Source organism: Nocardia sp. Marseille-Q1738, assembly GCF_965283145.1.
In genome coordinates, this window is the sequence record NZ_CBDIMS010000004.1 from 287,606 (window position 1) to 402,948 (window position 115,343).

73 protein-coding genes and 2 pseudogenes (2 of these 75 running past the window's edge) are annotated in these 115,343 nt (G+C 68.1%); 33 read left to right on the forward strand and 42 right to left on the reverse strand.

Annotated elements, in window-relative coordinates; all coding sequences use genetic code 11:
- The 7 genes in view from ACWPXK_RS18055 to ACWPXK_RS18085 are tightly spaced (each overlapping or abutting the next) and all read left to right on the forward strand, a layout consistent with a single transcriptional unit that may run on beyond the window.
- Positions 1 to 7,155: the 3' portion of a condensation domain-containing protein gene (locus tag ACWPXK_RS18055; RefSeq protein ID WP_454197296.1), read on the forward strand. Its footprint begins 69 nt before the window's first position; the window shows 7,155 of its 7,224 coding nt (coding positions 70-7,224); the start codon falls outside the window, past its left edge; its stop codon occupies positions 7,153 to 7,155.
- Positions 7,148 to 7,903, forward strand: a complete 756-nt coding sequence (locus ACWPXK_RS18060; protein ID WP_454197297.1) for a class I SAM-dependent methyltransferase — start codon at positions 7,148 to 7,150, stop codon at positions 7,901 to 7,903. The genes ACWPXK_RS18055 and ACWPXK_RS18060 overlap by 8 nt, the downstream gene beginning before the upstream one ends.
- Positions 7,903 to 9,138 carry a 3-hydroxy-9,10-secoandrosta-1,3,5(10)-triene-9,17-dione monooxygenase oxygenase subunit gene (gene hsaA / locus ACWPXK_RS18065; protein ID WP_454197298.1) on the forward strand — a complete coding sequence of 412 codons (1,236 nt, stop codon included), beginning with the start codon at positions 7,903 to 7,905 and terminating at the stop codon, positions 9,136 to 9,138. The genes ACWPXK_RS18060 and hsaA overlap by 1 nt, the downstream gene beginning before the upstream one ends.
- Positions 9,135 to 10,478 (forward strand): class I SAM-dependent methyltransferase, encoded by a 1,344-nt coding sequence (locus tag ACWPXK_RS18070; RefSeq protein WP_454197299.1) that lies wholly within the window; start codon positions 9,135 to 9,137, stop codon positions 10,476 to 10,478. The genes hsaA and ACWPXK_RS18070 overlap by 4 nt, the downstream gene beginning before the upstream one ends.
- Positions 10,475 to 11,878 (forward strand): FAD-binding oxidoreductase, encoded by a 1,404-nt coding sequence (locus ACWPXK_RS18075; protein ID WP_454197300.1) that lies wholly within the window; start codon positions 10,475 to 10,477, stop codon positions 11,876 to 11,878. Before ACWPXK_RS18070 ends, ACWPXK_RS18075 begins: the two co-directional genes overlap by 4 nt.
- Entirely contained in the window at positions 11,875 to 13,008 is a 1,134-nt protein-coding gene (locus tag ACWPXK_RS18080) for a class I SAM-dependent methyltransferase (protein ID WP_454197301.1), read from the forward strand. The genes ACWPXK_RS18075 and ACWPXK_RS18080 overlap by 4 nt, the downstream gene beginning before the upstream one ends.
- Positions 13,005 to 13,988, forward strand: a complete 984-nt coding sequence (locus ACWPXK_RS18085) for a fused (3R)-hydroxyacyl-ACP dehydratase subunits HadA/HadB (protein ID WP_454197302.1) — start codon at positions 13,005 to 13,007, stop codon at positions 13,986 to 13,988. Before ACWPXK_RS18080 ends, ACWPXK_RS18085 begins: the two co-directional genes overlap by 4 nt.
- 279 nt (positions 13,989 to 14,267) lie before the next feature.
- Here the strand turns inward: ACWPXK_RS18085 and gndA are convergent, their stop codons facing one another.
- The 4 genes from gndA to ACWPXK_RS18105 all read right to left on the reverse strand — a co-directional run bounded on the left by gndA (position 14,268) and on the right by ACWPXK_RS18105 (position 18,837).
- Entirely contained in the window at positions 14,268 to 15,713 is a 1,446-nt protein-coding gene (gene gndA, locus ACWPXK_RS18090; RefSeq protein WP_454197303.1) for an NADP-dependent phosphogluconate dehydrogenase, read from the reverse strand.
- Positions 15,714 to 15,918: 205 nt separating this feature from the next.
- Positions 15,919 to 17,088: an RNA polymerase sigma factor gene (locus tag ACWPXK_RS18095; RefSeq protein WP_454197574.1), complete on the reverse strand. Its 1,170-nt coding sequence runs from the start codon at positions 17,086 to 17,088 to the stop codon at positions 15,919 to 15,921.
- The gene (locus ACWPXK_RS18100) at positions 17,088 to 17,495 is read right to left on the reverse strand and encodes a YciI family protein (protein ID WP_454197304.1); all 408 of its coding nucleotides are present in this window, start codon (positions 17,493 to 17,495) and stop codon (positions 17,088 to 17,090) included. The genes ACWPXK_RS18095 and ACWPXK_RS18100 overlap by 1 nt, the downstream gene beginning before the upstream one ends.
- A gap of 169 nt (positions 17,496 to 17,664) precedes the next feature.
- A complete protein-coding gene (locus ACWPXK_RS18105) occupies positions 17,665 to 18,837 on the reverse strand; it encodes a helix-turn-helix domain-containing protein (RefSeq protein ID WP_454197305.1) in 1,173 nt (390 codons plus the stop codon).
- 279 nt (positions 18,838 to 19,116) lie between these two features.
- On the opposite strand from ACWPXK_RS18105, the gene ACWPXK_RS18110 reads away from it, so the two are divergent.
- From ACWPXK_RS18110 to ACWPXK_RS18125, 4 genes and pseudogenes are all read left to right on the forward strand, one after another.
- Positions 19,117 to 19,521 carry a DNA-directed RNA polymerase subunit beta gene (locus tag ACWPXK_RS18110; protein ID WP_454197306.1) on the forward strand — a complete coding sequence of 135 codons (405 nt, stop codon included), beginning with the start codon at positions 19,117 to 19,119 and terminating at the stop codon, positions 19,519 to 19,521.
- Between the two features lie 120 nt (positions 19,522 to 19,641).
- Positions 19,642 to 20,166: pseudogene (locus tag ACWPXK_RS18115) on the forward strand (Tn3 family transposase); the annotation flags it as partial.
- A 106-nt stretch (positions 20,167 to 20,272) separates the two neighbouring features.
- A complete protein-coding gene (locus tag ACWPXK_RS18120; protein ID WP_454197307.1) occupies positions 20,273 to 21,247 on the forward strand; it encodes an amidohydrolase family protein in 975 nt (324 codons plus the stop codon).
- On the forward strand, positions 21,244 to 21,891 hold the full coding sequence (locus ACWPXK_RS18125; RefSeq protein ID WP_454197308.1) for an acyl-CoA-like ligand-binding transcription factor: 648 nt from the start codon (positions 21,244 to 21,246) through the stop codon (positions 21,889 to 21,891). The genes ACWPXK_RS18120 and ACWPXK_RS18125 overlap by 4 nt, the downstream gene beginning before the upstream one ends.
- A gap of 607 nt (positions 21,892 to 22,498) precedes the next feature.
- Here ACWPXK_RS18125 and ACWPXK_RS18130 read toward each other — a convergent pair.
- Positions 22,499 to 23,332 (reverse strand): alpha/beta fold hydrolase, encoded by an 834-nt coding sequence (locus ACWPXK_RS18130; protein WP_454197309.1) that lies wholly within the window; start codon positions 23,330 to 23,332, stop codon positions 22,499 to 22,501.
- Between the two features lie 93 nt (positions 23,333 to 23,425).
- The gene (locus tag ACWPXK_RS18135) at positions 23,426 to 26,410 is read right to left on the reverse strand and encodes a tetratricopeptide repeat protein (protein WP_454197310.1); all 2,985 of its coding nucleotides are present in this window, start codon (positions 26,408 to 26,410) and stop codon (positions 23,426 to 23,428) included.
- Between the two features lie 150 nt (positions 26,411 to 26,560).
- On the opposite strand from ACWPXK_RS18135, the gene ACWPXK_RS18140 reads away from it, so the two are divergent.
- The 3 genes from ACWPXK_RS18140 to ACWPXK_RS18150 all read left to right on the forward strand — a co-directional run bounded on the left by ACWPXK_RS18140 (position 26,561) and on the right by ACWPXK_RS18150 (position 30,487).
- Positions 26,561 to 27,790, forward strand: a complete 1,230-nt coding sequence (locus ACWPXK_RS18140) for a TetR/AcrR family transcriptional regulator (protein ID WP_454197311.1) — start codon at positions 26,561 to 26,563, stop codon at positions 27,788 to 27,790.
- A gap of 219 nt (positions 27,791 to 28,009) precedes the next feature.
- The gene (locus tag ACWPXK_RS18145) at positions 28,010 to 29,845 is read left to right on the forward strand and encodes an acyl-CoA dehydrogenase (protein ID WP_454197312.1); all 1,836 of its coding nucleotides are present in this window, start codon (positions 28,010 to 28,012) and stop codon (positions 29,843 to 29,845) included.
- Between the two features lie 234 nt (positions 29,846 to 30,079).
- Positions 30,080 to 30,487: a winged helix-turn-helix transcriptional regulator gene (locus tag ACWPXK_RS18150; protein ID WP_454197575.1), complete on the forward strand. Its 408-nt coding sequence runs from the start codon at positions 30,080 to 30,082 to the stop codon at positions 30,485 to 30,487.
- A gap of 10 nt (positions 30,488 to 30,497) precedes the next feature.
- Here ACWPXK_RS18150 and lpdA read toward each other — a convergent pair whose 3' ends face one another.
- The 16 genes from lpdA to ACWPXK_RS18230 all read right to left on the reverse strand — a co-directional run bounded on the left by lpdA (position 30,498) and on the right by ACWPXK_RS18230 (position 44,443).
- Entirely contained in the window at positions 30,498 to 31,916 is a 1,419-nt protein-coding gene (gene lpdA, locus ACWPXK_RS18155) for a dihydrolipoyl dehydrogenase (protein WP_454197313.1), read from the reverse strand.
- On the reverse strand, positions 31,916 to 33,151 hold the full coding sequence (locus tag ACWPXK_RS18160; protein ID WP_454197314.1) for a dihydrolipoamide acetyltransferase family protein: 1,236 nt from the start codon (positions 33,149 to 33,151) through the stop codon (positions 31,916 to 31,918). The genes lpdA and ACWPXK_RS18160 overlap by 1 nt, the downstream gene beginning before the upstream one ends.
- 13 nt (positions 33,152 to 33,164) lie before the next feature.
- On the reverse strand, positions 33,165 to 34,148 hold the full coding sequence (locus tag ACWPXK_RS18165) for an alpha-ketoacid dehydrogenase subunit beta (RefSeq protein WP_454197315.1): 984 nt from the start codon (positions 34,146 to 34,148) through the stop codon (positions 33,165 to 33,167).
- Positions 34,145 to 35,242 (reverse strand): thiamine pyrophosphate-dependent dehydrogenase E1 component subunit alpha, encoded by a 1,098-nt coding sequence (locus ACWPXK_RS18170; RefSeq protein WP_454197316.1) that lies wholly within the window; start codon positions 35,240 to 35,242, stop codon positions 34,145 to 34,147. Before ACWPXK_RS18170 ends, ACWPXK_RS18165 begins: the two co-directional genes overlap by 4 nt.
- A 43-nt stretch (positions 35,243 to 35,285) precedes the next feature.
- Positions 35,286 to 36,059: an SDR family NAD(P)-dependent oxidoreductase gene (locus ACWPXK_RS18175; RefSeq protein ID WP_454197317.1), complete on the reverse strand. Its 774-nt coding sequence runs from the start codon at positions 36,057 to 36,059 to the stop codon at positions 35,286 to 35,288.
- Positions 36,056 to 37,501, reverse strand: coding sequence for an aldehyde dehydrogenase (locus ACWPXK_RS18180; RefSeq protein WP_454197318.1), 1,446 nt, complete (start codon positions 37,499 to 37,501; stop codon positions 36,056 to 36,058). The genes ACWPXK_RS18175 and ACWPXK_RS18180 overlap by 4 nt, the downstream gene beginning before the upstream one ends.
- A 1-nt stretch (position 37,502) precedes the next feature.
- Entirely contained in the window at positions 37,503 to 37,715 is a 213-nt protein-coding gene (locus ACWPXK_RS18185; RefSeq protein WP_454197319.1) for a tautomerase family protein, read from the reverse strand.
- Position 37,716: 1 nt separating this feature from the next.
- Positions 37,717 to 38,502 (reverse strand): 2-keto-4-pentenoate hydratase, encoded by a 786-nt coding sequence (locus tag ACWPXK_RS18190; protein WP_454197320.1) that lies wholly within the window; start codon positions 38,500 to 38,502, stop codon positions 37,717 to 37,719.
- The gene (locus ACWPXK_RS18195) at positions 38,499 to 39,326 is read right to left on the reverse strand and encodes a 2-keto-4-pentenoate hydratase (RefSeq protein ID WP_454197321.1); all 828 of its coding nucleotides are present in this window, start codon (positions 39,324 to 39,326) and stop codon (positions 38,499 to 38,501) included. The genes ACWPXK_RS18190 and ACWPXK_RS18195 overlap by 4 nt, the downstream gene beginning before the upstream one ends.
- On the reverse strand, positions 39,323 to 40,216 hold the full coding sequence (locus tag ACWPXK_RS18200) for a VOC family protein (RefSeq protein ID WP_454197322.1): 894 nt from the start codon (positions 40,214 to 40,216) through the stop codon (positions 39,323 to 39,325). The genes ACWPXK_RS18195 and ACWPXK_RS18200 overlap by 4 nt, the downstream gene beginning before the upstream one ends.
- The gene (locus tag ACWPXK_RS18205; protein WP_454197323.1) at positions 40,213 to 40,875 is read right to left on the reverse strand and encodes a class II aldolase/adducin family protein; all 663 of its coding nucleotides are present in this window, start codon (positions 40,873 to 40,875) and stop codon (positions 40,213 to 40,215) included. Before ACWPXK_RS18205 ends, ACWPXK_RS18200 begins: the two co-directional genes overlap by 4 nt.
- Before the next feature lies 1 nt (position 40,876).
- Positions 40,877 to 41,728, reverse strand: coding sequence for a fumarylacetoacetate hydrolase family protein (locus tag ACWPXK_RS18210; protein ID WP_454197324.1), 852 nt, complete (start codon positions 41,726 to 41,728; stop codon positions 40,877 to 40,879).
- A gap of 124 nt (positions 41,729 to 41,852) precedes the next feature.
- Positions 41,853 to 43,022: an NAD(P)/FAD-dependent oxidoreductase gene (locus ACWPXK_RS18215; RefSeq protein WP_454197325.1), complete on the reverse strand. Its 1,170-nt coding sequence runs from the start codon at positions 43,020 to 43,022 to the stop codon at positions 41,853 to 41,855.
- Complete coding sequence (locus ACWPXK_RS18220) at positions 43,019 to 43,573, reverse strand: VOC family protein (protein ID WP_454197326.1); 555 nt, start codon at positions 43,571 to 43,573, stop codon at positions 43,019 to 43,021. The genes ACWPXK_RS18215 and ACWPXK_RS18220 overlap by 4 nt, the downstream gene beginning before the upstream one ends.
- A complete protein-coding gene (locus tag ACWPXK_RS18225; protein WP_454197327.1) occupies positions 43,542 to 43,898 on the reverse strand; it encodes a 2Fe-2S iron-sulfur cluster-binding protein in 357 nt (118 codons plus the stop codon). The genes ACWPXK_RS18220 and ACWPXK_RS18225 overlap by 32 nt, the downstream gene beginning before the upstream one ends.
- Complete coding sequence (locus ACWPXK_RS18230; RefSeq protein ID WP_454197328.1) at positions 43,895 to 44,443, reverse strand: luciferase domain-containing protein; 549 nt, start codon at positions 44,441 to 44,443, stop codon at positions 43,895 to 43,897. Before ACWPXK_RS18230 ends, ACWPXK_RS18225 begins: the two co-directional genes overlap by 4 nt.
- Before the next feature lie 313 nt (positions 44,444 to 44,756).
- Here ACWPXK_RS18230 and ACWPXK_RS18235 point away from each other — a divergent pair, with 313 nt between their 5' ends.
- The gene (locus ACWPXK_RS18235; RefSeq protein ID WP_454197329.1) at positions 44,757 to 45,434 is read left to right on the forward strand and encodes an FMN-dependent NADH-azoreductase; all 678 of its coding nucleotides are present in this window, start codon (positions 44,757 to 44,759) and stop codon (positions 45,432 to 45,434) included.
- A 206-nt stretch (positions 45,435 to 45,640) separates the two neighbouring features.
- Here the strand turns inward: ACWPXK_RS18235 and ACWPXK_RS18240 are convergent, their stop codons facing one another.
- On the reverse strand, positions 45,641 to 46,240 hold the full coding sequence (locus tag ACWPXK_RS18240) for a TetR/AcrR family transcriptional regulator (protein ID WP_454197330.1): 600 nt from the start codon (positions 46,238 to 46,240) through the stop codon (positions 45,641 to 45,643).
- Between the two features lie 69 nt (positions 46,241 to 46,309).
- On the opposite strand from ACWPXK_RS18240, the gene ACWPXK_RS18245 reads away from it, so the two are divergent.
- Positions 46,310 to 47,155, forward strand: coding sequence for a class I SAM-dependent methyltransferase (locus ACWPXK_RS18245; protein WP_454197331.1), 846 nt, complete (start codon positions 46,310 to 46,312; stop codon positions 47,153 to 47,155).
- A gap of 179 nt (positions 47,156 to 47,334) precedes the next feature.
- On the opposite strand, the gene ACWPXK_RS18250 is transcribed toward ACWPXK_RS18245, so the two are convergent.
- On the reverse strand, positions 47,335 to 48,276 hold the full coding sequence (locus ACWPXK_RS18250; protein WP_454197332.1) for a LysR family transcriptional regulator: 942 nt from the start codon (positions 48,274 to 48,276) through the stop codon (positions 47,335 to 47,337).
- A gap of 77 nt (positions 48,277 to 48,353) precedes the next feature.
- Between ACWPXK_RS18250 and ACWPXK_RS18255 the strand changes: the two genes are divergently transcribed.
- Positions 48,354 to 49,589 carry an MFS transporter gene (locus ACWPXK_RS18255; protein ID WP_454197333.1) on the forward strand — a complete coding sequence of 412 codons (1,236 nt, stop codon included), beginning with the start codon at positions 48,354 to 48,356 and terminating at the stop codon, positions 49,587 to 49,589.
- Here ACWPXK_RS18255 and ACWPXK_RS18260 read toward each other — a convergent pair.
- A complete protein-coding gene (locus ACWPXK_RS18260) occupies positions 49,559 to 49,858 on the reverse strand; it encodes a hypothetical protein (RefSeq protein ID WP_454197334.1) in 300 nt (99 codons plus the stop codon). The two genes, ACWPXK_RS18255 and ACWPXK_RS18260, sit on opposite strands and share 31 nt — an antisense overlap.
- Before the next feature lie 458 nt (positions 49,859 to 50,316).
- Here ACWPXK_RS18260 and ACWPXK_RS18265 point away from each other — a divergent pair, with 458 nt between their 5' ends.
- Both ACWPXK_RS18265 and ACWPXK_RS18270 read left to right on the forward strand, forming a co-directional pair.
- A complete protein-coding gene (locus tag ACWPXK_RS18265; RefSeq protein ID WP_454197335.1) occupies positions 50,317 to 51,081 on the forward strand; it encodes a hypothetical protein in 765 nt (254 codons plus the stop codon).
- Positions 51,082 to 51,240: 159 nt separating this feature from the next.
- Positions 51,241 to 51,543 (forward strand): hypothetical protein, encoded by a 303-nt coding sequence (locus ACWPXK_RS18270; RefSeq protein ID WP_454197336.1) that lies wholly within the window; start codon positions 51,241 to 51,243, stop codon positions 51,541 to 51,543.
- A gap of 152 nt (positions 51,544 to 51,695) precedes the next feature.
- On the opposite strand, the gene ACWPXK_RS18275 is transcribed toward ACWPXK_RS18270, so the two are convergent.
- A complete protein-coding gene (locus tag ACWPXK_RS18275) occupies positions 51,696 to 52,109 on the reverse strand; it encodes a hypothetical protein (protein ID WP_454197337.1) in 414 nt (137 codons plus the stop codon).
- 195 nt (positions 52,110 to 52,304) lie between these two features.
- On the opposite strand from ACWPXK_RS18275, the gene ACWPXK_RS18280 reads away from it, so the two are divergent.
- Complete coding sequence (locus tag ACWPXK_RS18280; RefSeq protein ID WP_454197338.1) at positions 52,305 to 52,463, forward strand: hypothetical protein; 159 nt, start codon at positions 52,305 to 52,307, stop codon at positions 52,461 to 52,463.
- Positions 52,464 to 52,729: 266 nt separating this feature from the next.
- Here ACWPXK_RS18280 and ACWPXK_RS18285 read toward each other — a convergent pair whose 3' ends face one another.
- Both ACWPXK_RS18285 and ACWPXK_RS18290 read right to left on the reverse strand, forming a co-directional pair.
- Positions 52,730 to 53,767: a hypothetical protein gene (locus ACWPXK_RS18285; RefSeq protein WP_454197339.1), complete on the reverse strand. Its 1,038-nt coding sequence runs from the start codon at positions 53,765 to 53,767 to the stop codon at positions 52,730 to 52,732.
- A 540-nt stretch (positions 53,768 to 54,307) separates the two neighbouring features.
- Positions 54,308 to 54,406, reverse strand: a pseudogene (locus tag ACWPXK_RS18290) (single-stranded DNA-binding protein); the annotation flags it as partial.
- A gap of 370 nt (positions 54,407 to 54,776) precedes the next feature.
- On the opposite strand from ACWPXK_RS18290, the gene ACWPXK_RS18295 reads away from it, so the two are divergent.
- Positions 54,777 to 54,965, forward strand: coding sequence for a hypothetical protein (locus tag ACWPXK_RS18295; RefSeq protein WP_454197340.1), 189 nt, complete (start codon positions 54,777 to 54,779; stop codon positions 54,963 to 54,965).
- Positions 54,966 to 55,228: 263 nt separating this feature from the next.
- Positions 55,229 to 55,636, forward strand: a complete 408-nt coding sequence (locus tag ACWPXK_RS18300) for a hypothetical protein (RefSeq protein WP_454197341.1) — start codon at positions 55,229 to 55,231, stop codon at positions 55,634 to 55,636.
- Positions 55,637 to 55,932: 296 nt separating this feature from the next.
- Here ACWPXK_RS18300 and ACWPXK_RS18305 read toward each other — a convergent pair whose 3' ends face one another.
- Positions 55,933 to 56,304: a hypothetical protein gene (locus tag ACWPXK_RS18305; RefSeq protein WP_454197342.1), complete on the reverse strand. Its 372-nt coding sequence runs from the start codon at positions 56,302 to 56,304 to the stop codon at positions 55,933 to 55,935.
- A 189-nt stretch (positions 56,305 to 56,493) separates the two neighbouring features.
- Here ACWPXK_RS18305 and ACWPXK_RS18310 point away from each other — a divergent pair, with 189 nt between their 5' ends.
- Positions 56,494 to 56,985 carry a YxiG-like protein gene (locus ACWPXK_RS18310; protein ID WP_454197343.1) on the forward strand — a complete coding sequence of 164 codons (492 nt, stop codon included), beginning with the start codon at positions 56,494 to 56,496 and terminating at the stop codon, positions 56,983 to 56,985.
- Positions 56,986 to 57,528: 543 nt separating this feature from the next.
- On the opposite strand, the gene ACWPXK_RS18315 is transcribed toward ACWPXK_RS18310, so the two are convergent.
- The 4 genes from ACWPXK_RS18315 to ACWPXK_RS18330 all read right to left on the reverse strand — a co-directional run bounded on the left by ACWPXK_RS18315 (position 57,529) and on the right by ACWPXK_RS18330 (position 86,688).
- Complete coding sequence (locus tag ACWPXK_RS18315; protein ID WP_454197344.1) at positions 57,529 to 58,323, reverse strand: FkbM family methyltransferase; 795 nt, start codon at positions 58,321 to 58,323, stop codon at positions 57,529 to 57,531.
- Positions 58,317 to 82,781: a non-ribosomal peptide synthase/polyketide synthase gene (locus ACWPXK_RS18320; RefSeq protein ID WP_454197345.1), complete on the reverse strand. Its 24,465-nt coding sequence runs from the start codon at positions 82,779 to 82,781 to the stop codon at positions 58,317 to 58,319. The genes ACWPXK_RS18315 and ACWPXK_RS18320 overlap by 7 nt, the downstream gene beginning before the upstream one ends.
- Before the next feature lie 1,225 nt (positions 82,782 to 84,006).
- Complete coding sequence (locus ACWPXK_RS18325; RefSeq protein ID WP_454197346.1) at positions 84,007 to 84,906, reverse strand: universal stress protein; 900 nt, start codon at positions 84,904 to 84,906, stop codon at positions 84,007 to 84,009.
- A 69-nt stretch (positions 84,907 to 84,975) separates the two neighbouring features.
- On the reverse strand, positions 84,976 to 86,688 hold the full coding sequence (locus ACWPXK_RS18330) for a SulP family inorganic anion transporter (RefSeq protein ID WP_454197347.1): 1,713 nt from the start codon (positions 86,686 to 86,688) through the stop codon (positions 84,976 to 84,978).
- Positions 86,689 to 86,990: 302 nt separating this feature from the next.
- Here ACWPXK_RS18330 and ACWPXK_RS18335 point away from each other — a divergent pair, with 302 nt between their 5' ends.
- Both ACWPXK_RS18335 and ACWPXK_RS18340 read left to right on the forward strand, forming a co-directional pair.
- The gene (locus tag ACWPXK_RS18335; RefSeq protein WP_454197348.1) at positions 86,991 to 87,854 is read left to right on the forward strand and encodes a universal stress protein; all 864 of its coding nucleotides are present in this window, start codon (positions 86,991 to 86,993) and stop codon (positions 87,852 to 87,854) included.
- Between the two features lie 217 nt (positions 87,855 to 88,071).
- On the forward strand, positions 88,072 to 88,317 hold the full coding sequence (locus ACWPXK_RS18340; RefSeq protein WP_454197349.1) for a hypothetical protein: 246 nt from the start codon (positions 88,072 to 88,074) through the stop codon (positions 88,315 to 88,317).
- A 52-nt stretch (positions 88,318 to 88,369) separates the two neighbouring features.
- On the opposite strand, the gene ACWPXK_RS18345 is transcribed toward ACWPXK_RS18340, so the two are convergent.
- Positions 88,370 to 89,977 (reverse strand): ABC transporter permease, encoded by a 1,608-nt coding sequence (locus tag ACWPXK_RS18345; protein WP_454197350.1) that lies wholly within the window; start codon positions 89,975 to 89,977, stop codon positions 88,370 to 88,372.
- The gene (locus ACWPXK_RS18350; RefSeq protein WP_454197351.1) at positions 89,974 to 90,885 is read right to left on the reverse strand and encodes an ABC transporter ATP-binding protein; all 912 of its coding nucleotides are present in this window, start codon (positions 90,883 to 90,885) and stop codon (positions 89,974 to 89,976) included. Before ACWPXK_RS18350 ends, ACWPXK_RS18345 begins: the two co-directional genes overlap by 4 nt.
- 45 nt (positions 90,886 to 90,930) lie before the next feature.
- Between ACWPXK_RS18350 and ACWPXK_RS18355 the strand changes: the two genes are divergently transcribed.
- Entirely contained in the window at positions 90,931 to 91,101 is a 171-nt protein-coding gene (locus tag ACWPXK_RS18355) for a hypothetical protein (protein WP_454197352.1), read from the forward strand.
- Between the two features lie 14 nt (positions 91,102 to 91,115).
- Here the strand turns inward: ACWPXK_RS18355 and ACWPXK_RS18360 are convergent, their stop codons facing one another.
- From ACWPXK_RS18360 to ACWPXK_RS18370, 3 genes are all read right to left on the reverse strand, one after another.
- Complete coding sequence (locus tag ACWPXK_RS18360) at positions 91,116 to 91,496, reverse strand: hypothetical protein (RefSeq protein WP_454197353.1); 381 nt, start codon at positions 91,494 to 91,496, stop codon at positions 91,116 to 91,118.
- 148 nt (positions 91,497 to 91,644) lie between these two features.
- On the reverse strand, positions 91,645 to 94,443 hold the full coding sequence (locus ACWPXK_RS18365; RefSeq protein WP_454197354.1) for an AMP-binding protein: 2,799 nt from the start codon (positions 94,441 to 94,443) through the stop codon (positions 91,645 to 91,647).
- A 119-nt stretch (positions 94,444 to 94,562) separates the two neighbouring features.
- Entirely contained in the window at positions 94,563 to 95,045 is a 483-nt protein-coding gene (locus tag ACWPXK_RS18370; RefSeq protein ID WP_454197355.1) for an adenosine-specific kinase, read from the reverse strand.
- Between the two features lie 196 nt (positions 95,046 to 95,241).
- Here ACWPXK_RS18370 and ACWPXK_RS18375 point away from each other — a divergent pair, with 196 nt between their 5' ends.
- The 3 genes from ACWPXK_RS18375 (at position 95,242) to ACWPXK_RS18385 (ending at position 97,106) form a co-directional block, all read left to right on the forward strand.
- Positions 95,242 to 96,126: a DUF302 domain-containing protein gene (locus tag ACWPXK_RS18375; RefSeq protein WP_454197356.1), complete on the forward strand. Its 885-nt coding sequence runs from the start codon at positions 95,242 to 95,244 to the stop codon at positions 96,124 to 96,126.
- 141 nt (positions 96,127 to 96,267) lie between these two features.
- Positions 96,268 to 96,441 carry a hypothetical protein gene (locus tag ACWPXK_RS18380; RefSeq protein ID WP_454197357.1) on the forward strand — a complete coding sequence of 58 codons (174 nt, stop codon included), beginning with the start codon at positions 96,268 to 96,270 and terminating at the stop codon, positions 96,439 to 96,441.
- A gap of 11 nt (positions 96,442 to 96,452) precedes the next feature.
- Entirely contained in the window at positions 96,453 to 97,106 is a 654-nt protein-coding gene (locus tag ACWPXK_RS18385; RefSeq protein ID WP_364336432.1) for a DUF2267 domain-containing protein, read from the forward strand.
- A gap of 25 nt (positions 97,107 to 97,131) precedes the next feature.
- Here the strand turns inward: ACWPXK_RS18385 and ACWPXK_RS18390 are convergent, their stop codons facing one another.
- The 3 genes from ACWPXK_RS18390 to ACWPXK_RS18400 are packed head-to-tail and all read right to left on the reverse strand — an operon-like array spanning position 97,132 to position 100,146.
- Positions 97,132 to 98,499, reverse strand: a complete 1,368-nt coding sequence (locus ACWPXK_RS18390; protein ID WP_454197358.1) for a wax ester/triacylglycerol synthase family O-acyltransferase — start codon at positions 98,497 to 98,499, stop codon at positions 97,132 to 97,134.
- Positions 98,500 to 98,521: 22 nt separating this feature from the next.
- Positions 98,522 to 99,238 carry an Rv1733c family protein gene (locus ACWPXK_RS18395; protein ID WP_454197359.1) on the reverse strand — a complete coding sequence of 239 codons (717 nt, stop codon included), beginning with the start codon at positions 99,236 to 99,238 and terminating at the stop codon, positions 98,522 to 98,524.
- Positions 99,127 to 100,146, reverse strand: coding sequence for an Acg family FMN-binding oxidoreductase (locus ACWPXK_RS18400; RefSeq protein WP_454197360.1), 1,020 nt, complete (start codon positions 100,144 to 100,146; stop codon positions 99,127 to 99,129). Before ACWPXK_RS18400 ends, ACWPXK_RS18395 begins: the two co-directional genes overlap by 112 nt.
- A 280-nt stretch (positions 100,147 to 100,426) precedes the next feature.
- On the opposite strand from ACWPXK_RS18400, the gene ACWPXK_RS18405 reads away from it, so the two are divergent.
- From ACWPXK_RS18405 to ACWPXK_RS18415, 3 genes are all read left to right on the forward strand, one after another.
- Positions 100,427 to 101,083 (forward strand): response regulator, encoded by a 657-nt coding sequence (locus ACWPXK_RS18405; protein WP_454197361.1) that lies wholly within the window; start codon positions 100,427 to 100,429, stop codon positions 101,081 to 101,083.
- 143 nt (positions 101,084 to 101,226) lie between these two features.
- Positions 101,227 to 102,957, forward strand: a complete 1,731-nt coding sequence (locus ACWPXK_RS18410; RefSeq protein ID WP_454197362.1) for a sensor histidine kinase — start codon at positions 101,227 to 101,229, stop codon at positions 102,955 to 102,957.
- 75 nt (positions 102,958 to 103,032) lie between these two features.
- Complete coding sequence (locus ACWPXK_RS18415) at positions 103,033 to 104,169, forward strand: NAD(P)/FAD-dependent oxidoreductase (RefSeq protein WP_454197363.1); 1,137 nt, start codon at positions 103,033 to 103,035, stop codon at positions 104,167 to 104,169.
- On the opposite strand, the gene ACWPXK_RS18420 is transcribed toward ACWPXK_RS18415, so the two are convergent.
- On the reverse strand, positions 104,159 to 113,314 hold the full coding sequence (locus tag ACWPXK_RS18420) for an amino acid adenylation domain-containing protein (RefSeq protein WP_454197364.1): 9,156 nt from the start codon (positions 113,312 to 113,314) through the stop codon (positions 104,159 to 104,161). The two genes, ACWPXK_RS18415 and ACWPXK_RS18420, sit on opposite strands and share 11 nt — an antisense overlap.
- A 450-nt stretch (positions 113,315 to 113,764) precedes the next feature.
- Between ACWPXK_RS18420 and ACWPXK_RS18425 the strand changes: the two genes are divergently transcribed.
- Positions 113,765 to 115,343: the 5' portion of an FAD-binding oxidoreductase gene (locus ACWPXK_RS18425; protein WP_454197365.1), read on the forward strand. Its footprint extends 50 nt past the window's final position; the window shows 1,579 of its 1,629 coding nt (coding positions 1-1,579); it begins with the start codon at positions 113,765 to 113,767; the stop codon falls past the right edge of the window.

Genomic DNA, 115,343 nt, shown 5'->3' on the forward strand with positions numbered 1-115,343 from the left:
CTCGCGTCCTTCTGGGATCTGCTCGCCTCGGGCCGGGAAGGACTGACCCGGTTCGACGACGCGGAGCTCGCCGCTCGCGGCGTCCCGGAGACGCTGCGAGCACACCGCAACTACGTGCCGGTCGGCGGCCTCGTCGACGGACAGGACCGCTTCGACGCCGACCATTTCGGCTATACCGCCCACGAAGCCGCTCTGCTCGACCCGCAGCTGCGCCTGCTGCTGGAATGCGCGTGGCACGCCATGGACGACGCCGGTCACGCTGGTGGGGCACGACTCGGCGCGGTCGGTGTGTTCACCGGCGCCGCGCACAGTGACTATCTCGCGGACAATCTGGCCGGTTTCCGGCGGGGCGCCGACCGTGACCCGATGGGCCACCTGCAAGCCACGATGGGCGCGATCACCGACTATTTCCCCCAGCAGCTCGCCTACCGCCTCGACTTGACCGGACCCGCCGTGGCCGTCCAGGCCACGTGCGCCACCTCGCTGGTGGCCGTGCACATGGCGGCGCAGTCGCTGTCGAATGGTGAATGCGACACCGCGCTCGCGGGCGGTGTTTCGCTGATCGTGCCGCAGGGCCGGGGCTACCTGCACGTGCCGGACGCCATTTTCTCGGCGGACGGGCACACCCGCGCCTTCGGCGCCGAAGCTTCGGGCATGGTGCACAGCCAGGGCGCCGGCCTGGTGTTGCTGCGGCGGCTGGAAGACGCGCTCGCGGACGGTGATCCGATCTACGCGGTGCTACGCGGCAGCGCGGTGAACCACGATGGCGCGGGCAAGGCCGGTTTCACCGCACCGTCGGCGACCGGACAGGCACGCGTCGTCGCGGAGGCGCTGGCGGTCGCGGGAGTGGAACCGGACGCCGTGGATCTCATCGAAGCACATGGCACGGCCACGGTACTGGGCGATCAAATCGAATTATCGGCTCTCGCAGCCATATTCGGCACCCGCACGGTCACCGAACCGATCGCGATCGGCTCGGTGAAGAGCAATATCGGGCACACCAATGCCGCCGCGGGTATCGCCGCATTGATCAAGACGGCGCTGGCGCTGCGCCATCAGCGTATTCCGGCCACCCTGCACGCGGACCCGGTCCATCCAGACGTGGCGCGGCACCGCGGGCTCTTCGAGGTAGTGCATCGGGGCCGTGCCTGGCCGGAGCGCGAGGGCACCCGGATCGCGGGTGTCAGCTCGTTCGGGATCGGCGGGACGAACTGCCACGTCGTTCTGGAACAGGCGCCGGTCCGCGCGGCGGGGACCGAGCCGGACGACCGCGCCCAGTTGCTCGTCGTCTCCGGAACGACGCAGCAGGGCTGCCGAGCCCAGCTCGACCGCGCCACTGCGGGCATCGAGGCGGGATCGGGGGCCGATTACTCCTACACCCTGCTGCACAGCAAGCACGCGGAATCCGGTTGGCGGGCCGCGGCGATCTTGCCGGAAGGTGCGAGCGCGCCGCGGCACGTCGCCGTCCGTCAGGTACCCGCGCGACGGCCGAGCATCGTTTTCGCGTTTCCGGGTGCGGGTGCGCAGTTCTCCGGCATGGGTGCGGGGCTGTACCGCGACGAACCGGTGTTCACCGCCACCGTCGACGAATGCGCGAGCCTGCTGAAGCCATTGCTGGACTATGACATCCGCGACATCGTCACGGGGCAGGCTCCTGCCAGCGCGGCCGACGACGTGCGCTACGGCCAGCCCGCGCTCTTCGCGGTCTCGCTCGCGACCGCGATGACGTTACGTGACTTCGGAATCGAGCCGGACGCTGTGCTCGGGCACAGCCTCGGCGAATACGCCGCCGCGGTCGTCGCGGGGATGCTGAGCGTGGCCGACGCGGCGCGGTTGGTCGCGATCCGCTCTCGCGCCCTTGCCGCCGCGGCGCCTGGAGCGATGCTCGCTGTCGCACTGGCGGAAGCCGAGATCGCGGATCTGCTGGCCGGCCATCCAGAGGTCGGGCTCGCCGCGGTCAACGCACCGCAAGCGTGTGTGGTCTCCGGTCCCGCTGCCGCCATCGCCGAACTCGCACGCACGATGACCCGCGGTGGTATTCAGCACACGAGACTCCGCGTCGATGCCGCATTGCACTCCCCCGCCGTGTCGGGCGCCGCCGCGGCGCTGCGTGCGGAGGCGGCGAGGGTGACGACCACCGCGGCGGCCATCCCGCTGTACAGCGCGCTCACCGGACAGGCGACACGGTTTGTCGACAGCGAACACTGGGTGCGGCACATGCGCGAACCGGTGCGCTTCGCCGCCGCCGTACATGCCGCGGCCGGGCCCCGGTCCACCGCGATCGTCGAGGTCGGCCCGGGTGGAACGCTCGCGGCGCTGGCCCGCCGCAACGCACCCCATGGGCTCGTGACGGCGCTGAGCACCCTCCCGGACGCCGACGAGATCGCGACGCTCCCGGCCGGAGCGCCCGCGCCCGACCGCGCTGCGCTCTTGGCCGCGGTCGGTCAATTGTGGTGCGCTGGAGCGGATGTAGACCCAGAATCGCTGCATCGGCGTCGGCGGCGGGTCCGATTGCCCGGATATCCGTTCCAGCGCAGCCGGTTCTGGATCGACCCGCCCGATACGCCGGAACATGTTGTCGAGGAGACCGTCCCGGCGCACGACGGCGCAGCGAACGCCTCTGTCCTGAGCACGCCGGAACTGTTCGCCGAGGGTGACAACGCGGCGCTGTCCGAGGCCACCTCCCTGGATGCGGAATCCAGCACCGTGCGCGACAACCCAGCCGCTCTGGACGTCGTAGCGGCGTCCTCGACGCCGGACGAGCAGTTGGTCGCCACCTTGTGGGGCGAGTTGTTCGGTAGACCGGTCCCCGACGCGGACGCCGACTTCTTCGCGCTCGGCGGCACCTCCATGCTGGCCACCCGGATGCTCGATCTGCTGAACGAGCGGGAGCACACCGATATCCGTCTGCGCGAGCTGCTGGCCCACCCCACTGTGCAGGCCTTCGCACAGCTGCTCGGGCGGCGGCGCGCTCCTGCGGCGGACCGGTCGGAGACCGCCGCGCCCGCGACGCGATCGGCTTCGGCGATCCGGTCCGAGCCGACCGCCGAAGCCGACGAGCCGTTTCCGCTCACCCGCGTGCAGCACGCCTACTGGGTCGGCCGCTCCGGCGCGTTCGGCCTCAGCGACGTGTCCTGTCACATCTATCTGGAATACGACTGCGCCGACCTGGATCTCGACCGCTACGAGCGGGCCTGGAACCAGGTCATCGCACGCCACGACATGCTGCGGGCGGTGATCACCGACGACGGCCGCAATCGGGTGCTGACCACGGTGCCCGACTACCGGATCCGCCGCCACGACCTGACCGGCCGCTCTCCCGCCGAACGCGAGGACACCCTCGCCGACCTGCGCAGGCAACTGTCCCACCGGGTGCACCGCCCGGACCGCTGGCCGCTGTTCGACGTACGCGCCGCGGTGATCGACAACAGCACGACCCGGATCTTCTTCGGCATCGACGCGTTGATCTGCGACGCGGGCAGCTTCCTCGTCCTCGACCGCGACCTACGGCGTTACTACACCGAGCCCACGACGTCCCTGCCAGCCGTACCGACCCGATTCGCCGAGTACGTAGCGCACACCGCCACCCGCTCGGGCACCGACGCGCGCCGCCGGGCGGTGGACTACTGGCAGCAGCGCATGGACCACATTCCCGGCCCGCCCGCGCTGCCCACTCGCACGCGCACCCAGACACGGCCGTGGTTCGCCCGGCGCGCCGGACAACTCGCGGCCGCCGAGTGGACGACGTTACGCCGGATGTCCGCCGACCACGGCGTGACTCCGTCGGCGGTCCTGCTCACCGCCTACGCCGACGTGCTGGCCGCTTGGTCGGGCGACGAGCGCTTCGCCGTCATGCTGACCCTGGTGGACCGGCCGGTGGCGCTGCCCGGAATCGAGGATGTGGTCGGCGATTTCACCACACTGCTGGCACACGAGGTCGATCGGACGGGCATCGATTCGTTCGCGGATCGGGTCAAGCGCACCCAGCAGCGACTGTTCGACGACATCGACCACCGCGACTACTCGGCGCTGGAACTGCTCGGCGAGCTGTCCACGAGATCCGGTCGGCGACACCTGCTTCCGGTGGTCTTCACCAGCGCGTTGGACGTGGCCGACCTCGTCGGCGGCGATCCGGACCTGGAGTGGGCGGGGCGCATGGTGCACGGCGTCAGCCAGACCCCGCAGGTCTGGCTGGATCACCAGGCGTTCGTGCACGCGGGCTCGCTGCGGCTGCAATGGGATGTCCTGGAAACCGTCCTCGACCCGGATGCCGCCGACAGCGCCTTCGCCGCCTACGTGTCCTGGCTGCGCAGGCTGGTCGACGATCCGAGCGCGTGGACCGCGACCGACACGGGTCCACGGCTGGCCGGTCCCGGCGCGGATGTCGCGGCCACCGTCGCCGCGATCTGGGCGCAGGTCCTCGGCCTCGAACAAGACGCCGTCGGGGCGGATTCCACCTTTGTCGGGCTCGGCGGCGACTCGGTGCTCGCGGTGCGGATGGCCACCATGGTGCGCGGGCGGCTCGGCGTCGCGGTCCCGGTGGTGGACCTGGTCGGCGACCAGACGCTCGGCCAGCTGGTGGCCTACGTCGCCGAGCGCCGCTCGGACGCGGCGACCGCGGCGGGCGCGGAACTGGTCCGGCAGGCCGATCCGTCCGCGCCGTTCCCGCTCACACCGTTGCAGCAGGCCTATTGGGTCGGGCAGCAGCACGGGTGGGCGCTGAGCTACGACTCCGCGCACAACTACGTCGACTTCCGTCTGTCGGGCATCGACCCGACCGCGGTCGAAGCCGCGGTCCGCAGCCAGGTGCGCAGGCAGCCGATGCTGCGCGCGGTGTTCCTCGCCGACGGCGTGCAGCAGGTGCTCGACGCCGACGACCCGCGCTTGGCCGTGCTGCCGATCACCGCGGTCGACCAGCGTTGCGCCGACGTCGAGGAGATCGACGCCGTGCTGGCCCGGACCCGTGCCGAGATGCAGCGCCGCGGACCCGAGATGGATCCGTGGCCGTTCCGGATCACCGCCGTCCGGCTGCCCGGCGACGAGCTGAGCCTGCATATCGTGTGCAGCCTGCTGGTCGCCGACGGCTGGTCGGTGCAATTGATGTTCACCGAGCTGTTCACCTATCTCGACGAACCGAACACGGTGCTGCCGCCGCTCACCGCGCACTTCGGCGACTACGTCGAGACCGTGAACCGGCAGCGGCGTGAACCGGAATGGCAGGCGCAGCGCGACTGGTGGTGGGATCGGCTCGACACTCTGCCCACGGCCCCCGCGTTACCGCTGGCCATGCCGTTCGACCAGGCACGCCCCGACACCCTCGTCCGGCGGGAATTGCGGGTGATCGGCGAGCAGATGGCCATACTGCGCGAGCGCTGCACGGCCTACGGCATCACCCCGACCACTGCCTTCGCCACCTGCTACGCGATCGGGCTGGCACGGCTGGCCGGGCACCGCCGGTTCCTGCTCAACGTGCTCTACCTCAACCGGCTGCACCTGCCCGCGGACCTCGACCACGCGATCGGCCCGTACGCGGGCACGGTGCTGCTCGATGTCGACCTGCCCGCACCCGCGACCTTCGTCGAGGCGGCGCGGCACGTCCAAGAGGCCACCGCGCGCATGCTCGACCACGGACAGGTCACCGGTGTGGAGGTCGTCCGCGAGCTGGGCCGCCGCCGCCGCGACACCGCGCCGCAGGCGCCGGTCGTGTTCCACAGCACCCTCGGACTGCATCCGCCGGGCGGGACACCGGACACCGTGCGGGTGCGCGAGTTCTACCAGCGTGTGCGCACGCCCCAGGTGGCGCTGGATCTGCAAGTCTTTCAATGGGATTGGGACGACTCGGTGGTCGTCAACCTGGACGCGGTCGCCGAGCTGTTCGAGCCGGGCGTGCTCGACGCGCTGTTCGCCGACATCGGCGCCGAGATCGCGGCTCTGGTCGAACGGCCCGAGACATGGACGAACCTCGTCGAACTGCCCGCGTCCGAACGTCCCGCGTCCGCCGCCGCGACGGCCGAACGTGCCGCCATCGCGGGCGGTCCGCCGCGCACCGACACCGAGCGTGCGATCGCCGCGTTGTGGGCACGGATGCTCGAGCTGGATTCGAGCGAAGTCGACCGCGCCACGGACTTCTTCGCCTTCGGTGGCGATTCGGTCATGGCGATTCGAATGCTCAACCGGTTGCGCGGTGAGCTCGGCCTGCTCGTCACACCTCGGGCGTTCCTGGCCGATCCCAGTCTCGCTGCCGTGGCCGCGGTGGCCGATCAGGCCAGTGCGGCTTCTGAGCCGGGCGACTGCGCGGTGACCTTGCGCGATGGCACCGGGACTCCGCTGTTCCTGCTGCATCCCACCGGTGGGGACGTGCTCTGCTACGTCGATTTGGCGCGCAAGCTGGACACCGAACGGCCGGTGATCGGCATCCAGGACCCGGCCCTGGCCGGTGAAACGGGCCCGGACAGCGTCGCCGACCTCGCGCGACGGTACGAACGGGTGCTGCGCGCCCACCAGCCCACCGGTCCTTATCTGCTCGGCGGATGGTCGATGGGCGGTATCGTCGCGCACGAACTCGCCGGGCGCCTCCAGGAATCCGGCGACACGGTGGCCCTGCTCGCGCTCATCGATTCGAATATCGCCGACCGCATCCAGCACACCGCTGAGGGCGAATTCTGGTCGCGTTATCTCGGGTCGCTGGAAGCATTCCTGGACATCGACCTCGAATCGGGCGCTCTGGACGGGGAATTCGCCCGGCTACCCGAGGCGCAGCAGCGCGACGAGATCTGGCGGCGGCTGGCCGCGACCGGTGTCGCGGGACGCGATCCGGCGACTCAGCGACTGCGCGAAGAGACGTTCGCGCGGCACCTGCGAGCGCTGGGCGATCACCGCACGGGCTTCCTCGCACCCGACGAAAACCGCGAAACCCTGCTCGTGCGCGCGGAATCGCCGGCACCGCGTAACTCGGGCGTCGGGATGGGCGTCGACGACTGCGCGGATCTGCCGGACCTGGGATGGCGCGACCACACTCCGGGCCGAATCGACACCCACGTCATCGCGGCGCACCACTACGCGATTCTCGGCGAGCCCGCCGTCGACACGGTGGCCCGGTTGATCTCCGACGCGCTTGCCCGCGCTGCGGCTGTGGACGGAGTACGTCATGACTGACGCGCACCGACCGCAGCACGATTCGTATGCGGCGGCCGCGGAGTTCTACGACCTGATGGCGATACCCTATGTGGCGCAAGCGGAACCGGTGCTCGCCGAGCTGCTCGCCGAGGTGGACACCGTCGCGGGCCCGATCGTCGACATCGGCGCGGGCACGGGACTCTCGACCGTCATGATCGCGGACGCGCTGCCCGACGCCGAGCTCGTCGCGGTGGAACCGGCGCCCACCATGCGGGCGGTGCTGATGTCGCGGCTGGCCGCACGCAAGGATCTGCGTGAGCGGATCACGGTGCTGCCGAGCGGATTTCTCGACTGCGTCCTTCCCGATCGATGTGCCGCGGTGGTCGCCCTCGGGGTGATCGGGCATTTCGATGCCGCGGCGCGGCCGAGGGTCTGGTCCACGATCGCCGCCGCCCTGGCCCCCGGCGGGAGCGCGGTGGTCGAGGTGCAGCGCCCCGGCCGCGTCAGCGAAGTAGCCGAGCGCCGATACACCCAGGCCAGGGCGGGCGCCCTGCGGTACGAGGGCTGGAGCGCGGCGCATCCGGTCGACGCCGACGCGCTGATCTGGCGGATGACCTACCGCGCGTACCGCGACCAGCTGCTGGTCCAGGAAACCGTCGCCGAGCATCGGGTCTGGCCCGTGGGTGCGGAACGGCTTTCGGAGGAAGCGGCCGGCGCGGGCCTGCGCCTGGCCGCCGAGGACACCGACACCGGATTGCTGCGATTCGTCAAGGAAAGGCATCAATGATGACCGTGCACGAAGTACTCGCCGCCATCGAGCACTTTCTGCCCGTGCTGCGCGAGCGAGCGCAGGACACCGAGGACGCCCGCCGCGTACCGGCGGAATCGATCAAAGCGTTGCAGGAGATCGGCTTCTTCAAACTGCTGCAACCGAAACGCTACGGCGGTTTCGAGACGGACCCGGCGACGTTCTACTCAGCGGTCGCGCTCATCGCGAGTGCCTGCGGTTCGACCGGCTGGGTGGCGTCCGTGCTGGGCGTCCCGCCGTGGAACGTCGCGCTGTTCGACGTCCGCGCCCAAGACGACGTGTGGGGTGACGACACCGATACCCGCATCTGCTCCTCCTACGCCCTGACCGGCACCGCGACCGCGGTCGACGGCGGCTACCGGCTCAGCGGCCGTTGGGGTTTCGCCTCGGGCTGCGACCACGCGACGTGGGCGCTGGTGGGTGCCCGGGTCGTCGAAAACGGCGCCGCCGTCGACTCCTGCACCTTCCTGGTGCCGCTCGGCGACTACACGATCGAGGACGTCTGGGACTCCGTGGGCCTGCGCGGCACCGGCAGCAACGACCTGCTCGCCGACGACGTGTTCGTGCCCGCCCACCGGGTGCTCGGTTCCGCGGCGGTAGCGGCGTGCGTGACGCCGGGCCAGGCGGCCAACGACGGACCGCTGTATCGGATTCCGTTCGGGTCGATCCACACCAGCGCGATCACCGCGCCGATCATCGGCATGGCGCGCGGCGCCTACGCGGCACATCTCGAGCACCAGCGCGACCGGGTTCGCGTCGCGCTGCCCGGCGACGCGACCAGGGAGACCGGTTTCACCGGAACGCCCTTCCAGGACGACCCGGCCGCACTTGTGCGCATCGCCGAAGCCGCCAGCGAGATCGATGCCGCGTGGTTGCAGCTGACGCACAACATCGGCGCCCTCTACGCCCGCGCCGAAGCAGGACAGCCGATTCCCCCGATCGACCGGCTCCGTGTCCGCCGCGACCAGGTGCGCGGCACCGAGCGGGCGATCTTCGCGGTGGACCGGCTGTTCGAGAACTCGGGCGGACGCGCGCTGCGGGCGGGCACGGCGATCCAGCGGTTCTGGCGCGACGCCCACGCCGGGCGGGCGCACGCCGCCAACGACCCGGAACGGGCGTACCGGATGTTCGGCGCCGCCGCGTTGACGCAGTCGTCTCCGACACCGCCCGGCGCGGCGCGGCCCGAACCGGCGGATGGGGAGCAGCGACGGTGACCGAACAGGCGGTATCGCTCCTCGACAGTCATCCGTGGGTCGACAAGGCGTGGTGGGACCCGGATCGCACAGCGATCATGGTGCGTCCCGCGGCCGAAGCGGTGGCCGTGCGGCCCCGTCCGGGACCGCTGCTGCTCGAGCAACTGGACCACTGGCGGCACGTGTACGAATACGTCTATTCGGTCGCGGCCGACCGCCACGGTGACGATCTCGACCTGTCCGGCTGGCGTGCGTCGGACACCGGCCGGCCGTTTCCCCGCGCACACATGATCGAGTGGATCGACCATGCCGTCGGGCTCGTGCTTCGCGGCAAGCCGGACGTGGTGCTCGAATTGGGCTGCGGCAGTGGCCTGATCGCCCATCGCGTGCATCGGAAGGTGCGAGCGTACGTCGGTCTCGATGTCGCGGAACCGGCCGTCGCCCGATTGCGCGACCAAGCGCTGCCGGGCGTGCGGGTACTCCATGGAGCCGCCCACGATGTGGCGTCGGAGGAAGTCGCCCAGGCGTTGCGTGCGGCGACCGGCTCCCCTTCGGCTGTCCCGGACTGCATCGTGCTGAACAGTGTCACGCCGTGCTTCCCGAACGAGCGATATCTAACCGCCGTCCTCGACGACGCACTGGATCTCGTCGCCCCCGGAGGCAGGGTGATCGTCGGCGACGTCCGCAACCTCGCCACCGCACCGAGCTTCGCCCGCTGGCTCGAGTCGGCGCGGAATCCGGGGATACCCGAGCCGGAGCTGGCCCGGCGAGCGGCCGACCGGATCGCGGCGGAGGAAGAATTGCTCTGCGACCCAAGGGTATTCGCCGGAATCGCGCGGCGTCATACGCGGAACGTGCAGGTCACCTGCTACGCGAAGCCGTTACAGGCGGACACCGAACTCACCCGGTACCGCTACGACGTCGTGTATACCGTCGATGCCCCTGTGCCGCCGCCGGTCCACACCATCGCGTGGGCCGACCTTTCCGGCACGGTCGCCGAGCGGCTCGCCACCGTCACCGGCGCCGGGAATGTCACGCTGATCACCGACATCCCGAACGCACTGCTCGACGGCGGCATCCCCGATGCCGTCACTCCTGCCGAGCTTGCCGCCGCCATCCCGCCATCCTGGGCAGTGCTGCTCGACTCCCCCGACGGCCGGCTACTGGCCGTCGGTCCACCCGAACATCAGGTCGGGCGAGCCGCCGTCTCCGACACGCATCCGCCCGTCGTCTGCAACGACCCGTTCGCCCGGTTCGTGCGACGGCGGCTGCCGGAAATGCTGGCCGACCACTTGGAACGACATGCCCCCGCGACAGCGCTACCGGACATCGTGGTAGCAGAGGAGCCGATCATCCCGTGACGACCACACCCTCCCTGGATCACCTGGACGAGCTGCGCGCGGCCTGCCGAGGTGACGTGCTGCTGCCCACCGACCTCGGCTACGACCGGGCTCGCCACACCTGGAATGCCGCCGTCGACCATCGGCCCTCGGTGATCGTGCGGTGCGCCGACGACGCGGATATCCGGGCGGCGGTGGACTTCGCGCGCCGCCGCGGGCTGGCGGTGTCGGCGCGCGCAGGCGGGCACGACGTCGCCGACCACGACGAGATGGACGGCTCGCTGCTGCTCGACCTGTCGCTGCTGAAGACCATCACCGTCGATCCCGAACGTCGCAGCGCCACCGTCGCTCCCGGCGTGCTGTGGTCGGAGTTCGACCGCGCCTGCCAAGCGCATGGGCTCGCGGTCACCGGCGCCGACGTGTCGACTGTCGGCGTCATCGGCACCGCGCTGTCGGGCGGAAGCGGATGGCTACAGCGGGCGGTGGGTTTCACCTGCGACAACGTGCAGGCTGCTCGGGTCGTGCTGGCCGACGGGCGCCACGTGGACGTCGATGCCGACCACCATCCGGAGTTGCTGTGGGCGTTGCGGGGCGGCGGCGGCAACTTCGGCATCGTCACCGCCCTGGACCTGCGCCTGCACCCGATCGGCACGGTGTACGCGGGCACGCTCCTGTACCGCTACGAGCGAGCGCGGGCGGTGCTCACCGGATTTCGGGAGCTCTGCGAGACGGCTCCGCCCGAGTTGTCGCTGCGTGCGACGCTGATCCACTGGCCGCCTGGCGCACCGGAGGGACCGCCGATGGCCGCCATCACCGCCTCCTATCTCGGCGCGGCCGAGGAGGCTCGTGACGTGCTGCGCAGGTTGCGCCGGATCGGCGAACCCGAGCTCGACCTGGTGCGGCCGCTGACCTACCCGGAGCTGCAACGCAATACCGAGCAGGCGTTCACGGAAGGGCACGGCACCGCGACCGGGACCGAATGGCTTCGCTCGCTCGACGACGACACGATCGACGCGGTGATCGAACTCGGTGCGCGGATGCCAACCCCGCATTCGCTGATCTCCATTCACCAACTCGGCGGCGCGATCCGCCGGACCACCAGCGAGACAACGTCTTTCAGTTTCCATGAGGCCGACTACCATCTCGTCGTGTTCTCCGGCGGACCCGCCGGACAGCGCCTCGGGCCCGCACGGGCGTGGATCGCCGAGATCATCGACGCGGTGCGCGGCTGTTCCGCCGGTGGCCCTTACATCGGCATCCTGGACGGCACCAGTTCGCCGTCGCGTGTGCGCAGCGCCTATCACCCCGAAGCATACGAGCGGCTGCGGCGAATCAAGGCAGAGTACGACCCGGACAATCTCTTCCGGTGCAATCACAACATTCCGCCCGCGACCGATGCACCCGAGGCGGCGTCGCGATGACGGTCGAGCTCACCGATATCGCCCGGCACGCGGCCGATGCCGCCGCTCTGAACGGCGAGTCCCGGATCGCGTTCGATGCGCGGCACATCGATTCCGCTCGCGACGATCTGGACCTGTTCGGACTGCGCGCCATGGTGCATGTGCTCCAGAAGGCTTTGCCTGGCAGTGCATTCCATGCAGAACCAGAGATCGCCGAGCGGCTCGAAGTGGCACCGCGGCACCGCTGGCTGCTGCGCAGGTGGCTGGCCGAGCTGACCGCCCGCGGGTGGCTTTCCCGGGACGAGCAATCCGGCTATGGCGCGTTGCGTGCAGTCGCGGATCCGGTGCGTCCCGATCTGCGGGCGGTCTGTGCCGACCTCGGTTTCGCGCCAGAACTCGCGCGGTTCTTCGAACGAGCCAACGAACGCCTGCCCGAGCTGCTGCGCGATCGCGTGCTGGCGCAGGAATTCCTCTTCCCCGACGGGGACTTCCGCACCGCCGAGGCGGCGTACCGGAACAATCCGATCAACCGTTATCTGAATGCCGCCACCAGGGAGATCGTCACCTGGGCGGTCGGCGAACTCAGCACGTCCCCGGTCCGCATCCTGGAACTGGGCGCCGGGGTCGGCGGCACCACGGCCGATATCGTCTCGGGACTGGGTGATCTGGCGGTCGACTACCATTTCACCGACCTGTCGAGCTTCTTCCTCGACACCGCACGCGCGCAGTTCTCCGCCTACCCCTGGATGCGCTACGGCATCGTCGACCTCAACACCGACCTGCCGAACCAGCAGGCGTGCGACATCGTCCTGGCCGCCAATGTCCTGCACAACGCGCACCACTGCGGCCGGACCCTGCGCGAAGTACACGACCTGCTGCGTCCCGGCGGGTTGCTGATCTTCGTCGAATCGTGCCGCGAGCACTGCCAGCTGCTCACGTCGATGCATTTCCTGATGTCCCCGAAGCCGGGCGTGGCCAAGCCCGGCCGTACCGACGTTCGCGCCGGAACGGACCGCATCTTCCTCAGCGAACGGGAATGGCTCGACGAACTCGCCGCCGCGGGACTGCGGACACAGGTCGTGCTGCCCGACACCGATCACCCGCTGGCCGCGCTCGGGCAGCGCGTGTTCGCCGCGCGGAAACCTCTGTGAGCCCGAAGGACATCGTGGACAGCCACTACCGCAGCGATGACTACTACGAGGTGGGGCGGGAGAAGATCCGGGAGTTCGCCCGCGCCGTGCAGAACTTCCACCCGGCGCATTGGGACGAGGCGGCCGCGCTCGCGCTGGGGTATCGGGGTCTGATCGTGCCGCCCACCTTCGCGTCGTCGGTCGCGAGTCTCGCGCAACGCGCCATGTTCCGCGAAGCCACCGCGGGCTACGACCCCAGCCAGCTGCTGCACCTCGAGCAGGAACTGCACCTGCACCGTCCGGTGGTCGCCGGAGACCGGCTGACCGCCGATCTCGCCGTCGAGTCACTGCGCCGTGCCGAGACCGGCGACATCATCGTGGTCATGACCGTCTTTCGCGACCAGGGGGGCGATCCCGTGCAAACAGTGCACACGACCTTGGTCGCCCGTCGAGGCGCCACCGCCGACGATGTGGTACGAGCCGCAGCGGCACTGGCCATGCAAGATCTCGCCGCGCCGGTCGGCGAACCCAGGGCGATCACGCGACCGCTGTCGTCGCGGCAGCCGCCCGTACCGGCGCCAGGCATGCGTTCGCCGCTGGAACTCGCTGCCGGACAGCATCTTCCGGCGCGGTCGTACCGATTGACCCGCGGAGAGCTGGTCAACTACGCCGGAGTCTCCGGAGACAACAACCCGATCCACTGGAGCGACGACGTATCCCACCGCGCGGGACTGGACACCGTCGTGGCACACGGGATGCTGACGATGGGCCTGGCCGCCGGATATCTGACCGCCTGGCTCGACGACCCCAGCCGCATCGTCGAGTACACCGTGCGGTTCACGAATCCGACGTATGTCGATTCGCGTCGTCCGACGGAGCTGGAGTTCACCGGCCGCGTGCAATCTGTTGATTCCAGCGCGGAAACCGCTGTAGTCGCCCTCACCGCCCAGTCGAACGGTGCACCCGTCTTCGGTCATGCGACCACCACGATTCGGCTATGACCGACTCAGGCGGAATCTCCCGGCAGGCCGAGCCATTTCCGCGCTCGCCCGAGCTGACAGCGGACAAGCGCCACACCCTCGAGCAGTGGCATCGGTGGCTCCGAGCTTTGCCTTGACCGGCGGTGGCGGAACCCGAGCACCATCACGGCTTTCGCTGTCGGCGTTCGGGCGCTGCTGCCCAGGGGCAGCCTATGCCCCTGGGCGCGCGCTCGCCGCGGTGCCACGTGCAGCCTGCAAGTGACAACTACAACCTGCCGTCACAGGAACGCAAGGGCGTACTCAGTCCGCGGAGACTTCGCTGCGGTCGCCGCTCCAGAGCGTGTGGAACTTACCCTCGGCGTCGATGCGCTCGTAGGTGTGCGCTCCGAAGAAGTCGCGCTGCGCCTGGGTGAGCGCGGCGGGGAGGCGCTCGGCGCGCAGGGCGTCGTAGTAGGACAGCGACGACGCGAACGCCGGTACCGGGATGCCCAGCAGGGTCGCGGTGGACACGACGCGCCGCCAGCTGTCGATCGCGGTCTCGATCGCCTCACGGAAGTAGGGCGCGAGGATCAGGCTCGGCAGTTCCGGGTTCTCGTCGTAGGCTTCCTTGATCCGGTTCAGGAACCGGGCCCGGATGATGCAGCCGCCGCGCCAGATCGTCGCGAGGTCGCCGGGGCGCAGGTTCCAGTCGTATTCGGCACTCCCCGCGGCGATCTGGTCGAAGCCCTGGGCGTATGCGACGACCTTCGACGCGTACAGCGCCTGCCGGATGTCCTCGGTGAACTGCTCGACGTCGGTGGGCTTGTCCGCCAACCGGCCCGAAGCCAGACCGGTTGCCGCTTTGCGCTGCGCGCGCGAACCCGACAGCGCCCGTGCGAAGACCGCTTCGGCGATGCCCGTCACCGGCACCCCGAGATCGAGGGCGGACTTCACCGTCCAGCGGCCGGTGCCCTTCTGCTCGGCGGCGTCGACGATGACATCGACCAGCGGTCGGCCGGTTTTCGCGTCCACCTGCTCGAGCACCTCGGCCGTGATCTCGACGAGGTAGCTTTCCAGGTCTCCGGAGTTCCACTGGGTGAACACGTCGGCGATCTGCTTCGCGTCGAAACCGAGCGCGTCACGGAACAGGTGATAGGCCTCGCCGATCAGCTGCATGTCGGCGTACTCGATGCCGTTGTGCACCATCTTGACGAAGTGCCCGGAACCGTCCGGACCGATGTGGGTGCAGCACGGCGTTCCGTCGACTTTCGCCGCGATCGATTCCAGCAGCGGACCGAGCGAGTCGTAGGACTCCTTCGGGCCGCCGGGCATGATCGCCGGACCGTTGAGCGCGCCCTCCTCGCCACCCGAGATGCCGGCGCCGACGAAGTTCAATCCGCGCTCCCGCAGCGCGGCTTCGCGCCGGATGGTGTCGGTGTAGAGCGCGTTGCCGCCGTCGATGATGATGTCGCCTGGCTCCATCGCGGCGGCGAGTTCCTCGATGACGGCATCCGTTGCGGCGCCCGCCTTCACCATGATCAGGACCCGGCGCGGCTTCTCCAGCGCGGCCACGAACTCCTCGATGGTTTCGGTGCGCACGAAATCACCGTCGTCGCCGTACGCCTCGAGCAGTGCGTCGGTCTTGGCGATGCTGCGGTTGTGCAGCGCCACCGTATAGCCGTGCTTGGCGAAGTTGCGGGCGATGTTGCTACCCATGACCGCCAGGCCGGTGACCCCGATCTGTGCACGTGCTGTAGAGGTCGGCATCAATCAGCTCTCTCGTTCGACAGGTGTGGCGGGTCCGCACGAAGCCGTTCGGCGGGCGCCTCGTGGAGTCCGTTCCACGACGTCTCAGACCTTACCTACCCCGTCGGTTCCAGCATGTGTCGCATAGCGAGCCGTCGTCCGTTTCGTGGTCGCAGGCAAGGCCCGCGGCATCATGCGCAACGGCTGGCCCGGCATGCTCCACCGCTCAGCCTCCTTCGCCCGAGAGGCGGTGGCGGAGGCCGGCCGCCCGGAGCGTGAGGTGGTTGCGCTCGGCGAGGTTGTGCGCCTGTGCGGCGGCCTCCACGTAGAGCCGCGCCGCCGTGGCGACGTCGCCTGCCTGTTCGTGGAGGTAGGCGGCCGAAGCGGTGTACCGCGGGAGCTTCGGGTCGAGTTCGGCGAGGGCGGCGAGCCCGGCCTGCGGTCCGTCCGCCTCACCGATGGCGACGGCGCGATTGAGCCGCACCACCGGGCTGTCGGTGAGACGGACCAGCTCGTCGTACCACTCGACGATCTGCACCCAGTCGGTCTCGGCGGCGGTCTGCGCGTCGGCGTGCAGGGCCGCGATCGCGGCCTGCGCCTGATACTCCCCGAGCCGGTCGCGGGCCAGCGCGGCTTGGAGCACGGCCACGCCCTCGGCGATCAGGTCGCGCCGCCAGAGGCCGCGGTCCTGCTCGGACAGCGGCACGAGGCTGCCGTCGGCGCGGGTGCGGGCCGGGCGTCTGGCGTGGTGGAGCAGGAATAGGGCGAGCAGCCCCGCGGCCTCTGCGTCGTCGGTGGTCGCGGCCAGCTGCCGAGCCAGCCGGATCGCCTCCGCGGCGAGGTCGACATCGCCGCTGTACCCCTCGTTGAACACCAGGTACAGCACCCGGAGCACGGTGCGCAGGTCTCCGGGACGATCCAGCCGGACGTCGCTGACGGTGCGTTTGGCCCGGCTGATCCGCTGCGCCATCGTCGCTTCCGGCACGAGGTAGGCCTGCGCGATCTGGCGGGTGGTGAGTCCGCCGACGGCCCGCAGCGTCAGGGCGACGGCCGACGCCGGGCTGAGGCTCGGGTGCGCGCACAGGAAGTAGAGCTGCAGCGTTTCATCCACCGACGCGGTCGGTCCGGGCGGCGGCTGGTCGGAGACCCGAAGCTCGCGGCGGCGCCGCGCGACATCGGATCGGGCGAGATCGACGAAGCACCGCCACGCCGTGGTGATCAACCAGCCTTTGGCGTCGTCGGGGCGCTGGTTCGGCCACGTCTCGACGGCCCGGACCAGTGCCTCCTGGACGGCGTCCTCGGCGGTCGCGAAGTCCGCCCCGCGGTGGACGAGGGCCGCCAAGACGCCGGGGATCAGGTCCCGCAGCTGGGCCGCGTCCACCGCGTCGGCAGCCATCACTCGGTGACAGTCGGCGCAGCGGTCAGGAACGGCCGAACCTCGAGCCACTCGTGGATCGGCTTGCCACCCGCGCCGGGCGCCGCGGACAACTCGCCGGCCAGCTCGACGGCGCGCTCGTAGGAGTCGACGTCGATGATCATCCAGCCGGCGATCAGGTCCTTGGTCTCCGCGAACGGGCCGTCGGTCACGGGTGGCTTGCCCTCGCCGTCGTAGCGGACCCAGGCGCCCTCCGGCGCAAGCGCCTGGCCGTCGACGAACTCGCCGCTGGCCTCCAGGCGGGCCGCGAAGTCGTTCATGTACTGCATGTGCGCCTCGATCTCGGCGGGCGTCCACTGATCCATCGGCACGTCGTTGACCGCCGCCGGGGCACCTCGATAGTGCTTGAGGAGCAGGTACTTGGCCATGACATTCTCCCTTCGGGACTTGCGACCCTAGTTGGTCGCTCACCCCTGGGACGGAGCCGCCACGACGTTCTCGACATCCGCCGTCGAACTTTCTCGCACTTTTTCGTAGGGCCTGTTCATTTCGGCAACTTGGCGCACGAACGGGTCAGCCGGGCGACGGCCTGCCACGTCACTGAACAACCACACCGGCCCACTGCGCGAACGCGCTCACACCCTCGGAATTCCGGCGCTCCGCCGCCGCAATCCCCACTAGAGTCTCGCGCACCGATGGATGCCGCCGCGTCTGCTGCGGCGCAACCTTGCGCGCCATCTTCAAGGCCCGCAACGACTTCGACGGCTCGCCCGTCAGCAGCCACGCCCGTGCGATGTCCTGGTAATGATGGCCGGTCCGAGTCGGCGAGGTCCCTGCCGGAATCCGCAACGCCGATCCGTCGTGCGCAGCCCTCCCTGGATCGCCCGCCTCCAACTCGATCGCGCACGCATAGAACTCGACGTTCGTGGCATCCAACTGCGGCAGACGCGGAAACTCGAACTTGCTGCCACGCCCGACGACACGCCGCGCCTCATTCAGATAGTCGATCGCGGTGTCGTAACGCTGGCCGCGCGCTGCAATGACGGCACCGGTCAGATGGCCGTAACCACGCATAACTGTTGCGGCGCCATCATCGCCGGATACTGCGTCCAGACCACGTTGTACCGCGTCGAGTCCGGCCTGGATGGCGTCGTAGTACATGAGTGCCTTGCCGCGCTGGACGTGGGTCAGCGTCCGATACATGGGCTCGTCCGCTTCCTCAGCGAGCGCCGCGACGCGCCCTAACACCGATGATTGCAGCGAGGTCAGCCCGGTCCGGCCCGCGGAGAAATTCGTCAGGATGTACGCGTTGCACAGCAGCGAATGCAGACGCCCGACGTCGGCGTCAGGCTCTGCGAGCGCGCCGTACAGACGGCGAATGTGGGCAGGCAGGATCTCGAACACCTCTGGCGTCTTGTCCCGAATGTGGAAATCCTGCAACTTCGCGGCTTCGACTTCCAGCTGTTCGATCGTCGATCCGGGCACTGGTTCGACGTAGTCCCATTCCGCCACGATCCGACGCATCTCGACGACGCCAGGCAGCTCACCCAGTTCTCTGCTGAAGTCCACGACACCGGTCAACAGTTCCGGCTCGACCTGCAAAGCACGGGCCGCCGCCGCGACAAACGCCGGGCTCGCCGGGACCACGCCGCGCTCCACCTTCGTCACGAGTGAATCCGACAGACCCGCCTCTGTCGCGAGGCGCAGCTGCGTCCAACCCTTCAGTTTGCGGGCTCTTGCGGTACGAGCCCCGATTCCGGCTTCGTCCATAACCGTCAGTCTTGCAAATTCCTTGCCAGTACACGACGACGCAGGCTGTCAGCCTGGTTGACAGCCTCACCGCCACGAGATCGCCCACGTACTCGATGGGCGGCCGGTCGACGCCGCAGCCCGGTCTCGTCGCTTGGCGGTGACGGCTCCACCTGGACAAAGGAGAGGGCCAATGACGTGTTACGGGCTCGATCGGAATACGCGGGGTGAGCGATGACCGAAGCACGCTCGGCTGACACACCGGTCTCGCGCTGCCGCTTCTACCGTGCGCGGTGTGACTTGCCCGCAGTTGTGGTACCGGAGGGGCGAATTGTGGTGCGTGCCGGACGGATCGGTGCGATCACCTTGCCCGCTCAGCTCGCCGTCGCCGTGAAACAGCACCAGCTGCGCGGTGGCGCGGAACTCGGTCCGATCGTGTCGCATCCCCGGTCGAAGCGGTGGACGTTCTTGGTGTGCCCGGATGTTCCCGATGACGACATGGCTCTGTTCGGTGAGCTGTTCCGGCTGAATGCGACCGTGACTCGTTTCGGGGCGGAGATCGCTTTGCCGTCACCGGCAGACCAGCAGACGGGTTTCCGAGTCTGGGTGCACGCACCGCGCGACGGCTACCGGCCGTCCGGAATGTCGATCGTCGGGTCCATCCGCGCGTGCGCCACGCCGCGCTCACGTCGGGGGGAGCAATGACCGAACTCGACACCACACCCCTCGGCTACATGGAATCCCACATCGACGGCTCGAAGTACATTGTCGGCTCCGATGGCTTCACCTACACCCCGGAGATGTACGCCGACATGATCGACGATGCTGCGGCGGCTGGCCGGATCACTGAAGTTCGGGCATGCCACCGCCTCGCTGCTGGTCGGCAAGCTGTCGACGTCCGGGCGGCAGAACGCTCTGGCGGGCGCGCTCAAGGAGTACGGGGCGCTGCGCCGCACGATCTACGCCGCGAAGTACCCGTCGGATTCGGACTATCGGCGCAAGTTCTCCCGCCAGCTCGACAAGGATGAATCCCTGCACGCGCTGCGCCGGGACCTGCTCCATGCGCACGAGGGCATGATCCGGGCGCGGCACCTGGAGGGACAGGCCTGGTGTCTCACACTCGCCACGAACGCCGTGATCGCCTGGACCACCGAGTATTACGGGCTCGCGGTGGAGCAGATGCGTCGGTCGGGTCGCCGCATCGACGATGAGGTCTTAGCCCACATCAGCCCCGCTCACAGCGAGAACATCAACTTCTTCGGCGCCATCGAAGTCGACATCGACGCCGAGCTTGCCCAGCTCGGACCGACGGGCTATCGGCCGCTGCGCGTCCGCGACACCCTGTTCTGAGAACCCCGGCTCGTGAACTCGCATGATTCTCGCTGGTGGCGCAACCTTCACTAATATGGCAGCATACTGACAAATGCCGGTCTTATGACATTTTGGAGGGATGATGATGCGGACCATTGCGCTCGAGGAGCATTTCGCGACCTCAGCGTTCCTGTCGGGGCCCGGACGTGCGATGGCCGAGCAGGCACGGGCGGCCGGTGGCGGCCGGATTCTGGACATGCTTGCGGACTTCGGAGACGAGCGGATCGCCTTGATGGACCGGGCTGGTATCGACGTGCAGGTGCTGTCGTTGACCGCGCCGGGGGTCGAGCAGTCGGAGGCCGGCGAGGCAGTACCGCTGGCTCGGGACACGAACGACCATGTGGCCGAAGTGGTACGGCGGCACCCCGATCGGTTCGCCGCGTTCGCCGCGCTACCCACCGCCGCGCCCGAACGCGCCGCCGACGAACTCGAGCGTGTGGTGCGTGAGCACGGGTTCGTCGGGGCGCTGATCAACGGCCACACCCGCGGCCGCTATCTGGATGACGAGTTCTTCTGGCCGATCCTGGAACGGGCCGAAGCCCTGCGGGTTCCGATCTACCTGCACCCGACACCACCACCGCGGCCTGTGATCGAGGCGTCCTACCTCGGCAACTACCCGCAGGAGGTGGCGGAGGTGTTCGCGACCAGCGGGTGGGGTTGGCACATCGAGACTGCGACCCATGTACTGCGTATCGTGCTCAGTGGCGCTTTCGACCGATTCCCCAGGCTCCAGGTGGTGATCGGTCACATGGGAGAGGGGCTGTCGTTCATGATGCCACGATTCGAACACGTCATGTCCCACGTCGCGAAGCTGCAGCGCCCGGTCGGTGAGTACTTCACGACCAACCTCCACTACACGTTCGCGGCATTCAACTGGACGCCCACATTCCTGAACCTGCTGCTGCACGTCGGCGCCGACCGGATCCTCTTCGCCACCGACCATCCCTACGGCTCGATGGACCGCGCACGATCATTCCTGGATCAGCTCCCGGTCAGTGGGCCCGACCGGAAGAAAATCGCCTACCGCAACGCCGAACACCTGCTGAGACTGCCATCGTGACCGGACTCCGGGAGAAGAAGAAGCAGCGCACGCGCAAGGCAATTCAGGAGCATGCACTACGCCTGTTCGGTGAACAGGGATACGGGAACACGACGGTCAAGCAGATCGCTGACGCCGCGGAGGTCTCCGAGCGGACATTCTTCCGGTATTTTCCCACCAAGGAAGATGTCGTCCTCTGGGACGATCTCGACCTTTCCTTCGCCGCGCGGTTCCAGGCACAACCAGCCGCATCCGGCTCCTTCGAGGCCCTGCGAACAGCCCTGCGCGACACCTTCACCGAGCTGTCCCCCGCTGAGCGGCGCCACCTGCGCGAACGGATAGCGCTGATGACGTCGGTACCGCCCCTGCGGGCCATGCTGCTCGACCAGCTCATCGACGCCGGCCGTGTGATGGCCACTCTCGTGGCCGACCGCAGCGGCACCACTCCCGAGGATCCAACGGTCCGCGCGAGCGTTGGTGCCATCGTCGGAGCAGGTTTCGCGGCCGTCCTTGCGGTACAGGACAATCCGCAGGCCGACTTCACCACCCTGCTCGGCGAAACGCTCAGCAGACTGACCGTCGTTACGACCTGTCCAGCCACGGAATCTCACGAACGAGCTACCAGATCAGACCAGCTCGACGCACACCACCATATGGCCGACTGAGCCCTCATCGTCCTATCGGTCAGTCCATGCCCTTTCGAGAGATCGCGCGCCGGTCAGCAGCGAAGCCGACCACGGACAAGAAAGCTCGGTTACCACAGATAACGGCGTGCCGCGAACAGGGCTGGGACGCATCAGCAGTCCCGGCCTCGGCCGGGCGGTCTGCTGGAGCTGATGGCCAAGTCCCGCCACCGCAAGGCCGAGAACCTGCGCCGCTACTTCAAACCCTCTCCACAGGCCATGCGCGAACTCACCAGTCTGATCGGTCCGGCGGGCAACCACCGCTAACCAGCGACTACGCCATATCCGCCCGAAATTCGGCGAATACTACGGGGACCCCGAGTCGCAGGCGAAGGTTCTCGGGGCGCTGACCGCGACGCAGGCGTTGACCATGCGAGAGTTGCGGACACGCGCAGGTCTATCGGATCGATCCACGCGCGCGCTCGTGTATGCCGGTCTCGTCCGCCGATGCCACAGAACCCGGCGGATAACCACCCGCGGCCGGGTCGTGATCAGTGCGCCCATGTACCGCGAGTACCGAAGATAGCCGGACAACCGTACCCGGCGATGGTGCCGCGGAACGGTGACGGGCGATGCGGGGTGGGTGTTCTCAGGGTTGCGGATGGGTGGCGTTGACGAACGAGACGATGTCCTGGGTGAATCGTTTCTGTTTGACGACGCCCAGGTGGCCGATTCCGGGATAGATGGTCAACTGCGCGTTCGGGATTCCGTCCGCGGTCCGGCGGAAGGTCTCGACGGGATAGAAGGCGTCGCGGTCGCCGCCGACCACCAAGGTGGGCACGGTGATCTCGCCGAGTCGGCCGCCGACATCGAACGAGTCTTCAGCGTGCAGGAATGCCACCGTGTCGGTCGGATTCTCGGGCCGGACCAGTGGGTCCGCCAACCACAGGGCCGCGCCTGTCAGGCGGGCCAGAGTCCGGGACCGCACCATGACCGGTGCGGTGTGGTGCAGCCCGCGGCGTCCGGCCGCGATCGCGTTCGCGTAACTCATCTGGGCTCGTCTGGCGGCCGTGGGCAGGGTGTCGCCCGAGGAGGCGATGACGAGCTTCCGCACCACGTCCGGGTGATCGGCGGCGAGCTGCAAGGCCACCGAGCCGCCGGAAGAGACTCCGAGCACGTCGACTGCGGAACCGAACTCGGCTCGGATCGCCTCGGCGTGCTGGGCGGCGATCTCGGCCATGGTGGTTCCCACCGCCATGCCCGGCGCGCGACCCACCGCGTAGACCCGGAACCGGCGGGCGAGCGGTGCCAGGGTCTTGATCTCCGACGTGCGCATCCAGCCGGTCGGATTGGCGTGATCGGGCGTGAACCATCGCAAGAACAGCAGGGGCCGGCCGGACCCGAGCGCGAGGTATGGGAGCCCGTGCGCCAAGGCGCCCTCGGATACGTCGAATTCTGCTGCCCGCTTGGTTGTCCTGATCATGGCCTCCAGGGTGTCGGTAACGGCGACAATAGTCCAAGACCTGCCGCTTCTCGGTACCAGAAGCGGCAGTGATGATTGACTAATGGGTGCCTTTCATCCTGCTTTCGCTGTCCAGAACGCGAGTTCCGCACGTGCTTTCGCGGTCTCCGGATCCTCGGCGCCATGGCGGCGTTCACGACGGACGACCAACTCGGCGTAGAGGTCCCGCGCGCTCGCCGGATCTCCGGCGTGTCCGGTCCATCTGGCCAGGCCCTCCAAGGCGAGCAAGGTGTCGGGATTGTCGGCCCCGTACAGCCGGGTGGTGATTTCCAGCAGGTGTGCGGCCAGATCGCGCGCAGGTTGCGGGTGACCACTCATCCCGTACCAGTAGGCCAGGTTGTTCGTCGTGACCAGGGTCGCGGGGTGCTCGGCGCCGGAGATGTCCTCGCGGTCGGCAACCACCTCGCGGAATAGCGCCACCGCGGCGTCCGCGTCACCGGCTACACCGGTCCACCAGGCCTGATTGGCTCTCGCCCACAGGGTGTCGTTGTGTTCGGGCCCCAGCACGCTCAGGCAGAGCGGCACCAGATCATCCAGTACTTGCTTGGCCCGCACTGGGTCACCGGACAGTCCGAGGAAGCGCGCGTACTGGTCGCGGCAGCGCAGCACGTCGGGATGCTCGGAGCCGAGGACGCGTTCGAGATCGGGCAGGAACTCCGCGTAGCGGCGGTTGGCACCGGCGATGTCCCCGGTCTGGCCGGTCCAGAACCCGAGGTCGGCTCGGATTCGCAGTACGGCCGGGTCGTCGGCGTCGCTCACGGACGATTGCAGGGGTAGCAGTTCCGTGAGCATCGCGACCGCGCGTTCCGGCTCACCTAGTTGGCCGATCCAATTGGCGAGCTGCACACGATAATCCAGGGTCTGGGCATGATCCGGTCCGAACACCTCGGTGCAGCGCGCGACGAGTGCGGCGTACATATCCCGCGCGGCGTGTGGATCTCCTGCGTCGCCGGTCCAGCGGGCCAACCGTGCGCGCGCGGTGAACAGGTGCGGGTCGTCCGGCGCGAGCGCGGCTTCGAACGCGGTGTGCCACCCGGACCAGGACAATCGGTTGTCGCGTGCGCGCCGCCCACTGTCGACGTGATCCAGGAAGGCGATGGCGCGCTCGGGGTGCCCGGCGGCCAGATGATGTCGTGGCGCGGCCGTGTAGGCGTAATCGTCGATGTCCGGACCAGTGAGATCGCCGAGCGCCGCCGCCAGCGCGGCGTGGGCGGCCACCTGCGGGAGGGTCTCCGTCGTCGCGGCGGCGAGCGGACCGGTGAATGCCTCGTGGGTCAGTCCGATGCGTTCGTCGTCTCGTCCCGGCTGCCCGCGCGCGACCAGGATGCCCAGGTCGACGAGGGTGGTGCGCAACAAAGGCAAGGAGACGCGGTGGCCGAGCCCGGTCATGGCCGCGGCGAGGAGCCGAAGCGGTGCCACGGGGCCGACTCCGACCGCGGCAAGCAGACCCACGACAGCGGAGATGGCCGACGGGGCCGCGGGCCGCCGGTCGAGGGTTGTGCGGATCCGGTAGCGAACCAGCGAGTTCAGGTCGGTTCCGTCCGCCGCCGCACCGGGCTTCCGCCAGTCGATCTCTCCGACGAGCCGGGGAAGCAGCCACCCGCCCAGTCCGGCGATCTCCTGCCCGTCGAGCGACAGCGCCGCCGGAATCTCGGCGTCCGATCCGCTGAGCTCGCGCAGGATTTCCGCGATCCCGGGAGCCGCGATGGGAAAGACATGCGCGTGGGCGAGCTCTTCGCGCTCTTCGACCCCGGTGCCCGAACGCACTCCGATCACAACTCGGACGTGCCTGAGACGGTCGTCCGTGGTCAGCGAGTGGATCGCGGTGAGGATACCGTCGCGGCCGCTGGGTGCGGGCTGGTCGAGCCCATCGACGATGATGCGGACTCGTCTGGTGTGCGGCATCTTGTGCAGTGGACGCAGGAGCTCGATCTCCAGCGCGTCGAACCGGTCGCGATCGGTGAGTTCGTCGAGCACGGCGCGGCGAGCCTGGTCGAATGCGGAGCCGAACCGGACGCTCAGTTGCGCGACGATCTCCCGGCACATCGACTCCACGGTGCTCGCGACTTCGAGAAAGACCGCCGCGGAGACGAAATCCGCGGTGAACGAAAAGGATTCGGCCACCGTGTCCGGCCGGATCAGCAAGGCCAGCAGTGTCGATTTGCCCGACCCAGCCGGTCCGGCCAGTGCTTGCAGGCGGTCGCCGCCGGACTCGACCATCGTGGTGATCGTGTCCAGGATGGCCGGGGTCGCCACCACTTTGCGAAGCAGATGATCGACGAGACCCGTGGCCGGCCGCCCCCGCACGGCGTCCCGGTTGCGTGCGACGTTCGGCAGCAGCCAGAGTCCGCGGTCCTCTGGATCGGCTTGTGCGCCGTTGAACGACAGGTACCGGGGCGTTTGGAATGGGCAGGCATGCGCTATGGGGTCGCGAATGTCGCCACACAGTAGATTCGTTCCCCTGCTCGGGAGTCCGGCGTCGAACGTGCTCAACAGGGTTCGGGTGAAACATCCGGAGTACGCGCTGCCCGCTCCCGAGGCGACGAGCAGTTCCATTCGGCCGTCGGTCCGTTCGAGAATGTTCAGCCAGCGTTGGCCCGCTCCGATGACTCCCGCCCCTGCCTCGCACGCGTCGACGAGAACGATGAGCCCGTCCAGGGCGCGGGAATTCGTGTAGTTTTCCTTGACCACCGATACCAGATTCATGCTGTTGTCGGAGTCCAGCGGCTCGTCCTCGGTGGGCACGCCCGGTGAGTCGTGTGCGAGCAGATAGAAGTCGTCGTCGACGGTGAGACCGTGGCCCACGAAGGCGAGCAGAAGTGTCGCGTTCGCTTTTCCCGCCGACCGGAACGCCGCTTTGACCGTCGATTTCAATTGTGCCGCAGTGGGATTCAGCAGCGGCCCGTCGTCGTCTACGGGCCTCCAGTGACCGTCGGCGGTGAGCGTGGTGTAGAGGCGCCCTGCGAGATCAGCGGGAAATCCCAGATGTGGAAGCCGCTCGCATTCGGTCCCGATCACCAGCGCCAGCCGCTCGGCCATGTGGACACTATCGGCTACGCGCCCGCGTGCCGCAAGCGGATGCGGTCCGTGCGGCCGTACACCCTGAGCAACCCACAACCACGGTGGGCATTCACGTGCCTCGAACGGCCGACGTCGGTGCCGAGCGCTCGATACGCGACACTGTGCGCGATGAGTACGAAGCGGAACGGCAGACGGCCACAGTCGAGACCGTCGAACCGGCGGGCGATAATCCTGAACGCCGCGGTCGACGCCTTCACGCACGGCGGCTATCACGGGACGTCGATGGCCGACATCGCGGCGAAGGTCGGCATCTCCGCGACGGCTCTGTACCGGCATTTCCGCAACAAGCAGCAGCTGCTGGGACAGTGCCTGCTGGTGGGGCTCGACGACACCCTGAACCGGCTGGATGCCGCGTACCGCGCCGACAAGTCCGGTGCCGCGGTCCTGGCCGAACTGGTGCGGGTGGCGCTCGAACTGCGCGGACTGCCGAGGCTGTGGCAGCTGGAGTTCCGCAACCTGACCTCCGCCGACAAGTCAGCTGTGCTGGTCCGCGCCTCCCGGATCACCCGATACCTTCGGCAGACGATCCGCGCGCGCCGTCCGGAGCTGAGCACCGCCGACGTCGAGCTGCTGAGCTGGTGCGTGCTGTCGGTCGCGGTGAGTCCGTCGTATCACCGCGCCGAGTTGCCCGCGCACGCCGCCGCGGAGGTGCTCGACGCCGCCATCGCGGCCGTGATCTCCACACCATTGCCCGAGTATCCGGATGGTCGGGCGCCGACCCGACCGGCGCGTGCGGACACCGGCAACACGGAACTCGACCGGGCGCTGCGATCGGAGCGAATGCTCGCCGAGGCGGCTCGGCTGTTCAGCACCCGCGGCTATGCCGCCGTCGGCATCGAGGACATCGGCGCGGCGGTGGGTGTCACCGGGCCCGCGTTGTACCACCACTTTTCCAGCAAAGCCGAGCTTCTGGACCAGATCGTCCAGCGGCAGGATGAATGGCTTCGCCTGCTGCTGGCCCGGGCGATCGCCGAGGGCGGCAGCGCCGAGGGGTCCATGCGATCACTCATGCGGAGTTTCGCCCAGTTGGGCGCCGATGAGCCCGATCTGCTGGCCATCACCGTCAGCGAGACCAGGCATCTTCCCGTCGACGCGGTGCAGCGCTATCGGCGGGTGCGCCTGGACTGCATCGTCCAGTGGGGTCGCATGCTGCAGACCGTCCGGCCCGAGTTGGCGCCTCCGGCCGCGCGCGTGCTGATTCGCGCCGTGGTCACCGTGGTCATCGATGCCGTCCGCAATCCACGCTTTCGGCGGCGGGTCGATCTCGTCGACGTTCTGGTGGCGATCGGCGAGGGGATCGAATCGGCGCCGGTCCGCGGTCGAGTTACCGCACAGTGATATGTGCCACTTAGTAGCCGTTAACTTATCTCGGCCAATCGTGCGCTATCAGCGGATTGAATGCAATCGGACGTTCGACCATTAACTTAGTGGTCATTAACATGAGATTGCGTTCGAGTCATCCGTGCCGCACAGTGTGCCGTGGGTGATCGCCTATGCGTGCGCCCTACCGCATCCCTCGCCGATATAGCGGCCGGTTTCTCGAAAGGCATTTGGCCCGTGAGCCATTACAAGAGCAACGTGCGCGATCTCGAGTTCAACCTGTTCGAGGTGTACGGACTCGACGCCATCCTGCAATCAGGAGCATTCGGTGACCTGGACGGCGACACCGTGCGATCGATGCTGACCGAGGCGGCGCGCCTGGCCGAAGGACCGGTCGCCGAACCGTACGCCGAAACCGATCGCCACCCGCCGGTTTTCGATCCCGCCACCCACTCGGTGAGCCTGCCGGAATCGTTCAAGAAGGCGGTGCGCGCCTGGTACGACGCCGACTGGTGGCGTGTCGGCAAGACCGAGGCGATCGGCGGCGTACCGGCCCCCGCGATGGTCAGCTGGGCGATCACCGAGTTCGTCCTCGGCGCGCAGCCGGCGGCCTACATGTACCTGACCGGTCCGATAATGGCCCACATCGTGCACGGTCTCGGCACCGAGGAGCAGCAGCGCTGGGCCGAATTCATGGCTGAGCACGGCTGGGGCGCCACCATGGTGCTCACCGAGCCCGACGCCGGTTCCGACGTGGGCGCCGGCCGCACCAAGGCGATCCAGCAGGAAGACGGCTCCTGGCACATCGAGGGCGTGAAGCGGTTCATCACCTCCGCCGACTCCGATGACCTGTTCCCGAACATCATGCACCTGGTGCTGGCCCGTCCCGAGGGCGCGGGACCGGGCACCAAGGGCCTGTCGCTGTTCTTCGTGCCGAAGTTCCACTTCGACCACCAGACCGGTGAACTCGGTGAGCGCAACGGCGCCTTCGTCACCAACGTCGAACACAAGATGGGCCTGAAGGCCTCGGCCACTTGCGAGCTGACCTTCGGCGGCCACGGCATCCCGGCCAAGGGCTGGCTGGTCGGCGAGGTGCACAACGGCATCGCGCAGATGTTCCATGTGATCGAGGAAGCTCGCATGATGGTGGGCACCAAGGCCATCGCCACGCTGTCCACCGGCTACCTCAATGCGCTCGAATACGCCAAGGCCCGCGTGCAGGGCAGCGACCTGACGCGGATGGCGGACAAGACGGCACCGAAGGTGACCATCACCAACCACCCCGACGTGCGCCGGTCGCTGATGATGCAGAAGGCCTATGCCGAAGGCTTGCGCGCGATCTACCTCTACACCGCCGGACACCAGAACGACGTGGTGGCCCAGCACATCTCGGGTGCCGACGCCGAGCTCGCCGCCCGCGTCAACGACCTGCTGCTGCCGATCGTGAAGGGCGTCGGTTCGGAGCGGGCCTACCAGTACCTGACCGAGTCGCTGCAGACCCTGGGTGGTTCCGGCTTCCTGCAGGACTACCCGATCGAGCAGTACATCCGGGACGCGAAGATCGACTCGCTGTACGAGGGCACCACCGCCATCCAGGCGCAGGACTTCTTCTTCCGCAAGATCGCCCGCGACCGCGGCGTCGCGCTGGCCCACGTGGCCGGAAAGATCCGCGAGACGGCGGACTCCCCCACCGGCAACGGCCGCCTGAAGGCCGAGAAGGTGCTGCTGGCCACCGCGCTCGAAGACGTCCAGGACATGGCAGGCCGGTTCACTCAGCACCTGCTCGCCGCGCAGGAACAACCCACCGAGCTGTACAAGATCGGGCTCAACTCGGTGCGGTTCCTGCTCGCCGTCGGCGACCTGCTGGTCGCGTGGCGGCTGATCGTCGCCGCCGAGATCGCTCTCGCCGCACTCGATTCCGGTCTCGATGAGCAGGACCGGGCGTTCTACCAAGGCAAGGTCGCGGTCGCGTCCTTCTTCGCCAAGACCGTCCTGCCGCACCTCAGCGCCGAATGGTCGGTCATCTCCGATGTCGACACCAGTGTCATGGAACTCGACGAAGCCGCGTTCTGACATCAGTGCCTGATCCGTCGGGGCAATCGTCCCCGGCAGTCACCGCGGACCGCGGCCGGCTCGCCACTGGCCGCGGCCAGCGGGGTACCTGGCCGTGGCCAGGGTTTCTGACCGACGGTGCGTCTTTGCGCCTGCCGCCGCCGGAGCACTCCAATCATGCTTCCACTTGACGCTGCAGAGCAGGTATGCTACATGGTATAAAACCATAGTTACTATACTTGGGATGTGCTGGCGATGGGCAGAGGACAAACCAAAGCAACGCCGTCGGTGGAGGCGGACGCCGAGCAGGCGTGTCCGATTACTCCCGTGGTCGAGCTAGTGTTCAGCCGGTGGACCACGCCGATTCTGTGGGTGTTGCGCCATCATGGCCGAGTCCGTTTCAACGAGCTCGAAAGTCTCCTTGCCCCGGTCACGCCGAAGGTGCTGACCCTGCGGTTGCGCCAGCTCGAGCGCGATGGACTCATCACGCGCACTTACTATCCCGAGATGCCGCCCCGGGTCGAATACGAGATCAGCGAACTGGGGCGTACGCTGACGCCCGTATTCTCCGCGCTGGTCAAATGGTCCAACGCCAACCTGGAGAGTGTGCAATCGGCCCGGGCCCGGTATGACAACGAACAGCTGCCCGGCCGGGGACACTGAGGCTGAGCGGTCACCGTGCTGAGTTGAGCGGGCGGCCGAGAGCGGCGCGGGCGGCCTCCTCCAGGTGTTCGGCGATTGTCGGGTGCGCGTGGATGGTCTCCGCGAGATCCACTGCGGTCGAACCCATTTCGATGGCCAGCGTTGCTTCCGCGATGACCTCGGATGCGTGCGGCCCGGCGACGTGCACGCCCATCAGCAGCCCGCTCGGACGTTCCACGACCAGCGTGACGTGACCATGCGCCGCGCCGAGCGTGGCGGCGCGGCCATTGGCGGCCAGCGGCACAGTCGTCACGGAGATGTCGATGCCGTCGGCGCGGGCCTGCTCTCCGGTGAGCCCTACGGTGCCCAATTCGGGATCGGAGAACACCACCGCCGGAATCCCCGCGGGGTCGAAGGCAACCCGGCGCCCACTCAGCGCTTCGGCCGCGACGGCGGATTCGGCATAGGCCTTGTGTGCCAGGGCCGGTCCCGGGGTGATATCGCCGATCGCCGCGACGTGCGCCCGCAGCAGCCGGTCAGGGCCGACGTCGAGCAGGCCGTCCGCCCGGACGGTGACACCGAGCCGGTCCAGCCCCAGGTCGTCGGTGTTGGGACGCCGTCCAACCGCGACGATCACCTTGTCCGCCTTGATGTCGAGCTGCTCGTCGCCCCGGCGCACGGACAGTACACCGTCCGAATATCCTTGCGCACGAACGGATGTGAGCAGCTCGACGCCGAGTTCGGCCAGTCCGCGGCGCACCGGCCGCGCGAGCGTCTTGTCGAGGCCGGGCAGCAGCCGGTCGGCCTGTTCGACGATGGTGACTCTCGCGCCCAATTTCGCTAGTGCCGTGCCCAATTCGATGCCGACGTATCCGGCTCCCACGACCGCGACCGTGCCGGGCACGGCGTCGAGGGCGAGCGCGCCGGTGCTGTCCAGGATCGTCGCCCCGTCGTAGGGCAGGCCGCTGACGGCGATCGGGCGGGAGCCGGTCGCGATGATCACGTCCTGGAATTGCAGGAACATCGCCTGTCCGGAGGTCGTCTCCACGACGGCCTGGTCGGGGCGGGTGAAGCGGAGCCGGCCGCCGATGATCCGCACGCCCGCCGTCCGCAGCAGGCCCCGGATCCCATCGGTGAGATCGCGCACGATCCGCGTTTTGTGCTGCTGGAACGCGGCCAGGTCAACGGTCAGGCCGGCCGTGGTCAGGCCCGGCAAGCCGGCCGTGGCAAACCGTGCGGCGCGGTGGCGGGTGTCGGCCAGCTCGATCAGCGCCTTGGACGGAATGCAGCCCACCCGCAGGCAAACTCCGCCGACACCGTCTTCGCCGTCGGCGTCCACGAGCGTCACCTCCCGGCCCAACTGGGCCGCGCGCAGCGCGGCGGCGTAGCCGCCCGGCCCGGCGCCGACCACCAGTAAGTCGACTCCGACCGGTATCTCTCCGACGACCATCAGGACTCTCCCAGCAATGCCAGTGGTGCGGCGATCAGCCGTTCCAGGGTGGTGACGAACTCGCCGAGGGCGTCGCCGTCGAGGAGCCGGTGATCGGCGGAGACCGCGATCGGCAGCACTCGGCGGACCGCCGGAACACCGTCGACGGGGACCACCGCTTCGGCGATGCGCCCGAATCCCACGATGGCCACTTGCGGCGGGGTGATCAGTGGAGTGCCGAGCCAGGTTCCGTAGCTGCCGAAGTTGCTGATCGTAATCGTGGCACCGGAGGTCTGTTCGACGGTCAGCGAGCGCGCCCGTGCCCCGGCCGCCAGCTGGACGATCTGCCGGGCGAGCCCCTCGATCGAGTAGCGTGCCGCGTCACGCAGCACCGGCACCATCAGGCCCTCGCCGGTCGCCACCGCGAGCCCCACATGGTGGTGCGGATGCAGTATGTACTGCTCGGCAACCATGTCGAGGGTCGCGTTGAGCGCCGGGTGCCTGCGCAAGGCGACCAGCACCGCGCGCACCAGCAATGGCAGTGGCGTCAACCGTACGTCGGGATCGGGATGCGCTGCCCGCAGCGCGGCCAGCGCCGCCTCCAGCGCGGTCGCGTCCACCTGGCGAAACTCGGTGACGTGTGGGACTTTCCACGCGGCATCCATGGCACGGGCGATCTGCCTGCGCAGTCCGCGCAACGGGATCGGCGTGCCGGCACCGGCCGGCTGCGGGCCGCTGACGGCAGCCGACGATGTCGCCACGGGGGTCGAATCCTGCTCCGGCACCTCGGGTTCGGCAGCAGCGCGCACGTCAGCGTCGGTGATCCGGCCGTTCGGGCCGGTTCCCGTTATGCGGGCCAGGTCCACGCCCAGCTCGACGCCGAGGCGCCGGGTACTCGGGGCGGCCAGCACCCGCCGCAGGGGTGCGGCTTCCCGGAATTCGCCAGGGCCGGGTTCGGCTGTGCCCGGCCCGCCGGTGTCCGGTTCGGTCGTGCTGGATTCGGCGGTGTCCAGTTCGGCCGTGTCGAGCACGAACAGCGGCTCACCCACCGGCACAACCTCTCCCGCGTCGGCGGCGATCGAGCGGAGCGTGCCGTCTGCCGGCGCGGGCAGCTCGACCTGTGCCTTCGCCGTTTCGATGGTGACCACCGGCTGGTCGGCCCGAACGTGATCGCCTACGGCGACGAGCCACTCGATGATCTCGGCGTCGGCCAGCCCCTCCCCGACGTCGGGGAGGGTAAAGATCAACTCGCTCATGACTGCCTCGCTCTCATGCCTTCATCACCGCTTTCGCCGCCGCGACGACGCGGTGCACCGACGGCAGGTAAAGATCCTCGATCCGGCTGGGCGGATAGGGAGTATCGGGCGCGCACACCAGCGCGGGTGGAGCCTGGAGCGAATAGAAGGCCAACTCGTTGACGGTCGCAATCACCTCGGCGCCGAAGCCCGCGCTCCGGGGCGCTTCGTGGACGACCACGCAGCGCCCGGTCGCGGCCACCGCGTCGGCCAGCCCGTTCTCGTCCAGCGGGACGAGCGTGCGCAAGTCCAGCACGGTGGCCGAGATACCCTCCTGGGCAAGCGCATCGGCGGCCCGCTCGGCCACCTGAACGGCGGCGCTCCAGGCGACGATCGTCACGTCCGCACCGGCTCGGGCCACCCGCAGCCTGCCGAACGGCACTTCCGCGTCGCCTGCGGGTACCTCGCCGGCCACCAGCCGGTAGCCGCGCAGCGGCTCGCAGAACAGCACCGGATCGGTCTGCCGGATCGCCGTCTGCAACAGCCCTTTCGCGTCAGCCGGGGTCGCGGGCATGACGACCTGCAAGCCTGGGCTCTGCACGAACTGCGCTTCCAAAGCCTCGGAATGTAATTCGGGCGTGCGCACCCCGCCACCGAATGGCGCGCGGAGTACCACCGGCATCGGAAAGCGGCCCTGCGAGCGGTAGCGCATCCGCGCCAGCTGCGCTCCGATCTGGTGGAAGGCCTGATGGCTGAACCCAAGGAACTGGATCTCGGCTACCGGCACCAGCCCAGCGACGGCCAGCCCGATCGCCGCGCCGACGATGGATGCCTCGGCTAACGGCATGTCGGTCACCCGGTCCGGCCCGAACTCGTCGAGCAGTCCCTCCGTGGCGCGGAAGACACCGCCCAGCCTGCCCACGTCCTGGCCGAGCAACACAACTCTTTCGTTGCGCGCCATTTCGCCGCGCAGCGTGTCGTTGATGGCCTCCAGCATGGTCATTCGCGTGGCACTCATCGGATCACCTCCGGTGCGGCGGCGATCAGTTCGGCCCGCTGCCGCTGCTGGCGGGTGGATGGGTCAGCGGCGACGTTGTCGAACAGCGCGGCGATTCCCGGCGGTGGCAACTGTTCCACGGTCCGGACCGCCGCATCGATACGCTCACGGGCGGCCGCGACGGCGTGGTCCTGTCGCCCGGCATCCCACAGCCCCCGCCCCTCCAGATGCGCGACAACCCGCGCGATCGGGTCGAGCCGGCGCCAATGCTCCAGATCGGTATCGGGGCGGTACCGGCCCGCGTCATCGGCGGTGTTGTGGTCGCCGATCCGGTAGGTCAGCGACTCCACCAGGGTCGGCCCGTTGCCGGAGCGCGCCCGCTCGACGGCGGCGCTGACGACGGCATGCACCGCGAGCAGGTCGTTACCATCGACCAGCGTGCCGGGAAAGCCGTAGCCAACGGCCCGTGCGGCGAGCGTGACGGCGGCGGATTGGCCGGCACGGGGCGTCGAGATGGCCCAGCCATTGTTCTGGAGAAGGAACACGATCGGCGCCCCCAGCACGCCGGCCAGGTTGCACGCTTCGTGGAAGTCGCCTTCGGACGAGCCGCCGTCACCGATGTAGGCGAGTACCACGCCATCCAGGCCCTGCCTGCGCAAACCCCACGCCAGCCCGACCGCCTGCGGAAGCTGGGCGGCGAGCCCGATCTGAATCGGTAGTATCCGGACATCCGGCGGGATGGCTCCGCCACGGGGATCGCCGAGAAAGGTCAGCATGAAGTTCTCCAGCGGCAGTCCATGCCGGATCAGAGCGGGAAACTCGCGGTATTGCGGCACGATCCAGTCCTGATCGGGCGAAAGAGCGAGCGCGGAACCGACAACGGAGGCCTCCTGGCCGCGCACCGGCGAGAACGTGCCGAAGCGGCCCTGGCGCTGCAAGCTGAATCCCTTGTCGTCAAAGGCTCTGGAGAACAGCATCAGTTCCAGGGCAGCGCGGATCTGCTCGTCGCCGAGCGTGGGAACGGCATCCGGATAGAGTTTGCCGTCCGGCGCGAGAACACGATGGGGTTGCGCCGCACCGTGTTCAGCGGAGAACTGCGGGTCTGTGCCGGTCATCGGCCACCGCCTTGTGAAGTGTCGGGTTGGTATCGGGCAGCCATTACCAGCCGCCGTAGGCGAGCCAGCCGCCGTCGACCGGAAGCTGGATTCCGGTGATGTACGCGGCGGCGGGCGAGGCGAGGAAAGCGACGACCTCCGCGATCTCCTCGGGTTCGGCGAGCCGGCCGAGCGGGGTGCGGCGGACGATGTCGGCGGCGGAATAGCCACCGGCGGCCATTGTTTCGCGTACCAGGCCGGTGGCGACGTAGCCGGGATTCACCGACACCACCCGCACCCCGCGATCGGCCCATTCGACCGCCAGCGCTTGGGTGAGCCCGTCCAGCCCATGCTTGGCGGTGGAGTAGGCGCTGCGGCCGGGGATCGAGGTGGCACCGAGGATCGATGAAACGTTCACGATGACACCGCGCCGCTGCGGCAGCATGACCCGCGCGGCCGCCTGTGCGCAAAGGAACGGGCCGGTGAGGTTGGTGGCGATCAGCTGGCCCCATTCCCCCGCCGAGATCTCGTCCGCTTTGCGCACCAGTGGGATTCCGGCATTGTTCACCAGGATGTCCACGCTCCCGTAGGCGTCGGCAGCTACGTCTATGAGCCGCTGCGCGCCGTCCGCCGTGCTGACATCGGCTCCGACGCCTACCGCCTCGTGGCCCGCCGCAACGAGTTTGGCGGCCGTGGCCGTGGCGCGGGTCTGGTCGCGCGAGTTGACCACGATCCGGGCGCCCGCAGCGGCGAGCCGGGTCGCGATGGCCTTGCCGATCCCGGAGCTGGATCCGGTGACGATTGCGCAGCGGCCCGCGAGCGCGTTCGGGGCGATCATGACGCGTCTCCGGTGGCGATGCGCATGACGACAGCCTTGGGCTCGGTGAAGAATTCGCGGCTGAAGTTGCCTCCTTCGCGCCCGATTCCCGAGTCGCCGACCCCGCCGAATGGCGCGCGCAGGTCGCGCACGAAGAAGCAGTTCACCCACACCGTGCCCGCTTTCAGCCGCCCGGCCACGCGGTGCGCGCGCGACAGGTTCTCGGTGAACAACACCGCGTTCAGGCCGTAGGGGGTGTCGTTGGCCGATCTCACCACCTCGTCCTCGGTGTCGAACGGGGTGAGCGTGACGACCGGACCGAAGATTTCCTCTCGCTGCTGTGGCGCTGAGGCGCTGAGGTTTTCGAGCACGGTAGGCCGGATGAACCAGCCCTCCTCCAGCCCGCCGGTCACGATGCGGCCCCCATGCTGCTCGACGGCGGCCAGGTAGGAGCTGACCTTGCGGAAGTGTTCCGCCGATGCCAGCGGGCCGATCTCGGTGGACTCCTCCCCCGGATCACCGAGCGTCATCGCTTCCGCGGCGGCGGCGAATGCCGACCGGAACGCCTCGAAAATGGGCCGCTGCACGTAAAGCCGGCTACCCGCCAGACACACCTGTCCGGTGTTGGTGAACGCCGCGCGGATCGACCACTCGACGGCGGCCTCCAAGTCTGCGTCCGCGAAGACCACGTTGGCGCCCTTGCCTCCGAGCTCGAGGCTGACCGGAACGAGATTGGCCGCCGCGACGGCGGCGATGGTGCGCCCGGTGCGGGAGTCGCCGGTGAAGGTGATCCGGTCCACGCCCCGGTGGCGGGTCAGGGCCTCGCCCGCCGATGCGGGTCCGTAGCCGTGCAGCACGTTCAGCACGCCGGGCGGCATCCCGGCTTCGGTGGCCAGCCGGGCCAGCAGGGTCGCGGACGCCGGGGTGCCCTCAGCGGGCTTGAGCACGACCGTGTTGCCCCAGGCGAGCGCGGGCGCGATCTTCCAGGTCTCCAGCATGAGCGGGAAGTTCCAGGGCGCGATCGCGGCGACGACTCCGGCGGGCTCGAACCGCGTGTAGCTGTGATGCCCGGTATCGGAGGGCAGCACGTCGGCCACCGCCAGCCGCGCGTGGTCGGCGAAGAACCGGAAGTTGGCGGCCGAGCGCAGCACGTCGTGGTCGCGGCCCTGCCGGATCGGCTTGCCCATGTCGCGGGTGTCGGCGCCCGCCAGCTCCGCGGCGTGTGCCTCGACCGCGTCGGCGAGACGATGCAGTATCGCGCCGCGCTCAGCGAATCCCATACGTGGCCACGGGCCTTCGTCGAACGCCCGGCGTGCGGCGGTGACGGCGCGGTCGGCGTCGTCCGCGGAACCGAGCGCCACCTCCGCCCACGGCTGGCGCAGATAGGGATCGATGGTGTCGAAGGTTGCGCCGTCGAGAGACGCGGCCTCTACCCCATCGATCACATGTGGAAAGAAGTCCATCTCATCCTGCTTTCGGGGACTCGTCGGTGGCCCTTTCGGCGAGTGTCACGTCGCCTGCGGCCCAATGCGTAGCCGGTACTTCACGGACGATCACGCGGATGCTGCCGTCCGCCGCGTTGAGCGACCGGCGCGCGGCCGCGTGCAACTCGCGGATCAATGCGCGGAGCTGCTCCGGCGGGCGGCCCGCCGCGATGCTCACATCGATAATCGGCATGTCAGGCTCCCCGCAGCGCTATCGAACCCAGCGACGTGAAATGGAGGCTCACGTGCCCGTCGGCGCCGATGGGCACGGCATCGGTCATCCCGCCGGTCAGCACGATCCAGCCGGCTTCGAGCGTTATTCCGCGACGACCCAGCGAGTTTGCCGCCAGGGCGAGCGCCTCGCCCGGGTGGCCCTGCACCGCCGCGCCGGTGGCCGAGTCGACGATCTCGCCGCCCACCTCGACCAGGGCCGCTTCCAGCGTCAAGTCGAGTCCGTCCGGCCGGCGATGCACCGGTCCTAGCACGAAGCGAGCGGCGGAGGCGTTGTCGGCGACGACGTCGGGCAGGGCGAAAGAGTAATCGGAGTATCTGCTGTCGATGATCTCCGCACCGGCGCAGACCGTGCGCACGGCGGCCATCGCCTGCGCGGCGGTCACTCCGGGCCCGCGCAGCGACTCGCCGAGAACAAGAACGATTTCGGGTTCGACGCGGGGATGAATCAATGCGCCGACCGGCACTGCGTCGCCGGCGGGCAGCGCCATCGCGTCGGTGAGCCACGCGGTCAGCGGCGAATCGACCGACATCCGCTGCTGTTTGGCGCGCGAGGTCAGCCCGAGCTTGATGCCGACAACCTGCTCACCGCGAGTCTGCTTGCGCGCCAATAGCTTATCTTGCACCTGATAGGCGGTGTCGAGGTCCAGGGCAGACCATTCCGCGGTGAGGCGCCCCCGTTCGCCGCGCGTATCCTCCGCGTCCAGGAGAAGGTCCGCCGCGCGGTCTACGGTCCAGGGTGCTTTCATTCTCGCGCTCCTTCGTCAGCAGTTCGCTTTGCCTTGGTGGAAGCGAAGGTCGCTGTCACGGAGCCGATGCCGCCGAAGTTCGCGGTGAAGGTGTCGCCGGGGGCTGCTGCCGCCGCCGCTGTGAGGGCACCCGACAACACGACCTGTCCGGCCTCGAGTTCGACGCCGCGACCGGCAAGCGTGTTCGCCAGCCACACCAGCGAATTGACCGGCGACCCCAGGACGGCGCCACCCGCACCGGTGGCCGCGAGTGCGCCATTGTGATGCAGCGTGCAGCCGGTCAATCGTAGATCCACCGCCGATAGTGCGGTGGGCTTGCTACCGAGCACCACCGCACCCGATGAGGCATTGTCGGCAATGGTGTCGGCGAGCGTGATCCGCCAGTCCGCGATCCGGGAGTCGATGATCTCGAGCGCGGGCAGCACGAAGTCGACGGCAGTCAACGCCTCGGCGGCGGTGACGCCCGGTCCCCGCAATGGTTTGCGCAAGACGAACGCGAGTTCCGGTTCGATCCGGGGTTGCAGGAACTGATCTGCCGGGATCGGGGTGTGTTCCGGGAAGAACATGGAGTCCAGCAGATGGCCGTAGTCGGGCTCGAAGACGCCGAGCTGCTGACGAATCGCAAGGGACGTCAGCCCGATCTTGTGCCCGGCGACCCGCGCGCCCGCAGCCTGCCATGCCTCGAGCTGCGCCAGTTGCACTCCGTAGGCGTCGGCCACGCTCATCCCCGGATGGCCGTCGGTCAGCGGCGCCACCGCGATCCGGCTGCGATAGGCGGACAAAAGCACCTCCGCTGCGTACTGCTGGTCGGCGCTGCGCATCATTCGGCCTTCTCCTGATGGTGGTCCAGCTGTCGCTGGGTAGTGGTCCGGCGCACGGTGCCTTCCCATAGGTCGATCGCGTCCGGTTCGGAGGGATCGAAATACCTCGGCCGCCAGGACTGCTCGTCTTCTATGCGGCGCACGCCGTAGGAGTACTCGTAGCTGAACCCCTCTGGGCCCTGGAAATATAGGAAGATCGCAGTGGATTGCGGGTGCCGTCCGGGCCCCATGGTGATCTCCACTCCATTGCGTTCCAGAAAATGCCAGCTGCGCATGACGTCGTCGATCGAGGCGACTTGGAAGTTGATGTGGCACAGTCCAGGCCCGTCACCCTGGAACACGGCGAGCTTGTGGTGCACCGGGTCGATCCGCATCAGGCACGCGGCCTGCCCGATCCAGTCCGAGGCCCGGACGTTGAAGTGGCTGGACCAAAACGCGTACGCCGCCGCCACATCGGGCGCGTCCAGACACAGATGCCCGAATTCCGTGATGCCGGCCGGACGGGTGAAGCGCACCGGCCGGTGCACCTGGATCTGCCCGGCCACGAGTTCGATGCGGTTGCCGAACGGATCGTCAAAGGCGATGAACTTCCGCACCTTACGGGCGGCTGCCTCCTCGGCTGATCCCCATTGCACGTCCAGGCCGGCGGCCGTCAACTCGTCCGCGGCGGCGGCCAGTGCGGACTCATCCCGCACCGCGAATGCCGATGCGAGCACGCCCGATTCGCCGCGCACCAGGCACAGACAATGATGCCGCTGGTCCACCCGGAGATACGCGGTGTCCACGTCACCCGCGATCAGCTCCATCCCAACGATGTCGGTGGCGAAACGCACGGCGGTATCGAGATCGGCCGCGCCCGACCGGACATAGGCGATGTCATCGAGTTCGATCATGAGCTGCTCCTTTGCAGCCAGGCCCAGATTCGGGCCGACAATTCCGGGCCTGCGGCGAGCCAGGCGGCTTGCTCCTGTTGTGACAGCGGCCGGCGTTCGCCCACGGCGAGCGCGGCCTGGTTCAGCGCCGCTGATGCCTCGAGCAGCCACATCAGCGCGACCGCCTCGCCGACCGAGCCGCCGACGGTGACCGCGCCATTCCCCCGCAGCACAGCGGCTCGTCCCTCCCCAAGCCGCTGTGCCACCTGATCACCGCGCTGCACGTCCCGCACCAGCAAGGCGTCGTCTATTACCGGCACCGACGGGCCGAGCAGTGCGCCCTGTCCGTGCACTGGCTCGATGCGGTGGCCTGCGGCGGTGAGCGCGGTAGCAATGGGCGGCTGCGCGCGGCAGATCGCCGTGACATCGGGCCGCTCGCGCGCGATAACCATGTGCAGCCATGCCTCCTTGGGCGCACCCGCTGGTAGTTCCGTTGCGTCGATGGCCAATTCCGTGAACAAGTCCGCTGGGTCCAGATACCCGAGCGGGAGCGGCGGCGTAATGAGCATCCGGCCGGCACCACTGCGGCAGGACAGGTGCCCGAACGCCGTCACCAGCCCGTGCGCGGCGAGCGCCCGTCCGCCGGTCATCAGCGCAGCGCGTATCTGGTCGGTGGTCATGTCAGACACCGCCGATGACGGGGTTGGTCAGCGCGCCGATGCCGCCGACTTCGACAGTGATGGTGTCGCCCGGACGCAGGAAGACCGGCGGAGTCCGGGCAACACCTACGCCGGCCGGGGTACCGGTGGTGACGATGTCCCCCGGCAGGAAGCTGAACTGTGCGGAAAGCTGCTCGACAAGGTGCGGGATGTCGACGGCGAGTTCGGCCAGCGAAGCATCCTGCATCACAACGCCATTCAGCGTCGTGCTCAGTCGCAGATCGGCGGGATCCGGCACTTCGTCCGCGGTGAGAATCGCCGGGCCCAGCGGGGAGAATGACGGATACTGCTTGCCCGCCAACATGTTCACCCAGGCCCAGCGGCCCTCCGCCGGGGTGCGCGCGGCACCGATCTCGCGCAGCGAACTGCGGTCGGACACATCGTTGAGGATGGTATAACCGCCGATATAGGCCATGGCGTCAGCGGCGGACACGGCATGGGCTGGCCGGCCGAACACGATGGCGAGTTCGCCTTCGAAGTCCACCATGTGCGGCGCACCGGCTGGCAAGACGAGCGGTTCGCCGGTGCCGACAACCGCGTTCGGGCTCTTGATCGCCCACGGAATCCGTTCCGGGGGCTGCTCCCCCATTTCCGCCAGATGCGAACGGAAGTTGCCCCCCGTGCAGAGCAAAAGCGTGCGCTCGCCCAGCGGCGCGTGCAACGTAACCTCGTCCGCCGCAAGCAGGCTCCCCCGTTGGAGGGCGCGGTCCGGGTCGTGGTCGACGGCCGCCAGCGCGGCGGTGAGACGCTCCCGCGTCTTCGGTAACACGGCGAGCAGCGCTGCCGCTGTGGGCGGGGCGTCGGCGCCGAGCACCGCCGCGACAGGCACCACTGAACCATCCGGCCGCGCCACTCCGGGCGCAGGCGGTGCGCCGCCGGCCGAATATGTCACGAGCTTCATGGCGCCGTCCTGGTATCGAATCGCGGAACAGAGGTATTCACTGCGCCGCCGGGGTGAGATCCGAGTCCGCACCGAGCTTCCGGCGCTCCCGGCCGAATTCGCGGACCCGATTCAGGCCGACGACCCCTTGCCGCCGGCCGTCCGCGATCAGCACCGCGAGGTAGCCGTCGTCTTGCCGGCCGAGCATGTGCAGCTCGCCATGGTGGGTGTCGCCCGCCAATTGGAGTCGCTGACCATGCTGATCGGACCATACGTAGGGCGCGGCCGTGTACGGCTCGGCTTCGGCTGGCGCCAACAGATTTTCGGCGGCGAGTACGCCTTGATCGAGCGCGTTGGTCCAATGCTCCACGCGCTGTGGCGGGCCATATTCCGGGTGCCTGCGGGCGATGTCGCCCGCGGCGTAGACGCCGGGCAGCACCGTGCGCAGGGTCGGGCCGGTCGCCACGCCGTCTGGTCCAGCCAGCGGCGAGCCCGCGAGCCACCCGGTCACCGGCCGTGCGCCGACCCCGACAATCACCAGATCGGCCGGCAGGGTCGAGCCGTCGGCGAGTTCGACCTGTTCCACCCGGGCGGAGCCGAGCAGCCGCCGCACCCCGATGCCGCAACGCAGGCGGACGCCATGGTCTCGGTGCAGCCGGGCCAGCGGCTCGGCCAGCACCGGAATCAGCGCCCGTCCCAGCAGCCCACCCGCCTCCACTATTGTCGTCTCGAGCCCGTAGCCACGTGCGGCAGAGGCGATCTCGCAGCCGATGAATCCACCACCGATAACCACCACGCGGGGATTGCCGTGGGTCATGGCGGCCCTGATCGCGTGCGCGTCGGCGAGTGAACGCAGGGTGTGGACGCCGTCGAGCACCGCCCAGCCCGTTGGCCATACCGGCGCCGAACCCGTGGCGAGGATCAACCCGTCGTAGTGGATGTCTCCGGCCGAGGTGGTGATGGTGCGCCGATCGGCGTCGAGCGTCTGCGCCGCATGACCGAGCAGCGGCTCGACCTCCAGCTCCGCCAGTTGCCCGTCGGAGACAAGCCGGATGTCGTCGTCGGAAAGCTCGCCGGTGAGCAATTCCTTCGACAACGGCGGCCGGTTGTACGGCTGCTCCGGCTCGTCGCCGACCAGCGTCAGCCGTCCCTCATATCCACGGCCACGCAGTGCCTGGAGTGCGCTGATGCCCGCGACACCAGCACCCACTACCACGACCTCTTTCATTGCGGCGCACCAGATCCGATGGCACCGATGCGGACCGCGGTCTCGTCGTCGGCTACGTGAATATCCATGTCCTCCGGATCGAGGTCGGTGCGGCCGCTGATGTCGCGCCGCTCGTCCAGCAGGTAGGTGTATCCGTCGGCGCGCGCCTGCAGCACTTCCCACCAGTTGCCGTCGCGGTCTTCGAAGTAGAAGGAGTAGATCCCGTGTTGCTGCATGACTTTGTTGATCCGCCGAATGCCGTATTCGTCCTTCACCCGGCGCAGAGTCGCGTGCGCTTGCTCCACTTCTTCCCGGGTGGCGACGTCAATTCCGTTGTGGTCCAGCATCTGCATCGTGCTCGGCGTGCCGGATTCGACGACCACATAGGTGTGGTTGCTGCCTTTGCGCACCAGCAGCGAGACCGGGCTCAGCTGGATTACCTCGAAGCCGAGCACTTCTTCGTAGAACCGGCGGGTTTCCTGCATGTCGAACGAGGTCAATGTGCCATGCGAGATCATCGTCGTCTTGATCAGCGGCGTATCAGTTCGACAGCTCGTGGTTATTCTCGGCATCACGGGCTCCTTTCGTGAATGTGTTGACAGCGACAGTGATTTCGAGACCGTCGAGATCGGGTCCATAGTCGAGCTGACAACTCAGCCGCGAACGGTCCGTGCGCGATGTGATCTCTTCCAGCCGCTCCAGTTCGTATTCGTCGGGCTCGGGCAGCCGGTCCACCCAGGCCGGGTCCACGTAGACATGGCAGGTGCCGCAGGCGGCGTTTCCGTTGCACAGCCCGATGACCCCGGCCTTGAGCTTGCGCAGCTCCCCCATCAGCGGGCGGCCGGTCGGAGGGACGATCTCGTGCCGGGAACCGTCCGCGCCATTGACGATGATCATGGGCTCACCGTGGATATGTCCTCGCCTACCGCATAGCGATAGGCGGCCTCGACCACGACCTGGGCGACGCGGAGTTCGTCGGCGTCCCGGGGTCCGAACAGCATGACGACGTTGACCTTCGCGGAATAGAGCGGATGCCGCTCGCCCCACCCCTTGGCCAGCAATTCCTCTTGGTCCGGAAGCGACATCGCCAAATGCAGGCTGCCGTCCGGATGAATATGGGCCACTTCGGTTGTCAGCGATGGCGGCATCAGCACGACACCGTGCTGCGGGCGGGCACCGTCCAGAAAGATCGCGAGCGCGTTTTCGTCGGGAATGTCGTGCGGAATCGGCTTATCGGGGAAGGTCGCGGCCATCCAGCGCCGCATCTTGGCCGGGTCCGAGATCTCGCTCGGGCCGGTCACGGTGCCGGGTAGCGCGGTCAGCCAGTCCCGCAGCTGTTCCCGCAGCGCGGGTGGACTGAGCTGGCTGAGCTGTACATGCGGAACCGCTGGTCCGGTCTCTGGTCGGGCGCCGAAACGATAAGGCAAAGACGGCAGTGTCATCACCTTCTCCTAGCTTCACTCGGAGATGATGCGGCGCGTGCCGGAGTTGGCCGCACCGCCGAAATCGACGCTAACAGCCGGATATAGTAGGTTCCTACAGGATAGTGGGTCCGCCTACAGAATCAGGCCATCATGGCAGGTAGAAGGCCTGAAAGGTCGCAGAAAGCCGGTGAGATCGGTTCGGGATTGCCGAAACTGCGCTGGATAGTCACTTTCCTCTGGGAACCTGATATCCCGGTTGCGTACCCTCCTCGGAGCCCGAGGTTCGCGGCTCACCGGTCGCGGACACACTCCGATCCGGAGGTTGAGCGCCATGTCGCCACACCTGTTCCGACTCGACACCAGCATCCGCACGCAGTCGGTCTCCCGCGCCGTCGCCGACTCGTTCGAACGCGCGTGGACCAGCCTGCATCCGGACGCGGCGGTCACCCGGCGCGACCTCGCCCGCGACCCGCTGCCCTATGTCCGTGAGGTCGACGTCGACGCGCCACGGTTGCCCGCCAGTGATCGCACGCCGGAGCACCAGTCGGCCGCCGCGTCCAGCGAAGCCCTGTTCGGCGAATTGCTGGCGGCGGATGTGCTGCTGCTCGCGATTCCGTTGTACAACTGGTCGATTCCGGCCGCCGCCAAGACCTGGCTCGACCATTTGCTAACCGACCCCCGGGTCCATCAGCAGCCGCCACCGCTGGCCGGGCGCGCCGCCGTCATCGTGTCCGCGCGCGGTGGCGCGTACGGACCAGGCACCCCGAAGGAAGGCTGGGATCACGCTGAGCCGCACCTGCGCCACGTCCTGGGCGACTTCCTCGGGCTGGACGTGACCGTAATCAAACCCGAACTGACTCTCGCTGATTCAAAACCAGCCATGGCGCATCTCGTCGACGCCGCGCAAGAGTCGCTGCGCCAGGCACACGCCGAAGCCGATTCAGTGGCCCGCCGGCTCGCCGTCGCCGACGTCGTAGGTGTTGACAGGGCAGGGAGATTCGACCAATGACGGTCGGCTTCGAGCATTCGGTCACAGTCGCCGACGTCACCACACGAGCGGAAACGCTCGCGCGGGAAGTGGTTTCGCCGGTCGAGGCCCGCCATCATGGCTCGGCACAGGACCTGGCCGACGAGATTCGCCGCGAACCGCAACGCGCCGTCACCAGATCGGCCGTACCTGCGCGCCTCAATCGAGCGACATGCTGGGCGAGGCGTTCATAGCAGCCGTCTTTGCACGGCATCGGCGATGACCGTGGTCACGACCTTGTCGACAGCTCCAGCGTCCGGCGGGACGTCCCGGCCCGCGAACAGTAGGTGTCCGGCCCCGATCAGCGAGAGCGCGAGCGAGTCGACGTCGGCGTCGGCCGCGATGCGGCCTAGCTCCCGCTCGGCGGTGAGGTAGGAGACGATCATGGTGCCGGCCTCGGCCAAGACGGGGATGCCCCGGGCCGGCTGGGCCATGCGCAGCCGGACGCGTAGCTCGTCGCGGAAGATGACGAGTCCGACGATCGCCACAGCGACCGAATCGAACAGCTCCATCAACGCGGCGGTGAGGTTGCCGGCCACGGTGCTGGTCCCGGCGGATCGGCACAGGGCTGCGGCTTGGTCCTCGATCCGGGTGATGCGGTTTTGCACGAGCTCGACGAGGAAAGCATCGAAGTCGGCGAAGTGCCGGTGCAGGACTCCTTTGGCGACGCCTGCCTCGGTGGTGACCGCCCGGCTGGTCAGCGCGCTCAGCCCGTCCCGCAACAGGACACGCTCTGCGGCGTCGAACAACTGCTGACGCGCGTCGCGGATGTGCACCCCAGTCGGCACCGAGCGTCCCTCCACATGTCGACAATCCCCACCATTGCCTAGTGGGCATGCGCCCACTAGGGTGGGCGCATGCCCACTATACCGCAGGAGCACTCACGTTCTGCCGAGCCCGAACCGCACCAACACCGCCAGATGGCCGAGTCGTTCGGTGTGGACCCCGAGCGTTACGACCGCGCTCGGCCCCGCTATCCCGACGCCCTGGTGGCGCGGATCATCGCCGCCAGCCCCGGCCTCGACGTTCTCGACGTCGGCTGCGGCACCGGCATAGAGGCCCGGCAGTTCCAGGCGTCCGGCTGCACGGTGCTCGGCGTCGACCCCGACGCGCGGATGGCCGAGTTTGCCCGGCGAACCGGGGTCGAGGTCGAGGTAGCGACCTTCGAAGCGTGGGACCCTGCCGGCCGCGCGTTCGACGCGGTCGTAGCCGGACAGGCATGGCACTGGGTGGACCCGGTCGCCGGCGCGGTCAAGGCAGCACAGGTCCTGCGACCCGGCGGCCGACTGGCGGTGTTCGGGCACGTATTCGAGGCCCCGACCGAGGTCGCGGAAGCCTTCACCGCGGTCTACCGGCGGGTCGCGCCCGACGCGCCGTTGATTCTGCGGTCGACCAGCAGCGGTCAGCCGACTCCGACCGCGCTGGACATCTACCAGGCGATGTTCGCCAAGGCCGCCGACGGGATCCGACAGGCGAGCGGATTCGGTGAACCGGAACAGTGGCGATTCGAGTGGGAACAGTCCTACACCCGCGACGAGTGGCTGGACCATCTGCCCACCACCGGCGCCCTCACCCACCTCTCGCCGGACAAGCTGGCCGAGGTGCTGGACTGCGTCGGGGCCGCCATCGACAAGATCGGGGGCGGCTTCACCATGCCGTACACCACACTGGCAGCTACGGCGGCGCTAACCGGTGCCGCCTGACCCCCCGAACCGAACTTCGTCGAATCGCTCGCACACGCTGTACCTGACTCCACCGTTCGGGACTCGCGCTCGGCGAAGGTGGCGTTGACCAGCTTCGCGATCACCCGGCGCCCCGCGGAAATTGTGAGCGCGGTCGGCACCGATATTCGGCGACCGAAGCGGCCGAGGGTAGCGAGTTGTCAGGATGCCTCCGTGGTGACCAACCGCACATCCCCGGTCTCCTTCGTGGCGGCCACGGCGCGGGCGAACGCGCGTACTTGTGGGGTCTCGCGGTAGCGGTGCCACACCAGCCCGAGCTGGGACTCGGCGATCCCGGTCACCGGGACGAAGGCCACCGGCCGTCTGCGGTGTGATTCCGCGGTCGGATGACACAGCAGCATCGCGCCGCGGCCGGCCGCCACCGCAGCGAGGCCCTCCTCCAGCGTGCCGACCTCCGGGCCAGGGCGCACCATACGGCCCTCCGGCGTCACGTCCAGCGCCTGCGCCCTGCGCCAGTACTCCGGCGCCGGAGCGCGGACGCCGACCAACGTGAACTCGGCGAGTTCCTCCACCGACAGCGCGGCACGCCCGGCCAGTGGGTGGGTGCTGGCCACCGCGAGCGTCTGCGACTGCCCCGCGAACACCGATCCGAGCACCAGATCGCGCTCGCCCATCGGCAGCAGCACGACCGCGGCGTCGACCTCGGCGCGCCGAAGCGGCCCGAACGGATCGGCCAGTGGGATCTCGACCAGCTCGGCCGGGCATTCCGGGTGACGCCGCTGAAACAGCTCGACGGCGGCCATCAGATGATCGTTGCCCGCGCCCTGGAAACCGATGCGCAGAATCCCGTCCACACCTCGGGCGGCCGCGCGGGCGTCGTCGACCGTCGCACGCAACGCGGCATATGCGGGCCGTAGTTCGGCGAGGAAGTCGGTGCCGAGAGGGGTCAACCGGACGGTGCGACTGGTGCGTTCCACGAGCTGGCCGCCGATGCGCCGCTCCAGCGCGCGCAGTAGCTGGCTCACCCGGCTCTGCGACAAGTACAGCCGCTCGCCGGCCCGCCCGAAGTGCAATTCCTCAGCAAGCGCGAGAAACGCCTCCAGTTCACGGATCTCCAGGCCGCCCATCAGGCTCCCTTCCACGGTCGATGAGTCCAGCTCATAGAACTATGAGGGCTTCGCCGTTGTTTCCCCCCGCCGCGAGCCCTTGGCTGGAGGACATGACACAGATCCAGGAAGTCCTTGCGCCACCTCCGGTTTCGGTACTTCGCGGCTGGCTCGGCGTCGGTGCCGTCACTGCGGGCACGTTCACGGTGGTCACCTCCGAGATGCTGCCGGTCGGCCTGCTCACTCCGATCGGCTCGGCGCTGCGGGTGAGTGAAGGCAGCGCCGGCCTCGCGTTGACGGTGACGGGCCTGGTGGCCGCGGTGTCGGCGCCCTTGCTCACCGCGGCGCTGGGCCGGATCGAGCGGAGGGTGGTGCTGTGCGGATTGATGGCGGTGCTTGCACTGGGCAACCTCGGCACCGCCTGGGCGCCTACCTTCGAAGTGCTGATGGGGGCGCGGGTGCTGGTCGGCGTGGGCATGGGCGGTGTGTGGGCGCTCGCCGCGAGCCTGGCGGCGCGTCTGGTGCCCGCGCGGTCGGTCAGCGCCGCGACGTCGCTGGTCTTCTCTGGTGTCGCGGTCGCCTCGGTGCTCGGCATCCCCGCGGGAACCGTGCTGGGCGCGCTCGCCGGGTGGCGGATCGTGTTCGCTGCCGCCGCGGGTCTCGCGCTGCTGGTCCTCACGGCGATGGCGGCCGCGCTGCCGCGCCTGCCCGCGACCGAGGCCGCGGCGCTGGGCAGCGTGCTGCGGCTGACGCGGCAGCCGGGCTTGCGCGTCGCCCTGCTCGTGGTCGCGTTCCTGGTCACCGGCCACTTCGCCGCCTACACCTACGTGCGGCCGGTGCTCGAGCAGGTAACCGGCGTCGGCGCGGAGACGATCGGTACCCTGCTGCTGGTGTACGGGGTCGCCGGTGTCGCGGGCAATTTCGGCGCGGGCGCGGCGGCGGCGCGGGCACCGCGGAAGACCTTGATCGCGATCGGATCGATCCTCGCCGCCGCCGCGATCGCCGTGCCCGTGCTCGGCGCCGCGCTGCCGCAGGCCCTAGTGCTGATGGTCGTGTGGGGGCTGTCCTACGGCGGCGTCTCGGTGAGCACCCAGAGCTGGGTCTTCGCCGCGTCGCCCGGGGCGAAGGAAGTCGCGTCCGCCCTGTTCGCCGGAGTTTTCAATGCCGCAATAGCACTCGGGTCGCTGACCGGCGGGCTGGCCGCAGACGGGATCGGTCTCGCCGCCGCCCTATGGTTCGGTGGCGCGCTGGCCGTCGTCGCCGTGCTCGTGGCCGCATTCGAGTTACGAGCACATCACCGCCGTGCTGTTCAGCCGGTTCAGTCGCCCAAGGTGTCCCGGTCCTGCTGAGCAAGGACGAAGGTGCCTTGTCCGTTGGGGGTCAGCCCGGTGTCGAGGATCTTGTCGTCCAGAAATGCGGCGGCCTGCTGGTCCAGGAAGATCCGTGATCCTTCGGCGTCCAGGACCTGGTCTTGCTCGGCCGGCTCCGCGGCAACCGCGAGCTGCAACGTCTCAGCGTCGTCCGCCGTGGAGATTCGCAGCCCGGCATCCTCCGGTGCCCCCTCGACGGACGTGATGCTGCGAACGGCCTCGATGGCCGCGGGGGTGATCATCAACATGTGTCTGCTTCCTTCCCGCTGTAATGACAGTTCAGCCAGGTAGATGGCGGCTCAGGCCCCTAGGACCAGTGTCGAACGCGATCGTCATCGGTGTCGGCAGCCAGACCGGGCGTTCTCCCATGAGTAGCCATAGGCTGCTTCGCGAAACCATGGCGGCAGGAACCATTCGGTGAGCACACGGCTTGGCAGTGGCCGACGCCGTGGGTGGCGGTGAGCAGGGTGACCTGGTGCTTGCCCGCCAGTTCGCGCAGGTGACCGACCGCCTCCCGGTGAGGTGAGGGCTGTGCGGCCGCGGGCACGTCCACACCCGCCGCAACCGATTCGGCCCGGGTGACACCGCCCGTACCGCCGAACTCTCCAGTCGCCGCTCTCGCAACATCAGCCGCAGCGATACCCCAGCACCGTAGGTCATCATCGCCTCCGCCGCCGGCACAGCGGTCGCCCAGACCCTGCAAGCCATGGCGGCCGGTCTGAGTCAGGCGAGCGGCACCGGTACGCAGGTCGCCGTCCGCGACCTCGCCGCCCTGCCCGCCGACGACCCGCGCGGCGCCGGCCTGGCCGCAGGCGCCCTGCCACTGGTCATGGGCGGTCTGCTGGCCGCGGTACTGCTGAGCAGGCTCGTGCGCGGCACCGGTCGCCGGGTCACCGGAGCACTCGCCTTCGCGGTCGCCGGCGGCCTGGCCGTGGCAGCGATCCTCCAATTCTGGCTCGGCTCGCTGAGTGGCTCCTACGCGGCGAACGCCGGTGCCATCGGAATGACCATCGCGGCCACCTCGCTGACCGTCCTCGGGCTCGAATCCCTGCTCGGATACGCCGGAATCGGGATCGGCGCCGTCGCCATGATGCTCATCGGCAACCCTCTCTCGGGCACGGCGACGGCACCCGAGATGCTGCCCGGCTGGTCCGGCACGCTCGGCCAGCTACTGCCGCCCGGGGCCGGTGGCCGGTTGCTGCGATCAACCGCATTTTTCGACGGCCGCGGCGCCGCCCACTCCGTCACCGTTCTGGTCGCCTGGGTCGCCCTCGGTGCAGTGCTGTGCCTGGCCGGCGGCGTGAGCGCACGTCGCACCGATCGGAGCGGATGGTTGGCGTTTGCGGTCATCCGCGCCTACGGCCGCGAGGAACCGCACATCACCGTGACCACCCGCAACGGAGGCGCGATCACAGCCGGGCCGCTCGCGGCCTGGTCCGAAGCCCCGCACAGACCGACCCGCGAACGGTGACAACGGGAAGCCGGCAGACGGAGCATGGGAGATGCCCCACTCGCCTACTATTCTCAGGTGACTCACGACAAGACGGCGTCGCCACGAGTCGTAGCGACGGATTCTTACCGGACTATCGAGGATCCATCCGAGACACAGCTGCACGACATCCTTGCGGACATGAACCTGAGCGTGCCGTTCGTGATCGTCGACCGGTTCGACAGCCTCCAACCCGGCGACTACTACATCCAGGTTCACCTCGACGAACAAGTGGATCCGAACCAGGGGCACGGCTATATCGTCGAATTCCGCGACGGCGGACCAGATGCACATTTTCGCGCCACCATCAGCGACGACGCGCCGTGGGACAGCGTGTTCTCGCCCGCATTCGACACCGTGGTGAATGCCGTCCAGGACTGGGCATTCCGGCGCGAAGGCTGGCGAACAGCGCTGGCCTGGGAACGGCTCGAGTTCGACGGTTGACCAGGCTCATCTCGACACCTACGAACTCACCGACCCAGAACAAGCAAACTGGTGGCAAGATCGACTGACCCGCGTTCGCACGGCACTCGACAACGTCAACGCATCCAGCTGACCCGCCGCCGGACGGGTTTGGCGTTGAGGGTTCCGGCTGGCTACTGGTCTTCTGGACGCTGGAGAACCGGGGCCTGGAGGCGGTCGCGGAGGTCGGATTCCTCGGGTGTCAGCGGGTCGTCGGGGCGGCGGATGCGGGCGGGTTTGGGCCGGATCGGCAGGCCGTCGTTCGCAGTGGTGTGTTCGGCTTCTGCAAGCGCCCGGTAGAGGGAGGCGACAGATGGATGTTCGCCCGCGTTCTTCCCGGTCTTGATGGTGAGCTTTTTCGCGATGTCGGGAACCGGGATGCCTTTGTTCTTCAGTGCGAGGGCGAAGGTGAGCGAGTCGTCGTCGATGACCTTGGGTCGGCCGCCGTGGTTGCCCTTGGACGCGGCGATGGCCTGGCCTTCGAGGGTCTTTTCCCGAACGTAGTTGCGTTCGATCTGCCCGGCGACAGCGAGGACCGCGAAGAGCATCGCGCCATGCGCTCGTCCACCCGGACGAGGAGTAGGGCGTCGCTTCGGCAAGAATCAGGTGGTGGACAAGGGACGCTTCCGAATGAGTGGACCATCGACAAGATGCGGCGACGAGCGCAGGACAGCACCGTGGAGTTGTTGGATCCCAGCACCCCGATATTCCTGGCGCCACTTGAACCTAGCCAAGGAGTCTCCTTGGAAGTAGATCTGATCATCGGGTTCACCGGTCTGTGCCTCGCGCGCTGCGTCGACGACGGCGAGTGGTACATGGGCCATCGGGGCGAACCAGGGGAGCCGATCTTCTGCTGGTCCAGCTACGGCGCGGATCTCGGCACCGCGATTGACGGCCTGTAGGACAACTCCGAAGCACCAACCGGAACGACAAAACCGCGGCATCCTAGTGGCAGGCAGAAGCCCCTCACTTGCGCCAGAACGATGGCAATACGTCAGATCAACTGGCACTGGTGTCACGCCGAAGATCTTGACGGGCTGGCGAGCCCGCGTCGGTCGAGTTACCGAGCTGGCGGCGTGAACGGGCCTCTTGTTGTGAAGTTGATGCTGTTGGCAGCGCTGCTGCACTGGCCCGGGCACGAGAGCTGACGTCACGCTTGTCGGGCTCGTTACTCCGATTCTGTCAGGGCGAGGACGTGCGCGGTTCGAGCCGCTGTGGTGACGGCGCGGAGGTTGTCCGCCAGATCGACCAGTTCCAGGTCGGTGGCGAACGCCAGGAACCCGTCGGCGACAGCGATTGGCCAGTCGGTCGCTGGGAGGCGGCGGCATGCCTGGTTCAGCAGCGCTCGTAGCTGGTCGTCGGGCAGCGGTGTCTGGTCGAGGTAACCGGCGAGTTCGTAGAGGTCCGCGGCATTCTCGGGCGGAAGGCCGACCTCGTGGTAGTCGGCGTCGGTCAGGAGGGCGGCGATGCCTTCGTCACCCTCTGACGATGGGAACATCAGTATCGGGGGCAGGACGGTGAATTGCCCCGGCGAATAGGACAATACGAGGTATGCGGGGGTTACCGGCGGCGGGTCCGCGGCCACAGCCGCCGGGATCACCTCGACAAGCCGGTCGACGAAGGCGCGCTCGATGTCTTCGAGGGTCTTCCCTGTGGGCAGCGCCCGGTAGGCGACTTCCGGACCCCGCGTCACCTGGCTGATGTCACCGTTGTCGTCGTAAGTGAGCTGGATGTGTACTGGTTCGCCGTCGGCTTGTTCCTCGTCGACCCGTGTGAGGCGTTCGGCCGTGTAGTGGAATCGGGACAGTCCGCTGCCACCCGAGGCTCGGTATTGCGAGAGTGCCAACCGGCCGTCGTGGTAGGTGAAAACCTCGTGGCGGATGGCCGATTTGTCGGGGGAATAGGTGTAAAGAGCCAGCTCCTCGGGGCCCTGCCCGCCGTGGACGAAGAAGGTCTCGTAGTGCTTTCCCGGGATTGATGTGCTCTTGCGTTCCACCCATATGCGACCCGTGTCGTCTTGCCCGTACCAGCAGGCGGCGCCGTCGTCGCTGGGCAGGCGTTCTCCGACCGGGAACCGGTGGACCAGGAAATAGAGTGGGTCGACCGAATATGCCATGTCGGAGTAGGGGACCCAGTGCGTGACCTGGGCTTCGGCTGCCTGCTTGCGTTCAGAGTATTGGACGCTGAGCCAGGACATGTCAGGCATCGGCCCATCGTGTCACGTCATCCCCGGGGGTCTTCCCGTACCTGGTGACCCGATCATTACGGCACCCCAATTGGCCGACAACGCGGCGACGCAGGTTGAACAAGGTTCGCGCGTTGCACCGGCTCGACGAGCTGCCCGACCGCACCGGCCGCTGCGACCCGAGCTGCGGGTTCCTCACCCCGACCACACAGGTTGCGCGCACCGCCGATCTTCACAGCCCACCGAGCCGCCGACGGCCGCCACGTCAGCTGCCGCTGCGAATCCATCACCGCCGAACCCGACTCACAGCCTGGACGGTCTCGACGTCGCGCTCACCGCCGCCGGGTACACCCACACCGGCGAGTGGCGGCGTAAGACCACCAGCTCCGGCGCGGTTCGGTACTTCACCGCCGCCACGATCCGAATCGAGGACATCTGACCAACAACTGAACCCAGTACGCAGGGCAGCCCTGGAACACCCAACGTTCCAGGGCTGCCCTGCGTACTGGGCCCACTCCCGATTCCGGCCGTCGATAAGCGGGCGGAATCGGCGTCTATCAGTTAGAACGGCGGTTCGTCGTCGTCTACACGGCCGCCCCCGAAGGTGCCTGTCGCGGGCGCGTTGCCCCACGGGTCGTCCTCGTGTGGGCGTGGGCGTGACCGGCGGTTCCTTGCTTCTGCTTCGGCTCTAGCTTCTGCTTCTTGCCGAGCCTTCATCTCTCGTGTCCGGGGCAGTGTGGTCACCTCCCCGTATCTGGCTAGGCGCCATCTCCGTTCGAGTTCGTCGCGATGGGACCGGAGCGGATCCGGCTCATCCCAGCTGTTGAAACCGGGGTTGGGATCGTCGTTGGGTTCGATGTCGTCCGGATCCACGTCGGCGATCTGGCACAGCGCCAGGAAGATCACTTCCACGGTTTCCCACTGTGGGAGGGTCTCCGCTCTCAAAGTGCGGCGGACTCGGGGCTTCGCGATCCACAAGGCGGTGCCGAGGCTGGCGCCGGCGGAAGAAGTCGCCATCCTGATGTGGTCAGTGAGTGACGACGACTGGCTACTCAATGGGTCGCTCAAGATCGAATGCACGCCCTCGCCGACCCGGCACCGACGACGGATGGCGACTGTCCTGCAACTGGGCGAGGAGAAGGTCTGGCTGGAGACGGTCCCGGAGCCGCCTCCAGCTCGGCAGAAGCAGGAAGAGGACGATCCCACCCCTGATATCTGAGCGTCATTGCTTTATGCCGTGGTAGAGGCCACTTTCCGTCACCCCTCCCTTGTCAGCCGAGGAATGTCCGCAAACCGATCGATTTTCGACATGTAAATCGGAGATACGTTGCGGAACTTCAGAGTGCTGTACGGGCTAGCGCTTGTTGGATCACAATCGAGCGACGCTCCGGTTGGTGAGTGCTGTTGGCGCGCAAGCACATAGGACGTTGACTGCGCTGCGGGTGCTGGTGAGCAAGACCGGCAGGGCGGCGCTCGGTCGCCATGCCGGACGGATCGGACTATTTGCTGCGGTCGGCTACGCTCTCGGCCCTGCCGATCGGCGAGTCAGCCCATTTCCTCGGCATCCGGATCGTCATCGACCACCTTGGCCACAAGGTGCTGACAAGTGCCAACGGCGTCAAACGCTGGGCCCAATCTCGCACGGACCCAGACGAATACAGCAGAGCCGTCGACACCATCACCGATCACTTCCGCAAGCTCGATCTGCACATCGACTACCGGCAGCGCCGACTCGCGCTACAGAACTGGTTCATTCCGGTCGAACGATGGAACGACGTGATCGACAGCATCACCCCTTCCCGCGGCGCCCATGACATGCGCGGCGACTTCCACCGCTACTTCGCATCCGCGCTGGTCTGGGGCAGCGTCACGTCTGGCGAGCGCAGATAATCGCCAGCCATGATGGCCAACCCCAACGCGGGATGGCGTCACGGTCGATACTCACAGCCGCCAACCTGGACAAACCGGCACTCGTCAGTCCCTCACCATGCCCGTCTGCGAGAAATATTGGCAGCACTCGCCGATGAACTCACCGCACAGATCGATGCCCCACACCCTCCGGACCGCGACCCCCGGTTATCGGTGGCGGACGGAAGACTGTCGAACAGCAGGATTTCGCGAAACTTCCAGGCGTAGTTGATCGGAGTTCCCAGTTTCTCCTGGCGGCTGAGTGGATGATCTTGCCCTCAGGTGGCAGGTGTCCGACCGGCGTCCATGAAGCGTGTGATCGCGGAGTCGAGCAGGGCGCCGAACTCCTCTGGGCTGGTGATCTGCGGGCATTCCGTGGCGACCTCGTCGTTGGCCAGGGCATCGAGATCTGCCCACCCACCGCGGAAGAGGACGATGTTCAGGACGTTCCATTCATCAGCACCCTGGATGCGCACTCCGACCGAGTCCGGATCGGTGATCAGAGCCCGTTCGATCTCCAGTGGCTGAGGCCAGGGCGCGGCCGCATCTCGCCACGTGATCGGACCGGGGAGGAGCCCGGACGCAGTCCAGGCAGGGACACGCGAGGTGATCTCTGCAGCGGCCTGGTCGAGGTCGATCACGTGGTCCATGGAGACATCTTCGCTTGGTCGCCCCACCAGCCGCCAACACCAGCTGGGGACCGCCACCTATAACTGAGGGTCGCACGGACTTTCCGCTTTTGACGGCCCGAGGCGGGCTGCCGGCATCGACTCGTCGCGCGAGGTCGTCGGCGCCGGGGCATTTCCAATGCGAGCGATGGCTTCGTGGAGGATGACACTGTGGACACCACGCAGATTGCTCAGGCCTTGGATGAGGTATTCGATCAGGCGATCGTCTTCCATGGGTTCGCCGACTATATGCGTGACTACGACATCGTCATCTACGCGACCGCAGATCCTCGCACGGGCACCGAGCCGGAGCATCTGCGGTATCGCTTCAAACACTGCGTTCGCGCGACAGTTGCAACCGCCTTGAGCCACGACACCTGGGCTCGCTCACTGGACGACCAGCTCATGGACTACGAGACCGGCCCCGACCTCGACGGTTACGTCTGGGGCGTCCGATGGCAGTGCCTCTACCCGGGCGCGAAACTGCTACCCGACTCCGAGGAAGCCGCCGCCTGGTCGGGTCGTCTCGGGTTGCCCTTCCACGAGACGGTGATCGAGACCAACTGCCACAACCTCTCGCTGATCTTCTCCGATCTGGAAGTAACCCATCTTGGGGCTGGCTACGCGCCGTTCGTCGTATCCGAAAACGGTGAGCCCTCATGATCATCGCAATCCGACACCAATATCAGGCAGGCGCTCATCGACATGAGCGTACGTCCAATGACCGACGTCGTCGGCAGTCGCGCACGTTGCCACTGACTAACTGTCATCGCGATTGGCCAACTGCAACTGCGAGTTACACACGCTTCCCCGGATGACTAGACGGAGTGGCCAACTATCATCCGAAGCGGCCAACCATCGCTCGTTGCCACACGGACCGACCCGCCAATCTTGATAATGGTGACAGATAGCGTGAACAAGTGACAGATATGGTGAACGGCCACAGTGCCGATCACTGACCGGTTCGAAACCGTCGACAGCCCGCGACAGTTGAATATGCGAGCCCGCCAGTCCGAACCCAAACGCTGACGAGCCTTTCGGACGTCGGCGGCGGATTCCGGTCGCCGGTTGATGCGACACCGGGACCCGAAGCAGTGCGGTGGCAGGGCGCTACCCCATGCACATGGCCCGGCAGTAGGAGGGCCACCGCCGCAGGTGAGTGACGTTGCACGACATACAACGCCACTCACCCAGAAACGGAACGTGTCAGTTGTCGGTCTGCCTGACGGCATAGACCTCGTGCAGTTCGGTTCCGGCCAGGCTCGGGTCCTGCCGTGTTCGCGTGAACAGCCCGTGCCGGCGCAACAGTTGGCAGAACTGTGCGAGACGGTCGTCCCGGTCGTGGACCTCGGCGACGACGGTGCGAATGCGTGGCCAGTCCGCTTCGGCGATACCACGCAGCACGTCCAGTTCCGCCCGCTCGACATCGACCTTGAGCAGCCCGATCTCGTCCGTCGGAGCGTGCTCGGCCAATATCGCCGAAACCGTGGTGACCTCGACGTCTATTTGCTCGCCCTCGTGCAGGCCGTCGGTGATGAGTGCGATCGCCTCGTCGTTCAGGCCGCTGTTGCGCAGGTAGATCGCGGTGGCCTCGTCGTCGGCTTCGCGGTCGGCATACAGACCCGAATTCGCCGACGCCCGCGGGTACCAGGTGAACGGCGCGAACCCTGGCGCCGCTGCGACGGCAACCTGCAGTGGCACGCCATCAGGGACATACGTGCCCATATTGCGCTCCAGGCAATCGAACGTCATCGGAGCCGGCTCGGCGGCGATCACCCGAACGCCAGGGCAGGTGTCGGCGAACACCATCGCGCTCAGTCCGATATTCGCGCCGATATCTAGTGCGACGTCTCCGGGTCGCAACCGCCCGGCGGCACGCCGATAGAACCCGTCCGTCGACATCTCGCCCCACAGCATCCGCGCCTCGGCCGGACTCGTGCAGGCCACCGTCCTGCCGTCGTCGAGCCGGAGTTGCTGGAATTGCTGGAGAGTCGTCAGCATTCGTTCATAAACCTTTCGAGGACGGGGCCGATGACGGCCAGTGCATACGGATGGGTCAACTCGAGATGACGTGCTTGGACAACCGTGTTGTGCAGGTCGCCGGTAATGAAGGGTCGCCACGTCTGCACGACGGCGTCGTGGTCGGCTCGGTCTTTTCCTGCGGTGAAGAAGACCAGGTCTCCGTCGAAGACTTCCGGCCGGTAGTCCTGGGCGATGCCGCTCGCGGTTTCGAAGCTCTCCATGACCCGATCGGCCTGGTCGGCGGTGAACATCCCGGTTGCGGTCACCTGATCGCGGATGACGGCCCACGCCTGCTCGTTGCTGTCGACCGTCACGTCGGCACCGAGGTCGAACAGCTCGCGCCACCCGCCGAGCAGGTCTGCCATCAGTTCGCCCGGCGCGGCCTCGTCCGCGGTGGTGTTCATCGCCGCGGCCAGGGCCTCCGGTGCGCCGACGGCGCTGTCCATCATGGCCAATGTGCCGACCTGCTCACCATCGCGCTGGAGCCGCACCGCGATGGCGTGCGCGATCGTACCGCCCAATGACCAGCCGAGCAGGTGGTACGGCCCGGTGGGTTGTACTCGGCGAATCTCCGCCACATAGCGTTCCGCCAGTTCGGCTACGGATCGCGCACCTGGCTCACCCGCCACCACATGGGGATCCTGCAAACCGTAGATCGGCCGATCCTTGTGCAGGTGTTCGACCAGTCCGCCGTAGAACCAGGCCAAACCGCCCGCGGGATGCACGGCGAATACCGCGCGCCTCGGTCCGTTCGCCCGCAGCGGAAGCAACACTTGCAGACCGGAGCCGCCCTCCGCGCCGTCCGCTCGGCTCGCGAGCGCCATCGGCGTCGCGTCGTCGAACATCCACGGCAACGCGATCGTCACGCCGCGGGCACGCAGTTCGGTCACCACCATCGTCGCCAGCAGCGAATTGCCACCCAGGTCGAAGAATCCGTCCGACGCTCCGACCCGCTGGATGCCCAGAACCTGCGCATAAACGTCACAGATCGTCTTCTCCGTGTGGGTTCGCGGCGCGGTGAACTCGCTCGCCGATTCGTCGAAATCGGGCGCGGGCAGTGCTTTCCGGTCGAGCTTGCCGTTGACGGTCAACGGCAGCTCGGGCAACACCATGATCGACGAAGGCACCATGTAGCTCGTCAGGACCTGAGCGGCGGCTACCCGGACCTCGCCCGGATCGATCCGCTGTCCGTCGGCGCCGACCACGTATCCGATCAGCTGATCCACGCCGCGGTCGTGCCGATGCACCGCGGCCGCGGCCTGGGCGACGTGCGGATGGCGCAGCAGCGCCGACTCCACCTCACCCAGCTCGATCCGGAAACCGCGCAGCTGTACCTGTGCGTCGGCACGGCCCACGTACAGCAACTCCAGTCCGCTCGCGGACTTGCGCCACCGGCCCACATCTCCCGATCTGTACAACCGGGTGCCGCGCGGATCGAATGGGTTCGCCACGAAGCGTCCCGCGGTCAGCGCGGGAGCTCCGAGATAACCACGCGAGAGTTGCCCACCGGCCACATAGATCTCGCCGACGGCTCCGATCGGCACCGGCCGCAACCGGTCATCGAGGACGTACACCCGCAACCCCGGCAGCGCAGCCCCGATCCCGGCCGACGCGGCCTGCGTGACCTCCGAGAACGTCACGTGCACGGTCGTCTCGGTGATCCCGTACATGTTCACCAAGCGCGGCGATCCCGGCGCGTGGACGGCGAACCAACCGCTCAACCGCGACGCGTCCAGCGCTTCGCCACCGAAGACGACGTAACGCAAGGCGAGCTCACCGGCAGGGCAGCCGGATTCACGATATCTGCGCTCCGCGTCGGCGAATCCGTAGAACGCCGAGGGAGTCTGACTCAATACCGTCACGCCCTCCCGTGCCACGACGTCCACGAACGCCTCCGGCGACCTGGATGTTTCGTAGTCGACGACGACCACCTTGCCGCCGGTCAGCAACGCACCCCAGACTTCCCAGACCGCGAAATCGAAGGCGTATGAATGGAACATCGTCCACACGTCGTCGGGGCCGACATCGAACCGCTCGGCCGCGTTCGTGAACAACGTGACCGCTTCCCGATGACCGACCGTCACCCCCTTGGGGCGGCCGGTCGAGCCCGAGGTGTAGATCACGTAGGCGACGTTGCCCGGCCGCACACCCGACCCGACCGATGTGGGAGCGCCCGCGGTGTCCACGCAGTCCTCGACGAACACCACCGGCGCCGCGTATTGCGGTACCGCCGAGGCGATCTCGGCCGACGTCAATACCGCCGCGGGGGCCGCGTCGTCGAGCACGAACCGCAAGCGCTCCGGCGGGTACGCCACATCCAGCGGCAGATATCCCGCACCCGCCCGCACGACGCCGAGCAGGCCCACGATCAGCTCGATCGAGCGTGGCAACGCCACGGCCACCAGGGCTTCCGGCCCAACACCGTGCTCGGCGAGCCGAGCGGCCACCGCGTCGGCGCGCCGAGCCAGCTCCGCATAGGTCAGCCGCGACTGCCCATCGGTCACCGCGACCGCGTCCGGCTGTGCGGCGGCCCTGGCGGCGAACAGCTCCGCGAGCGTCGTCTCCGCGACTGCGACGCCATCGTCGCCGGACGCGTCGAGCAATTCGCGCCGCTGCGCGGGACCCATGAGGTCGATATCGCCGATGGCGACCTCCGGGTTCGCGGTCACCTCCTCCAGGATCCGCACGTAGGACTGCGCGAACCGCGTCATCGTCTCTGCCACGAAAAGATCGGTGGCATAGGTCAGCCGGCCCACGATGCCGTCCGGACGACCCTGGTCACCGAGCCGCTCGACGAGTTTCAGGTTCAGGTCGGCCTGCGCCGGTTCGAACCCGTTCTCCACCGGCTCGACCGTGAGCCCCGGCAGCTCCAACGCGGCCTTGCCGAGGTTCTGGACGTCGATCGTCACCTGATACAGCGGAAGATGCGCGGTCGACCGTGGCGGATTCACCGCCTCGACCACCTGCTCGAAGGGCACGTCCGCGTGCGCGAACGCGGCCAGGTCCGTTTCGCGGGTGGCGGCGAGCAATTCGGTGAACGACTGCCGCGACGACACCCGCGACCGCAACACCAGCGTGTTGACGAACATGCCGATCAGATCGTCGAGTTCGCGTTCCCCGCGGCCGGCCACCGGGGTGCCCACCGCGACGTCGTCGACCCCGGCGAGCCTGGACAGCAAGACGGTCAACGCGGCGTGCAGGACCATGAACACCGTCGCGTTCGACTGGCGTGCGATCGCGCCGACGCGCGCCTGCACCGCGGCCGGGATGTCGAATTCCACTGTGCTGCCGCGCATGGACGCCACCGGCGGCCTTGGCATGTCGGTCGGCAACTCGAGCAGCTCGGGCAGCCCGCCGAGGGTGTCCGTCCAGAAGCGCAGCTGCTGGGACATGACCGAGCCCGGATCGTGCTCGTCGCCGAGCACTTCGCGCTGCCAGAGGGCGTAGTCCGCGTACTGGACCGGAAGGACCGGCCACAACGGCTGCGTCCCCTGCCTGCTCGCCTGGTAGGCCAGCGCCACGTCCCGCGCGAGCGGCATCATGGACTGTCCGTCGGCGCAGATGTGGTGCACGGCGATGACCAGAACGTGTTCGGTGGCATCGAGTCGGAACAACTCGATGCGCAGCGGCGGCGCCTGTGTCACGTCGAAGCTCGCCGAGACCGCGGCGACCGCCCGCCGCATGAGCTGCTCTTCGTCGATCCGGACCGCCGTGAGTGCGGGTACGACTTCGCCGGCGGAAACCGTGACCTGATGCGGTGTTCCGTCGGTCATCGGGAACTTGGTCCGCAGCGACTCGTGCCGGTCGATGACCAGTTCGCACGCGCGCTGCAACGCGTCCAGATCGAGTTCGCCTTTCAACCGGATCACCAGCGGGATGTTGTACGCGCCGATGGAAGTGTCCAGCTGATTGAGGAACCACATCCGCTGCTGTGCCAGGGACAAGGGCACCAGCGCGGGCCGAGTGCGTGGCTGCAGCTGCACCCGCGCCCGCCGCTCGGAAGCCGCCAGACGTGCGGCGAGTTCGGCGACGGTCGATGCTTCGAACAGGTCCCGGACGCTGATGCTCACGCCGAGCGCCGTCCCCAACTGTGCGGTGACCCGTGTCGCCGACAGTGAGTTGCCGCCGAGGTCGAAGAAGTTGTCGGCTGCTCCGACTCGTTCGACGCCCAGAACAGTGGCGAACACGTCCGCGACGCGTCGCTCGGTCTCGGTCCGCGGCGCGACCCACTCCCGGCCCTCGGAGAATTCCGGTGTGGGGAGCGCCAGGCGATCGAGCTTGCCGGTCCTGGTGAGCGGGAGTTCGCCGAGGACCATACAGGCGTCGGGCACCATGTGCGCGGGCAACCGCAGCCGCGCCGCGCTCCTGACCTCGTGCGGATCCACCTCCTCGTCGCCGACGAGGTAGCCGACGAGCCGATCGATGCCGCGCTCGTCCTTCCGCAACACGACGACGGCGTGGTCCACTCCCGGATGTCCGGCCAGGACGGCTTCGATTTCACCCAGTTCGATGCGTTGACCACGGATCTTGACTTGGAAATCGCTGCGGCCGAGATATTCCACGGTGTGCTCGGGCGTCCAGCGCGCGAGGTCACCGGTGCGGTACATGCGCGAGCCTGCTTCGCCGAACGGATTCGCCACGAACGCACCCGCCGTCACCGCGGGCCGGTTCACGTACCCGCGGGCCAGTTGCACGCCCGCGAGATACAACTCCCCCACCACGCCGACCGGCACCGGCCGCAACCACGCGTCCAACACGACGGCCTCGACGCCACCGATCGGACCACCGATCGTCACGACATCACCGGGGTGCAGCGGATTACTGATCCCGGCCAAGATCGTCGCTTCGGTCGGCCCGTACCCGTTCAGCAGTTGCCTGCCCGGAGCCCATACGGCGACCGTTTCCGGCGTCACCGCCTCGCCTCCGGCGATCAGCACCTGCAACGAGTCCAGTCCCTCGGGCGACATCGTCGCCAGCACGCTCGGTGTGATGAACGCGTGCGAGACGCGCTGCGCCCGAATCAATTCCGCGAACTCGGGGCCGCCGAATACATCCGGCGGCGGCAACACGAGCACAGCGCCGTTCGCATGGGCGAGCAGCACCTCGTGCACCACCACGTCGAACCCGGGAGCGGCCGCTTGCAGTACTCGCGAGCCGCTGTCCACGCCGAACCGATCACGCTGTACGGCGGCGAAATTCGCCAAGCCCTCATGGGTTACCGCGACGCCCTTCGGCGTTCCGGTCGACCCCGACGTGTAAAGGACGTAGGCGGTATCCCGGACGTGCGGAGTCCGTATCCGCTCCGCGTCGGTCACCGCGGCCGACGACCGCGCCGCGATCGACTTCTCGGTGTCCGGGTCGTCCAGAACCAGTGACCGGACCAGGTCCGGCAGCAGTTCCCGGGACGCGTCGACCGTGAGCGCCACCCGCACATCCGAGTCCGCGAGCATGTGCAGGACCCGCTCGGCCGGATTCCGCGGATCGACCGGCAGGAACGCCGCGCCCGCCTTGGTCACCGCCCACATGCCGACCACGAACTCCACCGACCTGGCCATTGCCAACGCGACCTGATCGCCCGGGCCCACACCCCAGTCGATCAACTGTCGCGCGACACGATTCGACCAGGCGTCCAATTCGGCGTAGGGCAGCGTGCGCTCGTCCGAAACCACCGCTGCCGCAGTGGGATTCACCGTCACACCAGCGGACAGCAACTCCGCCAGCACGCGCGGTGACTCGGCACGGCCCCCCGAAGCGGGCACCAGATCGCGCCGCTCGCCGACGGACAACAGATCGACCGCACCCAGCCGCGACCGCGGATCGGTCGTGATGGCCCGCAGCACGGTCTCCAGCCGCGCGGCCAGGCCGGACGCCGTACGGTCATCGATGCGGGCCCGCTGGTAGCGGATCCTGACGTGCAACTCGTCGGTCTGGTGCGCCTGGACGGTGATCGGGTAATGCGCGGCGTCACTTCCGTCCGACGAGACCACGCGCATGCCGTCGATATCCGCGTCGCCGAGCCCGCTGCTGTCGACCGGATACGACTCGAAGACGACCAGGGTGTCGAACAGCTGGGCGGTGCCCGCGGCCGACAGGATCCGGGACAGTTCGACGTCGTGATGGTCGAGCAGGCGGGTGTTGTCGGCCTGCAACCGGTTCAGGGCGTCCTCGATGGTCCAGTCCCGGCGCACCTGCGCCGCGACCGGAATCGTATTGATGAACAGGCCGATCATCGACTCCACGCCCGGCAGGTCGGCGGGACGCCCCGAGACGGTGCTACCGAACACCACGCGTTCGGCGCCGAGCAGGTTCCCCAGGACCGTTGCCCAGGCGAACTGCACGATCGTCGCCATCGTGACCGCTCGTGCCCGGGCGAACTCCACCAATTCGGCGGTGACGGCCCGATCGAGCACGACCTCGAGGTCGATCGGGATGTCGACCGTCGTATCGGTGCGCGAATCGGCGACCAGCGTCGGTTCGGTGAAGTCGCGCAGCACGTCGCGCCACACCTCGACACCGGTGGACAACTCACGCCGATCCAGCCATTCCAGGTACGTGCGATACGACGCGGCGGCGGGCAACAGGTCGGTCCGGGCGCCGACGGCGTACAAACCGATCAGTTCACGCCACAGCAGCGGCAGCGACCAGCCGTCCAGCAGCAGGTGGTGTGCGGTCAGCACCAGCCGGAAGTCCTGTGGCGCCACCGCGATGAGCAGGAACCGCAGCAGCGGCGGATCGGCGGGATCGAACGGAACCGCCCGCTCGGCCGCGATCAGCTCCTCCGGCGTCATCGTGCTGCCGGTCAGGTCGATTCTTCGCCACGGCACGGCGGTCGCGGCGGGAACGACCTGTGCGGGAACGCCGTCGGCCGTCCGGACGAAGGCGGCGCGCAGGTTGGGATGCCGCGCGAGCAGCGCTGCCGCCGACCGTTCGAGCCGGTCCTCGTCGACTACGCCGGACAGACCGAGCACCGATTGCGCGGTGTAGACGTCGATTTCGCCTGCCGCGAGTTCGGCGTGGAAGAGCAGTCCTGCCTGCAGCGGCGCCAGTGACCATACGTCGGTCAGGGTCCCGTACCGGCCGGCGAACGCGTCCAGGTCGGACTGCGTGACGTCGACGAGCGGAACGTCGGAGCGGGAGAATCCCCAGTCGTCGTCCGCCCGGGCCGCGGCGGCGATCCCGGTGACGGCCTCGACCCATTCATCGACGAGTTCGGCTACCTCATCGTGATCGAGCAACCGCGAGGCGTATCCGACGTGCGCCGACAGCCGCGGTCCGGCCGCCGTGTCCAGGATGTTCACGTCGATCGTGACCACCGCGGCCGCGGGCATGTCCGGATCGAACGCGGCCCGCCGGTCGAACTGCTCGTCGGTCGGAATCCAGGCGAGGTCGGACAGCGTGGCGAGATCGACGCCGACTCGGCCGAGATTGTTGAAACTGATCTGCGGCTCCGGCGCTGCGGCGAGCCGGTCGGCCGTCTCGGTGTTCAGGTAGCGCAGCAGGCCGTAGCCGATGCCTTTGTCGGGGATGTCGCGTAGCTGGTCTTTGACGGACTTCACCGCCGCGCGCGGGTCCGCCGCCTCGATGCCGCTCAGATCCAGCGCCACCGGGTAGGTGTTGGTGAACCAGCCCACCGTGCGGGACAGATCTGCTCCTTCGGCGATCTGCTCCGCGCGCCCATGGCCTTCCAACAGAACTTTCATGCCCGCGTGCGCGATGCCGCGCCGACTGCGCCAGCGAGTCAGCGCCACGGTCAGACCGGCCAGCAGCGCGTCGTCGACGCTGCCGCGGACCGCCGTGGGCACCGCGTCGAGCAACGCCGAGGTCACGTCCGTCGGGATGGACACCGTCAGATGGCGCACGGTCGACTGGGTGTCGACGGCGGGATCCAATGCCGCGCGGCCGAGCAGCGGATCGTCCGCCGCACCCATCCGCTGCCACAGCTCGAGCTCATCGACGCGGTCCGCGGCCGCGTCGGCCAACACGTGCGCCCAGCGGCGCATCGAGGTGCCCTGCGCGGGCAGCTCGACCGCTCGTCCCTGGACGACCTGCTGCCAGGCGGCGGCGAAATCGGGGATCAGGATCCGCCAGGACACCGCGTCGACAGCCAGGTGGTGGATCACGATGAGGGCGCGGGCATCGGCGTCCACACCCGATTCCGGGAGCAGGCACACGACCTGCAGCATCCTGCCCTCGGCCGGGTCGAGGCAGCCGGAGGCCTCGGCAAGTGCCTTTTCCAGTACGGCGGTGAATCCGTCGCTGCCCGGCCCTTCGTCCGTGCGGAAGGTGCGGGTCAGCACCGAACCGGCGGCGTCGACGGTGCTCGCGGGCAGTACCTCGAGCAGTTGTGCGCGCAGCCGCGAACGCAGCAGGTCGTGCTGGTCGAGCACGGCCTGCACGGTCGAGGTCACGTCCTCGGCACGCGCGTCACCCGGCAAGCGGACCAGCATCGACTGGGCGAATCGTGGTGCCGCACCGAGTCGCTCGGTGAACCAGGAAACGACCGGCGTGAACGGGATTTCGCCCACGCCGCCGCCGGGCAGTTCCTCCAGCGTGACCCGTTCCGCGGCGTCGGCCACGCGGGCCAGGGCCCGAACGGTCTTGTGCTCGAAGATGTCCCGAGCGGTGACGATGACGCCGGCCGACTTCAGCCGGGAGGCCAACTGGATCGACAGGATGGAATCACCACCGAGCGCGAAGAACGAGGTGGTCACCCCCACCGACGCTGTGCCGAGCACGTCCGCGAACGCGGCCGCGATCGTGCGCTCCAGGTCGGTCTCGGCCGCGACGCCATCCTCGCCCGCGGGCTGGAAGGCCGGTTCGGGCAGCGCTTTCCGATCCACCTTGCCGGTCGAGGTGATCGGCATGCGGTCGAGCACGGTGAGCGTCGACGGCACCATGTGCGCGGGCAATGCCGCGGCGACGTGATCGAGCACGGCGCTCGGTTCGACGACGGTTCCCGGTTCCGGCACGATGTACGCGGCGAGCAGCGGCTGCCCGCCGGGTCCGCGGCGGGTCACGGTCACCGCGGCGGACACCCGCGGATGGGTGAGCAGCGCGGCGTCGATCTCGCCGAGCTCGATGCGCTGGCCGCGAATCTTGACCTGGAAGTCGCTGCGGCCGATGTATTCCAGTGCACGCCGTGCATTCCAGCGGACGATGTCGCCGGTGCGGTACATCCGGGAACCTGGACCACCGTAGGGATTCGCGACGAACGCGGCCGCCGTGGCGCCGCGCCGGTTCAGGTATCCCCGCGCCAGCTGAGCACCCGACAGGTACAGCTCCCCCGCGACCCCAACCGGCACCGGACGCAACCGTGCGTCCAGCACCATGGCTTCCGCACCGCGGATCGGGCCGCCGATGGTGATCGGTTCGGCAGGCCGCACCGGGTCGCTCATCGTGATCACGATCGTGGTCTCGGTCGGACCGTAGACGTTGTGCAGCTGTCGTCCCGGTGCCCAGGCGGCGATCAGCTCCGCGGGTACCATCTCGCCGCCGACCGCGAGCATCCACATCGACTCGAGACCGGCGGGCGACATCGTCGCCAGCACACTCGGCGTCAGGAACGCGTGCGACACCTGATGCCTGCGGATCAACTCGGCCAGATCCGGGCCGCCGAACACGTCCGGTGGCGACACGACCAGTGACGCGCAGGCGTAGTGCGCCATCAACGCTTCGAGCACGACCGCGTCGAAGGCTGGCGAAGCCACTTGCAGCACCCGCGAGGTGGCGTCCACCCGATAATGCTCGCGCTGCGCGGCCGCGAAGTTCGCCAGCCCCTCGTGGGTGACCACGACGCCCTTCGGCGTTCCCGTCGATCCGGACGTATAGATCACATACGCCGCGTCGTGAACCCGCAGCGCGCGACCGCGATCCGCGTCCGTGACCTGGTGGCCGGACCGAGCGGCGATCTCGGCGGCCGAACCCGGATCATCGAGCACCAGCCATGCGACACCGTCCGGCAGCGACGCGCGTGCGGCCGCGAGCGTGATCCCGGCCTCGGCACCGGAATCGTGCACCATGTGCGCGATTCGCTCGAGCGGATACCGCAGATCGACCGGGACGAACGTCGCGCCGGTCTTCGCTATCGCCCACATCGCGACGTGGTAGTCGACCGACCGCGGCACGGCCAGCGCGATGCACACTCCCGGCCGCGCACCTCGAGCGAGCAGCTGACGGGCGAGCCGGTTGGCCCGCTGGTCGAGCTCTCCGTAGGTGAGCGTTTCGGCCTCGCCGATCAGTGCGACCGCCGAGGGGTCCGCCGCCACGGCCGACGCCAGCAGATCGGGCAGCAAGCAAGGCTGCGCGGCGTCGCCGCCCGTCGCCGGGAGCAGTTGCTCGGTCTCCTCGGCGCTCAGCAGCCCGATCGCGCCGATCGGGCGGGCCGGATCGGAGGTGACCGCTTCGAGGACACGGACGAACCTCTGCGCCATCGACATCGCGGTGGATTCGCCGAAAAGATCGGTGGCGTAGATGATTTCGCCGTCGATACCGGAGGGTCGAGCACCGTCCACGCGCTCGGTCAGCAACACCGTGAGGTCGGCCTTCGCCTGCGCGATGCCGGGATCGAGGAGTTCGACTCCGACGCCGGGCAGCTCGAACCGGGCCGCGCGGGTGTTCTGCAACCCGAACATCACTTGGTACAGCGGCGAATACGCCGTCGAACGCGGGCGGCCGAGGACGTCGACCAGCCGTTCGTAGGGCAGGTCCGCGTGCGCGAGCGCTTCCAGGTCGACGTCGCGTACCTCGGTCAGCAGTTCCCGGAACGAGCGGTCGTCGTGGACCCGCGTACGCAACACCACCGTGTTGACGAACATGCCGACCAGATCGTCCAGCTCCGGCCTGCCGCGACCGGCGACGGGGGTGCCCACCGAGATATCGTCGCTGTGCGCGGTGCGCGCCAAGAGAATCGCCAACGCCGCGTGCAGCACGACGAACACGGTGACGCCCTCGCGGTGCGCCAGCCGCACGATGTCCTCGTGCAGCCGCGCGGGCAGTTCGAAGCGGACGTTGCCGCCGGCCGTCGAGATGGTGGCGGGCCGCGGCCGGTCCGTCGGCAAGCCGAGCAGTTCCGGCGTGTCGCCGAGGACCTCGCTCCAGTACTGGATCTGGCGCGCGATCAGCGACGCCGGATCGTCCTCGGAGCCCAGCATCTCCCGCTGCCACATCGCGTAGTCGGCGTATTGCACGGGCAACGGTGCCCACCCCGGAGCGCCGCCGCTCACCCGCGCCCGGTAGGCGGCGAACACGTCGCGGGCGAGCGGAGCCATCGACGAGCCGTCGGCCGCGATGTGATGAACCACGAGCACCAGCACGTGATCGTCGGCCGCGGTGCGATACAGCCGCGCCCGCACCGGCACCGACTCCGCGATATCGAATCCTGTTCCGACGGCGGTGCCGATCCGATCGGCCAGTTCCGTCTCGCCGCCGACCGGCTCCGGGTCGAACACCACGTCCGCGCGCATCTCCGCGGCATCCTGCACGACCTGGCAGGGCTCGCCGTCGATCGACGGATACACCGTCCGCAACGGCTCGTGCCGAGTCGCTACGTCGAGGAACGCAGCGCGCAGCGCGTCGATGTCCAGCGGGCCGGTCAGCCGGGCGGCGAAGCAGATGTTGTATGCCGCCGAGGCGGTGTCGAACTGGTTGAGGAACCACATCCGTCGTTGCGCTGCCGCCAGCGGGATGGCCGCCGGGCGTGGCCGCGGCGTGAGCGGTACAACCGCGGAACCGGTTCGCGTCGCGATACGTTCGGCGAGTCCGGCGATCGTCGGCGCGTCGAAAATGTCGCGGATGCCGACATCGACGCCGAGGGCAGCCTGGGCTCGCGCCGCTAGCTGAGCCGCGGAGAGCGAGTTGACACCGATTTCGAAGACGTTCGCCGTCACGCTCACCCGATCGGCGCCGGTGAGCTCCGCGACCAGACGCGCGAGCACCGCTTCGCGGTCGGTGCGCGGCGAGACGAAGGCCTCGCCGGTGTCGAACACCGGCTGGGGCAGCGCCGCGCGGTCGAGCTTGCCGTTCGCGCTGAGCGGCATCGCATCGAGCACCTGCACGCCGTCCGGAACCAGGTAGGGCGGCAGCGTCCGGGTGAGCTGGTCGCGTATCGCGCGGCCATCGATCACCGCGCCCGGCGTCAGCGTCACGTAGCCGACGATTCGTTCCGCCGTCGCGATCGCCACCGCACGCGCGACCTGCGGAATCGCATGCAGTGCCGCTTCGATGTCACCCGGTTCCACCCGCTGGCCGCGCACCTTCACCTGGAAGTCGCTGCGGCCCAAATACTCCAGCTCCCCGGATTTGCGCCACCTGACCAGGTCGCCGGTGCGATACAGCCGCTCGCCCGCCGCGCCGAACGGGTGCGCGACAAAGGAGCCGCAGGTGAGGTCGGCACGCCCGTGATAACCGCGCGCCAACTGGACGCCCGCGACGTACAGTTCGCCGACGACACCGACCGGCACCGGTCGCAGCCGCGAGTCCAGGACGTACACCATCATCCCGGCCGCCGGTGCACCGATCGGGACCGTCGTCGTGGTCGCCACGTTCGGCGAGCACGGCTGAGCCGTGACGACCTCCGCCTCCGCCGGTCCGTACCAGTTCACCAGGTCCGCGTTCCCGAACACGCGCGCCGCGGCGTCGACGGTCCGTTGCGCCAGCGCCTCACCCGCGACGAATACCCGCCGTACCGTCGGCAACTGCACGCCCGTGGACGCGAGGAGAACATCGAGCATCGACGGAACGAAGTGCACCGTGGTGATCTGGTGACGCACGATGACGTCGGCCAGGTACGCCGGGTCGCGGTGCCCGCCGGGCTCGGCCACGACGATGTGCGCGCCGGTCTGCAACGGCCAGAACAACTCCCACACGGCGATGTCGAACGTGATCGGAGTTTTGTGCAGCACCGCGTCGGACGCGTTGTGCGGCCACTGCCGCTGCGCCCACGCCAACTGGCTCATGGTCGCGGCATGGGTCAGCGTGACGCCCTTCGGAACGCCCGTGGAGCCGGAGGTGAACAGCACGTAGGCGATGTTGTCCGGCCGCAGCGGCGCACGCCGCTCCGCGTCCACGATCGGTCCCTCGGGCAGACCGGCGACATCCAGTCGATCGATCGGAACGGACGCACAGGTGCCGGGCAGAGCCTCGCCATCGGCGGATGTGGTGAGCATCACCAGCGGCTGTGCCGTGCTCAGTACGTTCGCGATCCGCGCGCTCGGGTGATCCGGGTCGATGGGCAGGAACGCAGCTCCCGCTTTCACCACCGCGTACAGCGCCGTGACGAGCTCGGCCGACCGGCGGATGGCCACCGCCACAACAGTTTCCGGACCGGCACCACGTGCGATCAGCCACCGGGCCAGACGATTGACCCGCGTGTCGAAGTCCCGGTAGGTGACCGCGCTTCCGCCCGGAAGGCAGAGCGCCGGACTCTCCGGGGTGCGCGCGACTTGTTCGTCGAATGCGTCGACGAGCGTCCGGCCGGGTGCGGCGGAGCCTCCGGTGTCATTCCATCGCTCCAGCACCTGGTGCCGTTCGGCATCGTCGAGCAGGTCGATCGCACCGACGGTCGACTCGGCGTCGGTCGCGGCGGCGTCCAGAACCCGGATGAATCGCTCGGCGAAGCACCGGATGGAGTCCTCGTCGAAGAGGTCCGTGGCATAGGTCAGGCGCAACGTCATGCCGGTCGGCTCGTTGTGCGTACCGTGGCCTTCGGTCATCATGAGCAGCAGGTCGTAGATCGCGGCACGCTCGCCGGGGTCCACGCTCTCGACGGTGAGATCCGGAAGTTCCACGCGCGCCTGCGCCATGTTCTGGTAGGCGAGCAGCACCTGGAACAACGGCGTGTGCGCGGTCGACCGCGCCGGGTTCAGCGCGTCCACCAGTTGCTCGAACGGAACGGTGGCGTGGTCGAAGGCCTCGATGTCGGTGCGCCGCACCTGATCCAGCAGACTCAGGAAGGTCTGGTCGAGGGTGATCCGGGTGCGCATCACCAAGGTGTTGACGAACATGCCGACCAGGTTGTCCAGCGACCGGTCGCCACGACCCGCGTGTGGCACACCGACGGTCACGTCATCGCTGCCGGACAACCGCGACAGCAACACCGCCAGTGCCGTGTGCACCACCATGAAGGTGGTCGCTCCGGCTCGGCGCGCCAGCGCCTCGACCCGCCCCTGCAGTTCACCGGGGATCGCCACATGGATCACCGCGCCGCGCTGGGTCTGCTCGATCGGCCGCGGCCGGTCGGTCGGCAGCTCGATCAGATCCGGTATCCCCGCGAGCTGGGTCCGCCAATAGGCGATGTCGCGGGCGACGTACGAATCCGGGTCGTCCGCCGAGCCGAGCACCTCGCGCTGCCAGAGGGCGTAATCGGCGAATTGCACGGCCAGCGGCGACCAGTCCGGCGCGTGTCCGCCTGACCGCGCCCGATAGGCCGTCACCAGATCCGCGGCCAGCGGTGCCACCGAAAAGCCGTCGCAGCTGATGTGATGCGCGGCCAGCGCGACCGTCCATGCCTCGTCCGACAGCTGGTACAGCGCTATGCGCACCGGCACGCCCTTCGCCACGTCGAAACCGACGCTGGAGAACTCAGCGAGCAGGCGGGAGAGGTCTCGCTCGCCGACCGGCTGCGGCGTGAGATCGAAGGTGGCGAGAACGTCGGCCGCGTCCAGCACGACCTGCGCCGGCGTGCCGTCGACGGCCGGATACACCGTCCGCAGGCTCTCGTGCCGCTCGACGACATCACCGATGGCCGCTGTCAGTGCCTCGAGGTCGAGGATGCCTTCGAGGCGAATCGCCAGCGGCACAATGTATCCCGGTGCATCCGGATCGAACTGGTTGAGGAACCACATCCGGGTTTGCGCGTGCGACAGCGGAATACGATCCGGGCGCGGTTTCCGGACCGGCGCGGGAAGGCTCGGCACCGCACGCAATCGCGCGATGCGCTCGGCGAGGTCGGCGACGGTCGGCGCCTCGAAGATGACCCGGACCGGGATGGAGACGTCGAGAACGTCGCCGATGCGGCTCAGCGCGCGAGTTGCGATGAGCGAATTGCCGCCCAGATCGAAGAAATTGTCATCGGCGCCGATCTCCGGCCGGTCGAACAGTTCGCCGAAGACCGCGGCGATGGTCTGTTCGACGAGCCCTCGCGGCGCGCGGTACTCGGTCTGGTCATCGCTCGGGTCCGGTGCGGGCAGCGCTCGGTAGTCGACCTTGCCGTTCGCGGTGAGTGGGATCGAGTCGATCCGGAGCACCGATGACGGCACCATGTAGGCGGGCAGCCGGTCCAGCAGGAAGGCCCGGACCTGCTTGGCGTCCAATACCTCTCCAGCGACCACGTAGGCCACCAGGCGCTGATCGCCGCCGTCGGTGCGTACCTGCGCGACGGCCGCGCTCACCTGCTCGTGGGCGACCAGCGCTGCCTCGATGTCGCCGAGTTCGATCCGCAGGCCCCGCACCTTCACCTGGGTGTCGGCGCGGCCGACATAGCGCAGGCTGCCACCCTCGTCCCAGCGAACCAGGTCGCCGGTGCGGTACAGGCGGGAACCGCTCGCGTCGCCGAAGGGGTCGGCGACGAACGTCGCCGCCGTCAGACCGGGACGTTGGTGGTATCCGCGGGCCAGCTGAACGCCGCCCAGGTACAACTCGCCGGTCACGCCGATCGGGACCGGATGCAGCCGCGAGTCCAGCACGTGGACGACCACGTTCGCCTCGGGCACACCGATCCGAACCGCGACGCCGTCGACCGCGTCGACGCGGTGGGCGGTCACGCTGACCGCGGCCTCGGTCGGTCCGTACAAGTTGTCGATGCGCGCGCCGCTGAGATCTTTGAAGCGCCGGACGGTCTCGGCCGGAAGGGCCTCACCGATGCACAGCACCCGCCGCAGGTCCGGGAATTCGTGCCCAGCGGCCACCTCGAGGAAAGCCGAAAGCAAGGACGGCACGAAATCCACGGTGGTCACGCCATGTTCGGCCATCAGCCGGGCCACGGCGCGGGGGTCGCGCTGCGCGTCGGGGCCCGCGACAACCAGCGCGGCACCACAGGTCGACGCGGAGAACAGTTCCCAGACCGACAGGTCGAAGGTGACCGGCGTCCGCAGCAGCATGATGTCGTCGCCGCCGAGCCGGTAGTGCTCCCGCATCCACCGGAGCTGATTCACGACCGCGGCATGCGGTACCGACACACCCTTCGGCACGCCTGTCGAGCCGGAGGTGTAGATGACGTACGCCAGATCGTCCGGATGCAGCGGCCTGGTCCGATCCGCGTCCGTCACCGGCGACGCATCGGTGCGCTCGGCCACGAGGCCCTCGAGCGCCCATACCGGCACGTCATCGGGCAGATTCGCCCGGTCGGCCGGACGGGTGAGGACCGCCGTCGGCCGCGCGGCGGTGAGGACCGCACGCACACGCTCGACCGGATGATCCGGATCCAGCGGCAGATAGGCCGCACCCGCCGCATGGATCGCATACAGCGTGACCAGCAGATCGACCGAGCGCTGCATCGCGACGGCCACCACGGTGTCCGGGCCGACACCGCGTCCGATCAACGCTCGGGCCAGCGAGTTCACCCGTGCCGCGAACTCGTGGTAGCTGAGCCGAGCGCCACCTTCGGCGTCGAGTACCGCCGTGCTGTCCGGTGTGGCCGCCGCCTGCGCGGCGAACAAGTCCGCGATCGTCATCGGCGGCGCTTGCGTCGTGACGCCGGTCGAATAGCCGGCCAGCTCGCGGGCTTCGGCCGCGGTCAGCAGATCGATGTCGCCGACGGCGCGGGCGGGATCCTCGACCACCGCGCGCAGCAGCAGCAGATAGCGGTCGAACATCGAGGTTATCGTCGCTTCGTCGAACAGGTCTGTCGCGTAACCGAATTCGACCGCCATCTCGCCCGGTTCACCGTCCGGCTCCAGGGCGTCGACGAGATTGAGATGCACGTCGTATTTGGCCACACTCGGATCGACCATCCGCGTCGACACCGTCAGGCCCTCGAACTCCACGGTGGGAATCTCGATGTTCTGGAACGAGAATCCGACCTGCGTCAACGGTGCGTGCGCCGTCGTGCGCGGCGGATTCAGCACCTCGACCAGGCGCTCGAACGGGATGTCGGCGTTCTCGAAGGCGGCCAGGTCGGTGGCCCGGACCTGGTCCAGGATCCGAAGGAAGGACGCGCCTGGCTCGATCTGGGTCCGCAACACCAGTGTGTTGACGAACATGCCGACCAGGCCGTCGAGTCCGGGCTCGCCGCGACCGGCGATCGGCGTGCCGACCGCGATGTCACCGGTGCCGGAAAGCCGTGCCAGCAGCGCCGCGTACGCCGCGTGCATCACCATGAAGACGGTGGCGTCATGGCGGCGGGCCAGCGCGACGACCGCACGATGGAGTTCGGCGGGCAGGGTCGTCGACAGTGTCGCGCCGCGGAACGACTGCTTCGCCGGCCGTGGACGGTCGGTGGGCAGGTCGAGTACCTCGGGCAGATCGGCGAGCGCGCCGAGCCAATACTCGGTCTGGGCGACGGTCGGACTGTGCGGGTCGTCCTCGCTGCCGAGCAACTTCCGTTGCCACAAGGTGTAGTCCGCGTACTGCACGGGCAGCGGCGCCCACTGCGGTGCCTGGCGCCGCACGCGGGCCTTGTACGCGGTCATCAGATCCGCGGCGAGCGGTGCGAGCGACGACCCGTCGAAGCTGATGTGATGGACGACGAGTACCAGTGTGTGCTCGTCGGGTGCGCTGCGCAGCAACGCGATCCGGAACGGCACCTCGGAGGTGACGTCGAATCCGGCCGTCACCTCCGCGGCGATGCGCGCCTCGATCTCGGCCGGTGCGACCGGCACCGGCGTCAACCGGGGCAGCGCCGTCTCCCGCGAGACGATCACCTGGTGCGGTCCGCTGTCGCTGTCCGGGTAGACGGTGCGCAGTGATTCGTGGCGTTCCAGCACATCCGCGATCGTCGCCTGCATCGCGGCCACGTCGAGATCGCCCGACATCCGGACGACCAGCGGAATGTTGTATACCGCCGAGGTCGTGTCGAATTGGTTGAGAAACCACATCCGAGCCTGAGCGGGCGAGAGCGGGATCCGGTCCGGTCGCTCCTGTGGGACAAGCGGCTCCCGTCCCGCCGCCTCGGCGGTGCGCAAGCGCTCCGCCAATGCCCCGACGGTCGGCGTCTCGAAGATCGCGCGCAGCGGCACCTCGACGCCGAACGCGGCGCTCAGTCGCGCCGCCGCGCGGGTAGCCGACAGCGAGTTACCGCCGATATCGAAGAAGCTGTCCAGGACGCCGACGCGATCGATGCCGAGGACGTCCGCGCAGATATCGGCGACAATCCGCTCGGCCGCGTTGCGCGGCGCCACGAACTCGGTGGCCGGAGCGAACTCCGGTTCCGGCAATGCCCGTCGATCGACCTTGCCCACCGACGACAGCGGGAGCGTGTCGAGCACCATCACCGTGTCCGGGACCATGTGGGACGGCAACCGTTGCGCGGCGTATTTCAGCAGCTCCGCGGTATCGACAGCATCGTCAGCGGGCACCACGTAGGCGGCCAGTCGCGATCCGCCGTCCGTGCTGACGCCCACCGCCACCGCCGTCGCCACCGTGGGATGTCCGGCGAGGACAGCCTCGATTTCGCCGAGTTCGATCCGTTGCCCACGGATCTTCACCTGGAAGTCGGTGCGGCCCAGGTACTCCAGGGTGTGGTCGGCGGTCCAGCGCGCCAAGTCGCCGGTGCCGTACATGCGCGTACCGGCCGGACCGTAGGGGTTGGCGACGAACGTGACGGCCGTGGCGGCGGGGCGGTTGAGGTAGCCACGGGACAGCTGCACGCCGGAGACGTACAACTGACCGGCCACACCGACCGGGACGGGCCGCAGGCGGGCATCCAGCACCACCGCGTCGACGCCGCGGATCGGGCCGCCGATCGTGACCGGGTCGCCGACACACAGCGGATCGCTGATCGCGACCATGATCGTGGTTTCGGTGGGCCCGTACCCGTTGTGCAGCCGCCGTCCCGGCGCCCACACCGCCACCGTCTCGGCCGACACCGCCTCGCCGCCCGCCACCAGCACCTGCAAAGAATCCAACCCGGCAGGTGACATCGTCGCCAGCACACTCGGCGTCACGAACGCATGCGAAACCTGCTGCGCGCGAATCAACGCCGCCAGCTCGGCCCCGGCGAACACCTCCGGCGGCGACACCACCAACACCGCGCCGTTCGCGTGGGCCATCAGCAACTCGAGCATCACGGCGTCGAAGCCAGGAGCCGCCACCTGCAATACCCGCGACCGGTCATCGACCCGATACCGTTCCCGCTGCTCGATGGCGAAATTCGCCAGACCCTCATGCGTGACCGCCACGCCCTTCGGCGTGCCCGTCGACCCCGAGGTGTACAGCACGTACGCCGTATCGAGGATTCGGCAAGGCCGCAGGCGATCCGCGTCGGTCACCGCGGCGGAGGACTGCGCCGCGATGAAAGCGTCCACCCCCGGGTCATCGAGGACCAGTTGCCGCACATGTCCGGGAAGCAGGGAGCGTGTGGCGTCGACCGTAATCGCGACTTCCACGTCGGAGTCGGCGACCATATGCGCCACCCGCTCGCTCGGGTACCGCGGGTCGACCGGCACGAACGCGGCGCCGGCTTTGGCCACCGACCACACCCCGACCACGAACTCCACCGACCGCCCCATCGCGAGCGCGACCTGGTCCCCCGGACCCACTCCCCACTCGATCAACACCCGCGCAACACGATTCGACCAATCGTCCAACTCCCCGTACGACACCACACGCTCCCCCGACACCACCGCGGGCGCACTCCGGTCCCCCACCGAGAACACCTCCGCCAACACCCGCGGAGTCTCCGCACGCCCACCCGACGCCGGGACCAACCCCAGCCGCTCCATCCCCGACAACAGATCGACATCGCCCACCCGCGCCCGCGGATTCGACACGAACGTATCGAGGGCCCGATTCAATCGCGCGGCCAGCTCCTCGACCGTTTCCCGATCGAACAGGTCGGTGGCGTAGTTGATCCGCAGCGCGACATCGCCGCCGCCGGCGGTGTTCTCCGCGACGGTGACGATGATGTCCACCTTCGCCGGTTCGGCCCCCGGATCGAGGAGCTCGACCATGAGCTCGGACAGTTCCAAGCTCGCGCGGTCCATGTTCTCGAAGGCGAGGTACACCTGGCACAGTGGCGCGTAGGCCATCGACCGCTTCGGGTGCAGTTCCTCCACGACGCGCTCGTAAGGCAGGTCGCTGTTGGCGAAAGCATCGACGTCGGTGTCTTTGACTCGCGCCAACAACGCGATGAACTGCTCATCGGAACGTATCTCGGTGCGCAGCGGCACGGTATTGACGAACATGCCGACCAGCGGCTCGAGCGCCCGCTCGCCACGACCCGCGACCGGGGTCCCGATGGTGATGTCCGCCGAACCCGACATACGGGCCAGCAGCACGGCCAACGCGGCATGGACGACCATGAAGGTCGTGACGTTGGCCGTGCGGGCCAACCGCTCGATTCCGGCGAAGGTCTCGGCCGGGATCACGGTGTCCGCGATGTCGCCGAGCATGGATTGGCGCGCCGGGCGCGGGCGATCCGCGGGCAGTTCCAGCACCGGCGGCATGCCCGCCAGTTGCTCTGTCCAGTACCGCAACTGGCGTGCCGCGAGCGAATCCGGGTCGCCCGCGTCGCCCAGCAGCCGGCGATGCCAGATGCTGTAGTCGGCGTACTGCACGGTCAAGGGCTGCCAGTCGGGTGTCTTGCCTTCCGCCCTCGCCTCGTAGGCGATCGCGACGTCGGCCGCGAGTGGCCGCAGCGACGACCCGTCGCAGCAGATGTGGTGCAGGACAACGACGAGCACATGCCGTCGCCGGTCGGCGGTTGCCAGCAGCGCGACCCGGATCGGCGGGCGTCCACGCAAGTCGGTTCCGATCGAGGCCAGCTCGCGAATCCGGTGCGCGATGTCGTCGGGGTCGGTCGGCTGCGGGGTCAGATCGAGATCGGCGACGACCTGTTCCGCGGGCACGATGACCTGTGTCCCCGCACCGTGCACGGCGGGATAGCAGGTGCGCAGCGACTCGTGCCGATCGATGACGTCCGTCAGCGCCGCGCGCAGCGCCTCGGCGTTGAGACGTCCGGACAGCTGCACCACGAGGGGAATGTTGTAGGCCGCCGACTCCGGATCGGCCTGATTGACCAGCCACATCCGGTTCTGTGCCGGCGCCAGCGGGATGGGCTCGGGTCTCGGCGCCGCCTTCAGTACGGGCCGGTCGGAGCGGTGCCCGTCCTCGAGCTGCGCGGCGAGTTCGGCGACCGTCGGCTTGAGGAACAGGTCGCGCACCGACACGTCGCACCGGGTGACCTCCGCGATGCGCACGGCCGCGCTGGTCGCGGTGATCGAGTTGCCGCCGAGTTCGAAGAAGCTGTCCAGCACCCCCACCCGCTCCGTGCCGAGCACCTCGGCGAACACGTCGGCGATCGACTCCTCGACCACCGTGCGCGGTGCGACATACGCCGCGGCGGAATCGAACACCGGCTCCGGCAGCGCCCGGTAGTCCACTTTGCCGTTGACCGTCAGCGGGACCGCGTCGATCACGACGATGCTCGACGGCACCATGTACTCCGGCAGCAGTGCACCGACGTGCGCGCGGAGGACGTCGGCCGCGCACGTGGCGTCGCCGGCGGGCACGACGTACCCGACGAGCCGGGCCGCCTCCGTGCCAGGGAGATGGACGACCACCACCGCCGCCGCGACAGTGTTGTGCGTGAGCAGCGCGTTGCGGATCTCGTCCAGCTCGATCCGGAACCCGCGCAACTGCACCTGCTGGTCGGCGCGGCCGCGATATTCCAACTCGCCCTGATGATTCCACCGCGCGACATCGCCGCTGCGATAGAGACGCTCACCCGCCGTGCCGAACGGATTGGCGACGAAGCGTCCCGCGGTGAGTGCGGGACGGTTGAGATAGCCGCGAGCGAGTTGGTCTCCCGCGACATAGATCTCGCCCCAGGCGCCCAGTGGGCACGGACGCAAGCGATCGTCCAGGACATATGTCCGCAAGCCCGGCAGCGCCGGACCGACCGTGCTCGGCGCGCCCGGCACCGCGATGTCCGGGGTCAGGTCGGTGTAGGTGACGAAGACAGTCGTTTCGGTGATCCCATAGCTGTTGGCCAGCACGGGCAGGTTCGGATTGTGTTCGTACCAGTCGGCCAACCCGGCCGGGTTCAGCGCTTCGCCCGACAGGATGACCAATCGGAGGTCGAGCTCGCCCTCCGGCGCACCCGCATGGGCGTACCGCTGGTGGGCGGCTGCGAATTGATAGAACGCCGACGGTGTCTGGCTGAAGACGGTCACCTTCTCGCGTGCCGCAAGACGCACGACGTCGTCGGGTGAACGCGTGGTGAGGCTGTCCACCACGACGATGCGGCCACCGGTGACCAGCGCGCCGAAGATCTCCCAGACCGAGTAGTCGAAGGCGAACGAGTGGAACAACGTCCACACGTCCTCGGACCGGATTCCGATCTCGGCACACGAGTTCACCAAGTAGGTCGCGACGGCGCGATGGGTGATCGACACCCCCTTCGGCCGACCGGTCGATCCGGACGTGTAGATGACATAGGCGAGGTGGCCGGGACGCAGCTGGCTCTTCCGATCCGCATCGGTGATCGGAGCCGCGGCATCGTCGCCGGTAGCGGAAACCTCGTCGAACAACACCACGCGGCCGGGATCGCCGGGCACCTGCGCACGCATGTTCCGAGTCGTGACCACGGCGATCGGACCGGCGTCGTTCAGCACGTATTCGAGCCGGTCGGCCGGGTGGGCCACATCCAGCGGAAGATAACCGGCGCCCGATTTCAGCACGCCCAGCACGGCGACGATCAGATCCGCGTCGCGTGGCATCGCGATGGCCACCAGCGATTCCGGTCCCGCACCGAGCGCTATGAGCCTGCGGGCGAATCGGTTCGACCGCTCGTCCAGCTCGCGGTAGGTGAGGGCGGTCTCACCGGAGGTGACGGCCACGGCGGACGGCGTGGCGGCCGCCTGTCGCGCGAGCAGATCGACCAATGTCGCGGAAGGGGATTCGCCGTCGCGCCCCGCGAGTTCCTCGACGATCCGCAGTTCTTCGGCCCAGCCGACGAGCTGGATGTCGGCGATGCGCGTGTCCAGCGGCGACTCCATCAGCCGGGACAGGAAGTCGATGAACCGGTGCGTATGCGATTCCAGTTCGCCCTGTCCGTACAGGTTCGCGTTGCCGTGCAACTCGATGAGCAGCGGTGCGTCGGCGCCGGAGCGGTACAGGTTCAGCTGCAAGTCGTCGAGCGCGCCGGAGGTCAATGCGCGGTATCGGCCCGCGGCCGCGCCGAGGCGAATCTCCGAGTCGAAGAACAGGATGTTGACGATCGGGCCGAACGAGTTCGCGGACGCGTCCAGCGCATCCGAGTCACGGCGCAGATCTTCGAACCGGTAGAGCTGGTGCCGCATTGCCGAGACCAGCTCGGACACCGACGCCCGGACCACGTCTTCCACGGTGGTCGTCGCATCGACGGCGAACCGGATCGGCACCATGTTCGCCAGCATCGCGGCGGCATTGCGCAGGCGCTTGGTCACGCGCGCGCTCACCGGCATCGACAGCACCACGTCGTCGGTGCCGGTCATCCGGGACAGGAACGCGGCGAACGCGGCGATCACCACTTGGGCGGCAGAGGCTTCCATCTCCTCGGCGAACCGGTCGAGCATGTCGGACACCCGCGACGGGAGTTGCAGGCCGGCGACGCGATCGACTTTGGTGGACCGCGCGGTGCGGCCGGACAGGCTCACCGGAATCGGCAGGTCCGCGACCTTGTCGAGCCAGTACGCCCGATCGGTCTCGAACCGAGCGCTGGCGCGATAGGCGCGCTCCGCCTCGATGATGTCGCTCAGACTGGCCGCGACCAGTGGCGTCGGCGGCCTGCCCTCCAGGATCGCGTTGTAGTGCTCGGCCATCCGGGAGACGACGTTGAACGCGCCGTAACCGTCGACCACGAGATGATGGGCGCGTCCGTACCAGAAGTAGTGGTCGTCGCCGACCTTGATCAAGCGCGTCGCGGTGAGCCGGTCCCGGCTCAGGTCGACCGCCTTCGTGTTGTAGTCGCGGCGCATCCATTCCATCGCCGCCGCGACCGGATCGTCCGCGTCACTGAAGTCCAGCACAGGATCGTCGTAAACGATGCCGCGATCGACGAATTGATAAGGGCGACCGTCGTGCTCGACTACCCGTACCACCAAGGATTCGGTTTCATGCCCGGCGTCGTTCACCGCCTTGGTGAACGCGTCGACATCTACCGAGCCCTCGACCTCGACATAGTGCGCGATGTTGACAGCCGGTCCGCCGGGCATGTGATCGGCGAGCCACATGCCGTACTGCGCCCTCGAGAGTGGAATCAGCCCCAGATCGCCGTCGGCGGTTCCGTCTGACTTCAAATTCATCGCGTGACCCCTCATTCATACCCGGACGCGCGCGAACGCAGCGGAAGCACGCCGGCTCACCGCATCCGAAATCTGCCTTTTATATGCACTTTGTCTACTTCGAAGCGGCGCTACCCCTGCTCGTCAACGCGCCGGTCAGATACCGCGTACAGCTCGATCCATGCGCGCCCCGAATCTCAACCGGGCCCCGCGCAGACTTCTACGGCGACTCCCACACCTCCCGTTCATCGGCATTTCTCATGCCTCAAAATCTGAAAACAAGACTTTTGAACATGCGGTGAAGCAGGAACTCTCAGGTGGTACAAGCTATCTGGCAGCAGTCTGGCTCAGTGTAGTCATATCGACCGCCCAACTTCGTCTGCGAGCCGGGCGTTTCGATGTCGATTCGAGCGGGGTGACCGCGACGCATCCGCTCGACTCGACCGTGCCGCATCCATATCGTTCGCGACACCGTCTGTGATACAAGCGGATCTACCGTGGTCAACCCGGTGATCCGGGATGGTACATCCTACGTTCGGATCGAAACCTGCCCCGGATGGGCGGCCTTCGCCGCAGGAAGTCAGTACCGATCGGTCTGCACGCCGCGGTGCCTCGCTCCGACACGCCCTGCTGCGATATGGCGTGCATAGCGTCGCCTATGGCAATATGTTGGCAACTGCGATTCATTCGTAGGATACGGATAGCGAGTGATTTTTCGTTCCTATCCGGTCCCTTCCCTATGTCGGCTCCATTCCTCGACGCGGCACCGATGTTATACGGGAAAGCCGTAATCCGTAGCGATAGTTTTCGATAATGGCACGCCCGGAATATCGAATTGCCTTTTCGAACGCAAGCGATGGCCAGTGTCATCGGCCTACGTGGGTCCCGGACGCGGTAGGGCTTGTGTTGCAGCGGTATCCGCGATCAACCCGGTCCACCGGACAAGCGGACACTGGTCGAGGACGAGAACCGGGGCGGTGCCGGACGGTCGCCGCCGAGGCTTGGTGGACCAGCCCGTCAACAGCCAACTCTGGAACACCTTGGCGACGGAAATGATCAGCATGTCAGCCATGGTGCGCATCGGCCATGGTGCAATGAGTAATACGCGCAAGGGATCTCGGCCCTCGATCAGGATTCGCCGACCGCATCCGATACATGCGGCAATAATTCTCCGGACAATGCTTCGCCGAAATCGGCGAGGTGTATCACGGGACGTCCCGCGCCGGTCGATGTGCCGGTTCGATGGTCACCGCGAACGAACCACGAGCATGGGCACCTCTACCGAGTGCAGCAGCGCATTGCTCGTCGACCCGAGCACCATGCTGGCGAATCCACCTCGACCGTGGGTGCCGACCACCACCAGCTGCGCGTTCGCCGACTGATCGAGCAGGGATCGCGCTGGACGGTCGGCGGTGAGGATGCGCCGCACGGCGACGTCCGGATAGCGATCGGCCCAGCCCGCGAGGCTCTCGGCCAGCACCGCCTGTGCGGATTCACGCGCGCCGTCCCATCCGCGGACCGGCACGTCCAGTCCGCTGCTGTCGCTCCAGGCGTGCAGCGCGACCACGTCGACTTTCCGCCGAGACGCCTCCTCGAACGCGAGCTCTATGGCGGGGACACTGTTGCTGGTTCCGTCGACGCCGACGAGCACCGGCTGCCGGGCCGATACGGCGTCGATCGCGGAGATGCCATGGATTACCGCGACCGGGCAGTGCGCGTGGTGTGTTGTCGCGGTACTCACCGACCCGAGCAGACCCCGCTGGAAAGCGCCGAGTCCGCGGCTGCCGACCACCAGCATCCGCGCCCGCGCCGACCGCTCGATGAGCAGCGGGATGATCAGTTCGAAGGTCAGCTCGGTGGTGATGACCGGCTCCTCGCCGGGTGCGGCAGTCCGGGCCACGCGCGTGGCCTCGGTGAGGATGCGTTCGCCGTCGCCGCGCAACCGCTCCAAGTCGGACTCCCCCAGTGAGATGCCCGGCCCGAAACGGGTCCGGATCGCCATCGAGGTGACGATGTGCAGCGCGCGGTGATGCAATGCGGCTTCGACGGCCGCCCACGCGACCGCCTGGTATGAGCTGGGTGAGCTGTCCGCGGCCGCGAGGATGGGAAAGTTGGCTGAGTGCGAGGCGGTTTCGGTGACATTCATGGCATGTCCTCTCTGCTGCGCTCGGCTTCGAGCATCGCGCTTCGTGCGGGTGACCGGCAGAGACGAAGGTCATTCAGCGGATGGGCCGTCGGCCCCCGCGTTCCGGTCCGCGTGGTAGGCCGCGACCGCGGTCGGCAGCGTCGGGTACAGGTGCGTCTCGCCGATCTTCGCCGTCAGCCCCGAAGCGTCCAGGTTGTCGCGTAGATCCTGTTTGACGCGCGCCATCGCGAAGACGATCCCGCGCTCGGACAGTTCGGCCCGGAGTTGTTCGACCGCGTCCAGCGCGGTCAGGTCGACTTCCACGTTCGCTTCGGCGTTGAGCACGAACCACCGCACGGGAGTTTCTCCGCGACGGCTCCATGAGTCCACCGCCGCCAGCGCCCGCCGGCGGAAATCCTCGGCGTTGGCGAAGCACAGCGGGGCATCATAGCGGTAGATCACCAGTCCTGGAACAGGTTTCGCGCTGGGATAGTCGTCGACGTCGTGCATCCCGGCCAGCCCGGGGACGAAGCCGAGTATCGCGTCGTGGGCGCGGGCGATTCTGCGCAGCAGATCGAAGATCGACAGCGCGATGGCGACGAGCACACCGTAGAGCACGCCGAGGCCGAGCACCGCGACGACCGTGCCGAGCGCCAGCACCAGCTCGCTACGCCGAAACCGGGCGATACGCCGGAACTCCGGCAGGTTGATCAGCCGCAGCGCCGCGTAGATGACCAGCGCACCCAGCGCCGCGGTCGGAAAAGCCGCGAGGACGCCGCGGCCTCCGAGCAGCACCGCGAGCACACCGCCGAGCGTGACGAGTGAGTACAGCTGGGTGCGAGCGCCCATGGCGTCGGCGATCGTCGTTCTGCTGCCGGAACAGCTCACGGGGAATCCGTGCAGCAGCCCGGCAGCGAGGTTGGTCGCGCCGAGTGCCGCCAGTTCGGTGTTCGCTTCCACGCGGTATCCATGGCGGGCCGCGAACGCGCGGGCGATCAAGACGTTGTCGGAGAAGCCCACCACCGCGATACCGACAGCGGGGAGGATCAGCGCCGCGACGTCGTTCAGGGCGACCGGGCTCAGCCCCGGCGCCGGAATCCCGGCGGGAATCGCGCCGACCACCCGGATGCCGAAGCGGTCCAACGAGAAGACCGCCACCACCGCGGTCGCAAGCAATACCGCGATCAGTGGGCCCGGTGCCCGCGGAGCACGCCGAGCCAGCACCAAGAGACCCGTCAGCACCGCCGCCGCGAGCCAGACGGTGGGCCCATGCCAGTGGTCCAGGTTCTGAATGAAGGACCGCAGTTCCGCGAGCCTCGATTCGCCGTCGACCGGCACCCCGGTCACCGCCTCGAGCTGGCTCACGATCATGATCCCGGCAGTACCCGCCAGGTACCCGACCAGGACCGGTTTCGACAGCAGATCCGCCAGCACACCCAACCGGGCGGCCGCACCGGCCAGACACAACGCGCCGACCAGCAGCGCGAGCACCGCCGCCAGTGCGGCGTACCGACCGGGGTCGCCCAGCGCGAGCGGAGCCAGCGCGACGGCGGTGAGCAGCGCGGTGGTCGACTCCGGTCCTACCGAGAGCTGTCGCGATGTCGCCAGCAGGGTGTAGACAGCCAGCGGGCCCAACGTCGCCCACAATCCCGCCACCGGCGGCAGTCCCGCGACCGTCGCGTAGGCCATGACCTGCGGGACGAGGTACGCGGCCACGGTGACACCGGCGAGCAGGTCCGACCGCAGCCATGCCCGCTGGTAACCCTCGAATTGCCGGATTCCCGGGAGCGAACGTGCCAGCACCGTTCCAGCATCGCCTACCGGCCGCCGCGAAGGCGGCCGAACTCGGACTCGGCCCGGCAATGGGCAGCACGGCGACGGGGGCGAAGGTCCCACGGCACGCGTCGGTTGGGCCCTGTGCGCTCGCTTCCCGCCGCCGTAGCGTCGTAATCCTCCGGTTTCACAGCGCACCGCGCGGAGGAGAAAAGGTCATGCGCGCACGAGTCGGCGACGAATCGATGGTCGGCAAACCGCCCTCATCGCGGAAGCCGTCGCGCACTGACCGGTCATGGTCGCCCACGAGGACCAACAGAAAGCGGAAACACATGTCCCCCAAGAACAATCCCCCCGTCCTCGTCGGCGTCGACGGCTCGCTGACCGCGCTCGCCGCCGCGCGCTGGGCCGCTGCCTATGCGGCCAACCGTCGCGCACCGCTGCACATCGTCTACGCGATCGGCGCCCCGATCGACTTCGGACCCGGCATCGGGGTCCCCCAGTTCGACTACGACAGGTACCGGCAGGAAGGACGAGACGCGCTCGACGCCGCGCGCGAATCCGCCGTGGCGACCAGCGCCCCGGTCGGCGAGCTGGACATCACTACCGATCTGGTGGAGGCGCCACCGATTCCGGTCCTGCGCGACCGATCCAAGACCGCACGCCTGCTCGTCATCGGCACCCACGGGCTCGGCGTCTTCAACCGCAGCATCCTGGGCTCGGTCGGCACGGCGCTGGCCCGGCACGCCGTATGTCCGGTCACGGTTGTCCCGGAGAAGGCCGATGGCTTCGACGGACCGGTGGTCGTCGGCGTCGACGGCTCGCGGTGCAGCGCCGACGCCATCGGGATCGCCTTCGACGAGGCCGCGCACCGCGGCGCCGAGCTGGTCGCGGTGCACACCTGGTCGGAGTTCTTCCGCTACATCTCGCGCGCCGAAATGCGGGAAGAGGCCGAGGAATTGCTCTCCCAGAGCCTGGCCGGGTACGGCGAGAGGTATCCGGAGGTGCGGGTGCGGCGCGTCGTCGTCGAAGATCGCCCCGCCAAGCGACTGCTCGACGAGGGCGAGAATGCGCAACTGATCGTCGTCGGCAGCCACGGGCGTGGCGGTTTCGCCGGGATGACCCTCGGCTCGGTCAGCCAGGCCGTGCTGCACGGGGCGAAAGTACCGGTGATCATCGCCAGGTCGGCGACCTGACGATCGAGTTCCGGCCGTGGCCGGACCCACCCGAGGCCGTCCACCCTCGCGCGCTCGCCATCGACCAGCGGCGCACCGACCGGCTGCCCTTGGACGAACCGGAGGGGTTCGCCGACATCCTGCCCCGGATACGCATGCTCAGCTCACCCCATGAGGTCGAACTCGATGTGCTCGACGAAAGCGCCCGGCCACGCGGCTCGAAGACCGCGCGCGGCTGGTGGTGCTCAGCACCGACGGCGACTCGGTCACCCGCTGGCTGCATACCGGCGAGGCACTGTCAGCCGTACTGCTGGAATGCACCGCGGCCGGACTGGCGACCTGCGCGCTGACCCATATCACCGAACTTCCGACCGGCCGCACACTGCTCACCGGCCTGATCCCCCGCCCGGCCACGCCGCAAGTGGTGATCCGCGTCGGAACCGCGCCCGAGGACAGCGAGATGATCCCACCCACCCCTCGCTGACCACTCACGGATATTCTCACCGTCGTCGACCACCACTGAGGCGAGACCGGGGTCAGTACCCCGCATCACGGCGGCGGAATCCGGCGAGACCTACCGCCAGGCCCGCCGCCGCTATCGCGATGATCACGAGAATCGGTGCGGCGGTGAGGGTTTCGAACGGCATCCGCGGAGTATGCGTGAACGGAGACGCATCGTCGAACCAGTTGGGTAGATCGAAGGCGGTCGCGAACAGCACGGCGACGGCACAGTAGGCGAAGGCCGCCCAAGCCAATGGGACGGCCGCCCTGGGCAACCAGCCGAGTGCGAGCGCCGCGACCGCGACAACCAGCCAGACCGCGGGCGCATACCCGAGTGCCACGCCGGTCATCCGGAGTGGCTGGACGGCATCCGCGACCGTCAACCCGTACGCCAGTCCGATGCCGAAACCTCCGACAGCCAGCACGAACGCACCGCCGAGTACGGCGACCGCAACGTGGCTCGCGAGCCAGGAGTAGCGGCTGACCGGTGCGGCCAGGACGGGTTCGGCCCGGCCCGCGGTCTCCTCCCCGCGGGCGCGCAGCACGCTGGTGACACCGAACGCGGAAGCGAGCAGCGCGACGATCGAGACCGTGAGTGCCAGATACGAATCCACCGCGTCGGCCACGCCGCCGGGCAGGTACGCGGCGATTTCCGGATTGTCGGCGAGAAAGTCCTCGATGCTGTCGGCGAAGGAGCCATATGCCGCGCCGAGGGCGAAAACGCCGATGGCCCAACCGCACAGGGAGCCCCGCTGTAGCCGCCAAGCCAGGCCAAGCGGTGAACTCAGCGCCCACGACGCCGTCGCCCGTCCGGTCGCGTACGGAAGCAGTCCGGCGCCGAAGTCCCGCCTTTCGAGGAGGGCGAACGCGACGGCGGTGAGCGCGAGGGTCGCGGCGGCGAACAGCAGCAGGGTCCACCAGCGATCGCCCGTGTACGGGTAGCTGCGCTGACCCCATCCGATGGGCGACGTCCACGACGCGGCACCGCTGCCGACGTCGCCGATAGCCCGGGCCACGTACGCCGCCGCGAGTGCCAAACCCACGGCTCCATAGACGCTGCGCGGATTCTCGAAGATCTGCGCGGCGACCGCGGTGAGGGCGGCGAAGCTGATACCGACTCCCCCGGTGACGAGTCCGAGCAGCAGCGAACCGCCGACCGGAAGTCCGGTGCCGACCGCGGCAGCGAAGACCACCAGAACGACGGCGACATCGGCGAGACCGGCCAGCGCCAACGCCGCGACCGCCGGAGCCCGGCGTCCCACACGCGCCGAACGCAGCAGTTCGGCCCGCCCGGTTTCCTCGTCGGAGCGAGTATGCCGACCGATCAGGAACATGTTCATCAGCGCGACCACGACCGCCAGATAGGCGAAGATCTCGAATACGATCTCGCCGCCGATGGTGTCCAGCAGCTGGGTCGGCCCGCCCATGGCAATGGCTGCCGCGTTGGCGCTCATCGTCTCGCGGATCTGCGCGAGTTTCTGCGGGGTGTCATAGAAGCGCTGACTTCCCAGGGATTGGAACGCCAGCAACGCGGCGGTGCCGAGCAGCCAGCACGGCAGCGTGAATCGCTCGCGCCGCAGCGCGAACCGCAGCAGAGTTCCCGCACCGGCCGTGATCTGACGCGACATCGAGGAGGCACTCACCGTCTCTCCTCGACCGCCGGGACCGGGGTGCCGTAGTGGCGCAGGAAGATGTCCTCCAGGGTCGGCGGTGTACTGGTGAGGCTGCGGACGCCGAGATCGGCCAGTATGCGCATGACGGCGTCGAAGTGCGCGGCGTCGACGTCGAACCTGGCGCGTGTGCCCGTGCGGACCAGATCGTGCACACCCGGCACCGAATCCAGATCAATAGGGGGCCGGACGGTTTCGGCGGTGATCGTGGTGCGCGTCAGATGCCGCAGCTGCGACAGGGTGCCGCTTTCCACGGTGCGTCCGTGCCGGATGATGCTCACCCGGTCGCACAGCGCCTCCACCTCGGCGAGAATGTGGCTGGACAGCAGCACGGTCCGGCCCTCGTTCTTCGATTCCGCGATACAGCGCTGGAATTCGGCTTCCTTCAGCGGATCGAGGCCGACGGTCGGCTCGTCGAGCAGCAGCAGTTCCGCGTCCGAGGCCAATGCCGCGACGAGCGCGACCTTCTGTCGGTTGCCCTTCGAGTAGGCCCGTGCCTTCTGGCGCGGGTCGAGATCGAATCTCTCCAGCAACTCGTCACGGCGCCGCCGATTGATGCCGCCGCGCAACCGCCCCATCAAGTCGATGACCTCGCCACCGGTGATCCCGGGCCAGAGCAGGACCTCACCGGGCACATACGCCAACCGAGCGTGCAATGCGACCGCATCCGACCACGGATCGCCGCCGAGCATGCGCACCGTCCCGGAGTCCGCGCGCAGCAGCCCCAGCAGGACCCGGATCGTCGTCGTCTTGCCCGACCCGTTCGGACCCAGAAACCCGTGTATCTCCCCGGTGCGCACGGTCAGATCCAGGCCGTCGAGCGCCCTCGTAGCGCCGAAGGATTTCGTCAAACCGGCGATGGAAATCGCGGAGTCGCTCATCGGGGCGTCCTTCCTGCCCGTAGTATCCACGGATATTCCGGCCATATGCAGGGTTATCTGTCCGGTGAAGAGCTGGTCGAGCACCTGGGGTGGGGCGGCGACGGTGGTATCGGGTCGGCGGTTGGTTGCGCAGGGGCGCACGGCGACCTGGCCGCGCTCGGCGATGATGTCGCAGCCGTCGTGCGGGTCACCGGGGCGCGCAGTAGGCGACGATGATCCGGGGCTGCGCGTCAGGGCAACTGGAGGGTGTGCTCATCGTGGGCAATAGCCTGCGCCAGCCGTTCGCGCGACAGTGTGTGCGGGCCGCATTCGCAGGAGGCGGGTAGGCCGTCGTCGACGATCGCGGCGGCCGCCAGTAGGTCGACATATCGCGTGCCACGGCCGTGGGCGCCGTGCCCGGTGTCGACGAAGTCGCGATCACCGTGGGCATGTGGACCGACCACCGACCGGTACACCGCACCGGCGGACGTATCGAAGACGGTCGCCACATGATGACCGCGCCCACACCGCACCTGGAGGAGCACCTGCTCGGTAGGTTGCGCCAGCGCATCCAGGGCCTGTTCGGCGATGCGCCGCTGTTCGGGCGCCGAAAGCCTCGAGTTTTCGGTCATGAGATCAGGATCGTCGGCGCCGGCACCCACCGACAGGGCCGAAATCACCCATTCTCGTGACGATCGGCCCCATTCCGATTTCTTCTGCCGCCTCGCGGGCGGAGTTTCCCGGATCAGACTGCCTGACAAACGGGACACACGATTCGCATTACCGGGTGCTGTCGGGTTCCCGGCAGTGTTCGGCAATCGCGGCGCGCGCCGCGCGTTCCAGGCCGATGGCCGCATCCCACCCGTCTCCGGCAGGGAGGATCGCTTCGCCGACGACGAAGTGGATGGCACCGCGGCGGATGATCGCGCCATGGTCGGGCCACATCATCGCGCGGGTGCCCGAGATCGCGACCGGCACGACCGGAAGACCCTCCTTCGCGGCGATCATGAACGCCCCCATGTGGAACGGCCGCAGGCCCGGCACCGGCGAGAGGCCGCCCTCCGGGAACACCACCAGGCATTCGCCCAACCGTGCCGCTTCCATCAGGTGCTGGGTGTCGGCCACGCCGTGTTCGCGCTCGGTCCGCTCGACGAATCGAGTACCGACCCGCCGCAGCAAGAAGCCGACCAGCGGCATGCGTTCGAATACTTCACCGGCCACGAAAGTGAACCGGCCGGGAAGGATCGAGGACAACGCGATGCCGTCGAGGAGGCTGGCGTGGTTGGCGACCACGACGCAGACGCTCAGCCGCGCGAGCCGCTCGGCTCGGTCCACGGTGACGGGGGTTCCGGTGAGCCGGGCGAGGCTGCGGGTGGCCGCGCGCACGACGGCTCGCCGTGCGCCGAGACCGGGCAGCGCTGCCACGACGATCAGTGTCGGCAGACCCACCGCGACGAGGACCGACCAGCACCACAGGGCGAACGCCCCGGTTGCGGCGAGCTTACGCGCGCGTCGCAGGCCGGGGATCGCGCCCCTCGCCGTGAACCGCGCCAGCTGCCACCACACGGGCCGAGGACGAGCGCGCAGATCGCCCCGCTCGTAGCGTTCCCGGGTGGCTGCGCGCCGGAGCTTGCCGCTGGAGGTTTTCGGCACCGTCCCCGGAGGCGCGAGCACAACGTCGTCCGGAGGTGTTCCGAGCAGGTCGACGCTGACCCCGATGATCCGTTCCCGAAGTCGGGCCAGGGGGGCAGCCGCGGTCTGGCGCGTCTCGGCGAACACCACCAGCCGCTCGGTGCCGCCGGTGGGCTCGGATGTCGCGAAGACGGCAACGCACCCCTTGCGGATTTCCGGGATATCGCCCACGGCCCGTTCGAGCTCCTCCGGGTGCAGATTGCGGCCTGCCCGGATAATGAGATCCTTGATCCGGCCGGTCACATAGAGCTCTCCGTCGTCGAGATAGCCGAGATCACCAGTGTCGAACCAGCCGTGCCGCAACAGCGTCTTGGTTGCCCCCGGATTGCGGAAGTATCCCGCGGTGGCCGAGGGGCCGCAGAACTCGATCCGGCCCTCACGCCGGTCGCCGAGCACATTTCCCGCTGAGTCGACCAGGCGGATCCGGTGACCGGGGATCGTCCGGCCACAGCCGACAAAGCTGAGCGGATCCGGGTCGTCCTCAGCGGCCCGCGTCGCCTTGCCCGTACGCAGGAAGCGGTTGCGGTCGACTCGGTCCACGATCGGCCCTCGGCCGACAGGCGGCAGAGTCAGGCCGACGCACGCCTCGGCCAGTCCATAGACCGGAGCCTGGGCCTCGCGGTGCAGCCCATAGGCGGAGAAGCGCTCGGCGAACCTGGTCACGGTGTCCGCGCTCACCGGTTCGGCGCCGTTGAAGAGAATCCGCAGCGACCCGAGGTCGAGCCCATCGAGTTCCTCGTCGGCGATCTTCCGCAGACACAGTTCGTAGGCGAAGTTCGGGGCCGCGGACACCGTGCCGCGGTGGGCGTGGATGGCCCAAAGCCATTGCGACGGCCGGGCAAGGAAGTCCAGGGGCGACATCACGGCCAGCGGCACCCCGAAGTACAGGCAGGACAACCAAGCGCCGATCAAACCCATGTCGTGGTAAAGGGGAAGCCAGCTGACGAACACGTCCGAGGCGGCGACCTCGGCTGCCTCGCCCATCGCCCGGATATTGGACAGCAGGTTCGCGTGGGTCAGGGTCACCCCCTTGGGGTCGCCGGTGCTACCGGAGGTGTACTGCACCAGAGCGATGTCGCCCGCCCCGCGGACCGAGCCTTCCGCTTCCCCGTACCCGGCCAATTCTTCCGGGGTCAGGACGTGGCGTACCGACTCCACCTGGCCGCGCACCAGCCGCGCCAAGCGCGCGGCTTGCGGATCGGTGACCAGCACGCAAGCCTGCGCGTTGCCGAGGATGTGCACCTGACGTCGCAGATGCTCGGCGAGCTGCGACGGACGTGATGGCGGGTAGACGGGCACCGGGACGCCACCGGCCAGGAGCACACCGAGGAAAGTGGTGAAGTAGGCCCGGCCCGTGGGCAGCATGATGGCTACCCGGTCACCGGGGAGCAACTCGCGGGCGAGCAAGGCAGCGGACACCGTCGCGGCGGCGGACCGCACCTCGCCGTAGCTGACCTCCTCCTGTCGCCCGTCTCTTGTTCCTCCGGAGAGTATTCGCAGGTGCGTGCGATGGGCGTGGGTACGGGCATGCCAGGACAGCACCTCGGAGAGGGTGGCGGTTGCGTCCGGGGCCCGGTCGATCGGCGGTGGTACGGCGTGCCCTATGGGCGTGGACTGCCGACGGCTCCGCGCAGGCGCGCCGCGCACGGCGGTCAGAAGATCACGCGGCGTCGTCACGGTGCCGAGAACGCCGCGTTCCAGGCTCACCCCGAACGCATGCTCGGTACGGTCGAGCAACTCGGTGATGCCGAGACTGTCCAGCCCGAGATCGCGCTCCAACTCGCTGTCGAGCATCGCGCGTGCGGCGCGGTCCACGGTGTGCCGCTCGGCCACGAGATCCCGGACAACGGCCAGCAGTAGGTCCTCGTCCTCTTCACCGGTAGCCATGCCCGTTACATCCTGCGTCGTGACAGCGTCGACCACCGGCCCGTGCGGTGGTCCTCAGATCTGAGTGTGCGCGTCCCCGCCCGGCGCCGCCAGCTCATGCCGCCTCGAGGGAGGCAGTGCTACAGCTTGTACCCGATTCGGCGCAATAGCTGCCTGCGGTCTTCCTGGTCGTCCTGGCTCTCCACACCCATCGGCACGGTCCCGTCGACGACGCCGACTATGCCCCTTCCCAGCTCCGTCTCGGCGATCAGCACCTCGACCTGATTGGCGGTGGCACAGAAGATTCCGCACACCTCCGGGACCTGCCGTATCGCATTGAGCACATTGACCGGGTATCCCTCGCGCAGGAACACGATGAACGAGTGTCCCGCGCCGACCGCGACGGCGTTCTTCGTGGCGAGCTCGACCAGATCATCGTCGTTGCCGGAGCGACGGACCAGCCGCGGCCCGGATGCCTCGCAGAACGCCAGCCCGAAGCGCAGATGCGGACCGATCCCCACCAGTGCCTCGTGCAGGTCTTCCACGGTCTTGATGAAGTGGGACTGCCCGATGATCACGTTGAGATCGTCCGGTTTGTCGATGCGCACCGCAGTCAACTCCATCCGAACATCGTGCGACTGGGCGCGTCGCGTCCGTCAGGGCAATTGGTCCCAGTGGCACGGGATCTTCGGCTCTGGCGGCGACCGGCGGCTGCTCGCACCCGGCACGGCGGTAATGCCCACCATCGCGGGACCTTCGCCCCTGTGCAGTGGCAACCGGCGCGGCGCACGCTCATCACACGAGACCGAGGAGGCTTCGATGGAGTACCGGGTGGCCCTGGTGGAGTCGGCACCCGAGACGGTGCTGCGGGTGCCACGGGAGATTCGTCCGAACCCGAATCTGCTCGGGGAGGACATCGTCGACGGAATGCGGGAACTGACCGAGATCGCCCAACGCGCCGGATTGACCGCCAGCGGCGCGCCGACGATCACGTTTCACCAAGAGCTGCCCGCCACCGAGGCGATCGCGGTGGATTTCGGCGTACCGGTGGAACCAGCGCCCAAGCTCGGCCCGAGTTCCGGCGCGGAAGTGATCGTGGTTCCGGGAACGCTCGTCGCCCGGACCTGCCACCGCGGCAGCTACCGCGATCTCGGCGCGGCCTATACGGCGTTGCGGGAATGGCTGCACAACTCCGGCTATCGGACGACCGGCCCGCCGACCGAGGCGTACTTGATCGGTCCCGACGAGGTGACCGATCCGCGGATGCTGCTGACGGAGATCCGTTTGCCGGTGGCTCCCGCACCGGCCATCGCCATACATCTCGACGCGCCGTTCGACGTCGCCGTGCGCCGAACCCGAGACGCCCTGCGGCATCACGGGCTCAGCGTGATCGCTGATGTCGACGTTCAGGCAACACTGCGCGAGCAGATCGGCGAGCAGATCGAGAACTACCTGCTCCTCGGTGTCTGCGATCCCCGGCTCACCTATCGCGCGCTGACCGCCGACCGCCAGGCTGCGCTGCTGCTGTCCTGCACCGTGGTGGTGCGTTCCGTCGACACCGGCACGCTGGTCGAGGCCACCGATCCCGATCTGCTGGTGCGCGTGACCACGCAGCCGGCGTTGCGCCCGGTCGCCGTCGATGCGCGTCGGTTACTCACCGCCACGCTGGAGAGCCTCCGTGATTCGGCGCAGGCATCGGCGTGACCGACCTCGCTCCCACCAAACCGGTGCTCAGCGGATTCGCGCGGCGCGACCAGCGGTGACGATGGTCCCACCGGCACGGGCACGAGGCCTCTCACCCGACCGGACGGACGCGAGCAAGCTCTTCGATATGCCGTACAGGCCATGGATCTCCTACCCGCCGCCGTCGACTACGTGCGCTCCCACCGCGACGAACTCACCGGCCGCGACGTCTGGTTGTTCAGCGTCGCGCTCGGTCCGGCACTCGGCGGCTGGACGGAAACCATCGCCCGGAGTCAGCGGCTGCCGATGCCACCCTCCATCTCGACTCATCCGTGAAAGGCGAACCCATGAGCTATCACCGTGATCCCCTCGCCCCTGCGGTCCACACCGCACACGAGTGGCTGCGCGCTGTCGCCGACGGACTCGGCACCGAAGACCGCCCCTTCGCGCACCGGGCCTTGCGCGCCTGGCTGCACTCGGTGCGTGACCGCATCGGCGTCAGTGCGGCCGCGCACCTGAGCGCCCAGCTGCCCGAACTGTTGCGCGGGATCTTCTATGAGGGCTGGGTTCCCGCTCACGTCCCCGTCCGGCACGATGTGCAGTCGTTCCTCAGCCAGTTCGCCGCGGAGGCAGGCGTTTCGCGCGACGAGGCCGTCGCACTCGCCGGCGCGGTCACCGACTCGCTCAGCGATCTGTTCTCCCCTGGGCAACTCGACCACGTGTTCGCGCTGCTGCCCGAGAATCTGCGATCCATCCTGCGCGGTTCCGACCTGGCCAGCACGTTGACGGCGGCCGCTGTCACTCAACCGGAGCCGTCTCGCTTCGACGACTTCGACAACCGGCTGCGGGCGCTGTCCGACGCCGTGGCGGCGCTGGTTCGCGGCCTCGAGGAACCGCTCGGCGGCGAGGCGCACAACGCCGCGCGGGTCTCCGCGGCCCAGCAGGCCCACCGGATCCTGCTCGCCGAAGGGCTGACCGGCTCCGCCGCATCCACACGCTGAGATCGGGCCGAGTCGCGGTCGGTGTTCACTTTCTGGCTGCCTCGGGCCGGGGCAGCCGCCGTACCTCGGCGTGTTCGCGTAGCCGCTGGATCTCGCGGCCGATTCCGTCGGCGATCACGGCGATATCGGGCGCGGTGTCGTAGTCTCCGGTGATGCCGAACGTGAGGCGGTCCGCGTAACTGAGGATCGCGATCGCGGTGCGCACCCGCATGGCGATCGGCACGGCCGGTAGCAACTCCAGGACCTTCCGCCCGCTGATGGTGAGTTCGTGGCGTGGGCCGGGCACGTTGGTCGCGAGCGCGCCGACACTTCGCTGGGGAAAGCGCGCCATCAGCCGAATGCCCCAAGCCATGGGTGCGAAGGGCAACCGCCCCGCCAGCTCGAGCATCGAACTCTCGGCCCGTGCCTCACCTCGCGACTTGTGCTTCGTCATCCGGGCGCGAATAACGTCCAGGCGCTCGACCGGATCGGCCACATTGACCGGCAGGAACGGCAGCATCGCCGAAACGCGGTTGTCGAGCGTGTATTTCCCCTCCGTCGACCGCATCGACACCGGAACGAGAATGCGCAACTTGTCGGGGGTCGGCCGCTCGTTCCGGCTGAGCAAAAGGTCACGGTACGCGGCGGCGACGGCAGCCAAGACGACATCGTTGACGGTGGCGCCGAACGCCCTGCCGATCTCCCGGACCTCCGGCAGCGCGGCCCGTGCGACAACGTACCGGCGCTGCCGTCCGATGGGGCCGTTGAGGGAGCACTGAGCGGTCGGCGAAACCGCGGCCACAGCCAAGGGAGCCAGGCTGCGCGCCACGCCGATGAGGTACCGCGGCACGATAACCGGCAGTCGTATGCCCTGGCGAGCGACGTCCAGCCACTCCATCGCGGTACGGACCCGGGACTCGGGCGCGGCCTCGTCGGTCTCCGGCGCGACCGGATCGCAGAGATTCTGGAAGACAGAGATGCCCGACACGCCGTCGACCAGGCTGTGATGTGCTTTGACGATCAGCGCCCACCGGTCCCCGGCGAGGTGTTCGACCACGACGCACTGCCACAGCGGGTGATCACGGTCGAGCCGCTCCTCCAGTTCGGTGGCGACGAGTTCGCACAGCGCCGACTCGTCGCCGGGTGCGGGTAGCGCGGTCCATCTGATGTGGTGGGCGAGATCGAAATTCGGGTCGTTCTCCCACACCGGCGTGGCCAGGTCGAGCGGCGCCCGGCGCACCTTCTGCCGGAGGCGGACGTTCTGTTTCACGCCCCTTGCGAGTACGCCGATGAGCTCGTCTCTAGTCGGTGGCGCACCGGAAATGAGCGCCACCGCGCCGATCCCGAGACTGATATGACGGTCGGCGTCCTCCAGTTCGATGAAGCCCGAATCGAGGGGTCGTAGTTCTGTCATGGTGCGTGCTCCGGATGCGTCACTACGTGTCCTTGCCGATCGGCCTGCTCATTCGCCGCCACTCGGACTCCCAGGCCGCGCTGCGGATCCGGCCCAGCAGCCAGCTCGTAGTGAGCATGAGAGCTATTGCGGCACAACATATCCCGGCCAGCGTGGCCAAGCCGGTCAGTATTCCGGACCACGCCGCGTCGGAAGAAGGCCGCGGCGGCGCGGTCACTCTTTCGTCCGGGCCGAGCCAAACCGTGACACGGCTGCCGAGTTCGGTCGTACCGGGAACCTCCACGGTCGCGCTGTGTTCGCGGCCGCCGCGGGTCCAGTGCACGGGTGCTTCACGCTGCTCCTGGATGCCCTCGTATCGGGCCGCCGTCACCCTCCGCACCGGTTCGCCCGCTACGGTGGCCGTCATCGCGACTTTCTCCGCGTTCTCGGTGCGGATCCGCTCGACCGCGGACGTGTAACCGGCCGTCCCGGCCGCGCCCGCCACCGGGACGGCGAGCAGTACCACGGCCGCGGCCAGCAGTCGCACGAGTGCCTCCCACCGGTCCGAGGCGCGCATCAGAGGATTGCCGCTCCATGGCCGCGATCGCCATAGACGGACCACGGCCGACGGATACTGCGACACCTCGATCACCTCTTTCGAGCACCCGCGTCGGAGACGGCCGCGTCCAGCGGATGCAGCACTTCGTCGAGTGGGCGGCGCGGAGTGGCGGGCACGGGGCCCGCCCCTTCTTCCGCCCATCCGATCCGGACGACGATGTGCGGGTAACCACTGTCGCCGAGAACATTCGTCCGGATCCGGTTTCTGGTGCCGGTCAACTCCAGCGGCTCCGTCAATGGGCACGTGGCCAGACCGAGTGTCGTGGCGGTCAGCAACACCGCGCTGGCCGCCTCGCCTGCCCGCAATCGCGACAGACGATCATCTCCGGGCGTACTGAGTACGATCAGGCGGTCGGCGGCGTCGACATCGCCGATAACCGTCTGCGGCAGTCCCGGATTCGAGAACGGCCGCACGGCCGGATCGGCGGCCAGCAGCACGGCGCTCCGCCCGGGTGCGCTGTGCCTGCCGCTCCACTGGGCGAGTTCCAGGCCGTAGGAGAAGTCGCGGGTATGTTCCCAGGCCGCCTGCTCGAATGCCCGCAGCAACTGGGTTCGAGCCGGTTCGGCATCGATGCAACGCGCGTGGACTCCGTGCCCGGCACCGGCGGCGACGGTCTCCACGTAGGCGACGGGCACCGGCCGGGCGGCGTAACGCCGGCGATCGGTGTGTCGCCGGTGGATGGCTCCTGCCATCCGAACCGCTTCGGGAGTGGTGGTGGCGGCATGGAATTCGACGACAGCCAGATGCCGCGGCTCGGCCGGATCCGGCAGCCGATGGATTACGGTCTCCCACCCGAGTCCGCGCGCCGCGACCCGCAGATGGTGCAGTGCCGCCCCACAACTCAGCAGCAGATCGCGACCGTCCGGGTCGGTGTGCGGCAGCCATCGGCTCTCGTCGGCATAGAGATGCACGGTGCGGTCACCGATTCGCCACAACCATGGCTGGGTGTTGTGCACCGATGGCGCCCGCACCGCCGAAGCCAGCGCGGAGTGAAGCGTGTCGCGGTCGGGATGTGCACGCGACATCACGGGCGCGTTGAACTGAGCCACGATATGCACCTCCCAGCTGACTGCACCGGCTTGGTCCTGCATTCAGCATCGCGCGATGCGGCGGCGCAGATAGCAGTCGAAGGTCACCGAATGCGGGGCCCTCCGGCCACGGAACGGCCCACACGGACCGGCCGGCCGTCGCGCACCGCCACGAAACGCCGAGGATGCCGGTCGCTGATGTGACGAGCGGTCGTCCGGAAGGGGACCTTGGTCCTTACCCAGAGGGCCACTGCCCTGCGTAATCTCGACCCCACCACTTCTTCCCGGATTGGACACCACGATGATCACGGTGTTTCTGGTCGACGACCACGAAATAGTCCGCCGCGGCCTGGTCGATCTGCTCTCGGCGGACCCGGAGCTGTCGGTCGTCGGCGAGGCGGGCGATGTTGCGCAGGCCCTCGCACGCATCCCGGCGCTGCGGCCGGACGTCGCCGTCCTCGACGTGCGCCTGCCGGACGGCAACGGCATCGAACTCTGCCGCGACCTGCTGTCCAAACTCGACGATCTGCGGTGCCTGATCCTCACCTCGTTCACCGACGAACAAGCCATGCTCGACGCCATCCTCGCGGGCGCCAGCGGCTACGTGGTCAAGGACATCAAAGGCATGGAGCTGGCGAAGGCCATCAAGGAAGTCGGAGCAGGACGCTCCCTGCTCGACAACCGCGCCGCCGCCGCCCTGATGCAACGGCTGCGCGCGAACACCCAGCACGACGGCCCCTTGGCCGGACTCACCGAGCAGGAGCGCAAACTGCTCGACCTCCTCGGTGAGGGACTGACCAACCGGCAGATCGCCCAGCGCATGTTCCTGGCGGAGAAAACGGTCAAGAACTACGTCTCCCGGCTGCTGGCCAAGCTCGGTCTGGAACGGCGCACCCAAGCGGCCGTCTACGCGTCGAAACTCCGCTCGCGGTCATCCGGGTCCACCGCCGATTTCTGATCTTCGCCGCACCCACCGAGCGGTCCGTCGCGCGGCAAGCGAGCCCGCGTCCGAATTGCCGAGCGTTCACTTCGAGCAGTGCGTGAAATAATCTTGCTCTATGGCCACCTGCCATGCGCAGTCCGGGACTCGGAGCGGTCGACATGACCGATGACGCGCTGACCGATACCTACTCGGTGCGCGACACGCTGTCGCAGCTACGGCTCCGGGAACTGCTGGCCGAAGTCAAGGATCGCATCGAGCAGATCATCGACGCCCGCGATCGGATGGACGGCCTGATCGAGGCGATGCTGTCGGTCACCTCCGGCCTCGATCTCGATCGCACCCTGCGCACGATCGTGCACACGGCCACCTCACTCGTCGATGCCCGCTACGGCGCGCTCGGCATCCGGGGCCACGACCAGCAACTCACCCAGTTCATCTACGAAGGCATCGATGAACCGACCAGGAAACGGATCGGTGATCTCCCCCAGGGCCACGGTGTGCTCGGGCTGCTGTTCAGCCAGCCCAAACCGATCCGCCTGGACAACCTCGCAGACCATCCGTCCTCGGTCGGGTTCCCGGGGCACCATCCGCCGATGCGCACCTTTCTCGGCGTCCCCGTCCGCATTCGCGACCAGGTCTTCGGCAACCTGTACCTGACGGAAAAGGCCAACGGCCAGCCGTTCACCGAGGACGACGAGGTCATCGTGCGAGCGTTGGCGGCGGCGGCAGGTATCGCCATCGACAACGCGCACCTCTACGAATCCGCGCGCACCCGGCAGGCCTGGATCGAGGCCACTCGCGACATCACGACCGAATTCCTCGCGGGCACCGCGTCCGACCAGGTCTTGGCGCATCTCGTCGACGCGACCCGCCGGCTCACCCGCTCGGAGCGGGCGTTTCTCGCTGTCGTCCCGGACCCCGAGAGCGGGTCGGACGACATCACCGAACTCCTGATCACGCACGCCGCCGGCACCGAGGACCGCCAGCGGCCGGTGAAGCTGCCCTCCGGAGACGCCACGATCGGCGAGGCGTTCCGGCTGCGTGCGCCACAGCGCCTGGACGACTCACGCCGCGCCGATCTCGGCAAGATCTTCCCGGACGCGGGGCCGGCGCTTGTCCTGCCCATGCAGACATCCGACTCCACCGTCGGTGTGCTGGTAGCGCTGCGTTCGGTGGAGTCGGCGCCGTACGACGACGAGACTCTCGCATTGACCGCCGCCTTCACCAACCAGGCGGCGCTGGCGATGCAATTGGCCGACGCGCAACGACGCATGCGTGAACTGGACATTCTGTCCGACCGCGACCGCATCGCCCGGGACCTGCACGACCACGTCATCCAGCGGCTGTTCGCCGTCGGCCTCAACCTCCAGGGCACCGTGCCCCGGTCACGCGTGCCGGAAGTGCGGGAACGGCTTACCGAGGCGATCAACGACCTGCAGGAGGTCGTCCAGGAGATCCGGACCTCGATCTTCGACCTGCACGGCGGCAACGGCCACAGCGCGCGAGTCCGGCAGCGTATCGAGGAGGCGATCCGGCAGCAGACTGCCGCCAGCGCGATCCGCACCTCCGTCCACATCGCCGGCCCGCTGTCGGTGATCGAACCCGAACTGGCCGACCACGCGGAAGCCGTGGTGCGCGAGGCGGTCAGCAACGCCGTCCGGCACTCCGGCGCCCAGTCGGTCTCGGTCGAAATCGCGGTCGCCGATGACCTGACCATCCTCGTCGAGGACGACGGATGCGGAATGCCGGAGAAGGTCACCCCCAGCGGTTTGACGAACCTGGCCCGGCGCGCCGAGGAGTCGGACGGTACCTTCACGATCGGCTCCGGCACCGGCCCGGAGGGAAACACGGCCGGGACTCGGCTGTGCTGGAAGGTCCCCCTGCGCTGAGCATCGGCTCGGCGACCACTGGGCAACACACTCGTTCGCCCGCGCATACGGTGTGCCCGGGTGAAGAATGGTCGTATGCGAACCGTGCTCATTCTCGGTGCCGGGTTCGGGGGATTGGAGTTGGCCGCCCGCCTGTCGGGTTCGCTGGCCGACGAAGTCGGAGTCGTCCTGGTGGACCGGAACGATTCCTTTACCTTCGGCTTCGCCAAGCTGGAGATCCTGTTCCGGGACGTACCGCCGGAGGCTGTTCGTGTTCCGTACGCCGACCTCGCCCATCCGGGTGTCGAGTTCCGCCAGGAGGAAGTCACCGCGATCGACCCGCGGACCCGTCACGTCGTGACCGACCGATCCGAATACGATCCGGACATTCTCGTCGTCGCGCTCGGCGCCGACTACGACCTCGCCGCGACCCCGGGGTTCGGCGAGGACGGGTACGAGTACTACTCGATCGAGGGCGCCTGCCGGTTGCGGGACCGGCTCGACGGTTTCGACGGCGGGGACGTGATCCTCGCGATTCTGAGCGTCCCTTTCAAGTGCCCGCCCGCGCCCTATGAGGGTGCGATGCTCCTGCACGAGATGCTGACCCGGCGCGGGGTGCGCGACCGCACCCGCATGCAGGTGATCACCCCGATGGACTCGCCGATCCCGGTGTCGCCGGACACGTCCGCTGCCATCGTCGAAGCGCTGACCCGACGCGACATCGAATACTCCCCCGGGCACCGAATCCACGCCCTCGATCCGAGCCGGCACACGGCGGCCACTGGTACCGGCGATCTCGCCTACGACCTGTTCATCGGCATCCCGAAGCACCGAGTTCCGGCCGTCGTCGAGGCATCGGGGCTGACCGTGGGCGGCACGGACGGCTGGATCGCCGTCGACCCGCGCACCCTCGAAACGCCATATCCGGACGTCTACGCCATAGGCGACTGCGCCGATGCCCCGGTCCCGCGCGCGGGCGTCTTCGCCGAGGACGCCGCCCGAACGGTCGCGGCGGGCATCGCAGCGAAGCTGCGTGGGTCGACGCCGTCCGAGAAGTACCTGGGCCGGGGCGTGTGCCATATCGAGTTCGGAGGCGGGCTGGTCGGCAAAGTCGACGCCGATTTCCTCTCCGGTCCGGCGCCGGTGGCGCCGTTCTCCGCGCCCTCGGCAGAACTCGCCCGAGAGAAGGCCGACTCGGCCGCCGCCCGGCTCGACCGCTGGTTCAGCCGCTGATCGCGCGGTCGTCCGCCTCGCCCTCTCGCCACGCCTTTGTGAGCACATCGGCGATCTCAGCCAGTCCGGATGCCACGGTCATCCGCCAATGCGTTGTCGATACGGCGTGGTTGTGGATTGTGCCGTCGACGATCTCACTCCAGAGCGTGGCGCCGACGCAGCCGGTGGGGTCGTCCAGGGCGGCGGTGAAGTACACGACGTCACCCCGGTACACCGGCGGCCGGTAGGTGCTGCGCAAGGCGACGGAGTGCACCGCGGCGTCGAGGATCCGGGTGACCCGCTCGGCGCCGAAAGAGGCGAACGGTTCGGGCAGTTCGGTGAACATCTGCGGCAGCGCCGCCCAATCCAGTTCCGCGACGTTACCCAGATCCCCCGCCGCTGCACCGAGCAAACCGCCGATCAGCTCGGCCACCGGCACCTGACCGGCGTCGCTGACCGGCGTGCCGGGCGGGTCGGCCATGTAGCTGTCCATCACCGCCAACAAGGCCACGGTTTCGCCCTCGCCTTGCAGCTGCACCGCCATCTCATGCGCGATGACCCCGCCGAAGGACCACCCCAGCAGATGGTAGGGACCCTCCGGCTGCACCTCACGGATCAGCTCGACATACCGGGCCGCCCAGTCCTGGATCGAGTCCGGCATCACCGCCTCCGCGGTGGCCAGCACCGGGGTCTGCAAACCATAAATGGGCCGGTCCGGATCGAGGTAGGCGGCCAACCCCGCATACGACCAGGAGATTCCCGACACCGGATGCACGCAGAACAGCGGCGCCGCCGAACCCCCCGGCCGCAGCGGCAACAACATCTCGAACGCCGCCTCGCTCTCCACACCACCGCTGGCGCGGCGCGCCAGATCCGCCACCAACTCACCAGGAGTTGGCGCGGTGAACACCCGCATCACCGGCACCTTCGTGCCCAACACACCCGACAGCCGAGCGGACAGCTTCGCCGCGATCAGCGAGTTCCCACCGTGCTCGAAGAAGTTGTCGTCCATCCCGAACCGGTCCACACCCAACACCTGCGCGAACGCCGCGGCCACGATCTCCTCCACCGGGGTGGCGGGGGCGCGGAATTCCCGCGCCCGGAATTGCGGGGCGGGCAGGGCACGACGGTCGAGTTTGCCGTTCACCGTCAACGGCACGGTGTCGATCACCACGATCGCGGCGGGCACCATATAACCGGTCAGGAACTCGCCGACCTGGGTGCGGAGTTCGATCGGGTCCAGCCGCGCGCCTGGCTTGGGCCGGACATAGCCGATGAGTTGATCGCCGAGTGTGACATCGGCGCGAACCAGCGCAACAGCCTGGCTCACGCCCGGGCAGCGCAGCAACGCGGCTTCGATCTCCCCGAGTTCGATCCGGAAACCACGCAACTGCACCTGCTGATCACCCCGCCCGCTGTAAGCCAGCCCGGGCTCACCACTCGATGAGGTCCAGCGTGCCAGATCCCCCGACCGATACATCCGCGACCCCGGCGGCCCGAAGGGATTCGCCACGAACCGCGTCGCGGTCAACCCCGCCCGCCCCAAGTACCCGCGCGACAGCTGACTCCCGTCGACATAGATCTCACCGGGAGTGCCGAAAGGTGCGGGACGCAAACGGATATCCAGCACATGGGTGTCCAGCCCGGGCAGTGCCCGGCCGATGAGGCTTGCCGGGCTGTCCACCACGTGTTCATCGAGCGGCAGGAATGACACGTGCACGGTGGTTTCGGTGATGCCGTACATATTCACCAACCGCGGCGCGTCGACCGGGTGACGCTCATACCAGCTCCGCAGGTGGCGCAGATCCAGCGCCTCGCCACCGAAGATCACGTACCGCAGCGCGAATTCTCCGGTCGTGGCCGAAGCCCCTCGGTCGGCCTCCCCGAGTTGGCGGAATGCCGACGGGGTCTGGTTCAGCACCGTCACCTTCTCCCGGATGAGCAACTCCCGCAACAGCTCCGGGGATCGGGAGGTCACGTAATCGACCACCACCACACTGCCGCCGGTCGCCAGCGCGCACCACAACTCCCACACCGAGAAATCGAACGCGAACGAATGGAACACCGTCCACACATCACGCTCGTCGAACCCGAACAACGGGCGCGTATTGGTCAACAACTCCACCACATTCCGGTGGGTCACCCCCACACCCTTCGGCACACCGGTGGAGCCGGAAGTATAGATGACGTACGCGAGGTTGTCCGGCCGCAGCGGCGCCACCCGCTCGGCGTCGGTCACCGGATCGTCGGCGAACTCCCCCGTCTGCTCCAGCAACACCACCGGCAGCCCGGTGTCCGGCAAAGCTGCCCGTTCCTCGGCGGTGGTCAGCACGCACACCGGAGCCGCGTCCGCGAGCACACCCACCAGACGCTGCGCCGGATAGGTGAGATCGATCGGCAGGTACGCCGCACCCGACATGAGCACACCCAACAGAGCGACCGGCAACTCCTCGGTACGCGACACCGCCACCGCCACCACCGATTCCGGCCCCGCCCCCGCCGCGATCAACGCACGCGCAACCCGGTTCGCACCACGGTACAAACCATCGAAACTCAACGTCGCGTCGCCGCAGCGGATGGCCACCGCATCCGGTCTGCGGCGAGCCTGCTCCCCGATCAACTCGGGCAGTGTCGCAGCAGGCGCGAAAGTGATAGCGCCTGGTATCCCCGACTGTGCCAGGCCGACCTGGCTCGATTGCGCGGCGGGCAGGCCACCGGCGAGGACATCCTCAGCCTCGACTTCGTCGAGAATGTCGATGTCCCACACCAGCGTCGAGGGTTTGCCCGCCGCCGCGGACACGATGCGTTCGAAGCGGCGGCCGAAGGCGTGGACGGTGGATTCATCGAAAAGGTCCGTGGCGTAAGTGAAAGTCACGCCCAACTCCGCATGGCCACCGTCGTCGCCGACCCGCGGTTCGACGATCACTTGCAGGTCGAACTTGGCCATGATCGCGCCGTTGTCGAGTGCGGTCACCGCCAGATCCGGCAGCTCGAGCGTGGGCTGCTCGAGGTTCTGGAACGAGAGCATCACGTTGAACAGTGGGTTGTGCGCTCCGGTGCGCGCCGGGTCGATTTCCTCGACCACGCGTTCGAAAGGTATGTCGGCGTTGCCGAATGCCGAAAGAGCCGTTTCCCTGGAGCGATCGACCAGGTCGTGGAAGGTTGCCCCGGGATCGACTTCGACGCGCAGGGCGAGTGTGTTGACGAACATCCCGACCAGATCGTCCAGAGCTCGTTCGCCGCGACCCGCGATGGGCGTACCGATCACGATGTCCGTGCCGCCGGACAGCCGCCCCAGCAGCGCCGCGAGAGCGGCGTGGACCACCATGAACAATGTCGCGTTGTGGTCACGCGCGATCCGGCCTAGTCGTTCATGGACATCCGCCGGGATGGTGATGGTGGTCGACGCACCGCGCATCGACGGCGTCGACCTGCGCGGGCGATCCATCGGCAGCTCCGGTGGTCCGGCCAACCCGGCCAGTTGGTCGCGCCAATACGACAGCTGCTGTGCGGCAATGGAATTCTCGTCGGCCGCGGTGCCGATGGTGGCGTGCTGCCAGAGGGCGAAGTCGGCGTACTGCACCGGCAATGGCGACCAGTCCGGCGCACCGCCGCCGGTGCGGGCGAGGTAGGCGGTCACCAGATCGCGGGCCAGGGGTGCGAGCGACGCCCCGTCGGCGGAAATATGGTGCACCACGAGGACGAGCAGATGATCGTCGCCGGAGCTGAACAGCCGCAGCCGGACAGGTACGGACGCGGTCACATCGAAACCGGTGGACATCAGCCCGGCCACGGTGTCCATCACGTCGGTGGTGTCGTGTTCGACCACCAGACCCTCGGGCAGTACGGCATCGGCCGACAGGATCTCCTGATACGGAATACCGTCGGAGTCGGCCGGGAAACGCGTGCGCAGCACCTCGTGGCGTTCCAGCACGTCGGCGACCGCGAGGCGCAGCGCGGGCACGTCGAGGGCGCCGGTCAGCCGGAGGGCGAAGGGCATGTTGTAAGCGGCGGAGTCCGGCTCGATGCGGTTGAGCAACCACATCCGCTGTTGCGCCAGCGAGAGCGGTACGCGGTCCGGACGCGCCGACCGGACGAGCGGTACACGGGTGCCCCCGCTGCGGCGTACCGCCCTGGTGGCCAACGCCGAAACACGGGACGCCTCGAACAGGTCACGCACGGTGACCTGTGACTGCATCGTCTCGTTCAGCCTGGCAACCACCCGCGTCGCGAGCAGTGAGTTGCCGCCGAGGGCGAAGAAGTCGTCCTCCGCGCCCACCCGGTCGACGCCGAGCAGGTCGGCGAACACCTGGGCAACGGCTTGCTCGGCGGGTGTGCGGGCCTGGCAGTATTCCCTGCTCTCGAACACCGGCTCCGGTAGTGCTCGGCGATCCAGTTTGCCGCTCGCGTTCAGCGGCAGCGCGGGCAACGCGACAATTGCGCACGGGACCATGTATGCGGGGAGGACCGCGGAGATCGCGTGCAGCAGTTGGTGTTGGTCGATGTCGTGTCCGGGTGCCGGGACCGCGTAGGCGGCCAGTTGCTCGCCCAGCGCGGAAGAGACCACGGCCGCGGCGGCTTGACTGACCGAGGGTTGGGCCAGCAGCGCGGTTTCGATCTCGCCCAACTCGATGCGCTGGCCACGGAACTTCACCTGGAAATCGGTGCGCCCCACATACTCCAGCCGCTGCGCCCGACCCGCGGCCGGCTCGCGCCAGATCACCAGATCACCCGTGCGATACATCCTCGACCCGGCAGCGAACGGGTTGGCCACGAACCGTCCCGCGGTCTGCGCGGCCTGCGCGACATACCCGCGGGCGAGCTGATCACCCGCCAGATACAACTCACCGGCCACCCCCGCAGGCACCGGCCGCAACCGCGAATCCAACACAAACACTTGGGTGTTCCACTGCGGCCGACCGATCGGCACCGTGTGGGTGTCGGAACTATCGGCGGGCCAGTAGGTGACCGACACCGCCGCCTCGGTCGGACCGTACAAGTTGTGCACCCGCGCATCGGTCACCGCAGCCACCGCACGCACCGTCCGCGGCGGCAGCGCTTCGCCGATCACGAACACATCCCGCAAACTCGCCAAGCTTCCCGCGGGGGTGTGTGCGGCGAACTCGCTCAACATCGTCGGCACGAAATCGGTGACCGTCACCCCGTGCGCGGCGATGGCGGCAGCGAGGTAGGCCGGGTCACGGTGGCCGTCGTGGTCGGCGACAACAAGCTTCGCCCCCACCCGCAACGGCATGAAATAACCCCACAACGACACATCGAACGTCGTCGCGGTCTTCTGCAAATACACCTCCCCCACACCCATCGGATACTCGGCGAGCATCCACTCGATCTGATTGACGATCGCCCCATGCGAAACCGCCACACCCTTCGGACGCCCAGTCGACCCCGACGTGAAAATCACATACGCCACATGCTCCGGCAACACCCGCCGCAACAATTCCTCCGCAAAGATCGGCGCGCCCGACCGCAAACCGGTATCGAGAGTGTCCAGATACAGCACCGGTATATGCGACGGAACGGGAATGGTGTCCACGGTCGTGGTGAGCACACACACCGGCTGGGCGGTATCGAGCACATGCCCGATCCGCTCAGCCGGATGATCCGGATCCAACGGCACATACGCCCCACCCGCGGTCAGGATGGCATACATCCCGACCACCAAATCCAGCGACCGCCGCACCGCCAACCCCACCAACGACTCCGCACCCACACCATGCTCGATCAACACCCGCGCGAGCTGATTGACCCGCTCATCGAAGTCCCGGTAGGTCAACTGCTGATCCCCAAACACAACCGCGACTCTGTCTGGATGCTGTGCCACCGCACGCCGGTAGCCGTCGAGGAGCAGACCTGGAGTAACCGGATGCCGAGTATCGTTCCAGTGGACCAAGATCGCGGCGCGTTCAGCCGCATCCAGCAGATCGATCTCCCCCACCGCGCGATCCGCCGAATCGGCCACCGCCGTGAGGATTCCGCACAACCGTCGCGCGAAGCCCGCGATCGTGGCCTCGTCGAACAGGTCGGTGGAGTAGGTGAACGCCGCCGAAATCCCCAGCGGTGTCCGCTCGTCCTCGCGGGGCAGCATGGTCAGTTCGAGGTCGAACTTCGTCAGTGGCACGGTGAAGTCGAGCGCGGAGACGTTCAGCGCGGGCAGTTGCAGGGTGGAGGGCGCGAAGTTCTGGAAGGTCAGCATGGCCTGGAACAGCGGGTGGTGCGCACTCGACCGCACCGGGTCGAGTAGCTCCACCAAGCGTTCGAATGGTACTTCGGCATGCCCGAACGCTTCGACGTCCCTGCCGCGCACCTGCTCCAGCAGCTCCGCGAAACTGTGGCCGGGGTCGATTTGCGTGCGCAGGGCGAGGGTGTTGACGAACATGCCGATCAAACCGCTCACTGCCGCGTCGCCGCGACCCGCGACCGGCGTACCCACAGTGATGTCACCGGTGTTCGACAACCGCGCCAGCAGCACCGCGTACGCGGCATGCGCGACCATGAAGAGAGTGGCGTCGTGCCGGTTCGCCAACCTGTTCAACGCCGCATGCACCGACGCGTCGAGCTTGAACTCATACGTCGCGCCGCGACCGGTAAACACCGCCGGACGCGGCCGGTCGGCGGGCAGGTCCAGCTTTTCCGGCAGGTCGGCCAACCGGTCGCGCCAAAATCCGATCTGGCGATCCAGAATCGAATCCGGGTCGCCTTCCTCGCCGAGCATTTCCCGCTGCCACAACGTGTAATCCGCGTACTGCAACGGCAGCGGCTCCCAGCCCGGAGCCGCGCCGTCCACCCGAGCCGAATACGCCGTCATCAGATCCGCGGTCAACGGAATCATCGACGAACCGTCCGCGGCGATATGGTGCACCACGCACACGAGCACATGCTCGGTATCGCTCACCCGCAACAGACGCAACCGGATCGGCGGGGCTGCCGTGACATCAAAGCCCTCGATCATCGCCGCCGCCGTGTGCTCGGGGATCTCGGCTTCGGTGACCTCCAGCACCACCAACTCGGGTACCGCACCCGGCTCCGAAACCGCATGCACCCGTTGGCTACCCACGCCATCGTGCTCCGGGTAGCTGGTGCGCAGTACCTCGTGCCGCGCCACCAGATCCCCGATCGCTGCGCGCAGCGCGGCCACGTCCAGCGCACCGCTGAGCCGCACCGCCAGCGGAATGTTGTTGCTCGCGCTCGCCGGGTCGAACCGGTTCAAAAACCACATCCGCTGCTGCGCATACGACAACGGCACCCGCTCCGGCCGCGCCATCGGACGCGGTGACGGATGGGCTATCTGGGTCAGCTCCCGCAACCGCTCGGCCAGTCGTGCCACCACCGACGCCTCGAACAACAACGCGACCGGAACCCGCACACCCAGCGCGGTACCGAGCCGGGCGGCGGCCTGGGTGGCGATCAGCGAATTGCCGCCGAGTTCGAAGAAGTCGTCGTTCGCACCTACCCGATCGGTGTCGCCGCAGTTCTCCTGCAGCAGTAGGGCGGCGAAGGTGTTGGCGACCAACCGCTCCGCCGCGGTGGCGGGCGCCCGGAATTCCCGCACGGTGAGCACCGGCTCGGGCAACGCTGCGCGATCCAGTTTCCCGACCGGCGTCAGCGGCAGTTCGTCGAGCACCGTGATCGCGGCCGGAATCATGTATGCCGGTAGGGTTTTCGCGATGAATTCGGTGAGTTCTGTCGTGTCCAGAGCGACTCGGCCGTGGTCCGGGCTGCACGTAGCGCGTGGCAGCACGTAGGAGACCAGTGCTTTGCTACCGGAGGGTAGCGTCGTGCCCAGCGTCGCGGCGTAGTCGACATCCGGATGCGCGGTCAACGCGTTGTCGATCTCGTCCAGCTCGATCCGCAAGCCCCGGATCTTCACCTGGAAATCCACCCGGCCGTGGTACTCGAGCAATCCCTCCGGGGTCCGCCGCACCAGGTCACCGGTGCGATACATCCGGGTGCCGGGGATCGCGCCGAACGGATTGGCGACGAATCGGTCCGCGCTCAGCCCAGGCCGTCCGAGATATCCCTGAGCGAGAGCCGGTCCGGATAGATACAGTTCGCCGATCACGCCGGGTGGCACCATTCGTAACCTCGCGTCGAGCACGTGGACGCCGAGGGATGGGACCGGCGTGCCGATGTGCGTCGGGTCGTCCGGGCGTAGTGCTTCGGTGCCGGTGGCGAAGATGGTGGTCTCGGTGGGCCCGTACACGATGTAGAACGACCGACCGCCGCTCGCCCACCGCGCGACCAACTCCGGACCCACCCGCTCCCCACCACACAAAATCGCCCGCAGATCATCCAGCCCCACCGGATCCAGCGACTCCAACGCCCCCGGAGTGATACACAGATGCGTCACCCGCTCCCGCCGCAACAAATCCGCCAGCTCCACCCCCGCGAACACCGTCGGCGGCGCCACCACCAACGTCGCACCCGCCGAAAACGCCAACAACATCTCGATCACCGAAAAATCGAAACTCGGCGTACACAGATGCGACACCCGCGACCCCCGAGACACCCCCCGCACCCCAACCTCATGCTCGACCAACGCCGCCAAACCCGCATGCGTGACCGCGACACCCTTCGGCTTGCCCGTCGACCCGGAGGTATAGATCACATACGCCACATGCTGCTCGGTCAGCGGACGTAGTCGATCCAGATACGACACCGAATGAGCGGGCTCGGCGGCGATTTTTTCCCGATGAACCGGTGCGTCCAGTTCGATCCACTCCACGCCTGCACTGGGCAGCCCCACCCGATGCACCGAGGTGGTTACCCCCAGCACCGCACCGGAGTCCGCAAGCATGTGCGCGATGCGATCCGCCGGGTAGGCCGGGTCGACGGGCACGTAGGTGGCGCCGGTCTTCGCGACCGCCCACACGGCCAGCACCGACTCCACCGAGCGGGTGATGGCCACCGCGACGAAGTCTCCGGGTCCCACCCCGTACCCGATCAGGTACCGAGCCAGCCGGGATGAGGTCGCGTCCAGCTCCCGATAAGTCAGCTCACGCTGATCAGCCGGATCACCGGTCGGGTTGTATCGCAGCGCTGCGGAGTCGAACGCCGTGTCCACCGCGGCGGTGAGCAACTGCGGAAACAGGAGATTACGTGCTCTTGAATGATGGGCGCGACGTGCGGAACGACGTGACGGGGTCATACGGTGGCGAGTTCACTCTCTGGTCGATCATTGTCCGCCCTGGCTATGGAGCCAGAAGCAGTGCCTCAAATGCGTGAACCATGACCCGAGCGTGCAGAACGGACCTTAGCGAACGCCGATCGAATCGGCGCGCCGAGGTTGGGAAAGCTCATAGGAGTACCCAGTCCCGCGTTGTGCCATGACATCGTGTGATGCGAAAAACATCGCGATGAGAAGGTTTCCGACTGGAGGTCAGTTGTGATGAAGATCACTTCACATCAATCACGCTATTGTCGTAAGGCGACCGCCCCACCATCGCACGGCCGATCCAGCGAAGCCGAATCGGCGCCCGCGACGGCGGCGAGACGAGCCCCAGCAGGTCGGAACCCTACTCCTCGGTCGTCACCCGCAACACGTGAGTAGGAAGTTGCTCCGGGTCCGCGGCCCGCAACGTAACTTACGGTCGGGTCGATGTCAGTCGAAGGAGTAGCCGTGACGAGGTCGTGGTGGGGATGGGGAAACGTCGAGGACGCGGTCACCGGCACCGAACGAGCGGCGCTGACGAAACGCGTAGCGGCCCTCCTGCCCGAGGCCGACCTCGCGGTGCACGAGGCGCCCGATCCGGTGTCGTTGGAGGTGCCCGCTCCCCGCGTTCAACTGCCGAGTTCGCTGGCTCATCTGGCGTCGGAAGATCTCCGTGATCGCATCTCGCACGGGCACGGGCAGGCATTCCGTGACGTAGTACGCACCCTGCTCGGCCGCATCGATCATGTACCCGATCAAGTCGTGCGGCCGCGGACCGAGCAGGACGTGGTCGACGTCCTGGACTGGTGCGCGAGCGCGGGCGTCGCGGCGGTGCCGTTCGGCGGTGGAACGTCGGTCGTTGGTGGTGTCGAACCGCGGTGCACCGGCGACTACGCCGGCGCCATCGCACTGGATCTCGGCCGCCTGGGGCGGGTCGTCGAACTCGATCGCACCAGCCGCGCGGCGCGGATCCAAGCGGGCATACTCGGCCCCGCGCTGGAAGCCGCACTGCGCCCGGATGGCTTGTCGCTGCGGCACTTTCCGCAGTCATTCGAGTTCTCCACGCTCGGAGGTTGGCTGGCCACCCGAGCGGGCGGCCACTACGCGACCGTCTACACCCACATCGACGACATGGTGGAGTCGATGCGGGTGGTGACGCCGATCGGGATCAGCGAATCGCGCCGGGTGCCCGCATCGGGCGCGGGCCCCTCGCCGGACCGGATGTTCCTCGGGTCCGAGGGCATCCTCGGAGTGATCACCGAGGCGTGGATGCGATTGCAGGATCGTCCGCGCTGGCGCGCCGGAGCATCGGTGGTGTTCGACGATTACGGCAATGCCATCGCCGCCACACGGACGATCGCCCAGGCCGGGCTGTATCCGGCGAACTGCAGGCTACTCGATCCGGTCGAGGCCTTCATCAACGCGGGAACCAGCGCCGCAGGAGGGGTTCTGGTCCTCGGATTCGAGTCCGCCGACCATCCGGTGGACGAAACGATGCGGCGTGCGGTGCAGATCTGCCGCGACCACGGCGGCACGACCCCCGACGGGGTCCGCACCACCGATTCGGCGCACGACACCGCGCGCCCGGGCGCGGCGGACGCCTGGCGCTCGTCGTTCCTGCGGATGCCGTATCAGCGCGACGCACTCGCCACCCAGTCGATGATCGTCGAAACGTTCGAAACCGCCTGCACCTGGGACCGTTTCGACGCCCTGCGGGAGAAGGTGCTCGCCGCCGCGACCGCCGCGTTCCATTCCGCCGGCGTGACCGGCGTGGTCACCTGCCGGTTCACTCACGTCTACCCGGACGGGCCCGCGCCCTACTTCGGCGTCTATGCCGGTGGCCGCTGGGGCCGGACCGTCGAGCAATGGGACGAGATCAAAACCGCGGTGTCGGAGGCACTGGAGACCTCCGGCGCCACCATTACCCACCACCACGCCGTCGGCCGGGACCACCGCCCTTGGTACGACCGCCAGCGACCCGAACCTTTCGCCGCCGCTCTTCGCGCGGCCAAATCGACGCTCGACC

Coding starts and splice junctions, on each gene's coding strand:
- ACWPXK_RS18325 (WP_454197346.1), bottom strand. CDS start 84,906: ATGAATGTCACCGAAACCGCCTCGCACTCAGCCAACTTTCCCATCCTC.
- ACWPXK_RS18245 (WP_454197331.1), top strand. CDS start 46,310: ATGCCCACTATACCGCAGGAGCACTCACGTTCTGCCGAGCCCGAACCG.
- ACWPXK_RS18365 (WP_454197354.1), bottom strand. CDS start 94,443: ATGGCTACCGGTGAAGAGGACGAGGACCTACTGCTGGCCGTTGTCCGG.
- ACWPXK_RS18105 (WP_454197305.1), bottom strand. CDS start 18,837: ATGGACGAAGCCGGAATCGGGGCTCGTACCGCAAGAGCCCGCAAACTG.
- ACWPXK_RS18160 (WP_454197314.1), bottom strand. CDS start 33,151: ATGAGCGAGTTGATCTTTACCCTCCCCGACGTCGGGGAGGGGCTGGCC.
- gndA (WP_454197303.1), bottom strand. CDS start 15,713: ATGCCGACCTCTACAGCACGTGCACAGATCGGGGTCACCGGCCTGGCG.
- ACWPXK_RS18175 (WP_454197317.1), bottom strand. CDS start 36,059: ATGATCGCCCCGAACGCGCTCGCGGGCCGCTGCGCAATCGTCACCGGA.
- ACWPXK_RS18285 (WP_454197339.1), bottom strand. CDS start 53,767: ATGCCTGACATGTCCTGGCTCAGCGTCCAATACTCTGAACGCAAGCAG.
- ACWPXK_RS18255 (WP_454197333.1), top strand. CDS start 48,354: ATGACACAGATCCAGGAAGTCCTTGCGCCACCTCCGGTTTCGGTACTT.
- ACWPXK_RS18185 (WP_454197319.1), bottom strand. CDS start 37,715: ATGCCGATTATCGATGTGAGCATCGCGGCGGGCCGCCCGCCGGAGCAG.
- ACWPXK_RS18140 (WP_454197311.1), top strand. CDS start 26,561: ATGAGTACGAAGCGGAACGGCAGACGGCCACAGTCGAGACCGTCGAAC.
- ACWPXK_RS18385 (WP_364336432.1), top strand. CDS start 96,453: ATGAGCTATCACCGTGATCCCCTCGCCCCTGCGGTCCACACCGCACAC.
- ACWPXK_RS18315 (WP_454197344.1), bottom strand. CDS start 58,323: ATGCTGACGACTCTCCAGCAATTCCAGCAACTCCGGCTCGACGACGGC.
- ACWPXK_RS18180 (WP_454197318.1), bottom strand. CDS start 37,501: ATGGACTTCTTTCCACATGTGATCGATGGGGTAGAGGCCGCGTCTCTC.
- ACWPXK_RS18395 (WP_454197359.1), bottom strand. CDS start 99,238: ATGGGCGGAAGAAGGGGCGGGCCCCGTGCCCGCCACTCCGCGCCGCCC.
- ACWPXK_RS18260 (WP_454197334.1), bottom strand. CDS start 49,858: ATGTTGATGATCACCCCCGCGGCCATCGAGGCCGTTCGCAGCATCACG.
- ACWPXK_RS18405 (WP_454197361.1), top strand. CDS start 100,427: ATGATCACGGTGTTTCTGGTCGACGACCACGAAATAGTCCGCCGCGGC.
- ACWPXK_RS18275 (WP_454197337.1), bottom strand. CDS start 52,109: ATGCTCTTCGCGGTCCTCGCTGTCGCCGGGCAGATCGAACGCAACTAC.
- ACWPXK_RS18120 (WP_454197307.1), top strand. CDS start 20,273: ATGCGGACCATTGCGCTCGAGGAGCATTTCGCGACCTCAGCGTTCCTG.
- ACWPXK_RS18380 (WP_454197357.1), top strand. CDS start 96,268: ATGGATCTCCTACCCGCCGCCGTCGACTACGTGCGCTCCCACCGCGAC.
- ACWPXK_RS18320 (WP_454197345.1), bottom strand. CDS start 82,781: ATGAATTTGAAGTCAGACGGAACCGCCGACGGCGATCTGGGGCTGATT.
- ACWPXK_RS18130 (WP_454197309.1), bottom strand. CDS start 23,332: ATGATCAGGACAACCAAGCGGGCAGCAGAATTCGACGTATCCGAGGGC.
- ACWPXK_RS18150 (WP_454197575.1), top strand. CDS start 30,080: ATGGGCAGAGGACAAACCAAAGCAACGCCGTCGGTGGAGGCGGACGCC.
- ACWPXK_RS18220 (WP_454197326.1), bottom strand. CDS start 43,573: ATGCCGAGAATAACCACGAGCTGTCGAACTGATACGCCGCTGATCAAG.
- ACWPXK_RS18200 (WP_454197322.1), bottom strand. CDS start 40,216: ATGATCGAACTCGATGACATCGCCTATGTCCGGTCGGGCGCGGCCGAT.
- lpdA (WP_454197313.1), bottom strand. CDS start 31,916: ATGGTCGTCGGAGAGATACCGGTCGGAGTCGACTTACTGGTGGTCGGC.
- ACWPXK_RS18410 (WP_454197362.1), top strand. CDS start 101,227: ATGACCGATGACGCGCTGACCGATACCTACTCGGTGCGCGACACGCTG.
- ACWPXK_RS18080 (WP_454197301.1), top strand. CDS start 11,875: ATGACGGTCGAGCTCACCGATATCGCCCGGCACGCGGCCGATGCCGCC.
- ACWPXK_RS18235 (WP_454197329.1), top strand. CDS start 44,757: ATGTCGCCACACCTGTTCCGACTCGACACCAGCATCCGCACGCAGTCG.
- ACWPXK_RS18225 (WP_454197327.1), bottom strand. CDS start 43,898: ATGATCATCGTCAATGGCGCGGACGGTTCCCGGCACGAGATCGTCCCT.
- ACWPXK_RS18230 (WP_454197328.1), bottom strand. CDS start 44,443: ATGACACTGCCGTCTTTGCCTTATCGTTTCGGCGCCCGACCAGAGACC.
- ACWPXK_RS18350 (WP_454197351.1), bottom strand. CDS start 90,885: ATGAGCGACTCCGCGATTTCCATCGCCGGTTTGACGAAATCCTTCGGC.
- ACWPXK_RS18370 (WP_454197355.1), bottom strand. CDS start 95,045: ATGGAGTTGACTGCGGTGCGCATCGACAAACCGGACGATCTCAACGTG.
- ACWPXK_RS18190 (WP_454197320.1), bottom strand. CDS start 38,502: ATGAAAGCACCCTGGACCGTAGACCGCGCGGCGGACCTTCTCCTGGAC.
- ACWPXK_RS18095 (WP_454197574.1), bottom strand. CDS start 17,088: ATGGCTGCCGACGCGGTGGACGCGGCCCAGCTGCGGGACCTGATCCCC.
- ACWPXK_RS18420 (WP_454197364.1), bottom strand. CDS start 113,314: ATGACCCCGTCACGTCGTTCCGCACGTCGCGCCCATCATTCAAGAGCA.
- ACWPXK_RS18355 (WP_454197352.1), top strand. CDS start 90,931: ATGCAGGGTTATCTGTCCGGTGAAGAGCTGGTCGAGCACCTGGGGTGG.
- ACWPXK_RS18265 (WP_454197335.1), top strand. CDS start 50,317: ATGGCGGCCGGTCTGAGTCAGGCGAGCGGCACCGGTACGCAGGTCGCC.
- ACWPXK_RS18215 (WP_454197325.1), bottom strand. CDS start 43,022: ATGAAAGAGGTCGTGGTAGTGGGTGCTGGTGTCGCGGGCATCAGCGCA.
- ACWPXK_RS18415 (WP_454197363.1), top strand. CDS start 103,033: ATGCGAACCGTGCTCATTCTCGGTGCCGGGTTCGGGGGATTGGAGTTG.
- ACWPXK_RS18170 (WP_454197316.1), bottom strand. CDS start 35,242: ATGACCGGCACAGACCCGCAGTTCTCCGCTGAACACGGTGCGGCGCAA.
- hsaA (WP_454197298.1), top strand. CDS start 7,903: ATGACCGTGCACGAAGTACTCGCCGCCATCGAGCACTTTCTGCCCGTG.
- ACWPXK_RS18300 (WP_454197341.1), top strand. CDS start 55,229: ATGCCGGACGGATCGGACTATTTGCTGCGGTCGGCTACGCTCTCGGCC.
- ACWPXK_RS18165 (WP_454197315.1), bottom strand. CDS start 34,148: ATGAGTGCCACGCGAATGACCATGCTGGAGGCCATCAACGACACGCTG.
- ACWPXK_RS18135 (WP_454197310.1), bottom strand. CDS start 26,410: ATGGCCGAGCGGCTGGCGCTGGTGATCGGGACCGAATGCGAGCGGCTT.
- ACWPXK_RS18205 (WP_454197323.1), bottom strand. CDS start 40,875: ATGACCACCGACCAGATACGCGCTGCGCTGATGACCGGCGGACGGGCG.
- ACWPXK_RS18270 (WP_454197336.1), top strand. CDS start 51,241: ATGAACCTGAGCGTGCCGTTCGTGATCGTCGACCGGTTCGACAGCCTC.
- ACWPXK_RS18305 (WP_454197342.1), bottom strand. CDS start 56,304: ATGGACCACGTGATCGACCTCGACCAGGCCGCTGCAGAGATCACCTCG.
- ACWPXK_RS18360 (WP_454197353.1), bottom strand. CDS start 91,496: ATGACCGAAAACTCGAGGCTTTCGGCGCCCGAACAGCGGCGCATCGCC.
- ACWPXK_RS18390 (WP_454197358.1), bottom strand. CDS start 98,499: ATGACAGAACTACGACCCCTCGATTCGGGCTTCATCGAACTGGAGGAC.
- ACWPXK_RS18195 (WP_454197321.1), bottom strand. CDS start 39,326: ATGATGCGCAGCGCCGACCAGCAGTACGCAGCGGAGGTGCTTTTGTCC.
- ACWPXK_RS18335 (WP_454197348.1), top strand. CDS start 86,991: ATGTCCCCCAAGAACAATCCCCCCGTCCTCGTCGGCGTCGACGGCTCG.
- ACWPXK_RS18375 (WP_454197356.1), top strand. CDS start 95,242: ATGGAGTACCGGGTGGCCCTGGTGGAGTCGGCACCCGAGACGGTGCTG.
- ACWPXK_RS18060 (WP_454197297.1), top strand. CDS start 7,148: ATGACTGACGCGCACCGACCGCAGCACGATTCGTATGCGGCGGCCGCG.
- ACWPXK_RS18100 (WP_454197304.1), bottom strand. CDS start 17,495: ATGGCCAAGTACCTGCTCCTCAAGCACTATCGAGGTGCCCCGGCGGCG.